Genomic DNA, 112954 nt, shown 5'->3' with positions numbered 1-112954 from the left:
CGAGCCCACCGATCAGAGTCGACAGCAGGACATGCTCGTCGATGGGGGCGACAGCTCGCAATGGGAATTGAAGCTGGGGTGTGGCGGGTTGCCCGAGAGCTGGCGTGAAAGTGATGACCTGGGCTATGCGATCCGTCAGGTCACTCGCACTGACATGGCGGGATTGTTCAACTACAGCACCCCGTTGGGGCTGCCCGCCCTGCGCGAGCAACTGTCCAGGCGCCTGAAAAAACTCAATATCGAGGCCGATAAGAACCTGATCCTGACCACCACCGGGGCGACCCATGGGCTGGATCTGATCGTACGCACGCTGTTGTCGCCGGGTTCCTGCGTGGTCGTGGAGAGCCCCGGTTATTCAAGCCTGTTCGACCTGCTCAGGTTGCACGACATCGACATGATCGAACTGCCCAGGACCCCCCGCGGCCCGGACGTCGATGCGCTGCAAGACCTGCTGACGATGCACAGGCCCACTGCGTTGTTCATCAACAGTGCCTGCCATAACCCGACCGGCAGCAGCCTGGCTCCGGCCATCGCTCAACGGCTGCTGCAATTGACGAAGGAACATGCCGTGCTGGTGATCGAAGACGATGCCTATGGCGATTTCCAGAGTTCGGCACGGACCCGGCTGGCGGCGCTGGATCCCGACGTGGTCTACGTGGGCAGTTTCTCGAAAACCCTGAGCAGTTCGTTGCGCGTCGGTTTCGTGGTGGCCGGTCCGTCCATCATCACGCGCCTGAGCGAGGTCAAGGGCATTACCAGCATGGGTGGATCTCGGTTCAGTGAGTCGGTCCTTGCCTGCCTCCTGGCCAATGGCGCCTATCGCAAGCTGGTCCAGCGCCAGCGGCAGCGTCTGGGGGCCGATATGGCGGCGTTGTTGCAGATAATGGAGGACGCCGACTGGGAGGTTTTTGGCAAACCGGCCGGCGGGCTTTTCATCTGGGCAAGGCCGCCGATCAGTGACTATGCTGGAGTACGACGTCTGGCCAGGCGTTTCGGCGTGCTGCTGTCTTCGCGTACCGCGTTCAGCCCTTCGGGCGCCGACAGTGACTGGCTGCGGATCAACGTGGCGTATGCCCGTGACCCCAGGGCACTGGCGTTCTTCCGGGCCACGGCTCTGGATCGACCTCTAGTGTCCTGAAAACGACGCGGCTGTAGCTTTTTGCCATTATTCCGACGCCAGCATCTTGTGTTGCAGGGCGTCTCGTTGCGAATCTGCAATCAACACACACTGGCAGAGGACTGGGCGCAATGATTTCGGCCGTGCAAGGACGTTTTGCCAACCTGGGTATGGCAAAGAAACTGGGTATCGGATTTGTCCTGGTGCTGCTGCTGACCGCTGTGGTCGCAGCCATCGGCGTCTGGTCCCTGCAGACCATCAGCCATCGCTTCGATGGCTTGAAACAGATGTCGTCCCTCAACAGCGGGTTGCTCAAGGTCCGGCTGCTGGAGCAGGAGTACGCCTCGCGCTCCGACCCCAAGACAGCCGATGCCCTGCGCCAGGGCGTCGATGGGCTGGTGGCCCAGGCGAACGAACTCAAGGTGCAGTCGGCTGCCAACGTGCCGGTGATGGACGACGTGGAGCAGGCGCTGGCCGCGTATCGCAAGGCGTTCGACGAATTTGTCGGGCTGAGCCAGAGCAAGGACCTGGCGCTGGAGATGGCCAGTTGGTCGGTGTCCAGCGTCGCCAATAACCTGGATGTGTTGCAGGCCGGGCTGGCGGATGACGGCGCCTACACCCTGAAAGACACCGAAGGCAAGGAGGGGGCCGAGTTCATCGAGCAGGCCAACCAGGTCAGCGAAGTATCGCGGTTGATGTTGCAGGCCATGAACGAAGCGCGGGTCCGCCTGGACCAGAGCCGCAAAGGCAATGTTGAAGGCGCCGGAGAAGGCAGCATCGAACAGGCTGAGCAGGCGATGAAACAGGCCGAGGTGCTCAAGACCACCGTCAAGGACCCGGGTTACCAGACCGTGCTGAATGAAGTGGCCGGGCATATCGCCGGGTTCAATGAACAATTGGCCGAATACACCGGCCTGTTGGCGAAGGAAAAAGTCGTCTACCAGCAACTGCACGAGCGGGCCGACCAGGTGGTGGCGCGGGTTGATCAGGCCTTCAGTGCCGAAGACCATGCCATGCAGACCGAACTGAAGAAAAACTCGCTGCTGATCATCGGCTCGTCGGCGTTGGCGTTGCTGGTGGGATTGATCGCGGCATGGGTCATAACCCGGCTGATCGTGACACCGCTGCGCAGTGTCATTCGCGTGGCCCAGCAGATTGCGGCGGGTGACTTGAGTGCCACGGTCGAAGTGACGCGCCGGGACGAAATTGGTCAGTTGATGCTGGCGATGCAGCAGATGGGCGCGGGGCTGAGCAGTATCGTCAGCGGCTTGCAGGCCGGTATCGAGCAATTGGCCAATTCGGCTCAATCGCTGTCGGCCGTGACTGAACAGACCAACCTTGAAGTCAGCAGCCAGAAAGAGGAAACCGAGCAGGTCGCCACGGCGATGAACCAGATGACGGCGACTGTGCATGATGTGGCACGCAATGCCGAAGAAGCCGCACAAGCGGCCCAGACTGCCGACGACAAAGTCGAGAGCGGTCAACAGGTGGTGCGTCAGAGCATGGTGCGCATCGAGCAGTTGGCCGATTCGGCCACGTCGGCCAGTTCCAGCATCGAAAGCCTCAGCGCCGAGATCCAGAACATCGGCACGGTGCTGAGTGTGATCAAGAGTGTGGCCGAGCAAACCAACCTGTTGGCACTCAATGCGGCTATCGAGGCCGCCCGGGCCGGGGAGCAGGGCAGGGGCTTTGCGGTCGTGGCCGATGAGGTGCGGGCGTTGGCCAGGCGCACGCAACAGTCCACCGAGGAGATCGAGCGACTGGTGAGCGCCTTGCGTTCAGCGGCCCAGGCTTCCGTGCAGCAGATCCAGAGCAGCGGCGAGTTGGTGAAGATGGCGGTCAGCGATGCGCTGCAGACCGAAAGCGCTTTGGGCAGTATTGCGGCGGCGGTATCACTGATCCAACAGATGAACCAACAGATCGCGGCGGCGGCCGAGCAGCAGAGTTCGGTGGCCGAGGAGATCAATCGCAGTGTCACCAGTATTCGTGCCAGCGCTGATCAATCCTCCATGGCGATGCGCGGCAATGCCGCTTCCAGCATCGAGCTGGCGCAATTGGGGGTTGAGCTGAAAGGGATGGTGGGGCATTTCAGGTTGTGACAAAGGCGATGCAGCCCTGTGGCGAGGGGATTTAGCGAGACGTCGCACCGCCCCGCTGGGCTGTAGGAGCTGACGAGTGCAACGAGGCTGCGATCTTTGCGCTGGCGCTTGAGTTGAAAATCAAAAGATCGCAGCCTTCGGCAGCTCCTACAGGGCACAGCCCAGCGGGGCGGTGTATCCGACTATGAATTCTCAGTCGTAAACCTTCTTCTTCTTCCACTCGTCGTTTATTTCGTCGTCCTTCAAGCCTTCGGTCAATTGATTGACCTCGCCTTCGACCGGCTGGGTGCTCGCCAGCACCTGGGCGTTGGCGCGAGCCAGGAGTTTCTCCAGGTAGGCCAGTTGTTCGGCGTAGACCTGGGGTTCCTGTTGCTTGCGCAGGTACTGCACGCCGCGCTCGAAGGCCAGGCGGGCCTGCCCGGGCTGTTCTTGCTGCAGGGCTTGCTGGCCGAGGTTGTTGAAGAACTCGATGTGCAGCAGCACCAGGATATGTCGCACCTCGCGAATCCAGCGCTTGGCTTCGTTAGGCGGCAGGAAACCGTCCTGGGCGGCGCGGGTGATCTGGCCGTGCAAGGCCTCGAGCAGAAAGCGTACGTCCTTGGCCTTGGCTTCGGTCTGGATCGGCGCCGGTGGGTTGTTCACCGGGATCGACTCACCCTGGGCGGCCAGTGCGCTCAATTCGTCCAGGCGTGCCTTGACCGTGGAATTGGTTTTATCCAGGTTCAGCAAGCGCTGGCAGACGTTCATCTCAAGGCGCGTCATCAACAACTTCAGGGCAGGGTTCATCAACTGCCCGGGGAAGGTTTCGGTGAGCTCGCCACAGCGACGCATACGGTCGTTGAGTTCTACCTTGGTGCGGGCCTTTTCCAGCTTGTTGTTTTCCACCACGTGGTTCATGTAGCCAATGGCGATCAACAGGGCGATCCCGGCTACGACGAGCAGGGTGATCATGAGTGGTGTCACCGGTAAGACCTCTTTATTGTGGTACGCATGTCATGAGTGTAGTGGCTTGGCTTTTAAGCGCATAGGCCCGAGCGACGCGATTAGACGGGCGTCGTGCTGTTTATAGGCATAACCGGGTGAGTGCACATTGCCATCATTTGCCGGGCGCGACTATAGCGTCTCGGCGGGTGACAGAATATAGGCGTCAGAGACCGGGCGGGCAAAATGTCCGGATCGCCCCAAAACCGGGCGAAGTCATTGATTTAAATAAATTTATATCTGGGGGTTGACGACCCTTCAATCCATCCATAGAATGCGCGCCACTTACAGCGTAAAGCACTCAGCCAAACGCTGTAGGCAGTGAATGTTGTACGTGTGTCCCCTTCGTCTAGTGGCCTAGGACACCGCCCTTTCACGGCGGTAACAGGGGTTCGAGTCCCCTAGGGGACGCCAATGCGGGAATAGCTCAGTTGGTAGAGCACGACCTTGCCAAGGTCGGGGTCGCGAGTTCGAGTCTCGTTTCCCGCTCCAATTTTAAACAGCGTTGCTTTCGGGCAGGGCTGAGTGAAACCAGAACCAAGTCTTCGGAGGCGGATCTGGGCACTGGAACACACACCATGTGTTCCGGGCAGCGTGTCCCCTTCGTCTAGTGGCCTAGGACACCGCCCTTTCACGGCGGTAACAGGGGTTCGAGTCCCCTAGGGGACGCCATTTGCGGGAATAGCTCAGTTGGTAGAGCACGACCTTGCCAAGGTCGGGGTCGCGAGTTCGAGTCTCGTTTCCCGCTCCAAATTCAAAAAAACGCCGCTCATATGAGCGGCGTTTTTTTATGCGCGTAAAAAAGCCAGTTCAATGCCCAAGGTTATGTTTCGGCGCTCACGGTCCTTTAACCGGGGACTTGCGCTGTTTGAGGGAGGTGATGACGATTTTCCTTAATATTGAAGGGGGAGTGAGAGTATTTCCTGCAAAAATTAAGGGAAAGCCGCTAAGAAAATTAATAGTTCATTCCTAAAAAAATGCACTTCTCCTAACCTTCCAGGAACCTTCTGGAGATGCATTTATGCTGATTTTCGTTAAATCGCTGGTCATCGGGCTGTGCATTGCAGCCCCTGTAGGACCCATTGGGCTGCTGTGCATACAGCGAAGTCTGATGCTTGGGTGGAAGGCCGGTTTCGCCACGGGATTGGGTGCGGCCACAGCCGATTCGATCTATGGATTCATCGGTGCCCTGGGTATCACAGCCATCATTGCGACGCTGATCAGCTTTAAACCTTGGTTGTGTATCTTTGGCGGGTTGTTCCTCGCCTACATTGGCTATCAAACAATACGATCGAAGGCTGGCACGACCGCCATGGCGGGCGAGCGGGCCAATATGTTCAAAGCCTACTCGACCACGCTGTTCTTGACGCTATCGAACCCCATGACCATCTTGTCGTTTATCGCGATATTTGCCGCGTTGAGTGATGGCTTGGCCGGTGATCAGGGCAGCCAATACACGGTGCTGCCGATGGTGACAGGTATATTCCTGGGCTCGGCGGCCTGGTGGCTGGGGTTGAGCGGGTTCTCCGCCGTTTTCAAGGCGCGGATTGCCGAATCGAAGCTAAGGCTGATCAACTACTTTTCAGGGGCGACCATCACCATCCTGGGGGTCTACCAGGTAGTCACTGGCGTCATGTTGGCCACGGAAACCTGATCGAAAGAGTCACACAAGGGGAAACGCACATGGATCGTATAGACGTCAAAATCCTGGGCAAGGTACAGGACTGTGGACGCATTTCCATCACAGAGCTTTCCAAGCACGCCGGTCTTTCCATTCCTGCCACCCATGACAGGTTGCGCAAACTTGAAGACTCAGGGGTCATCAAGGGCTATTGCGCTCAGTTAGATCCAACCAAGCTGGGGTACGGCATATCCGCTGTCGTCGGCATCACCACCCTCAAGCCGGCGAAATCCAAATTAATAGCGACGCTCACCGACATACCCGAAGTCGTTGAGTGCCTGCACATCACGGGGAACGACTCCTATCTGATCCGGATCTACGCCAGGTCCATGGCTGAGATCGAGGACATTATTGCGAAAATCAATGCGTATGGTGAGACGCGTACCAGCATTGTCCTGTCCACACCTATCGAGAGAAGAAAGCTCGCCCCGTGAGTCTGGGCGCCGCGCACTGACTACCGGCTTTGCTGAACGAACCCGGCTCAGCTCTCAAGGCTGTGTACCAGGTTTTCAATCGCTTCCAGAGCCGCTTCGTCCGCAGGTGCCGGTGCGGGGTTCGAGTTGCGCATCTGGTACGCAAGGCGGTATTCACTGGGGGTGCAACTGGCGTATTGCTTGAAGGCGCGGGCGAAGTAGGACGGGTCCTTGAAGCCTGCCTCGTAGCCGATGCTGGTGATGGGCATCTGGCTGTTGTCGAGCAGTTCCTTGGCAAAGCTCATGCGTTTGTTCAGCACGTAGTCGGTGAAGCCGAGCCCGTTGGCTTCCTTGAACACCCGGCTGAAGCGAAATGTGGTCATGCCGCAGCGCTTGGCCAGGTCGCGCTGATCGATGCTGTCGCGAAAATGCTGGTCGATGTACAGCATGATGTGGCTCAGAGCCTGGTGCTTCTGGTGCCCGGAGGTCAGGCGGATGCTGTCCGGCAGGGTTGGGGAGTGGTCGATCTGCGAGGCCTTTGCCCGGCCATTGCTCGTGCGGCGCAACTCGCACAGTTGCACCACGGCTGTCAGGTAGCGCTTTCGCTCGGCGGCAGTCAGGGGGACTACCATGTATTCCCAGACGCTGGAGCGCATGGCCCACACCGCCAGCTCTTCGGAGTGCTGCACGGTGAACATGGTGATAGGGGTAGCAGGAACGGTCCGCTTGATCTCCAACAGGCGCCGCAGGCCCGGGGTGTCCGGGCGATCGAAGTGAATGCAGATCATGTCGACCTGTTCCCCGCTGGGCAGCATGGCGTTCTTTGCCAGCGTGCAGTCGCACGTGTCCTGGAACTGGGAGAGCAGTTCTTTGGTGGACCGATCGTGAGTCAGATCGAACCATAACAGCTTTGGTTTTTCGGTCAGATTTGGCGCCATAGGACGACTACCCAGAGGTTCTTCCTGCCCTTTAGCTAGCAGTATTGTCACTGTGCCATCACTTCGCCGAATAATTTTTTATAAAAATGCGATTTTTTAGCGCCGGCCCCGCCATAGGACGCTCGCGAGCGCCCGCCAGCGCTGCGGTACAGGTGGATTTTCCGACCTCCCGGCTCCTTCCCATCCCCGCAAAAAAATCCTAGCGATGTGCAAAATCCTCCTAACGGCTATGACCACCTGCTGACTAGGGTTGCATCAGGCAGTTCGCAATGTACTGCCCCTTGAGAAAACAACCCCGATGAGGTGTGCGAAATGACTCTTCAAACAATCAAGGCTTCGGTACTGAAGTTCGCCAAGGATGAAGATGGCCTGACCATTGTGGAATATGCAGTGGCCGGTGGGCTGATCACCGTATTGGTGGCCGCCGCGTTTGTTCTTCTGGGCGGCGCCGTGAATACCAAGATCCGTGCACTGTGCCAGGCGGTCAACGGCAACGTTGCCTGCTGACCGCGGCAACTTGCAGCGAAGGGGACACGGTAACTTTCAAGGAATAAGCGTTTGCAACTCTTTAGCAGTGAGTACAACGAATAAATCAAATGGACTTCGCGCTGTCCCCCTCCCACTAGGTTTCTAGCAGTACTTCTTAATCAGCGTGAGGTTCATGAAATGACTTTCCATACGATAAAAACTTCGATCAGCAAGTTCGCCAAAGATGAAGACGGCCTGACCATTGTTGAGTACGCGGTGGCGGGGGGCTTGATCACGGTGTTGGTGGCAGCGGCATTCGTCCTTCTGGGCGGTGTGGTGGATACCAAGATCCGTGCGTTGTGCCAAGCCGCCAATGGCGACGTCGCCTGCTAACGATAACCCCCCTAGGAGACGCATCATGTCCATGGAATTGCTAGTGTCGACGGTACTACTGCTAGGACTGCTGGGCGTGGCGGTGGTGAGCGATCTGCTTCGCCACCGCATCCCCAACACGCTGGTGCTGTTGGGCCTGGCCTTGGGATTGGCCAGCCAGATTTATACCAGCGGGATTGGCGGCCTCGGCGACAGCCTGCTGGGTATGCTGATCTGTTTCGGGCTGTTCCTGCCCATGTACGCGGTCGGTGGCATGGCCGCCGGTGACGTCAAGCTGATGACCATGGTCGGCAGCTTCCTGCCTTTTCATTACGCACTGTGGGCCGCGCTGTTCAGCCTGATCGCCGGCGGTGTGTGCGGTTTCCTGATTGTCCTGGCCCGGGGCCAACTGCTCCAGACCCTGGGGCGCTACTGGCTGATGGTGCGAGCCCAGTCCTATCTGGCGCCGACCTCGGATGAAGTGGCCGGCAAACCCTTTCCTTATTCGATTGCGATCCTGATCGGCACTTTGAACAGCGTCTACTGGCAACTGGTTGCCGGCGGCTGGGGAGTCTAGTCATGCACGTCATCAACGATAGCGATGCCTACCCCAGCGAACGGGAAGCAGTCCAACGCCTGGCGCCACAGCCGTGCACCATTGGCGATACCGGCCTGACCGAAAGCTTCCTGGGTGAGCTGGTGTGCAAGCACCTGCACGACGCCGGTGTGCTGGACATGTCGCGGCTGGTGGAGCGCCTGGCCCTGACCGGCGCGGTGCTCGAAGAGGTCCTGGCGTTCCTGCGCAAGGACGGTCGCGTCGAAGTGCTGGGCCAGCTGGGGCAAACGGGCGGGCAGACACTGCGTTACGGCCTGACCGAGCGCGGCCGCAGTTCGGCCCGTGACGCCCTGGCCCGCAGCGGCTACATCGGCGCTGCCCCGTTCCCGGTGAGCACCTATCGTTCGCTGATCAAGATCCAGACCATTCACCATGGCCGCATCACCGCCAAGGACATGAACCATGCCCTGGCCGGCCTGGTGCTGAGCCAAGGCATGCTCGACCAGTTGGGCGTCGCCCTCAATTCCGGGCGGGCGATCATGATCTACGGCCCGGCGGGCACGGGCAAAACCTATGTCAGCAGCCGATTGATCCGGTTGTTTGCCGAGGCGATCTGGGTGCCCCATGCCATCGTCATCAACGAGTCGGTGATCGAGATCTACGACCCGCAGGTGCACCAGCGCCTGGATGACAACGGCCAATCGAACAACCTGATGCTCAACGAAGGCATCGACCGCCGGCTGCTGTGCTGCAAACGCCCGATCGTCATTACCGGCGGCGAGCTGAGCATGGAACAGTTGGATGTGCGCTACGACCCGTTCACCCGGCAATACCAGGCGGCGTTGCAGCTCAAGGCCAGCAACGGCCTGTTCATCATCGATGACATGGGCCGCCAACGCATGGCGCCGGCCGAATTGCTCAATCGCTGGATCGTGCCCATGGAGGAGAAGCGCGACTTCATCAACCTGGGCGGCGGCCGCCATTGCGAATTGCCGTTCGACCTGGTGCTGGTGTTTTCCACCAACCTCAATCCCCTCGAATTGGCCGACGAGGCCTTCCTGCGGCGCATTGGCTACAAAGTTCAGTTCGGCTACCTCAAGCCCGAGGAGTACGAACAAATCTGGCGCCAGGAGTGCGAACGCCTGGGCATCCCGTATGACCCGCTGCTGGTGCGTTATGTCCTGCAGCGGCTGTATGCAGGCGAAGGCATGCCGCTGGTGCCTTGCCATCCCCGTGACCTGCTGAACATGGCGCTCGACCGCCAGCGTTACCTGGGCGGTTCCGGGCCCCTGTTGCCGCAAGAGTTGGAATGGGCCTGGCACAACTACTTCGTTCAGCTCGACTTCCTTTGATCTGGAGATACCGACATGAGCTCTCGTACGCTTCCCCTGATAGGCGTTTCCCTGGTAATGGGCCTTGGTGCCGCATGGATGGCCGACTCCTGGCTGAGCGCACGACTCAACGCGACCCCCGATGACCACTTGCGAAGCGTCGTGGTCGCCACGGTGGAAATCCCCTTCGGGCAAATGGTCGAGGCCCAGCAAGTCACCACCGTGCGCATGCCCATGGACACGATTCCGGACGACGCCTTCGATGCCAGCGAGCAGGCCGTGGGCAAGATCGCCACCTTCGACATCCTGCGCGGCGACATCGTGCGGGGCGCGCGTCTGAGCGAGCACTTGGGCGGCAGCACCCTGGCTTCGCTGATCGCACCGGACAAACGGGCCATATCGGTACGCGTGGACGATGTGGTCGGCGTGGGTGGCTTCCTCTTGCCGGGTAACCGGGTCGATGTCTTGGCGACCAAGACCACCAACGCCGGCAGCAACACCGCGACGTCCCGGACCCTCCTGGAAAACTTGCGGGTGCTGGCGGTAGACCAGACCGCCGGCACGGACAAGACCCAACCGGTAGTGGTGCGGGCCGTGACGCTGGAAATGTCCGCCAGCGAAGCGGAATTGCTGGTCACTGCGCAGACCGAAGGCAAGCTGCAATTGGCCTTGCGCAACCCGTTGAACCTGGAGAAAAAAGCCGTGGCCGTTGCGCCGCCAGCCCCTGCGCCAGTGATGGCGAAGGCCGCTGCACTGCCAAAACCTGTGGTGCAGCGCAGTGCCAAGCCGCAAGGCGCGGCGATTACGTTGATCCGCGGGGTTGAAAGCAGCGTGATCAATATCCGCTGAGTGACACCTCCATGCCAGGCCGTTTCGGGCCGTGGCGATGCCGATCCTCAAACGTTGTAATGAGGGCTCGATGATGAATGCCAATATCCGGCGCCAGGGAGGGGCGGTGAGTGTACTGATGGTGATTGCCCTGGTGGCGATTTCCATGATGGCGGCGTTGGCCCTGGATGGTGGGCACATGCTGTTGAACAAGACGCGCCTGCAAAATGCAGTGGATGCTGCGGCTCTGGGCGGCGCCAAGACCCTGAGCCAGGTCAGTGGCGGCATCAACATGGCCAGCACCACCCGTGCGGCGGCCCTGGACACGTTCAACAGAAATGCCAACGCCGCCGGCAATGCCGAGCTGGCAACCGCCGTCGCCGGCAATCCGGGTGCTTTTGCGGTAGTGGAGTTGTCCAGCAGTGTCTATGGCCCGTTCTCTTACCCAGGCCCCACGGACGCCAAGTACGTGCGGGTGTCGGTTGCCAACTATCAACTCAACGGTTTTTTCTGGAGTTTCGTCCAGTCGATGGGCAGCGGCGGCCTGGGTGGCAAAGCCGTGGCGGCGATCGCTACCGCCGGGCCCAGTCCCACTTCTCCTTGTGACCTGGCGCCGTTGATGGTCTGTGGCGATCCCACTCAATACAACCCGGCCGCCGGCAACTTCTGGGGGTATCAATTTGGTGACCTGGAAGTCCTGAAAACGGCGGCGGGGAACACCTCGCCCATCGGCCCGGGCAACTTCCAATTGCTGGATTTCGGCTCAGGTGGCAGTGCAGTCCGGGAAGATCTGGCCGGTGGTGGCTCGGTTTGCCGCAGTGTCGGCGACAACGTCCAGACCGCGCCAGGTAATAAAGCCGGCCCAACCTCCCAAGGTTTGAACACGCGCTTCGGTATCTACAACGGCCCAGTCAGTTCTTCGGACTACCCACCGGACCTGGTCACGGCTTCAGGCACTCCGGCGATCACCTACAACGATTCGCTCTCCCAGGCGCAATACAAAGGCCAGGCCATCACCTCGAGCAACGGCGATCTCTCGGCGGGTGGCGAGGCGATACAGGACTACAACGACTGGCGGGCGCAGGTCGCCGCCTGTGTGGCGGGTGGCGCCAGCGGTTGTGAAAGCAACGGGGTTTTCGAGCGCCGGATGCTGAAGATCGTGATTGGCGATTGCGCCGGGAAACTGAGTGGCTCGACGTCGATTCCGGTCTTGGGGTTCGGCTGCTATTTCGTCCTGCAGCCGGTAAGCGGCGGTGGTTCGGAGTCGATCATCTTTGGCCAGTTCGTCCAGGAATGCGAGGGCGACAACGTACCCGGCCCGACGCCGTCCACCGATTCCGGCCCACAGATCATCCAGCTCTACAAAACCTATCTCAACGGCAGCGGCACTCCGAGCACCGACTCGTAGGAGGCGTCATGGGACTTTCTCATTTCAAATCAGCGCAAGCCCAGCAAGGCGTGGCACTGGTGGAGTTCACCCTGGTGCTGCCATTGCTGCTGTTGCTGCTGCTGGCCTTCGGCGAGTTCGGCCGCATGCTCTACCAGTACAACGTGCTGTTGCAGGCCAGTCGCGATGCCGACCGCTTCGTCGCCAGCCAGGCGTGGAACTCCACCCTCGGCGCCGTCGCTTTGAGCAGCACGCTCCTGACCCAGACGAAAAACGTTGCGGTGTATGGCGTGCCCAGCGCTAGCGGAACCGCCGTGGTGTCCGGGTTGACCACGGCTAACGTGCAGGTCGCCGCCGTGGGCATCGATCATGTGCGCGTCACTATTACCTACACCTTCTGCCCGGTGATTGGTGCGGGCAGCTGCAATGGGTCGATTCCCGGGTTTTTTGGCAACGCCATTCCACTGGGCATCCAGTTGGTCGCAACCACCGTCATGAGGGCGCTGTGATGAATAACAAACACATGCGCGGCACTTACGTCGTGGAGTTCGCCTTCGTTGGCCTGCTGGTGTTCACCCTGTTGTTCGGCGTGCTGGAAATGGGCCGGTTGTATTTCACCGTCAACGCTCTGGACGAAGCCGCGCGGCGCGGTGCGCGGCTGGCCGCGGTGTGCAATATCAGCGACCCGGTGGTGTTGCGGCGGGCCATCTTCAACGCAGCGACGGATTCAGGCACCAGCCAACTGATCAGCAGCCTGGCGACCTCGAACCTGGCGCTGACTTATCTGGATGTCAACGGGGCCGTGGTGGCAAACCCGGCCGATACGTCTGGCGTCACTGGGTTTCGTGCCATCCGTTACGTCCAGTTGAGCGTACAGAATTTCGTTTTCAACCTGTTCATTCCCGGCTTAGGCGTGCCCATTACCTTGCCCACGTTCCGGGCAACCTTGCCACGCGAAAGCCTTGGGCGTCATTCCGATTCCGGGGAGATCACACCATGCTGAACACCAGGGAAACTCCGCTTGCGTCCACTACCGGCAGAGCCGGGCTGCGGATACTGATCAGCAGCCGCGATGCCGCGTCCCTGCGCGACCTGCAATGCGTCTGCCAGCGCATGCCTGGCCTTGAGGTGAGCACGCGCCTGGTCAGCAACGGCCATGTCGACCCGCTCTACGGCCTGGACCGCATGCCCGACCTGCTGTTGCTGCGCGTTAGCCACCTGTGGCGCGAAGAGTTGTCAGCCTTGCTGCAACGTCCGGCCCATGAGCGTCCGCCGATGCTGGTGTGTGGCCCTTTGGGCGAGCAGGAAGGCATGCGCCTGGCGATGCAGGCCGGCGCCCGGGATGTGCTGCCCGAACCCATTGCCGATACCGAATTGGTGGCGGCGTTGAATCGTCTGGTGGTGGACGTCCGCCTTGGCAACGGCAACGAAGGGAAGCTGGTCGCGGTGATCAGCGCCAAGGGCGGCTCCGGCGGAACCCTGGTGGCGTGCAATCTGGCCCAGCAACTCAGCGCCCGGGCAGGCAATACCTTGCTGTTGGACATGGACCTGCAATTTGGCAGCGTGACCCATTACCTGGATGTGGCGCAGTCCCACAGTCATCTGGAAGTACTGCAACAGGTCGACGACATGGACAGCGTCGCGCTGCGGGGCTTTTGCAGCCACTTCAGCCCGACCCTGCATGTGCTCGGTGGCCGGGCCGGTGAGTTGTGCCTGCCCCAGGACGCTCAACCCGAACAGCTCGACGCCCTGTTGCAACTGGCCCGCGCCAGTTACGACTGGGTGGTGGTGGACCTGCCGCGGCAGATTGATCACCTCACCGGCTCGGTGCTGGAGCAGGTGGACCGGGTGTACGTGGTGGTGCAACAGAGTGTCAGCCACCTGCGCGACGCCAGCGCCCTGGTGCGCATCCTGCGCGAAGACCTGGGCGTGCGCGGGGACCAGTTGCAGATCGTGGTCAACCGCTATGACAAATCCGCCGCCGTCAACCTCAAGGACATCGGCGAGGCCCTGCGTTGCACGAACCTGTCGAAATTGCCCAATGACTTCAACCTGGTCAGCCAGAGTCAGAACACTGGCGTGCCGTTGGGGCTGCATGCGCCGAAGGCGGCAATCACCGCCGCCCTGCGCGATTTGACCGAAGACCTGGTCGGTCACCAGATGGCCACAGACAAGGGCCTGCTTAAACGTGCCTTCAACCGTTTTTTCGGGGGATGACCCATGATCAGCGACTTTCGTAACCGCTTGCGCAAACAGCCCGTCAAACCTGGGGCTTCAGCCGACGCCCAGCCCGGCGACGGCCAGCCGGACCCGACAGCCGCGCTGATGGCCTGGGAGCAGGCCATCCCCGACGTGCTCTACGAAACCCGCAGCCAGGTCACGCCGGTGGAGGCCGAGTGGCGGGAGAAGATCTACCAGCAACTGCTCAAGGTCATGGACCTGTCGCTGCTCGATACCCTCGAACACGTCGAGGCCGCGCGGCAGATACGCGAGATTTGCCAGCGTCTGCTCGAGGAGCATTCGGCACCGGTGAGTACGGCCAGCCGGCAATTGATCATCAAGCAGATCACCGACGAAGTGCTCGGCCTCGGGCCGCTGGAACCGCTGTTGGCCGACCATAGCGTGTCCGACATCCTGGTCAACGGGTTTGCCTCGGTCTACGTCGAGCGCTTCGGCAAGTTGCAACGCACCGACGTGCGTTTTCGCGACGACCAGCATTTGCTGAACATCATCGACCGCATCGTTTCCAGCCTGGGGCGGCGTATCGATGAGTCCTCGCCCTTGGTGGACGCCCGGCTCAAGGACGGTTCGCGGGTCAACGCGATCATTCCACCGCTGGCCATCGACGGTCCGAGCATGTCGATCCGGCGCTTCGCCGTGGACCTGCTCAACACCGACAGCTTGATCCAGGTCGGCACCATGACCCCGGCCATTGCCTTGCTGCTCAAGGCCATCGTGCGCGGGCGCCTGAACGTGCTGATCTCCGGCGGGACCGGCAGCGGCAAGACCACCATGCTCAACGTGCTGTCCAGTTTCATTCCCCATAACGAACGCATCGTCACCATCGAGGATTCGGCCGAGTTGCAACTGCAACAGCCCCACGTGGTACGTCTGGAAACCCGGCCGTCGAACATCGAGGGGCGAGGCGAGGTGAGCCAGCGGGAGCTGGTGCGCAACAGCCTGCGGATGCGCCCGGACCGCATTGTCATCGGCGAGGTGCGCGGCGCCGAGGCGATGGACATGCTCACGGCGATGAACACCGGTCACGATGGTTCGCTGACCACCATTCACGCCAACACCGCACGGGATGCGTTGGGGCGAGTCGAGAACATGGTGTCGATGACCGGGGCGACTTTTCCGATCAAGGCCATGCGTCAACAAATTGCCTCGGCCATCGATGTGGTGATCCAACTGGAGCGTCAAGAAGACGGCAAGCGCCGCGTGGTGAGCATGCAAGAGATCAATGGGATGGAAGGGGAGATCATCACCATGACCGAAATTTTCTCCTTCGTGCGCCAGGGTATCGGTGAACATGGCGAGGTGCTTGGGGAGTATCGGCCCAGCGGCATGATCCCGGCCTTCCGCGATGTGCTGGCCAAGCGCGGCATCGAATTGCCGCTGACCTTGTTTCGTCCTGAGTGGATGGAGGGCCGGACGTCATGAGCAATATCCCCAGTGAATTCATCCTGATGTTCCTCGGCATGGTGTTCATCGCCGTGTTCCTGCTGTCCCAGGGCGTGGTGGTGCCGGTGTTCGGCGAAGCTGGCAAGATGCGCAAGCGCATTCGCGGTCGCCTGCATGTACTGGAGAAGGCCAACCACTTGCCCAACATGCAGACCGTGTTGCGGCAGAAATACCTGACGCGTCTGTCTCCCTTGGAAGCCCGCCTGGAACAGCTGCCGTTCATGGCCAACCTGACCCAACTGATCGAACAGGCCGGGCATGAATACCGCGCTTATCGGGTCATGCTGCTCGGTCTGGCCCTGGGGGCGGCGGCGGGTGCCTTGGTGCTGATGGTCTCGCCGGTCTGGTGGCTGGCGCTGCTGGCGACGTTCGTCGCGACCTGGCTACCGGTGCTGAAAATCCTGCGTGACCGCAACAAGCGTTTCGCCGCCTTCGAGGAAGGTTTGCCGGATGCACTGGACGCCATGTGCCGGGCCTTGCGCGCCGGGCACCCGTTCAACGAAACCCTGCGTCTGGTCGCCGAGGAACACAAGGGGCCGGTCGCCCAGGAATTCGGCATGACGTTTTCCGACATCAACTATGGCAACGACGTGCGCCGGGCCATGCTCGGCCTGCTGGAGCGCATGCCGAGCATGACGGTGATGATGCTGGTGACTTCGATCCTCATCCACCGCGAGACCGGCGGCAAACTGACCGAAGTGCTGGAGCGCCTGAGTCGCTTGATTCGCGGGCGGTTTCGCTTCCAGCGCAAGATCAGGACGCTGTCGGCCGAAGGACGCATGTCGGCCTGGGTGCTGGTGGCGATCCCGTTCGTGCTGGCGATCGCCATCGTGCTCACCAGTCCCAGCTACATGCCGGTGCTGATCAACGACCCCATAGGACACAAGCTGATCATCGGTGCGTTCTGCGCCATGTTGATCGGAATTTTCTGGATAAAAAAGATCATCCGGATCCAGGTTTAGGCGCTGGCGCGCCGAGAGGTATCAGTCATGGACTTTTTGCTCGGATTGTTGAGTCGGTTTACCGGTAACGAAGAACTGGCACGCCTGTTGTTCATCGCCGCGATTGGCCTCAGTACAGTGCTGGCGGCCGTCGCGCTGCTGTTATTGATGCTGGGCCTGCAGGATCCGGTGCAGCGGCGCCTGGCGCTGATCAAGCGCGGTTACGCGGGCAACGCTGTGGGGCAGGAGGCGCCCAGTAACCTGCAGCTCTTGTTGGAGCGGGTCGGCCAGCGCTTTGCCTCGACCGACCAGGCCCACACGTCCGCCACCCAGACCTTGCTGACCCACGCCGGTTACCGGTCTGCCTCGGCGGTGCAGATGTATTGGGCGGTGCGCCTGATGTTGCCGTTGTTGATGGTCGGCGTTGCGTTGTTGCTGCTGCCGATGGTCAAGGTTTCCGTGGCCATCGGCCTGTTGGCGGTGACCCTTGTGGCGGGCATTGGCTGGTTGCTGCCGGCGATCTACGTCGGCAAGCGCAAGCAGGCACGGCAAGGCCGGCTGCGTGCCGCGTTCCCGGATGCGCTGGACCTGATGGTGGTTTGCGTCGAGTCGGGCCTGGCCCTGCCCACGACGATCGAGCGGGTGGCTGAAGAGATGTCGGTCAGCCAGGTTGAACTGGCCGAGGAACTGGCGCTGGTCAATGCGCAGATCCGGGCGGGCATCACCAGCACCGAGGCCCTCAAGCAATTGGCCGTGCGCACCGGTCTGGAGGATATCCAGGGCCTGGTCAGCCTGCTGGCGCAAAGTATCCGTTTCGGCACCAGCGTGGCCGATACCCTGCGGATCTACGCCGATGAGTTTCGCGACCGGCGTACCCAGGCCGCGGAAGAAATGGGCGCCAAGATTGGTACCAAGTTGATCTTTCCGCTGATCTTCTGCCTGTGGCCGAGTTTCTTCCTGGTCGCTATTGGTCCGGCCATGATCGGTGTGTTCAGGGCTTTTGGGAATATGTAGGTCGGTGGGTGTTCATGGGGCTTGTGTTCACCACTGTCCCATTGTGTGGGCTTGCTCGCGAAGGCGGCCTGACGGGTGGCCTGGATTTTGTTGATCGAGTACATATCCGTTGCTGCGGTAACGGCTGCTTGGGGTTTCGCCCTGACGGCGACTCACTTTTGAGAAGCCCGGAAGCCGGCCCAGTCAAAAGTAAGCAAAACGCTTCATGCCCCACCACTTGGTGCCTCGCTTAGGCTCGGCATGCCCTCACTCCGGCATTGCTCCGTGGGCCCACTACGCAATGCCTGCGTTCGGCCATCGTGGTTAACGGGGCGCCGAGATCAACGTCCACCGCGAGGCGGCCTAGTAGCCGGCCTGGCTCTCCCGGTCGTACACCTCATCAGATCTGTGGGAACCATCAGATCTGTGGGAGCAAAGCTTGCTCGCGAGGCGGCCTGACAGCCGACCTGGCTCTCCCAGTCGTACGCCGATCAGATCTGCCTGAGCAGGACCTGTGGGAGCAAAGCTTGCTCGCGAGACGGCCTGATAGCCGACCTATCTCTCCCGGCCGTACACCCATCAGATCAGTGTGAGCAGGACCTGTGGGAGCAAAGCTTGCTCGCGATGGGGCCTGATAGCCGACCCGGTTCTCCCGGGCGTAACACCCATCAGATCAGTGTGAGCAGGACCTGTGGGAGCCGAGCTTGCTCGCGAGGCGGCCTGGCAGCCGACGCGGTTCTCCCGGTCGTACGCCCATCAGATCTGTTTGAGCAGGACCTGTGGGAGCAAAGCTTGCTCGCGAGACGGCCTGATAGCCGACCTATCTCTCCCGGCCGTACACCCATCAGATCAGTTTGAGCAGGACCTGTGGGAGCAAAGCTTGCTCGCGATGGGGCCTGATAGCCGGCCTGGCTCTCCCGGTCGTACTCCGATCCCATTGTGGGAGATTGCTCGCGAAGGCGGCGGCACATTCAGCATCGATGCCAAGCAGACCCACCGCAATCGCGAGCAAGCTCGGCTCCCACAGGTGATCCGGGTGTCCATGAGCCTTGTGTTCACCACAGGTTGTTGCCAGTGGTCAGCCAACCGTTCAAGCCAAAAGACCGCAGCCCTCGGCAGTTCCTACATCGGATCAAATGTAGGTGCTGGCGAGGGCTGCGGTCTTTTCGTTTCCGGCGTGTTTCATTTACTACTGGTGATATCGCCTCCCGAGTCCTGCTCAAAGAACTCCGGGATCGGGTAGTTGAAGCTGTTGAGCCAGCGTTGCATGGCCATCTCGCGTTCGGCGGCCGAGGCGGTTTGCAGGTTGGTGGAGGCCACCACGCCGCGAATCTGCAGTTGCATCCAGCTCTCGGTGCCTTGCTGTGCTGGCGAAGAGGGGCCAGGTTCAATGGCCCAGGCGCTGCTGGAAAGGCCCACCATGCATGCGATCATCAATTGTTTGGTTATCATTTCTTGGACTCCTCGTAACGTTCTACTTGACCGCGCCGGTTGAGGCATCGACAACCTCGGTCAGGCGGTTGGCGGGTGACGTCACCGCGTTAGTGGCCGAACCCCTGATTTTTTCCGCACGGGCCTGGGCATCTGCCACTTGCTGGGGGCTCAGCTTGGCCATGTTCGCGAGCTCGGCGGCCTGCTTCCAGTTGTCCTGGTAGATCAGCAGGGTCACCATGTTGAGCGCTGCCAGCGTGTCTGACTGCTGGAGCTCCATGGCGGTCATGAACTCGAAGCGGGCTTCTGAAATGCGTCGTTGGTTGAGGTAGACAACCCCCAGGTCGTTGCGGATCTTGCCTTCGGTCGGGGCCATCTTCGCTGCGCGTTCGAGGTATTGCGTAGCGGCGGTATTGTCATTTTTGGCGGCCGCCAACTGGCCAAGGCCATGTTCACCGTCTGCGGCCAGGCATGTCCCGAGCAGGCTTTTGTACAACGGTTCGGCCTCGTTGCGTCCCATCAGGCGCAGCACCCGAGCCTTGCGCAGGCGGACCTGGACCAAGTCCTCGGGCAAGCGTTCGAGGTTCGCCAGGCTGGCGTACAAACGACCTTCATTGGCCATGTCTTCGGCCATGTTCAGGGCCAGTTCCTGGTCGGATTCGGGCTTGGCGCACTGGGTCGAGCGTGAAGCCACTACGCTGTTGCTGGCACAGCCGACAAGCATCAAGCTCGCCGCTATTGCGATCACTGCTTTCATTGAATGCCCCTTGGCAACCCGTTGGATATCGGATGCCTTGCCCATCAGGCGCCGGCTCATTGGGAAAGCCCGCTGCGGTTGTCGAACTCGCCATGTTCGAGGAAGTACATGCGGTAGAAATTCGGGTCGTAATTACGCAGTTGCTCGCCCGGTAACGTCGGCAGTTGCGCGTCGGCGGCCAACGGTTGGACCAGGTGGGGGGTGACGATCATCAGCAGCTCGCGCTCTTCGCGGTTGATGGAGTTGTCGCGAAAGAACGCGCCGAGAATCGGCACATCGCCCAGCCCCGGAAACTTGTTCACCTGGGAGCTGTTGCGCGTGCTGATCAGGCCGCTGATGACGAAGCTTTCGCCGTCAGCCAGGGCGATACTGGTATCGGTACGGCGTACCGTCAGCGCCGGAACCAGCGTCCCGGCGATGTTCACGGCATTGGTGAAATCCAGCTCGCTGACTTCCGGTGCCACCTTCAGCATGATGCGATTTTTGCCGATGACGGTGGGCGTCAGGGTCAGGCGGATGCCGAACTCCTTGTACTCGATGGACACGTTGTCGCTGCCGGCACTGGGCACGGGGATCGGCACTTCGCCACCGGCCAGGAAGCTCGCGCTCTGCCCGCTGAGGGCCACCAGGCTCGGCCGCGCCAGGGTATAGGCGAAACCACTGCCTTCCAGTGCGTTGATCATCAACAGCGTTTTACCGGTGGCAAAGGACAGGTTGAACATGTCGTTATTGGCCGGCAATGAAGGCCGGACAATACCGCCGACGGTGGGCAAGGTCCTCGGCGAGCCGAACAGGAAGTTGCCACGGCTGCCAAAAATCGACGTCGAGGCTTCCTTGAGTTTGGTCCGGCTGACTTCAACGAAACGAATGTCGGTCTGCACCTGGGCGAGCAGCATCGGGTCTTCGGAAGGGATGCTCGCTGCGCTGGTCAGCGCCTCGGTGGCCCGGCCTTTGACAAAGACCATGCTCTGGCGCGGTATCTTCGAACAGTCGGTCCAGACCATCAGGCTGGTGGCGCCGGGCGCCAGGCCTGTGAGGATGAAGGCATCGCTGCCACTGGGCTGCACATCGGCAATTTTCGGGTCGCCGACTGCCAACTTCGTCACGGGGGCGAGGATGCGCAGTTCGCTCTGATGCCCTTGGCCGACCTCGAAGGTCGCTGGCAAATTGTCCAATTGCGAACAGTTTGCCGCGGCGGCCTGAGCCGCCTCCAAGCCAAGACCCATCCAGAACAGGCCATGAATGAAATGTTTTAGAACGGGAGCAGTGCGCTGGGTCATAAAGTGATCCTCGATAAAGAGACCATCCCTAGGCTTAACTATTTGCCTCGGATCACTTGAGAGGCCCGGGCTGCCCCTTTCCATCTCGCCTGACCGTTCATTTATTCCGGTTCCAGGCCTCGTCGCTACCAGCAAACGGGCGCATTTCACCGGCCTGACTGAAGGACAGGCTGCTTGCAAACAACGTTTCGGTACCCGGGGGCTCCGGGATGTTCGAAGGCAACGACGGTGTCGATCAGGTCGCTTCAGGAGCGTTGTGCCGACCCTGTCATCGCTTCTGTTTGACGGTAGTTCAAGCATGGCAAAGCGCCACGCATTGAATAAAAAAAATGACTTAAAAGTGACGGAAGGAAAGAGCTCGCTCAAAGAGGCGTCAATAATCTGTCTTTTTGTGTTGGGAAGGGCTGTTCGCAGGAGTGGATCTGGCAGGGGGAGGCGAGGCCTGCGAGCCATTCCTGGTCGCAGGGTCTGGCGGATCAGGCCACGTGATAGCGCACTGACAGTGTTCCTTTCTTTTGCGAAAGCGAGGCGATGGTGACTGTTCCCAACTCCTGCAGGCGCTGCACGTGAGTGCCGCCGCAACCATAGGCGGCCAGCTCGCCGAAACCGACTTCGCGCAGGCCTTCGCGTAACGTGATCAGGCGCGGCAGGTCGCCGGCAATCCATTCGTCGATGCCTTGCTGAATGATCGAGGTGTCCAGTTCCTGAGGATTATCCCCTGGCTGGAATTGCACGCGGCTTTCGCCAGGCCAGTGATGGGCCTTGATCGGTTTCCAGCCACGGGCCTGGGCGAAATGACCGATCAGGTGCCCAGCCGTGTGCAGGCGCGAATTCAACTGTCGGCGCTGCGCATCCACGCTGATCGCAGCCATGCCCAAGGGCACCGGGCCGTCGACGTAATGGACGATCTGTGGCCCTTCCTGGACCACGCGCAGGACCTGGCTTTCACCGATCCAGCCGGTGTCGCAGGGCTGACCGCCACCCTGGGGATGGAACAGCGTGGCGTGCAGCACCACGGCAAACTCATGTTCCCGGGGGCTGCAATCCAGGACTTCCACGTTGGCCTTGAGGTCATCGCTATGGAAAAAGAGGCGAAGCGTCATGTGCCATATCCACGTCAGAAATTGTGACGGAATTATAGGCAGGGCGTAAAAGGGTGATAATCCGTTCAAATTTCAAAGGACTGTTGCGCCATGAGCACAAATCTACCGTTGCCGTTGCTGGCCGAAATGGCCATCTTCGTCAAGGTCGTGGAGACCGGCAGCTTCTCCGAGGCGGCCCGCCAGTCAGGTACATCACCGTCGGCCATCAGCCGAAGTATTTCTCGCCTGGAGAAAGCCCTGGCGACCCGCTTGTTGCAACGCACCACCCGCAAGTTGCGTCTGAGCGATGGCGGGGAAGAGGTGTTCAAGCGCTGTCAGGAAATGGTCGCCGCCGCTCGGTCGGTGATGGAGATCAGCGGGCAGTTCTCCCAGGAGGCTGAAGGCCGCATCCGCGTCAGCGTGCCCAAGGCGGTGGGGCGTTTCGTGATTCATCCGCACATGCCCGAATTCTTGCGGCGTTATCCGAAGGTCGATGTGGAACTGTTCCTGGAGGATCGGCAGGTTGACCTGATCGATGATCACGTCGACCTGGCCATCCGGATTACCGACCAACCTCCGGTCGGGCTGGTGGGGCGTCAGTTGCTGACCATCGATCATCTGCTTTGCGCCACGCCGCAATACCTGGCTGAACACGGTACGCCCACGCATCCTCATGACCTGTTGGAACACAGTTGCATTTACCTGGGGGCAACGGCGAACGACTCGCGCTGGAAATTCAAGAAAGGCACCAAATCCGTCACTGTAGGCGTGCATGGACGCTACGCGGCCAATCACACGGGCGTGCGGTTGGGGGCCGTCTTGCAGCACATCGGCATTGGCAGCCTGCCGTACTTCACCGCCCGCCATGCCTTGGAGCAAGGCTTGATCGTGCAGGTATTGGCCGACTGGACGTTCCTGGCTTCCTATCACGGTGGCTTGTGGTTGCTGCATTCGCCAACCCGCTACCTGCCGCCCAAGCTGCGAGTGTTCATTGATTATCTGGTGGCGTGCCTGGAGAAGGAGCCGACCTTGAGCACGGCGAGCGGCGGGAGTGGCCCCGGCAAGGTCGCAACGGGTTATGAGTTGCCGCAGAGTGATGGGTTGTTATGACCGGCCTCATCGCGAGCAAGCTCGCTCCCACAGGATCTGCCGTGCACATGAATTGTATGATCAACCACAACCCCGTGTGGGAGCGAGCTTGCTCGCGATGGCGGCCGTCTGCTCAACACTATAAAAAAAGCCCGCCGGGTTAACCGCGCGGGCTTTTGCATGACGGATCGCAATCAGTGCTTGCTGTCCTGGTCCGACATCGCCAGCAGTTGCTTTTCCTGGTTCCAGTCGAAAGGCTCGTCGTTTTGCTCGGCTTCGAAACGACGTTCCTCCAGGGCCTGGTACAGGGCGATCTCTTCGTCGGGCATGTAGTGCAGGCAGTCGCCGGCGAAGTACCAGAGCAGGTCGCGAGGCACCAGGTGGGCGATCTGTGGATAACGGACGATCACTTGGCACAGCAGGTCCTGGCCCAGGTACTGGCTTTCGATCGGGTCGACGGGCAGTTGCGCGCGCAACTCGTCGAAGCGCTCCAGAAACAGGGCGTGGCTTTCTTCGGGCACCTGTTCGGCCTCACCCACGGCGACCAGGATGCTGCGCAAGTGGTCAAGCAAGACAAGGTGATCGGCAACGACATTGGACACGAGATAAGTCCTCAAGAGCAAAACGGGCGCAGGAGTATAAAGCCCTTGCGCCCGCTTTTATAGGTAGAGCTATAGGTGACGAGCGTAGCTGGCCGTCAGTATCAACGGACCTTGCCTTGCGCCAGCGTCAACTCGTCCTTATCGAAGTCATCCACATCGATGACCTTGCGCCGCGCCGCCTCGGCCGCGCGCAACGTCTGCGCTTCAGCGGTTTGCAGCACGCCCGCTTCCAGGGCGGCGTCGATGAGGGGTTCGCCCGGCGCTGGGTTGAGTTGACCCTGCTTGAGCGCGACGTGCAGCTTCTTGTGCAGCGGATGGGCGGCGGCCAGCAGGTCGGCGGCGTGTTGCAGGGCGCCCACTGGATCGTCGGTCGATTGCGGGCGATAGCAGCCCTGCAGCAACTCTTCGAGGGTCGGGTCACCCTTGGGCCGGCCGATGACCGCCGCCACCTCGGCGTCGAGCTTGTCGCTCGGGCCCTTGTGACGACGACCGAAGGGGAACACCACCAGGCGCAACAGGCAACCCAGCACCCGGTTCGGAAAGTTGCTCAGCAGTTCATCCAGCGCGCGCTCCGACTGGCCCAGGCTTTCCTCCATGGCCCAGGTGAACAGCGGTGTCATGTGGTCCGGCGAGTCCAGGTCGTGATAGCGCTTGAGCGCCGCGGACGCCAGGTACAGATTGCTCAATACGTCTCCCAAGCGGGCCGACAAGCGTTCCCGGCGTTTGAGTTCGCCCCCGAGCAGCATCATGCTCAAGTCCGCCAGCAGGGCGAATGCCGCGGCCTGCCGGTTGAGCGCGCGGAAATAACCTTGGCTCAAGGCATTGCCGGGCGCCTTCTCGAAATGCCCCAGGCCGAGGTTGAGCACCAGGGTACTGGCGGCGTTACTTATGGCAAAACCAATGTGCTTGAGCAACAAGGCGTCGAACTCGACCAGTGCCTGGTCTTTGTCTTCACGGCTTGCCAGGGCCATTTCCTTGAGCACGAACGGGTGACAGCGAATGGCGCCCTGGCCAAAGATCATCAGGTTGCGCGACAGGATGTTCGCGCCTTCGACCGTGATGAAGATCGGCGCACCTTGCCAGCTACGGCCCAGGTAGTTGTTCGGGCCCATGATGATGCCCTTGCCGCCATGCACGTCCATGGCGTGGCTGATGCACTCGCGACCGCGTTCGGTCAGGTGGTACTTGAGGATCGCCGACAGCACCGAGGGTTTCTCTCCCAGGTCCACGGCGTTGGCGGTCAGCATGCGTGCCGCGTCCATCATCCAGGCGTTGCCACCGATGCGCGCCATGGCTTCCTGGATACCTTCGAACGCCGACAACGGTACGTTGAATTGCTCGCGCACCTGGGCGTACTGGCCCGTCACCAGGCTGGTGAACTTAGCAGCACCGGTGCCCACCGCCGGCAGGGAAATCGAGCGCCCGACCGACAGGCAGTTCATCAGCATCATCCAGCCCTTGCCGAGCATGGCCTGGCCGCCGATGAGAAAGTCCAGCGGGATGAACACGTCCTTGCCCCAGTTCGGCCCGTTCATGAACGCCGCGCCAAGGGGCAGGTGACGGCGGCCGATCTGCACGCCAGGGGTGTCGGTGGGAATCAAGGCGAGGCTGATGCCCAGGTCTTCTTCATCGCCCAGCAGGTGATCGGGGTCATAGGCCTTGAAGGCCAGGCCCAGGAGGGTGGCCACCGGTCCCAGGGTGATGTAGCGCTTTTCCCAGTTCAGGCGCAGGCCCAGGGTTTCCTGGCCTTCCCATTCACCCTTGCAGATGATGCCGGTATCGGGCATCGCCCCGGCGTCGGAGCCGGCCAGCGGCCCGGTCAGGGCGAAGCAGGGAATGTCGTCGCCGCGGGCCAGTCGCGGCAGGTAATGGTTGCGTTGTTCGTCGGTGCCGTAGTGCAGCAACAGCTCGGCCGGGCCGAGGGAGTTGGGAACCATCACGGTGGAGGCCAGGTCGCCGCTGCGCGTGGCCAGTTTCATCGCCACCTGGGAATGGGCATAGGCAGAAAAGCCTTTGCCGCCGTATTCCTTGGGAATGATCAGCGCGAAGAACCCGTGCTCCTTGATATGAGCCCAGGCTTCGGGCGGCAGGTCCATGGCCTGGCCGATCTGCCAGTCGCTGACCATCGCGCAGAGGGCTTCGGTGGGGCCGTCGAGGAACGCCTGCTCCTCCTCGGTCAGTTGCACCTTGGGGTAGGCCAGCAGCAAATCCCAGTCCGGGCGGCCGCTGAACAGTTCGCCGTCCCACCACACCGTGCCGGCATCGATGGCGTCGCGCTCGGTCTCGGACATGGGTGGCAGGGTTTTCTGGAACCAGTCGAACATCGGCGCGCTGAAATACTTGCGGCGCAGGTCCGGTAGCAGCAGCGGGGCCGCGACGGCGGCGAGCGCTACCCAGAAGATCAGCATCAGCCAGCCGGGAGCCGGGCTGAACAGGCTCATGGCCAGCAGGTAGGCCGCGATGATGCCCAGCGCGGTCAACGGAGCGGTGCGCCGATGCGCCAGCCAGGCTTTACCGACGACCAGAACCAGTATCCACAACAACAGCATATGTAATCCTCCGTGAACCAAGGCAAAACCGACCCTCAGAGCTTAGACGGCATCTGCAGAAACGGCGCTCGGCGTGATGTGATTGATTTCGTGGGAAACCTTGGATGCATTGCGCCAGTCTGGTTGGCAACAAGCGCGGGAAATCGTTCGTTAACAAGGTGAGAAAACGCCATTGTTTGGCCGGAATGCCGTTATCGCTGGGCTGGGGCTGTGGATAAACTCAAGGCAAGCCCTCCCGTAGGAGCTGTCGAGTGCAACGAGGCTGCGATCTTTTGATCTTGATTTCGATCTGTCGGTCTTTCGCTCAGGATGCAATTGTCTGGGGAAAGATCGCAGCCTCGTTTCACTCGACAGCTCCTACACAGCTCCTACACAGCTCATACGGGTGGTGATGTATCCCGAGAGGTCTTTCCTTTATGCAGCAATACCTGAACCCCGGCCCCTTCATCGACAGCGATCATCCCGCGGTCATCGACTTCACCGAAACCCACCGCGGTACCGACCGCGACCCGCTGGCGCAAGCGGTCAGCCTGTATTACGCGGTGCGCGAAGCGGTGCGCTACAACCCCTACACCTTCAGTCGCGACCCGGCGACCCTGCGCGGCAGTTACGCGCTGGCTGCAGGCCAAAGCTATTGCGTGCCCAAGGCTACCTTGCTGGCCGGCTGCGCCCGGCATTGCGGCATCCCGGCGCGCATCGGCCTGGCGGATGTCCGCAATCACTTGTCCACGCCGCGCTTGCTGGAGTTGCTCAGGAGCGACGTGTTCGCCATGCACGGTTATACCGAGCTGTACCTGAACGACCGCTGGGTCAAGGCCACGCCGGCATTCAACCAGGGGCTGTGCGAGTTGTTCGACGTGGCCCCGCTGGAATTCGACGGTCGCCACGACAGCGTTTTCCACCCGTTCAATCGGCAAGGGGCGAAGCTGATGGAGTACGTCACCGACCACGGCCCGTTCGCCGATGTGCCCGAAGTGTTCTTCTTCGAACACCTGGAGAAATGCTACCCGCACCTGTTCGGCGAGCAGGTGCCGCTCTTGCTCGGCGACTTGAAGGGTGATTTGAGTCGTGCCTGATCCGGCGTATGCTGCGGCGGCATTTATCCATCGAGGACGCCGAGATGCTGAAGATATGGGGCCGGAAAAATTCATCGAATGTGCGCAAGGCGTTGTGGTGCGCAGAAGAGCTGGGGCTGGCCTACGAGGCCATTGATGCGGGCGGGGCATTCGGAGTGGTGGACACGCCCGAGTACCGTGGGAAAAACCCCAATGGTCGGGTGCCGATGATCGAAGACGACGGCTTTGTTCTCTGGGAATCCAACACCATCGTGCGTTACCTGGCTGCTCGCCATGCGTCGGGTTCGGCTTGGTATCCCGCTGACGTACAGGCACGGGCCCAGGCTGAAAAATGGATGGACTGGACCACCTCCAGTTTTGCCGCACCGTTTCGCACCGTGTTCTGGGGAGTCTTGCGCACCCCGGCCGAGCAACAGGACTGGGCGGCTATCAACGCGGCGATCAAAGAGTGCGACGACTTGCTGGCGATGGTCGAGCAGACCTTGAGTGAGCAGCCCTATCTGTCGGGTGATGAAATCGGCATGGGTGACATTCCCCTGGGCAGTTTCATTTATGCCTGGTTCGAGATGCCCATCCAGCGCGCGGAGCTACCTGGCGTGCAGGCCTGGTACGCGCGGTTGCAGCAGCGTGCGGCCTACCGCAAGGCTGTCATGACCGCGTTGACTTAATACTTACTATCGACACACTTGACTGTACTTGTGCGGCGACGCCAAGCACCATTGCCTTCGTGCGCCGTGGTTGCATTGCTCGCCGCCCGCCCTTATCTATTCTTTCCTCCCTCCCTTCTTGGTGCGTAATCCGATATGAGTTCCGCTCTGTCCATCCGGCAGCTAACCAAAACCTACGGCAACGGTTTCCAGGCCTTGAGTGGTATCGATCTGGACGTCGCCGAAGGTGATTTCTTCGCCTTGCTCGGCCCGAACGGTGCCGGTAAATCCACCACCATCGGCATTCTTTCCACGCTGGTGAACAAGACCAGCGGCACGGTGAATGTCTTTGGTCATGACCTGGACCGCGAGCCCGCCGCCCTCAAGCGCTGCATCGGCGTGGTGCCCCAGGAGTTCAACTTCAACCAGTTCGAAAAGACCTTCGACATCGTCGTGACCCAGGCCGGTTACTACGGCATCCCGCCGAAGATCGCCAACGAGCGCGCCGAGCAGTACCTGACCCAACTGGGCCTGTGGGACAAGCGCGACGTGCCGTCCCGTTCATTGTCCGGCGGCATGAAGCGTCGCCTGATGATTGCCCGCGCGCTGGTGCATGAGCCGCGCCTGCTGATCCTCGACGAACCGACCGCTGGCGTGGACATCGAACTGCGTCGTTCGATGTGGAGCTTCCTCACCGAGCTGAACCAGAAAGGCATCACCATCATCCTCACTACCCATTACCTGGAAGAGGCTGAGCAGTTGTGCCGCAACATCGGCATCATCGACCACGGCACCATCGTCGAGAACACCAGCATGCGCCAGTTGCTCAGCCAACTGCATGTGGAAACCTTCCTGCTGGACCTGAAAAACGACCTGAAGGCGGTACCCCAGCTCATGGGTTATCCAGCCCGCCTGGTAGACAGCCACACCCTGGAAGTCCAGGTGGACAAAGCCGTGGGCATTACCGGCTTGTTCGCCCAACTGGCGCTGCAAAACATTGAAGTGCAGAGCCTGCGCAACAAAACCAATCGCCTCGAGGAGTTGTTCGTGTCCCTGGTGGAGAAAAATCTGGCGAAGGTGGCGGTATGAGCATGAGTTCCGAACTGCGCCCCAACCTCATCGCCCTCAATACCATCGTTTACCGTGAAGTCCGGCGTTTCATGCGGATCTGGCCGCAGACGTTGCTGCCGCCCGCCATCACCATGGTCTTGTACTTCGTGATCTTCGGTAACCTGATCGGCCGGCAAATTGGCGACATGGGTGGTTTCACCTACATGGACTACATCGTGCCGGGGCTGATCATGATGTCGGTGATCACCAACTCCTACGGCAACGTGGTGTCCAGTTTCTTCGGCAGCAAGTTCCAGCGTTCGATCGAAGAACTGATGGTCTCGCCGGTGTCGCCCCATACGATCCTCATCGGCTACACCCTGGGCGGTGTGCTGCGAGGCCTGGCGGTGGGCCTGATCGTGACCCTGTTGTCGTTGTTCTTCACCCATTTGCAGGTGCATCATCTGGGGGTAACGGTATTGGTGGTGGTACTCACGGCCACGATCTTTTCACTGCTGGGTTTCATCAATGCCGTGTTTGCGCGCAACTTCGATGACATCTCCATCATCCCGACGTTCGTGCTGACGCCGCTGACCTACCTGGGCGGGGTGTTCTACTCGATTTCCCTGCTGCCGCCGTTCTGGCAGACCGTGTCCTTGGCCAACCCGGTGTTGCACATGGTCAACGCCTTTCGCTACGGCATTCTCGGGGTGTCGGACATCAAGATCAGCATCGCCATTACCTTCATGCTGGTGGCGACCGTGGTGCTTTACCTCGGTTGCGCGCGGTTGCTGGTCAGCGGGCGCGGGATGCGTACCTAACCCCCCTGTGGGAGCGAGATTGCTCGCGATAGCGCCAGTCGAAGCGTCACTAAAAAGGCCTCCATTCCCAGGAGGCCTTTTTGCATTTCACATCCGGCTTTTCTTGCGCCGCTTCCACTGTCGGGCGACCCACCAGCGCCAGTAACTCATGGTGACGAAGTAGGCGAGGGAACCGAGTACCAGGCCGGTCACCACCGAACCGAGCAGGAACGGCTGCCACAAGGTGGACAACTGGCCGCTGATCCATTCCCAGGTCAGTTCTTCGGGCAGCGTCCGGGCGGGCACGTCCATCAGCCAGGCGCCAGCCTGGTAAGTGCAGAAGAATACCGCCGGCATGGTGATCGGATTGGTCAGCCACACCAGGCTCACCGCAATCGGCATGTTGCCGCGCACCGTGATGGCCAGTGCGGCGGCCAGCAACATTTGCAACGGGATCGGCAAGAATGCGGCAAACAGGCCGACAGCCATCGCCCGGGCTACAGAGTGCCGATTGAGGTGCCAAAGGTTGGGATCGTGCAGCAGGGTGCCGAGAAAACGTAAGGATTTATGTTCCCGAATGCTCTCTGGGTCTGGCATGTAACGTTTGAAAAGGCGCCGGGGCATAAGGCTTCTCGGTCGGTTCAACGCATTAAGGCCGCAAGTATGTCCGGATTCTACGGTCGACAGATTCAGACTTTGTGACAATTGATAACGCCCGCGGTGCCGCGGACCGTCTATGCCTCAAGAGGGTACTCTCAAGGACGGGTTATGCGCACAGGGTTAGTCGCGCTTGCACTGGGGCTGTTGGCCCCGATTTTTTTGCCGGTACTGCCGCCGTTGTGGCTGATTGCTGCCATGCCGGTGCTGGCACTGATGGCGTTGCCGTTTCGAACCTATCCACTGGGTTTTTTCCTGTTCGGGCTGGCCTGGGCCTGCCTGTCGGCGCAGTGTGCGCTGGACGAACGGTTACCCATCGCGCTCGACGGCGAAACCCGCTGGGTCGAGGGGCGGGTGGTCGGTTTGCCGCAACAGGGCGAAGGCGTGGTGCGCTTCGAACTGGCCGATGCCCACTCACGTCGTACCCGACTACCGGCGACGATGCGCCTTGCCTGGTTCGGTGGTCCGCCGGTCAGCAGCGGCGAACGATGGCGATTGGCGGTGAAGCTCAAGCGGCCCTCCGGGCTGTTGAACCCGCACGGCTTCGACTATGCCGCCTGGTTGCTGAGCCGCGGCGTCGGCGCGACCGGTACGATCAAGGATGGCCGTCTCCTGCAAGCGGCCCGGGGGGCCTGGCGCGATGAGGTGCGCCAGGCGCTGGCACAGGTCGATGCCCACGGTCGCTCCGGTGCGCTGGCGGCTCTGGTCCTGGGCGACGGGGGCGGGCTGAGTCGCGAGGATTGGCAGGTGCTGCAAGACACCGGCACCGTCCACTTGCTGGTGATCTCCGGGCAACACATTGGCCTGCTCGCCGGCCTGGTGTACCTGTTGGTGGCCGGTGCGGCGCGTTATGGCCTGTGGCCGGTGGGGCTGGCCTGGTTGCCTTGGGCTTGTGCGTTGGCCTTCTGCGCCGCTCTGGGCTACGGCTTGCTCGCCGGCTTCGAGGTGCCGGTGCGACGGGCCTGCGCGATGATCGGCCTGGTGTTGCTGTGGCGCTGGCGTTTCAAACAGCCAGATCCGTGGTGGGCATGGCTGCTGGCCTTCGTCGGGGTGCTGGTGTTCGACCCGCTTGCCAGCTTGCGGCCGGGGTTCTGGTTGTCGTTTGCGGCCGTCGCCATATTGATGTTCACCTTTGGCGCTCGCCTGGGGCCCTGGCGCTGGTGGCAGACCTGGACCCGTGCCCAGTGGCTGGTTGCGCTCGGCCTGTGTCCGTTGTTGTTGATCGTGGGCTTGCCGGTCAGCCTCAGCGGGCCATTGGTGAACCTGCTCGCGGTGCCTTGGATCAGCCTGTTGGTATTGCCGCCAGCGCTGCTTGGCACGGCGTTGTTGCCGGTGCCGCTCATGGGCGAAAGTCTGCTGTGGATCGCCGGAGGGCTGCTCGATCTGCTGTTCAAGGGGCTGACGCTGGTTGCCGGACGAATGCCGGCCTGGGTCCCGACTGCAGTCCCGCCCTGGGCCTTGGGTATCGCCGCCTTCGGTGCTTTTTTGCTGCTGTTGCCCAAAGGTGTGCCGCTGCGTGTACTGGGGTGGCCGATGGTGTTGCTGATGGTTTTTCCACCGCAAGAACACCTGCCGCAAGGGCAAGCCGAGATCTGGCAACTGGACGTGGGCCAAGGGTTGGCGGTGTTGGTGCGGACTCGGCGGCACACCCTGCTTTACGACGCCGGGCCGCGCTTTGGCGAGGCTGACGTGGGCGAGCGCGTCGTGCTGCCGACCTTGCGCAAATTGGGTGTGCGCGGCTTGGACCTGATGTTGCTCAGCCATGCCGACGCCGATCATGCTGGCGGTGCCCGTGCCGTGCGCAATGGGTTGCCAACGATGGAAGTGATCAGCGGCGATCCTGACGCGCTGCCCGCCGAGCTGCTGGCCGGGCCTTGTGACAGTGGCAGGCGCTGGGAATGGGACGGGGTCGGGTTCGAGCTGTGGCGGTGGGCCTCTGCTGTCGAGAGCAACCAGAAGTCCTGCGTCTTGCTGGTCGAGGCCGGCGGCGAGCGCCTGCTGCTGACCGGCGATATCGACACCCCTGCCGAGCGCGCTTTGCTCGACGAGGCCCTGGCGGTGCCGATCCAGTGGCTGGCCGCGCCGCATCACGGCAGCCGCAGTTCGTCGTCGATGGCGTTGCTGTCACGTCTCAAGCCGCATTCGGTATTGATCTCCCGAGGGCAGGGCAACGCGTTCGGCCACCCTCATCCCCAGGTGATCGCCCGGTATCGACGCTCGGGCCTGGCGATCTACGACAGCGCCGAGCAGGGCGCCATTCGTCTGCAATTGGGGGCTTTCGAGGTGCCGCGCGCCGAGGCCAGGCACCGACGTTATTGGCGTGATTCGCCCGCAGTCGGGCCACCGGGGCAATATTGATCCAGCGCAATCGGCTGATGCGCTTATCGGTGGGGCGGGTCTGCAACGCGAGTCTGTGTGATAAAGTGGCGCACTTTTTCGAGGGGGCAGTCACTGTGTGGGAATTGGTCAAATCCGGCGGCTGGATGATGTTGCCGATCATTCTGAGTTCCATCGTGGCACTGGGTATCGTTGCCGAACGCCTGTGGACCCTGCGGGCCAGCCGCGTGACCCCGGAGCATCTGCTCGGGCAGGTCTGGGTCTGGATCAAGGACAAGCAACTGAACAAGGACAAGCTCAAGGAGCTGCGTGCCAGCTCGCCGCTGGGGGAGGTCCTCGCCGCCGGCCTGGCGAACTCCAAGCATGGTCGCGAGATCATGAAGGAGTGCATCGAGGAAGCCGCTGCCCGGGTCATCCATGAACTGGAGCGCTATATCAGCACCCTGGGGACCATCGCTGCCATGTCCCCCCTGTTGGGCCTGCTGGGTACGGTGCTGGGCATGATCGACATCTTCAGCGCGTTCACCGGCTCCGGCATGACCACTAACGCCGCAGTACTGGCGGGGGGCATTTCCAAAGCCTTGATCACCACCGCCGCCGGCCTGATGGTGGGTATTCCGGCCGTGTTCTTCCACCGGTTCCTGCAACGCCGCGTCGACGAGTTGGTGGTCGGCATGGAGCAGGAAGCCATCAAGCTGGTCGAGGTGGTGCAGGGGGACCGTGACGTGGACCTGGCTGGGGGCAAGAAGTGAAATTCCGCCGCAAGCCACGGGAAAACATCGAGATCAACCTCGCGTCCCTGATCGACGTGGTGTTCATCCTGCTGCTGTTTTTCGTCGTGACCACCACATTCACCCGGGAAACCCAGCTCAAGGTTGAATTGCCGCAGGCCGTCAGCGGCTCGCCGGCCGAAGACCAGCAACTGAAGAACCTGGAAATCACCATCAGCGCCGAAGGGGCGTTCTCGGTGAATAACCAATTGCTGCCCAAGAGCGACCTGGCGAGCCTGATTGAGGCCCTGCAGAAGGAGTCTGGCGGCGACACCACCCTGCCGCTGTCCATCAGCGCTGACGGCAAGACCCCTCATCAATCGGTGATCACCGCCATGGACGCGGCCGGCAAGCTCGGTTTCAGCCATCTGCGCATGACCACGGTCGAGGCGGCTCCCGCACCCTGATGGCCATGTCCGATCGATTGCTTGCCGCGTGGTACGAAGGTCACCCGGCCCTGACCCTGCTACGGCCGCTGGAGTGGTTGTACCGACGGGTGGTGGTGGGTAAGCGCGAGCGTTTCCTGGCGGGTGAAGGGTCGATCTATCAGCCCCCCGTGCCGTTGGTGGTGGTGGGCAATATCACGGTCGGCGGCACCGGCAAGACGCCGTTGATTTTGTGGATGATCCAGCACTGCCAGCGCAGTGGCCTGCGGGTCGGTGTGGTCAGCCGGGGGTACGGCGCCAAGCCGCCGCAGCTGCCGTGGCGCGTCGCGGCCGAGCAGGGCGCCGATGTCGCGGGTGATGAGCCGCTGTTGATCGTCCAGCGCACAGGTGTGCCGTTGATGATCGACCCTGATCGCAGTCGCGCGATCCAGGCGTTGCTGGAGGCCGAACCGCTGGACCTGATCCTGTCCGACGACGGCATGCAGCATTATCGAATGGCCCGGGACCTCGAGTTGGTGTTGATCGACAACGCCCGTGGCCTGGGCAACCGGCGTTGCCTGCCTGCCGGGCCGTTGCGCGAGCCGGTCGAGCGCCTGCAATCGGTCGACGCGGTGCTGTACAACGGCGCCAGCGCCGACCGCGAAGACGGTTTCGCCTTCGAGTTGCGTCCCACCGTACTGGTGAACCTGGCCAGCGGCGAACGGCGCTCCCTTGAGCATTTTCCACCCGGCCAGGCCCTGCATGCCGTGGCCGGCATCGGCAATCCCCAGCGTTTCTTCAAGACCCTCGAAACGCTACACTGGCGGCCAATACCGCATGGGTTTGCCGACCACGCCGAATACAGCGCCCAGGCCCTGAGTTTCACGCCATCGCTGCCGGTGGTCATGACGGAAAAGGACGCAGTCAAATGCCGTGCCTTCGCCGGCCCCGACTGGTGGTACCTGGCGGTAGACGCCGCGCCGTCACCGGCCTTCGCGGCCTGGTTCGATACGCAGTTGATGCGCCTGTTGCCGGATCGGCTTTTGCCTTAAAACCTTTTATCCAGGGGAATTCCATGGACACCAAACTGCTCGATATTCTGGCCTGCCCGGTCTGCAAAGGCCCGCTCAAGCTCAGCGCCGACAAGACCGAACTGATCAGCAAGGGCGCCGGCCTGGCCTACCCGATTCGCGACGGCATCCCGGTGATGCTCGAAAGCGAAGCCCGCACCCTGACCACCGACGAGCGCCTGGATAAATGACCGCAGCCTTTACCGTTGTCATTCCGTCGCGCTTCGCCTCGACGCGCCTGCCCGGCAAACCGTTGCTGTCGATTGCCGGCAAGCCGATGATCCAGCATGTCTGGGAGCAGGCCTGCAAAAGCAGCGCCCAGCGTGTGGTGGTGGCGACTGACGATGCGCGCATCGTGGAGGCCTGCAAAGGCTTTGGCGCCGAAGTCGTCCTGACGCGTGAAGACCATAATTCCGGCACTGATCGCCTGGCGGAGGTCGCGGCGAAACTCGGTCTTGCCGCCGACGCGATCGTCGTCAATGTGCAAGGTGACGAGCCGTTGATCCCGCCGAGCGTGATCGATCAGGTCGCCGCCAACCTTGCGGCCCACACCGAGGCGCGCATGGCCACCCTGGCCGAGCCGATCAAGGATGTGCAGACGCTGTTCAACCCCAACGTGGTCAAGGTGGTCAGTGACCTCAATGGCCTGGCGTTGACCTTCAGCCGCGCGACGTTGCCTTGGGCGCGGGACGCATTCGCCCAAAGCCGTGACGTGATGCCGGAAGGCGTGCCATACCGCCGTCACATCGGTATTTATGCCTACCGCGCAGGCTTTCTCCAGGACTTCGTCGCTTGGGGCCCGTGCTGGCTGGAAAACACTGAAGCCCTGGAACAGTTGCGCGCCCTGTGGCACGGCGTGCGAATCCACGTCGCCGATGCGCTGGTCGCCCCGCCGACCGGCGTCGACACTGCCGAAGACCTCGAGCGCGTTCGTCGCCTGCTGGAGGCCTGATGCGGGTCCTGTTCGTCTGCCTCGGCAACATCTGCCGCTCGCCCACCGCCGAAGGCATCCTGCGCCACAAGTTGCGCGACGCCGGGCTGACCGGGCAGGTGGAAGTCGCTTCCGCCGGCACCGGTGACTGGCACGTCGGCAAAGCGCCGGACAAGCGCAGCCAGGCGGCGGCCCTGAAGCGTGGCTACGACTTGTCGGCCCAGCGCGCGCAACAGGTGACCCGTGCCGACTTCGCCACCTACGACCTGATCCTGGCGATGGACAGCAGCAACCTGCGCCACCTCAAGGCCCTGCAACCGGCCAATGGCAGGGCCGAACTGGACCTGTTCCTGCGTCGCTACGAAGCCGAACTCGACGATGTGCCGGACCCGTACTACGACGGCGAACAGGGCTTCGAGCAAGTGCTGGACCTGATCGAACGCGCTACCGATCGCCTGGTGATCGAATTGAAGGGGCGGTTATGACCTTGCAGGTTCGGGCGGGCGTCAGCCTCAAGCCCTTCAACAGCTTTGGTGTGGACGTCACTGCCCGGTTGTTCGCTGAAGCCCACAGCGATGGCGATGTTCGCCAGGCGCTGGCCTATGGCGCCGAGCATGCCGTGCCGCTGCTGGTAATCGGCGGTGGCAGCAACCTGCTGCTGACCGGTGACATCGACGCCTTGGTGTTGCGCATGGCCAGCCACGGCATTCGTTTGCTCAGCGATGACGGCGAACGGGTGGTGGTCGAGGCCGAAGCCGGGGAACCCTGGCACCCGTTCGTCCAGCATACGCTGGCGCAAGGCTGGTCCGGGTTGGAGAACCTCAGCCTGATCCCCGGCACCGTGGGCGCGGCACCGATGCAAAACATCGGCGCCTACGGTGTGGAGATCAAGGATGTCTTCGCCGGCCTCACCGCGCTGGATCGCCAGACCGGTGAGCTGCGCGAGTTCACCCTGGAGGAGTGCTGTTTCGCCTACCGCGACAGCGTGTTCAAGCAGCAGGTGGGGCGCTGGTTGATACTGCGGGTGCGTTTTGCCCTCAGTCGCGCCGCACACTTGCACCTGGAGTACGGTCCGGTCCGCCAGCGATTGACCGAACAGGGCATCGATCAGCCGACGCCCACGGACGTGAGTCGGGCCATCTGCAGCATCCGCAGCGAAAAACTCCCCGACCCGGCCGTGCTGGGCAATGCCGGCAGCTTCTTCAAGAACCCGCTGGTGCCGGCCACGCACGTGGCGCAACTCAAGCTGCAATTCCCTGACCTTGTGGCTTATCCACAGCCTGGAGGGCAGATGAAAATCGCCGCCGGTTGGTTGATCGAGCGCGCTGGCTGGAAGGGTTTTCGCGAGGGTGACGCCGGGGTGCACAAGTTGCAGGCGTTGGTGCTGGTCAACTACGGCAGCGCCACGGGCCCGCAACTTCTGGACCTGGCCCTGCGCATCCAGAAAGACATTGCCGAACGTTTCCAGGTCGAACTGGAAATGGAGCCCAATCGGTACTGAGCGACTTTTCGCAAGCGCCTGAAAAACGCCCTGCACGCCCTGCACACGAGCATTTGTGCAGGATTGTGCAGGGCGTTTTGCGTGATCCTGGGTTAATTTAGTTTCCTAACGATGCGACCATCGCATCCTAAAGGCCCGATGCAGACGCCTGCGTGCGCCGGCATAAGAGAGCCTGATCAGCCTGAGTCAGTCTGCGACAACCGAACCGTTACCTAAGCGGCAGATTGCTCGACCCCATAACTCGATCACTATGCGGCGTGCCCATGATTACCCTGAAACTCAATGGAAAAGACCATCAACTGGACGTGACCGAGGACATGCCGCTGCTGTGGGCTATCCGGGATGTGGCCGGTTACAACGGCACCAAATTCGGCTGCGGCATGGGCCTGTGTGGCGCCTGCACCATCCACATCGACGGCGCCCCGGCGCGCAGTTGCATCACGCCCATCGGCTCGGTGAAAGGGCAGGACATCAGCACCATCGACGGGCTTCATACTGACCCGGTCGGGCAAATCGTCCAGAAGGCCTGGCTCGACACTGCCGTTGCCCAGTGTGGTTACTGCCAGGGCGGGCAGATCATGTCCGCTACTGCATTACTCAAGACCAACCCCAACCCGAGTGATGAGCAAATCGAAGAGGCCATGGTTGGCAATCTCTGCCGTTGCGGCACCTACAACCGGATCAAGACCGCGATCCGCCAGGCCTCCACTCACCTGAAGGAGGCCAAGGCATGAGCCGCTTGCCCGATGATTTTGTCCTGAGCAACCTCAGCCGTCGTGGCTTCCTCAAAGGCGCGAGTGCCACCGGTGTGCTGGTGCTGGCGGCCACGTGGGGCCTGCCGGAGGCCTTTGCCGAGGAAAAGAAATTCGGTGCCGAGGGCATGCCCCATGGCGCGGTCGACGACCCGAAGGTGTACGTCAGCATTGCCGCTGATGGCAGCGTGACCGTGATCTGTAACCGCTCGGAAATGGGCCAGGGTGTGCGCACCAGCCTGAGCATGGTCGTGGCCGATGAGCTGGAGGCCGACTGGGCGCGTGTGAAGGTGCAACAGGCACCGGCCGATGAGGCGCGTTTCGGCAACCAGGACACCGACGGCTCGCGCAGCATGCGTCATTGGTACGAGCCGATGCGCCGTTGCGGTGCTGCCGCCCGGACCATGCTGGAATTGGCTGCCGCTGCGCAGTGGAAGGTGCCGGTGAGTGAATGCCGTGCGCAACTGCACAAAGTGCTGCACCAGCCTTCGGGGCGTGAGCTGGGCTATGGCGAATTGGCCGCTGCTGCCAGTGCCTTGCCGGTACCGGGGCGTGACAGCCTGCGCCTCAAGCAGCCATCGGAGTTTCGCTACATCGGCAAGGAAGCGAGCCGGGCCATCGATGGTGCGGACATCGTCAACGGCCGTGCCGTGTTCGGTGCCGATGTGCATTTCGACGGCATGCTCTACGCCGTCATCGCGCGCCCGCCGGTCTACGGTGGCAAGGTCAAGAGCGTGGACAGCAGCGCGGCGCTGAAAGTACCGGGCGTGATCAAGGTGGTGCAGATCGAAAGTCGCCCGCTGCCTTCGGAATTCCAGCCATTGGGCGGCGTGGCGGTGGTGGCGAAGAATACCTGGGCGGCGATCAAGGGCCGCGAGGCGCTGAAAATCCAGTGGGACGACGGTCCGAACGCCGGTTATGACTCCATTGCCTATCGCAAGGAGCTGGAAGCGGCCGCCCTCAAGCCCGGAAAAGTCGTGCGCAGCAGCGGCGACCTCGACGACGCACTGGCCAAGGCGGATTCGACGTTGGAGGCCTCGTATTACTTGCCGCACCTGTCCCAGTCACCCATGGAACCGATGGTTGCCGTCGCCAGGTTCAAGGACGGCCAATGCGAGGCCTGGGCACCGAGCCAGGCACCGCAGGTGACCCGTGAGCGTGTCGCCGAACGCCTGGGCATTCCTTTCGAGAAGGTCACGGTGAACATCACGTTGCTGGGCGGCGGTTTCGGACGCAAGTCCAAACCTGACTTTGTCGTTGAAGCGGCCGTGCTCGCCAAGGAGTTTCCAGGCCAGCCGATACGGGTGCAATGGACTCGCGAGGACGACATTCATCACTCGTATTTCCACACTGTATCGGTCGAATACCTCAAGGCCGGCCTGAACCAGGACGGTATGCCGTCCGGCTGGCTGCACCGCACAGTGGCTCCGAGCATCACCGCATTGTTTGCACCGGGCATGACCCACGAGGCGCCGTTCGAAATAGGCATGGGCCTGACCAACATGGCCTACGCCATCCCCAACCTGCGCCTGGAGAATCCCGAAGCGGTGGCCCATGCCCGGGTGGGCTGGTATCGCTCGGTGTCGAACATCCCCCATGGTTTCGCGATCCAGAGTTTCATCGACGAATTGGCCCACAAGGCCGGCCAGGATCCCCTGAAGTACCAGGTCAAATTGCTCGGCCCAGACCGTAAGATCGATCCGCGCACCTTGAGCGAAGAATGGAACTACGGCGAATCCCCCGAGCGTTATCCGATCGATACGGCGCGGATCCGCACGGTGCTGGAAACCGCCGCGAAGGCCGCCGGTTGGGGCCGGGATCTGCCCAAGGGCCGTGGCTTGGGGTTGGCGGTGCATTACAGCTTCGTCACTTACGTGGCCGCGGTGATCGAGGTGGAGGTCAAGGACGATGGCACGGTGATCGTGCACAAGGCGGATATCGCCGTGGATTGCGGTCCGCAGATCAACCCCGAGCGCATCCGCTCCCAGTTCGAGGGCGCCTGCGTCATGGGCCTGGGCAATGCGATGGTGGGTGAAATCAGCTTCAAGGGCGGCAAGGTGCAACAGGACAATTTCCATATGTACGAAGTGGCGCGAATGTCCCTGGCGCCCAAGGAAGTGGCGGTGCATCTGGTCACGCCGCCGGGTGAGGTGCCGTTGGGCGGCGTCGGCGAGCCGGGCGTGCCGCCGATAGCGCCGGCGCTGTGCAACGCGATCTTCGCCGCCACCGGCAAGCGGATTCGCAGCCTGCCTGTGCGCTATCAACTGCAAGGCTGGCAGCAGGCGAAGGCCTGATGGACAGCGTCGATCTGAACGTCCTGCGCAGCGTGCTTGAGTGGCGCCGTGCCGGGCAGCGGGTGGTGCTGTTTACTGTGGTCCAGACCTGGGGTACTGCGCCAAGGCCGCCGGGGGCGATGCTGGCCCTGCGCGAAGATGGTGTGGTGATTGGTTCGGTGTCGGGCGGTTGTGTCGAAGATGACCTGATCGCCCGGCTGCACGACGGTCGCATTCCGGCGGACGGTCCGCCGGTGCAACTGATCACCTATGGCGTCACCCGCGAAGAAGCGGCGCGCTTCGGTCTGCCGTGCGGCGGCACCCTGCGCCTGACCGAAGAGCGAGTGGGCGATCCACACTGGGTCGCGCAGTTGCTGGAACGCTGCGAGGCCCATGAGATTGTCGCCCGTGAGCTGACGGTGGCCAGCGGCAACGTGGTTCTGACCCCGGCCAGCAAGACCGACGTCCTGGTGTTCGATGGGCAGGTCCTGCGGGCCATATACGGTCCACGTTGGCGGCTGCTGCTGATCGGTGCCGGACAACTGTCGCGCTACGTGGCGGAAATGGCCCGGCTGCTGGACTTCGAAGTGCTGATTTGCGATCCGCGCAAGGAGTTTGTCTATGGTTGGGAAGAGCAGCACGGCCGCTTCGTCTCGGGAATGCCCGACGAAGCGGTGTTACGCATCCAGACCGACGAGCGCACGGCCATTGTGGCCTTGACCCATGACCCACGCCTGGACGACATGGCGCTGCTTACGGCCCTGGACTCCAAGGCATTTTATGTCGGCGCCCTGGGCTCGCGGGTCAACAGCCAGAAGCGTCGGGATAACCTGGCTCAGCTAGGCTTGTCAGCAGAGGCCATTGAACGCTTGCATGGGCCGATCGGCTTGCACATCGGCAGCCACACCCCGGCGGAAATCGCCTTGTCGCTGCTGGCCGAAATCGTGGCCATCAAGAATGGCGTTGAACTGCGACAGAAGAAGTCGCTGTAAGCCATGGGCAAGGAGGGCGTATGAGCGAGTCGATTGGTGTGATCATCCTGGCGGCCGGATCGGGCAGCCGTTTCCGCCGTATTGCAGGTCCGGACAAGGATAAATTGCTGGCTGATTGCACCGGGCGTGACGGTGCCGTGCGGTCGGTGATCGAACAGGTGTTGGTGAATCTGCCAGCCGCCCTGGAAAAACGCGTGCTGGTGACCAGCAAGGACCGGCCGCAAGCCGTTCGCATGGCCCAGGCCTATGGCTGCGATTTCGTGGAGCTGGACTCGCCCGGCTTGGGCGACAGTATTGCCGCCGGCGTCCAGGCCTGTCCGGATCGTGATGGCTGGTTGATGGTGCTGGGCGACATGCCCTTTATCCTGCCATCGAGCATTGAGCAGGTGGTGGCGGGGATCCGCGCGGACGGCATCAGCGTGCCAGTCCTTGCAGGTGAGTACGGGCATCCGGTGGGATTCGGTCGTGGGTTTGGGCCGAAACTGATGGCATTGACCGGTGATCGGGGGGCCAAGGCATTGTTTGCCGCGGCGCAAGTGGTCGAAGTGCCGGTGGATGACCCGGGCGTGACATGGGATGTCGATGTACCAGAGGCACTGGCCTTCAAATAACAGACGACGCAGAACCCTGCGGGAGCGAGCTTTACTCGCGAAAGCGGTCTGACATTCAGCATTGATGCAAGCTGACCCGGCGCCATCGCGAGCAAGCTCGGCTCCCATATTGGATCTTTCGGTGGATATAAGCCTTGTGCTCGGCCCCAGTCCCTGTGGATAAGTACGAAGGCATAAAAAAAGCCCCGCCTGGCATGACCAGGCGGGGCTTTTTACTGGGCGGTGGAATCAGGCGTGAGGTTTAGGCTCGTGCTCTTTTTCCAGGGCTTCAGTGTGACGCGGCGCGACTTCTTCAGCGGTGTGCTGAGGTTCGTCGAATGCCGGAGCCGATTCAGCCGGGGTCTCGGCGACCGGGGCAGGGGCTGTCTCGGCGACTTCTTCCACGACTGGAGCAGGCTCGGCAGCAGGCGCTTGAGCGGCAGCAGCGGCAGCTTGTTCGGCTTCCTTCTGCAGACGCTCGGCTTCACGCTTGCGACGACGCACTTCACGCGGATCGTTCGGCGCGCGGCCATTCGCGGTCAGGGCGCTGGCAGGTGCAGGCGCTTCAACCGGGGCAGGTGCTTCGACAACCACGGGGGCTTCGATTACTGGAGCAGGCTCGACCATTTCTGGCTCGACCGCTTTCACTGGCTCTGGTGTCGGTTCTGGCTCGACAACAGGTGCCGGTGCAGATGGCTCGGCGGTCCAGTTGAACGCAGTCTGCTCCTCGCGGGCAGGCTCTGGTGCCTTTTCCTCGGCTGGCGCTTCGAAGGCCGGCTCGGCGGCTACCACTGGCTGCTCGACGACCGGTGCAGGCTCGGCGACCACTTCAGTTTCAGCGGCCTGGGCTTCACGGGCCGGGGCGACTTCCACTTCTGGCGAAGCAGTGGCTTCTACCGGGGTAGTGGCTTCGACCACCGGAGCTTCGGCAACTGGCGCGCTTTCCACCGCAGCGCTAGCGCGTTCGGCTTGTTCGTGAGCCTGGGCTTCGGCCGGGGCGCTGATTGCGCTGCTGGCAACGGCCGCAGTCACGGCCAGGCCGGCGGCCAGGTCGGCAGCGCTTGGTGCTTCGGCGTTCTCGGTGGACTCGGACTCTTCCGAACCTTCGATCACATTGCCGTTGGCGTCGCGCTGACGCTCACGACGGTTGCTGCGACGACGCTGGCCACGGGAGCGGCGGCGTGGACGATCGCCTTCGGCGGTATCCTGGCCATCTTCCTGCAGTTGCTCTTCGGTGTTCAGCACTTCTTCTTCGCTGGCAGCGGCGGCTGCCTGCTCGGCGCGAGGCTGGCGCTCTTCACGTGGAGGACGCGGTGCACGTTCTTCACGAGGCTGGCGGGCCGGACGCTCTTCAGCGGTGGCGGCAGCAGCCGGGGCGGCATCCAGTGGCTCGCGCAGTTCGCGAACACGTTCTTCACGCTCGCCACGTGGCTTGCGATCTTCACGCGGTGCGCGCGGCTGGCGCTCTTCACGCGGCGGACGCGGTGTACGCTCTTCGCGGGCTACGGCTGGCGCTTCCTCACGGGCTTCGCGTGGCTGACGCTCTTCACGCGGCTCACGTGGCGCACGCTCTTCACGCGGAGCACGCTCTTCGCGAGGCTTGCGTTCTTCGTCACGACGACCGTTGCGGTTGCGGGTCTGTTGGCGACCGTTACGACGCTCTTCGTTGCGGGCAGGACGCTCGGTCGCGGCAGGTTTGGCGACGACGGCTGGGGTCGCGGGTTCTTCCTTGGTGGCGAACAGGCTGACCAGCGACTTCACCAGGCCTTTGAACAGGCTGGGTTCTGGTGCAGCGGCCGGGGCGGCAACCGGAGCGGCCACTTCGGTCGGAACCGGCGCATTGGCGCGGGCCGGAGCGGTCTTGACTGCGGCTTCCTGGCGAACCAGGGTGCGAGTGGCAGCGGCCGGCTGGACTTCTTCCACTTCGGCAGCGGCAGCAGCGATTTCGTAGCTGGACTGGTTGGTGTGGGCTTCCGGGCTGTCGTCGCGCAGGCGCTGCACTTCGAAGTGCGGCGTCTCCAGGTGATCGTTCGGCAGGATGACGATGCGGGCACGGGTGCGCAGTTCGATCTTGGTGATCGAGTTGCGTTTTTCGTTGAGCAGGAACGCGGCCACCGGGATCGGCACTTGGGCGCGAACTTCGGCGGTGCGGTCTTTCAGGGCTTCTTCTTCGATCAGGCGCAGGATCGCCAGGGACAGCGACTCGACGTCACGGATGATGCCGGTGCCGTTGCAACGCGGGCAAACGATGCCGCTGCTTTCGCCCAGGGAGGGACGCAGGCGCTGACGGGACATTTCCAGCAGGCCAAAGCGCGAGATACGACCGACCTGTACGCGGGCGCGGTCGGCTTCCAGGCATTCACGGACCTTTTCTTCCACGGCGCGCTGGTTCTTGGCCGGGGTCATGTCGATGAAGTCGATGACGATCAGGCCGCCGATGTCGCGCAGGCGCAACTGACGGGCAATTTCCTCGGCCGCTTCAAGGTTGGTTTGCAGGGCGGTTTCTTCGATGTCGCTGCCTTTGGTGGCGCGGGCCGAGTTGATGTCGATGGACACCAAGGCTTCGGTCGGGTCGATGACGATGGAACCGCCGGACGGCAGTTCGACGACGCGCTGGAAGGCGGTCTCGATCTGGCTTTCGATCTGGAAACGGTTGAACAGCGGAACGCTGTCTTCATAGAGCTTGATCTTGCTGGCGTACTGCGGCATCACCTGGCGAATGAAGGTCAGGGCTTCGTCCTGGGCTTCGACGCTGTCGATCAGCACTTCGCCGATGTCCTGGCGCAGGTAATCGCGGATGGCGCGGATGATCACGTTGCTTTCCTGGTAGATCAGGAACGGCGCGGAGCGATCCAGCGAGGCTTCTTTGATGGCTGTCCACAGTTGCAGCAGGTAGTCGAGGTCCCACTGCATTTCTTCGCTGCTGCGGCCAAGGCCGGCAGTGCGCACGATCAGGCCCATGTCAGCCGGGGCAACCAGGCCGTTCAGGGCTTCACGCAGTTCGTTGCGCTCTTCGCCTTCGATGCGGCGGGAGATGCCACCGGCACGCGGGTTGTTCGGCATCAGGACCAGGTAACGGCCCGCCAGGCTGATGAAGGTGGTCAGGGCGGCGCCCTTGTTGCCACGTTCTTCTTTTTCGACCTGGACGATGACTTCCTGGCCTTCGCTCAGGACGTCCTTGATGTTGACGCGGCCTTCAGGGGCCTTCTTGAAGTATTCGCGGGAGATTTCTTTGAGGGGCAGGAAGCCGTGGCGCTCGGAGCCGAAATCGACAAAGGCAGCCTCAAGGCTTGGTTCGATGCGAGTAATCCGGCCTTTATAGATGTTGGCCTTCTTCTGCTCGCGTGCACCGGATTCGATATCCAGGTCGTAGAGGCGCTGGCCGTCTACCAGTGCAACACGCAACTCTTCGGGTTGAGTTGCGTTAATCAGCATTCTTTTCATGTAGTACCGTCGGTTTCCGGGCTGCCGGAAACGGCGTTCGGCACACACGACTTCTCACGGTCGGTGTCAGGTGCGTCCTGGAGATGGCAAGGCCACTCCAGTGTCCAGCGAGTTCGACCCAATGATGGCGAAGTCGCGACGGACGCGTCCTGCTTGCTGGTACTCAAGCACTCAGTCAGGAGGAGGAATCAACCGGCGTCTGTGGACGAGATGAAGCGTCTAAATATAAGCCTAGTGCTACACAGTCCGACGGTTGTACATCTCCACCCTACACGTATCCCTGATAATTCGGGTGCTGCCGCGCGCAGAATCCGCAGCGGGTTGGCATTTACCGTGAGCTCCGGAAGGGGAGGTCACGCATCATGGCTAATTTAGGCGTTGTTTCCGAAGCATTCGCTCGGGGTCGTCCGCAGCTGACTGCACTTTGTGAACTGGCCGTGAATGTGGCGCGCAAGGCGAGTCAAAACTCTGCTTTGCGGCGTATTTCAGGCCTCATGTCACCTGCGCTCGTTACACCTGAAAACTCTACCGTTACGTAGCGAAAGCCCCGTAGGACGGCCTCTCGTCCTCGTGAATTGCGTTGGTCAGGGCCGGTTTTTGACCGTTAGTCCACTGTCCAGCCACTTTTGGCGGCGTTCGCGACTATAGCAGCAATGATTAAGTGCTTCAATTCCATAAAAAATTGTTATGATCGCCGCCATGACAACTACTGCCCCTTCGACCCCTGGCGTTCAACTGCTCGAGGTCTCGCCGGAATATGCCGGCCAACGAATCGATAACTTCCTGCTGGCCCGGCTCAAAGGCGTGCCCAAGACCTTGATCTACCGTATTTTGCGCAAAGGCGAAGTGCGGGTGAACAAAGGTCGGATCAAGCCCGAGTACAAGCTCCAGGCCGGTGACGTCGTGCGCGTGCCGCCGGTTCGCGTGCCCGAGCGTGATGAGCCGGTACCCCTGGCCCAAGGGCTGCTGCAGCGCCTTGAAGCGTCGATCATCTATGAAGACAAGGCCCTGATCGTGATCAACAAGCCCGCGGGCATTGCGGTTCACGGCGGCAGCGGCCTGAATTTCGGTGTGATCGAAGCCTTTCGTCAGTTGCGTCCGGACACCAAGGAGCTGGAACTGGTCCATCGCCTTGACCGCGACACCTCCGGCCTGCTGATGATCGCCAAGAAGCGCAGCATGTTGCGCCACCTGCACGAGCAGTTGCGCGGCGATGGCGTCGACAAGCGCTACATGGCGCTGGTGCGTGGCCGCTGGGAAACCTCCATCAAGCAAGTCCGTGCGCCGTTGCTCAAGAGCAACCTGCGTTCCGGCGAGCGCATGGTCGAAGTCAACGAGGAGGGCAAGGAGGCGCTGACGGTGTTCAAGGTGCTGCGCCGCTTCGATGACTTCGCCACTCTGGTCGAAGCCAAGCCGGTGACCGGGCGCACGCACCAGATCCGTGTCCACACCTTGCATGCCGGGCATTGCATCGCCGGTGACAGCAAGTACGGCGATGACGATTTCACCAAGGAAATCCGCGACCTGGGCGGCAAGCGCCTGTTCCTCCATGCCTATATGCTCACCGTGCCGCTGCCCGATGGTGGCGAACTGAAATTGCAGGCCCCGGTGGATGACATGTGGGCCAAGACCGTGGAGCGGTTGAGTGCATCCTGACTACAAACTGCTGATCTTCGATTGGGATGGCACTCTGGCGAATTCCATTGGTCGGATCGTGGAGGCGATGCATGTCGCATCGGATCGCTCGGGTTTTGCCCGGTGCGACGATTTTGCGGTCAAGGGCATCATCGGCTTGGGATTGCCGGAGGCGATTCGCAGTTTGTACCCGGAGATCGACGACGATGATCTGGTGGTTTTTCGCCAGCATTATGCTGATCACTACATTGCGCTGGAGGCCGAGCCTTCGCCATTGTTCGAGGGTGTGGTTCATACCCTTGAAACCTTGAAAGGCGAGGGTTATCGCTTGGCGGTCGCGACCGGCAAGGCTCGTCGCGGGTTGGATCGGGTATTGAGGGCCCATGGTTGGGACGATTACTTCGATATCACTCGCGCCGCTGATGAGACAGCGAGCAAGCCGCATCCGCTGATGCTCGAGCAGATACTGGCCCATTGTGGAGTGCGGCCTGCGCAAGCATTGATGGTGGGGGATTCTTCTTTTGACCTGCAAATGGCGCGCAATGCCGGCATGGGTTCGGTGGCTGTGAGCTATGGCGCGCAGTCCATCGAGGCACTCAAGGCGTTCGAGCCGCGACTGGCGATTGACCATTTTCCTGAATTGCACGCCTGGCTGAGCCGGCGCGCCGATTAAAGTCTGTTGAGGATGCATGTATGACCGATGAATGGAAGGCACCGGCCAAGGCGAGCGCTGACAGCAATGATGAAAAAAGCTGGAAGCTGCTGGAAAAGACTTTGCTGGCCGGTGTGGAGGAACAGCGTCGTGCGCGCCGCTGGGGGATCTTCTTCAAGTGCCTGGTCTTTATCTATCTGTTTTTCGGCTTGGCGATGATCTTCCAGGCTTTTGATGGGAAGAAAATTTCGGGAGGTGGTTCGGCCTATACGGCGGTCATCGACATTGAGGGCATAATTGCCGACAAGGAGGCGGCCAGCGCGGATAACATCATTGGCAGCCTGCAGGCTGCGTTCGAGGATTCGAAGGTCAAGGGCGTGGTGCTGCGCATCAACAGCCCGGGTGGTAGCCCGGTGCAATCGGGGTATGTTTACGACGAGATCGTTCGGTTGCGCGCATTGCACCCGGATACCAAGGTGTATGCGGTCATTTCCGATCTCGGTGCTTCCGGTGCCTATTACATTGCCAGTGCGGCGGACCAGATCTATGCCGACAAGGCCAGCCTGGTGGGCTCCATTGGTGTGACAGCGGCCGGCTATGGCTTTGTCGGGACCATGGAGAAACTGGGTGTGGAGCGTCGGGTGTATACCTCTGGCGAGCATAAGTCCTTCCTTGATCCGTTCCAGCCGCAAAAGCCTGAAGAGGCTGCTTTTTGGCAGGGCGTGCTCGACACGACCCACAAGCAGTTCATTGCCAGCGTCAAGAAGGGCAGGGGCGAGCGCCTGAAGGACAAGGAGCATCCGGAGCTGTTTTCCGGGCTGGTCTGGTCGGGAGAGCAGGCATTGCCGCTGGGCCTGATCGACGGCTTGGGCAGTGCCAGTTCGGTGGCGCGGGATGTGATCGGTCAGAAGGACCTGGTGGACTTCACGATCGAAGAGTCGCCGTTCGATCGCTTCTCGAAAAAGCTGGGGGCAAGCATCGCCGAGCATCTGGCGATGTGGATGGGCTTCCAGGGGCCAGCGCTGCGCTAGCTCATCGTTTCGTGCGATCTTCTGTTGCGAGGAAATCCGCTGTGGGGGCAAAGCTTGCTCGTGATGAACGATAACCCGGCTGGCCTGCACCCTCGCGGCGCCTGCATCGCTGGCAAGCCTTGCTCCCACAAATAAATCCCTTCGCCACAGGTTGTATGTGGCTTCAGGGAACCTGCACGCCCTCGGCCAGCAACATATCCACAAGGCGAATCAGCGGCAGGCCGATCAGGCTGGTGGCGTCCGGCCCTTCGGTGCTCTGGAACAGGCTTACGCCAAGTCCCTCGGCCTTGAAGCTGCCGGCGCAGTCGTAAGGTTGCTCGGCCCGCAGGTAGCGTTCGACGCGCTCTGGGTCCAGGGTGCGCATGTTGACGGTAAACGGAATGCAATCGACCTGGCAGGCGCCGGTCTGGTTGTTGAGCAGTGCCAGGCCGGTCAGGAACGTGACCTTGGCGCCGCTGGCGGCCAGCAGTTGTTCGCGAGCCTTCTCGAAGGTGTGAGGCTTGCCCAGAATGCGTTCGCCGAGCACGGCGACCTGGTCTGAACCGATGATCAGGTGCGCCGGGTGGCTGTCGGCCAGTGCCAGGGCTTTTTCCCGGGCCAGGCGCTTGACCAGTTCGAGGGCGAGCTCGCCGGGGCGATGGCTTTCGTCGATGTCGGGTGAGCTGCAGACGAACGGCAGTCCCAGGCGGGCAAGCAATTCCCGGCGATAGACCGAGCTTGAGGCAAGTAATAAAGGCAGCATGGGCGGCTCCAGAAGGCAGGGGTGAATTCTAGCGAGGCGCGCAAGTGACGGACAGGGCTGAATTTCCTTTGACATGGCCGGGGGCATCCCTATAATGCTGCGCCTATGTTGAATGACCCGATTCCACCTCACGTTGACCCGCGCAAATTGGCTGACCGTGGCACCACCCTTCAAGGTGAACTGCTGCTGGCCGATTTGAAGAGACTCTGCGACCCGCTTTCCGACGATGTCGGTACGGTCCAGGCCAAATTCGTTTTTGAACGAGATGAACGTAAATCTGTGGTTATCCACAGCTTTATCGACACTGAAGTCAAAATGGTTTGCCAGCGTTGTCTTGAGCTGGTCACCCTGCCGATCCACAGCGAGTGCAGTTACGCCGTGGTGAAGGAGGGTGCGAATACCCAGTCGTTGCCGAAAGGTTATGACGTGCTGGAACTGGGCGAAGATCCATTGGATCTGCAGTCACTGATCGAGGAGGAGCTTCTGCTCGCCTTGCCCATTGTGCCTGCTCATCATCCGGAAGAATGCCAGCAGCCGGCGGGAGCAGATGAGCCCGAACCGAGCGAGGACGAGGTAACGCGGTCCAACCCGTTCAGTGTATTGGCGCAGTTAAAGCGTGACCCAAACGTTTAGGAGTTAATCAATTATGGCTGTTCAGCAGAACAAAAAATCCCGCTCTGCCCGTGACATGCGCCGTTCGCACGACGCTCTCGAGGCTAGCACCCTGTCTGTAGAAAAAACCACTGGTGAAGTTCACCTGCGTCACCACGTATCGCCAGAAGGCGTATACCGTGGCCGTAAAGTGATCGACAAGGGCGCCGACGAGTAATCACTTGTCCGCTCAAGTCATCGCGATTGACGCAATGGGCGGGGACTTCGGTCCCCGCAGCATTGTTCAGGCCAGTCTTGCTTGTCTGAATGCTACGCCCTCGCTGCACCTGACCCTCGTCGGTCAACCCTCCATCCTGGAAGAAATGCTCAGCGGCCAATCGGCTGTCGATCGCGCGCGCCTGACGATTGCCCCGGCGTCCGAAATCATCGCCATGGACGAAAAGCCGGCTCAGGTCCTGCGCGGCAAGCCTGATGCTTCGATGCGGGTGGCCCTCGAGTTGCTGCGCGATGGCAAGGTCCAGGCATGCGTCAGTGCCGGCAATACCGGTGCGTTGATGGCGCTGTCGCGCTACGTGCTCAAGACCTTGCCGGGTATCGACCGGCCTGCGATGGTGGCAGCGATCCCGACCCAGCGTGGGTTTTGTCAGTTGCTGGACCTGGGGGCCAACGTCGATTGCAGTGCCGAGTATTTGCTGCAGTTCGCGGTGATGGGCTCGGTCGCGGCGGAAACCCTGGGCATCGTGCGCCCTCGTGTGGCGTTGCTGAACATCGGCACCGAAGACATCAAGGGCAACCAGCAGGTCAAGCTGGCGGCCACGCTGCTGCAGGGTGCGCGGGGCATCAACTACATCGGCTTCGTCGAAGGCGATGGCTTGTACCGTGGCGAGGCCGATGTGGTGGTATGCGATGGCTTCGTTGGCAATATCCTGCTCAAGTCCAGCGAGGGGCTGGCGACCATGATCGGCCAGCGTATCGAGACCTTGTTCAAGCAAAGCTTCGTCTCGCGGGTAGTCGGCGCCCTGGCACTGCCGTTGATGCGACGGTTGCAGGCCGACCTGGCGCCGGCGCGGCACAACGGTGCGAGTTTCCTCGGGTTGCAAGGGATCGTGATCAAGAGCCACGGCTCGGCGGGCGTGCAGGGTTTTCAGAGTGCGATCAACCGGGCAGTGATCGAGATCCAGGAAAACCTGCCGAAGCGCCTGCACGGTCGCCTCGAGGATTTGTTAACTTAGGCGTTTTCGTCCGACAATGCTTAAATGTGACCGGTCGGTTCAACCCGCCATCCAACTCTCAGTTTCCTAGCGCCCCCAGGGGCGTCAATTTTTGACGACAAGATCATTAGGGGCTTTGTTTTCATGTCTGCTTCCCTCGCATTCGTCTTTCCAGGACAGGGCTCGCAGTCCCTCGGCATGCTGGCCGAGCTGGGCGCGCAATACCCGCTGATCCTCGAAACATTCAAAGAAGCTTCCGATGCGCTCGGCTATGACCTCTGGGCGCTGACCCAGCAAGGGCCGGAAGATCGCCTCAATCAAACCGATAAAACCCAACCGGCCATCCTGACCGCCTCAATCGCATTGTGGCGTCTGTGGCTGGCTGAAGGCGGCGCGCGCCCGGCGTTCGTCGCCGGTCATAGCCTGGGCGAATACAGCGCCCTCGTAGCCGCTGGCAGCCTGAGCCTGGGCGACGCGGTGAAGCTGGTGGAGCGTCGTGGCCAGTTGATGCAGGAGGCGGTTCCGGCCGGGCAGGGCGGCATGGCCGCGATCCTTGGCCTGGAAGACGCCGATGTGCTGGCCGCCTGTGCCGAAGCGGCGCAAGGCGATGTGGTCAGTGCGGTGAACTTCAACTCCCCGGGCCAGGTGGTCATCGCCGGTGCCAAGGCCGCTGTCGAGCGCGCCATCGAGGGCTGCAAGGCCCGTGGTGCCAAGCGCGCCATGCCGCTGCCGGTCAGCGTGCCGTCGCACTGCGAACTGATGCGTCCGGCTGCCGAGCGCTTTGCCGAATCCATCGCCGCCATCGACTGGCAGGCCCCGCAGATTCCCGTGGTACAGAACGTCAGCGCCAATGTGGCGCCGGATCTCGAGACCCTCAAGCGTGATCTGCTGGAGCAACTCTACAAGCCGGTTCGCTGGGTCGAATCGGTGCAGACCCTGGCGGCCAAGGGCGCGACCGAGCTGGTCGAATGCGGTCCTGGCAAAGTGCTGGCAGGCCTGAACAAACGCTGCGCCGAAGGCGTGTCGACTTCCAACCTCAACACCCCAGACGCCTTCGCTGCCGCCCGTGCAGCGCAGGCCTGAACAGGAGAAGCTTGCATGAGTCTGCAAGGTAAAGTTGCACTGGTGACCGGTGCAAGCCGTGGCATCGGCCAGGCCATCGCCCTGGAACTGGGTCGTCAAGGCGCCATCGTTATTGGCACCGCGACTTCCGCTTCGGGCGCCGAGCGTATCGCCGCGACCCTGAAAGAAAACGGCATCCAAGGCACCGGCCTCGAGCTGAACGTCACCAGCGACGAATCCGTTGCGGCGGTGCTGGCAAGCATTCAGGAGCAGTTCGGTGCGCCGGCGATCCTGGTCAATAATGCCGGTATCACCCGCGATAACCTGATGATGCGCATGAAAGATGACGAGTGGTTCGACGTGGTCGACACCAACCTGAACAGTCTGTACCGGCTGTCCAAGGGCGTTCTGCGTGGCATGACCAAGGCTCGCTGGGGTCGAATTATCAGTATCGGTTCGGTTGTGGGTGCCATGGGCAACGCAGGCCAAGTAAACTATGCTGCGGCGAAGGCCGGTCTGGAAGGTTTCAGTCGTGCGCTGGCGCGTGAAGTGGGTTCGCGCTCGATTACGGTAAACTCGGTTGCACCGGGTTTCATCGATACCGACATGACCCGTGAACTGCCAGAAGCACAGCGTGAAGCCTTGTTGACGCAGATTCCGCTGGGTCGTCTGGGGCAAGCTCAAGAAATCGCGTCCGTGGTCGCTTTTCTTGCGTCGGACGGTGCGGCATACGTGACCGGGGCTACAATCCCGGTAAACGGCGGGATGTACATGAGTTAAATGTGACGGATTGCTTCAAAAAAATGTCATACGAGCTGTCTAAAATCCGTTATAAAGCTGCAATCAATTTATAGACGGCGGGCCGCAGGGTTTGAGGAGTGAAGCTTTCGGTTGAAAAATCGAAAAGTTCTTCTATACACTTACCCACCGGCCAGCTGCCTGAATTTGTCCATTAGGAGTGAAAACAAGGTATGAGCACCATCGAAGAGCGCGTCAAGAAAATCGTTGCCGAGCAACTGGGCGTTAAAGAAGAAGAAGTTGTGAACACCGCTTCCTTCGTTGAAGACCTGGGTGCCGACTCCCTTGACACTGTTGAGCTGGTGATGGCTCTGGAAGAGGAATTCGAGACCGAAATTCCTGACGAAGAAGCTGAGAAGATCACTACTGTACAAGCTGCTATCGACTACGTTACCAGCCACCAGGCGTAATCGTTTTTAGTCGTCGCTAGCTGTCATGGAAAAACCGCACTGCCATCACGGCGTGCGGTTTTTTCTTTAGGCCTGATGCAAAGTCGTCATTAGAAAAAGGAGAGTGCTGTGTCGCGTAGACGCGTCGTAGTCACCGGTATGGGTATGTTGTCGCCACTGGGCACGGATGTGCCGAGCAGTTGGCAGGGCATTCTGGCTGGCCGCAGTGGCATTGGTCTGATCGAACACACCGACCTTTCTGCCTATTCCACCCGTTTTGGCGGCTCGGTAAAGGGCTTCAATGTCGAGGAATACCTGTCGGTCAAGGAAGCTCGCAAGCTTGACCTGTTCATTCAATACGGCCTGGCAGCCGGTTTCCAGGCCGTGCGCAACGCCGGGCTGGAAGTCACCGACGCCAACCGTGAACGCATCGGCGTGGCCATGGGCTCGGGTATTGGCGGCTTGACCAATATCGAAGAAACCAGCCGCACGCTGCACGAGTCGGGGCCGCGACGGATTTCTCCGTTCTTCGTGCCGGGCTCGATCATCAACATGATTTCCGGTTTCCTGTCCATCCACCTGGGTGCCCAGGGACCCAACTACGCCATTGCCACGGCGTGCACCACCGGGACCCACTGCATCGGCATGGCCGCGCGCAACATCATGTATGACGAAGCTGACGTGATGATTGCCGGTGGCGCCGAGATGGCGGCTTGTGGCCTGGGCATGGGTGGCTTTGGTGCTTCCCGCGCGCTGTCGACCCGCAACGACGAGCCCGCTCGCGCGAGCCGGCCATGGGACAAGGGCCGTGATGGCTTCGTGTTGTCCGACGGTGCCGGTGCGCTGGTGCTCGAGGAGCTGGAGCACGCCAAGGCGCGCGGCGCGACCATCTATGCCGAGCTGATCGGCTTTGGTACCAGTGGCGATGCGTACCACATGACGTCGCCACCGGCCGATGGCGCCGGTGCTGCCCGTTGCATCGCCAACGCCTTGCGTGATGCGAAACTCAACGGCGAGCAGGTGCAGTACATCAACGCCCACGGCACTTCGACCCCGGCCGGCGACCTGGCCGAAGCCCGGGCGATCAAGACCGTGTTCGGTGAGCACGCGTACAAGCTGGCGGTCAGCTCGACCAAGTCCATGACCGGTCACCTGCTGGGTGCGGCGGGGGCGGTGGAAGCGATCTTCAGCGTCCTGGCGATCAACAGTCAGACAGCGCCGCCGACCATCAACCTCGATGAACCGGACGAAGGCTGCGACCTGGACTTCGTGCCGCACACCGCCCGCAGCATGGACATCGATGTGGTGCTGTCCAACTCCTTCGGCTTTGGCGGGACCAACGGTTCGCTGGTGTTCCGCCGGTTCGCCGGTTGATGGAAAGCTGGGTCGACGGTCAGCCGGCCGACGTCCTGTCGCTGAAAGATCGCGGCCTGGCTTACGGCGATGGGTTGTTCGAGACCCTCGCCGTGCACGATGGCCGGCCAGTGTTGCTGGACCGCCACCTGCAGCGCCTGGAAGTCGGCTGCCGACGGTTGGCGCTCAACGTCGACATGACCGCGTTGAGCGCTGAGCTCAATGCCTATGCCCGCTGCCTGGGCGACGGCGTGCTGAAGCTGATCGTGACCCGTGGCGACAGTCTGCGCGGTTATGCCGCAGATCCCTCGAGGCCGGCCCGACGCATCCTGCAAGCAAGCCCACCAGCCGCGTATCCCATCGCCCATGCCGAGCAAGGCGTTCTCCTGTTTCCTTGCTCAGTGCGGTTGTCCGAGCAGCCCTTGCTCGCCGGCCTCAAGCATCTCAATCGCCTGGAACAAGTGCTGGCCCGTGCCGAATGGAGCGACGGGCAGTACGCCGAAGGCTTGATGCTGGATGTGACCGGGCGGGTGATCGAAGGTGTGTTCAGCAACCTGTTCCTGGTGCGCGATGGTGTGTTGTTCACGGCGGACCTGAGCCGTTGCGGCGTGGCCGGTGTGATGCGCGCAGAATTATTGTTTCAAGCCAAGTCTCAAGGCATCGCCACGCAAATCACCGACATCAGTCTCGAACAGCTGCACCAGGCTGATGAAGTCTTTGTCTGCAACAGCGTTTATGGCGTGTGGCCGGTACGCGGATGCGGTTCGGCGCGCTGGTCGGTTGGCCCGCTCACCCGTAAACTGCAGACCCTTGCCCGTGCCCTATTGGATGTTTGATTCGTGAGACGTAAATTCTTGCTGCTGCTGGAGACCGGCCTGGTTCTGGCAGGGCTGTTGTTGGGCGCTTCGGCCTGGAAGATTCACTCGGCGCTGCAACAGCCGCTGAACATTACCCAGGAAGAACTGCTGGACGTGCCCAACGGGACCACCCCGACCGGAACCCTCAAGCGCCTCGAAGCCGATGGCTTGATCAAGGATGCCTTCTGGCTTCGGGTCTATTGGCGCTTCAATCTCGCCGGCCAGCCGCTGCACTCCGGTGAATATCGGATGGTGCCGGGCATGACCATGGAAGGCCTGATCGGTGTCTGGAAACGCGGAGACGTGGTGCAGTACAGCGTGACGCTGGTGGAGGGCTGGAATTTCCGTCAGGTGCGCGCCGCGCTGAGCAAGGATGAAAAACTCCAGCAGACCCTCACCGGCCTGAGCGACAGCCAGGTGATGGACCGTCTTGGTCACTCCGGGATATTTCCCGAAGGCCGGTTCTTCCCGGACACCTATCGCTTTGTGCGCGGCACCTCGGATGTCGACCTGCTGAAAAAAGCCTACGATCGCTTGGAAGACGTGCTTGCCAAGGAGTGGGCGCAGCGTGCCGCCGACGTGCCTTACACCCAGCCGTATCAAGCACTGATCATGGCGTCCCTGGTGGAGAAGGAAACCGGCGTGCCCCGGGAGCGCGCGCAAATTGCCGGCGTTTTTGTGCGACGCATGCGCCTGGGCATGTTGCTGCAGACCGATCCTACGGTGATCTATGGTCTGGGTGAGCGCTACACCGGCAAACTCACCCGCGCCCATTTGAGAGAAGAAAACCCCTATAACACTTACCTGATCCCAGGCTTGCCGCCGACGCCGATTGCGATGGTGGGGCGCGAAGCGATTCATGCGGCATTGAACCCGGCGTCGGGCAATAGCCTTTACTTCGTCGCGCGCGGCGACGGCAGCCACGTGTTTTCCGATAACCTGGAGTCGCACAACAACGCGGTGCGCGAATTCCAGCTCAAGCGCCGTGCCGATTACCGCTCCAGCCCGGCCCCGGCAACGCCGGACGAGCCGGCGCCGACCCCGGCGGCATCACCCGATACGGCACCTGAAGACGTCCCCCAGGTGCCGCCCCAGCAACCTGCCCCTGAACCGGATGCCAGCGAGCCGCCGAGCCCGCAATGACTTTGATTAAGGATCGCCTGTGACTGGCTTGTTTATAACGCTGGAAGGCCCGGAAGGCGCCGGCAAGAGCACCAACCGCGAATACCTGGCCGAATGCCTGCGGGCCGCCGGCATCGAGGTGGTGTTGACCCGCGAGCCGGGCGGTACGCCGCTGGCCGAGCGAATTCGCGAGGTGCTGCTGGCGCCCATTGACGAAGTCATGAACCCCGACACCGAGCTGTTGCTGGTGTTCGCGGCCAGGGCACAGCATCTGGCCGAGGTGATTCGCCCGGCGCTGGCCCGTGGCGCGGTGGTGCTCTGCGATCGTTTTACCGATTCGACCTATGCCTACCAGGGCGGCGGCCGGGGCCTGTCCGTGGAGCGCATCGCCGCGTTGGAAACCTTTGTCCAGGGTGACCTGCGGCCAGACCTGACCCTGGTGTTCGACCTGCCGGTGGAAATTGGCCTGGCCCGCGCCAGTGCCCGTGGGCGACTGGATCGTTTCGAGCTTGAGGGCCAGGCTTTCTTCAACGCCGTGCGCAATGCCTTCCTGAGTCGCGCCAAGGCCGATCCGGCGCGTTACGTGCTGATCGATGCCGCGCAACCGCTGATCCAGGTCCAGCAGTCCCTGGACGGCTTGCTGCCGCGTTTGCTGGAGCGTGTCCGTGGCTGAAGCCTATCCGTGGCAAGACGGTCTCTGGCAGCAACTGGCTGGTCGTGCCCAGCATGCCCATGCCTATCTGTTGCATGGCCCGGCCGGCATCGGCAAGCGGGCACTGGCCGAGCGCCTGATGGCCAGCCTGCTGTGCCAGCGTCCGGGTATCTCCAATGCCTGCGGCGAGTGCAAGTCCTGCCTGCTGCTCAAGGCGGGCAGCCATCCCGACAATTATGTGCTGGAGCCGGAAGAGGCGGACAAGGCGATCAAGGTCGACCAGGTTCGGGACTTGGTCAGCTTCGTGGTCCAGACCTCACAGATGGGCGGGCGCAAGGTGGTGCTGATCGAGCCGGTCGAGTCGATGAACATCAACGCCGCCAACGCCTTGCTCAAGAGTCTCGAAGAACCTTCCGGCGATACCGTGCTGTTGCTGGTCAGCCATCAGCCGAGTCGCTTGCTGCCGACCATCAAGAGTCGCTGCGTGCAACAGGCCTGCCCGCTGCCGAGCGAGGCGATGAGCTTGCAATGGCTGGCCCAGGCCTTGCCCGACAGCAGCGACGAAGAGCGTGTCGAACTGCTGACCCTGGCGGCCGGCTCGCCCCTGGCGGCTGTCAGCCTTCAGGCTCAGGGCGTGCGGGAGCAGCGGGCCTTGGTGGTGGACGGGGTCAAGAAACTGCTCAAGCAGCAGCAATCCCCCACGCAACTGGCCGAGGGCTGGAACGCGATCCCGTTGCTCTTGCTGTTTGACTGGTTCTGCGACTGGTCGAGCCTGATCCTGCGCTACCAACTGACCGAGGACGAGGCCGGCCTGGGGTTGGCGGACATGCGCAAGGTGATCCAGTACCTGGCGCAAAAAAGCAGCCAGGGTAAAATCTTGAACATTCAGGACTGGATTCTTGCCCAACGTCAGAAGGTGCTGGGCAAAGCGAACCTCAATCGGGTGCTGTTGCTTGAAGCGCTGTTGGTGCAGTGGGCGAGTTTGCCTGGTCGAAACTGACAGACACGGCCTAGTGTGATACGGGACACTAGACTCAGCTCAATCGCAGCGGAGATCAGCATGAACGAACCTGTCAGCCCCGGGCCACGCAACGGCATCCTGTCCCTGACTATCAAGGACAAGTCGGTGCTCTACGCCGCCTACATGCCCTTCATCAAGAACGGCGGCCTGTTCATTCCCACCAACAAGAATTATCGCCTGGGCGATGAAGTGTTCATGCTCTTGAGCCTGATGGATGAATCGGAAAAGATCCCGGTCGCCGGCAAGGTGATCTGGATGACCCCCAAAGGCGCCCAGGGCAACCGGGCCGCCGGCGTCGGCGTGCAATTCAGCGACGGCGACAATTCAGCCCGCAATCAGATCGAAACCCACTTGGCCGGTTCGCTGAAGTCCGACCGTCCCACTCATACGATGTAGCCTGGCCTTTTATGCTTGTAGATTCCCATTGTCACCTTGACCGTCTCGACCTCGCTGCCCATGGCGGTTCCCTGGATGCTGCGCTGGACGCGGCCCGTGAACGGGGTGTCGGTCACTTCCTGTGCATCGGCGTAAGCGCCGACAACGCCGCCGACGTCAAGGCTCTGGCCGAACGTTATGCCGATGTCGATTGCTCGGTCGGTATCCACCCGCTGGATGTCCAGCCCGACGCCGCGCCGGCGCTCGATTGGCTGTTGCGTGAGCTTGATCACCCACGGGTGGTCGCCATCGGCGAAACCGGCCTGGATTATCACTACGAACCGGAAGCCGCCGACGTGCAGCAGGCGTCGTTTCGGCTGCACCTGGAGGCTGCCCGGCAAACCGGCAAGCCGGTGATCATCCACACCCGTGGCGCCCGGGCCGACACCCTGGCCTTGCTGCGTGACGCCGCGCTGCCCCAGGCCGGGGTGCTGCATTGCTTCACCGAGGACTGGGACATGGCCAAGGCCGCCCTGGACATGGGCTATTACATTTCCTTGTCCGGGATTGTCACGTTCCGCAATGCCGATGCGTTGCGCGACGTTGCCGGCAAAGTGCCGGCTGATCGGCTCTTGGTGGAAACCGACTCGCCTTACCTGGCGCCTATTCCCTATCGCGGCAAGCCGAACCTTCCGCAATACGTACGGGAAGTGGCAGAGTTTCTGGCGATGCTGCGCGGCGAGTCCTACGAGCGGTTTGCCGAACAGACCACGGAGAATTTTAAGCGGTTGTTTGCGCTGGCTCACGTGCGTCCTGCGCAGGCCTGAATTGCATGCAAAAAAAACCCGGGTTCTGGGGGGTGAATCCGGGTTAAGACCATTAGGAGTAAAACAAAGGCACGCGGTCCGTTGGTACCTTTATCAGCGCGTCACTTGGGGGAGATGTCGCGCCGACAGTTCAAGTATTGATCAGTATGCCCACCCGTCCAGTCTGGCCGGGGCGGTTTTTAAACAAATTTGGAATACGCTCGCTTCGGATAAGTTCTCACTGTCGCCAAAGCTCGCAGGTGCGGCGCATTGGCACGGGAAACGGCGAGCCGGGTGTGTACGGTTTTGTGAAGAACACTGGCCGAGAACGGATGATCCGTGCATTTTTGCGTAAGTTAGGCATAATACCCGGCTTCGAATTTTGACCCTTCAGACCTTTTTCTTATGCACAAAGAACCCCGTAAGGTCCGTGAGTTTCGCCGCCGCGAGCAGGAAATTCTCGACACCGCGCTCAAGTTGTTCCTCGACCAGGGTGAAGACAGTGTCACCGTCGAGATGATTGCGGATGCCGTGGGTATCGGCAAAGGCACGATTTATAAACATTTCAAATCCAAGGCGGAGATTTACCTGCGCCTGATGCTCGACTACGAGCGCGATTTGAACGAGCTGCTGCATTCGGCCGATGTAGACAAGGACAAGGAGGCGCTGTCCCGGGCCTACTTCGAGTTCCGCATGCGTGACCCGCAGCGCTACCGCTTGTTCGATCGCTTGGAAGAGAAGGTGGTCAAGGGCAACCAGGTGCCGGAGATGGTCGAGGAGTTGCACAAGATCCGCGCCTCGAACTTCGAACGCCTGACCCTGCTGATCAAGGGTCGGATCAGCGAAGGCAAGCTCGAAGACGTGCCGCCTTATTTCCATTACTGCGCTGCCTGGGCGCTGGTGCACGGCGCGGTGGCGCTGTATCACTCGCCGTTCTGGAGCAATGTGCTGGAAGACCAGGAGGGTTTCTTCCAGTTCCTGATGGACATTGGCGTGCGCATGGGCAACAAGCGCAAGCGCGATACCGACGTCCCGAGCAGCTAAGGCCGCACAGGCCAAGACATTCAGCTGTCTTATTGCGCCATGTCCGCTTACATGGCGCAGTGTCCCAGTAATATACTCAGGCTTGGGTCTTGCGAAATCTTGATTTCTAGGTCAACTTTCGCAAGTCCGATTTTTCTCGTGCCGGAGTGATCCATGATCGTTGACCGTCAAGGCAGGCGTTTCCGTAATCTGCGGATCAGCCTGACCTCCGCCTGCAATTACGCCTGTACCTACTGCGTGCCTGACGGCAAGCGGCTGGTGGCTGCGCAGGATGAACTGTCGGCCGAGGCCATGGCGCGCGGCGTGGCCTATTTGATCGAGGCCGCCGGTATCGAGCGGCTGCGCATCACTGGCGGCGAACCGTTGGTCAGCCCCAAGCTCGAGCGTTTCATGATGGCGGTGGGGCAGATGGGCCTGGAGGACATCAGCCTGACCACCAATGGTCAGTTGCTGGCGAAAAAACTGCCCTTGCTGGTGGATGCCGGTATCCGTCGCATCAACGTTTCCCTCGACACCCTGGACCCCGCCGCGTTTCGCAGTATCGCCCGTGGCGGCGACCTGGCGACCGTGCTCGACGGCATGGAGCAGGCCCGGGCCACCGGAATGAAGATCAAGGTCAATATGGTGCCGTTGCGCGGGCAGAACCTGGACCAGGTGATGCCTTTGCTCGAATACTGCCTGGAACGTGGCTATGAGTTGCGTTTCATCGAGTTGATGCGCATGGGACACCTGGCCAGCGACTCCAACGCCTTCCTGCAACAGTTCGTCAGCCTCCAGCAATTGCTCAGCCTGATTGGCGATCAGTACGAATACCTGCAAGCCGATGCGCCAGTGGATGCCACGGCGGTGCGCTATGAGATACCAGGGCTGGGGCACTTTGGCGTGATCGCCAACGAAAGCGTGCCTTTTTGCCGTACCTGTTCGCGCCTGCGGTTGTCTTCCACCGGCTGGCTGCACGGCTGCCTGTCGTCGAGTAACCGTCACTTCGTCGGCGACCTGTTGGACAAGCCACGCCACCAGGCCTTGCCGGCGCTTCAGCGCTTGTTGGTCAAGGCGCTGGGGGACAAACAGGAAGTGGCATTCTCCGGCGGGGCAACCATTATGAAAATCATCGGCGGCTGACCGGCTCAACCAGGTGCACTCTGCGGTAGGAGCTGCGGTAGGAGCTGTCGAGTGCAACGAGGCTGCGATCTTTACCCAAGCCATTGAATCATGAGCGAACCCCCGGTGGATCAAGATCAAAAGATCGCAGCCTTCGGCAGCTCCTACGGGTTACTGCGCACCTTCATCCTGTAAGCTGGCGCAAAAGCTGCATCCCACGACCATTCGCCGGTTTTCCGACACCGGTTTTTTGGAGGGTAGGATGCGTAGCCTGGTTTTGCTGCTGGCCGTTTTGGCGCTTGGTGGCTGCATGAATGTCAGCGACATGGGAGAGGGTGTTCGTTATCACATGAGCGACGCCGGCCTGCTGGACCATAGCGACAGCCGTCGTGTGAACAACCTGCGTATTCAGCCCGACTCGTTCATCTACATCGCCCAGGGGGCTTTCGCTCCGCCAGGCAGTGCTTATCCGCGTCCCAACATCGTGGCCGAAGAAGCCTTCAATGGCTTCATCGAATATTTTCCCATGGTCCGTCGCGCCCGCGTTCCCGAAGGCCTCGACCAGGCCATGGGCGAAGCCCGTTCCGCCGGTGCCCATTATTTGCTGTACACCCGCTTCGCCAAGGCCGACAACCGCATTGGCAACTCCGACGAATGGCTGGATGAAGAAGCCGTGGATCGCCTGGGTGTGGATACCAGCGTGATTCAAATCATGTTGATCGAGACCAGCACCCAGTATTTGATTGATACTGCACGTATCAAGAGTCGTGGCGGTTTACTGACGTGGCACGACAAGCAGCCCCAAGACCTCATCGCCACGCCTTTGCGTGAGTATGCCCGCAGCCTGCTGGGGATGAGCGACGAATAAATAATCAGGAGTCACCATGAGCGGACCGCAAAAAGCCAATGATTTGCTGGGGCAGATTCCCAAGACCAAAGGCCTTCCGCCGGTCCACTTGTGGAACCCCGACTTCTGCGGCGACATCGACATGCGCATTGCCCGGGATGGCACCTGGTACTACTTGGGCACGCCCATCGGGCGAAAGCCGATGGTCAAGCTGTTCTCCACCATCATCCGCCGCGACGGCGATGATTACTTCCTGATTACCCCCGTGGAAAAAGTCGGCATCAAGGTCGATGACGCGCCGTTCGTGGCCGTGACCCTTGAGGTCCAAGGGCAGGGGGAGGGGCAGTTGTTGCGCTTCACCACCAATGTCGAGGAAACCACTGAGGCTGGCGCCGAGCATCCGCTGCGGGTGGTGATCGATCCCCAGACCCAAGAGCCAGCGCCCTACGTGCATGTGCGCAGCAATCTCGAAGCGCTGATTCATCGCAATGTGTTCTACCAACTGGTGGAGCTGGCGGTCAGCCGCGAGATCGACGGGCAGCGCTGGTTGGGCGTATGGAGCAGCGGCGAGTTTTTCCCCATCGGCCTGGAACCGTAAACCCTGTGGGAGCGGGCTCGCTCGCGAAGACGCCGACCCATCCAACATCTTCACCACTGACCCACCGCTATCGCGAGCAAACTCGCTCCCACACTGGGCGAGTAAAATTCAAATTGACACCCAATCGTATGATGATTAGCGTGGGTCTCCAATAAGAGTGGCCCGCGGGGTTTTCATGTCCAGCAGTTTTCATGCATCGACCGTCGATTGGCTGGGGGGCTGGATAGCCGCCGGCCAGGTCAAGCCTGGGCAGACCATCAAGGTCGAAGCGGACTTGGGCGAGCAACTGGGGGTCAGTCGTACGGTGATTCGCGAGGCGATCAAGACCCTGGTGGCCAAAGGCATGCTGGAAGTCGGGCCGAAAGTCGGCACGCGGGTGTTGCCGGTGCGACGCTGGAACCTGTTCGACCCCCAAGTGGTTGGCTGGCTGTCACGCAGCGGCCTGCCGGAAAATTTTGTCGATGACTTGCTGGATCTGCGTCGCACCATCGAGCCGATGGCGGTGCGCTGGGCGTGCGAGCGGGCCACGGCCGATCAGGTGCAGGCGATCCGCCTGGCCTACCATGCGCTGGAGCGGGCGGTGGACAGCGGCGCCGATTACAACCGTGCCGACCAGTTTTTCCATGAGTGCATCCTCGCTGCCAGCCATAATCAGTTCATCGAGCAAATGGTCCCGGCCCTTGGTGCGTTGCTGGCGGTGTCGTTCGAAGTATCGGCGGCCGACCCGGATGAGCTGCGCCGCACCTTGCCCATCCACAAGGACATCGCCGACGCCATCGCCGCCCGTGACGCGGCGCGGGGCGTCTGGGCCTGCATGACCCTGATCGATAACGCTGACCTGGCCATCAAACGCTTTTACCCCAATGTCATGGCCGGTCGAACAGACGCCGCCGGGCAAGCCGGGAACGGGAGGTTTCAATGAAGTGGACGGCTGTGACGGAACACCGGGCGAAGTTGGGCGAGGGGCCCTTCTGGGACGAGCCGACCCAGGCGTTGTATTGGGTCGATATCGCCGGCAAGCAGGCGCTGCGGTTGATCGGCGCCAACGTACAGATCTGGCAGATGCCCGAGCATGTGTCCGCTTTCATTCCGACCCAAAGTGGCGACGCGTTGGTGACCCTGAGCAGTGGCGTCTACCGCCTCGATCTTGATTCTCCGGGCCTGGAACCGCGCCTGACGCTGCTGTGCATGGCCGACCCCCAGCCAGGCAATCGCGCCAATGAGGCCCGTTGCGACGTCCTGGGTCAGCTCTGGCTCGGCACCATGCAGAACAATATCGGTGACGAAGGTGAGGACTTGCCGGTCGAGCGGCGCTCCGGTGGGCTGTTTCGCGTCACCGGTGATGGCCGGGTCATGCCCTTGCTACGCGCGCGAGGCATTCCGAACACCTTGCTCTGGAGCCCCGATGGCACCACGGTGTATTTCGGCGAGAGCCTGGACGGCACGTTGTATCGGCACTTTATCTACCCTGATGGCACCCTGGCGCCCGCCGAGGTCTGGTTCGGCCCGCACTCGCGTGGCGGCCCGGATGGCTCGGCGATGGATGCCCGGGGCTATATCTGGAATGCCCGCTGGGACGGCAGTTGCCTGTTGCGGCTGGACCCGGACGGGCAGGTCGATCGGGTGATCGAACTGCCCATCAGCCGCCCGACCAGTTGTGTGTTCGGCGGCGAAGACCTCAAGACGTTGTACATCACCAGCGCGGCGAGCACATTGGGTCATCCGCTGGACGGTGCCGTGCTGTCGATGCGTGTCGATGTGCCTGGCGTGGCGTGTACAAGGTTTGCGGGGTGAATCCCAAAATATGGGATGTAAATATATATATTGAGATTATTTGGCGACCGGGTTTATAGTCGGCTCCATCGGCAATACGCACTCACACTAAAAAAACAAAACAGGTGAAGTGATGCAACGATCTTTCCCCGTACGCTCCGACGGCGTACGCCGGCCACTGTTCCTTCAAGCGCCTCGCCGGTCATCCGTGGATGCCCGGTTTTTGTCGTGCCCGCGCACAGGAGGCTCGAACCATGGCTGAGCCCTTGGTCTTGCCACCCGTGCCGGAGCCACCGAAGGGTGAGCGCCTGAAAGACAAGGTCGTGCTGTTGACCGGTGCCGCCCAAGGCATTGGCGAGGCCATCGTCGCGGCGTTCGCGTCGCAACGGGCCCGGCTGGTCATCAGTGATATCCAGGCGCAGAAGGTCGAGGCGGTGGCCGCCCACTGGCGTGAACGCGGGGCCGATGTGCAAGCGCTGCAGGCCGATGTGTCGAAGCCGCAGGACTTGCAGGCCATGGCCCGTCGCGCCGTCGAGCTGCACGGTCGCATCGATGTGTTGGTCAACTGTGCTGGCGTCAATGTCTTCCGTGACCCGCTGGAAATGACCGAAGAGGACTGGCGTCGCTGCTTCGCCATCGATCTGGATGGCGCCTGGTACGGCTGCAAGGCGGTGTTGCCACAAATGATCGAGCAGGGCGTGGGCAGCATCATCAATATTGCCTCGGTCCATTCGTCCCACATCATTCCCGGCTGTTTCCCTTACCCGGTGGCCAAGCATGGCCTGCTCGGCCTGACCCGCGCCCTGGGCATCGAATACGCACCCAAAGGGGTACGCGTCAACGCCATCGCGCCGGGTTACATCGAAACCCAACTGAACGTCGACTACTGGAACGGCTTTGCCGATCCACATGCCGAACGCCAGCGTGCGCTGGATTTGCACCCGCCACGGCGCGTCGGGCAACCGATCGAAGTGGCAATGACGGCCGTGTTCCTGGCCAGTGACGAAGCACCGTTTATCAATGCCTCATGCATCACCATCGATGGGGGACGTTCGGTCATGTACCACGACTGAATATTCTCGGATTGCGGTGGGAAACTTCGCCTGTAATCCAATCATCATACGATATGACTATTCAGGCCTATGCTGTGTAGCAACTTGATGTAACCGTCCAGCCTGCGCATTTCCACCGACGGTGGAGCAGAACCCTGGACGTTTGGCTTTCAATAAAAAAAACAAGGAGTCAACTATGAATCATCGTCGTGGGATCCGTTCCCTGTGTCGCGCCGCCCTGGCGGTTACCGCGGTCAGCCTCAGCACCAGCTTGCTGGCGGCCGATCCCGTAAAAATCGGTTTCCTGGTCAAGCAGGCCGAGGAGCCCTGGTTCCAGACCGAGTGGGCGTTCGCCGAGAAGGCGAGCAAGGACAAGGGCTTCGAGTTGATCAAGATCGCCGTGCCCGACGGCGAAAAGACCCTTTCCGCTATCGACAGCCTTGCCGCCAACGGTGCCAAGGGCTTCGTCATCTGCCCGCCGGACGTATCCCTCGGCCCGGCCATCGTGGCCAAGGCCAAGCTCAATGACATGAAAGTGATCGCCGTCGACGACCGTTTCGTCGGTTCCGATGGCAAGTTCATGGAGGACGTACCGTACCTGGGCATGGCAGCGTTCGAAGTGGGCCAGAAGCAGGGCGGCGCCATGGCGGCTGAGGCGAAAAAACGCGGCTGGGACTGGAAAGACACCTATGCCGTCATCAACACCTATAACGAACTGGACACTGGCAAGAAGCGCACCGACGGTTCGGTCGATGCCCTGAAGAAGGCTGGCATGCCGGCAGACCATATTCTCTATGCGGCGCTGAAGACCCTCGACGTACCCGGCAGCATGGACTCCACCAACTCGGCCTTGGTAAAGCTGCCAAGCGCCGCGAAGAACCTGATCATCGGTGGCATGAATGACAACACCGTGCTGGGCGGCGTGCGCGCCACCGAAGCCGCCGGGTTCAAGGCCGCCAATGTGATCGGCATCGGCATCAACGGCACCGACGCCATCGGTGAATTGAAGAAACCTGACAGCGGCTTCTTCGGTTCGATGCTGCCAAGCCCGCACATTGAAGGCTACAAGACCGCCGAAATGATGTACGAGTGGATCACCACCGGCAAGGAACCGCCGAAGTACACCGCCATGGACGAGGTGACCCTGATCACCCGGGAGAACTTCAAGCAAGAGCTGGAAAAGATCGGCCTGTGGAACTGACGGCCGGTTGATTCAAAAGCGGCCCCGGTCACTTGAGTGGCGGGGTCGCTTGATCTCTGTAAGTTCGAGGTGGTTATGCAAGCGCAAACAGCGACACGGCAACACAACATCGGCGGCAGCTTGCGATTCAACGGGATCGGCAAGTCCTTTCCCGGCGTGCAGGCCCTGGCCAATATCAGTTTCGTTGCCCATCCGGGGCAAGTCCATGCCTTGATGGGTGAAAACGGCGCTGGCAAGTCCACGCTGCTCAAGATCCTGGGCGGCGCCTACATCCCGAGCAACGGCGACTTGCAGATTGGCGAGCAGACGATGGCGTTCAAAGGCACCGCCGACAGCATCGCCAGCGGTGTGGCGGTGATTCACCAGGAGCTGCACCTGGTGCCGGAAATGACCGTCGCGGAAAACCTGTTTCTCGGCCATTTGCCGGCGCGGTTCGGCCTGGTCAATCGTGGGCTGCTGCGCAAGCAGGCGTTGACGCTGCTAAAAGGCCTGGCCGATGAAATCGACCCGCAGGAAAAAGTCGGTCGCCTGTCCCTCGGCCAGCGCCAGCTGGTGGAAATCGCCAAGGCCTTGTCCCGTGGCGCCCACGTCATAGCCTTCGACGAACCCACCAGCAGCCTGTCGGCCCGGGAAATCGACCGCTTGATGGCGATCATCAGCCAGCTGCGGGACGAGGGCAAAGTGGTGCTCTACGTCAGCCACCGCATGGAAGAGGTGTTCCGTATCTGTAATGCGGTGACGGTGTTCAAGGACGGTCGTTATGTGCGGACCTTCGAGAACATGAGCGAGTTGACCCATGATCAACTCGTCACGTGCATGGTCGGTCGCGATATCCAGGACATCTATGACTACCGTCCTCGGGAGCGCGGCGATGTGGCGCTGCAAGTAAATAGCCTGCTGGGGCCGGGCTTGCGCGAGGCGGTGAGTTTCCAGGTGCACAAGGGCGAGATCCTCGGCTTGTTCGGGCTGGTCGGCGCCGGTCGTACCGAGCTGCTGCGCTTGCTCAGTGGCTTGGAGCGTCACCGCGAGGGCAGCCTCGTGCTGCACGGCAAGGAACTGAAGCTGCGTTCACCAAGGGATGCCATCGCCGCTGGCGTGCTGCTCTGCCCGGAAGACCGCAAGAAGGAAGGCATCATCCCGTTGAGCAGCGTGGGCGAGAACATCAACATCAGTGCACGCCCGTCTCATTCCGCGTTGGGCTGCCTGTTGCGTGGCGACTGGGAGCGGGGCAACGCCGACAAGCAGATCAAGTCGCTGAAAGTGAAGACCCCGACGGCGGGACAGAAAATCATGTACCTGTCCGGCGGCAACCAGCAAAAGGCGATTCTTGGTCGCTGGCTGTCGATGCCAATGAAAGTCCTGCTGCTGGACGAGCCCACTCGTGGCATCGACATCGGCGCCAAGGCGGAGATCTATCAGATTATCCACAACCTGGCGGCCGAGGGCATTGCGGTGATTGTGGTGTCCAGCGACTTGATGGAAGTGATGGGCATTTCCGACCGGATCCTGGTGCTCTGCGAAGGGGCCATGCGCGGCGAGCTGCCGCGTGACGAGGCCAACGAATCCAACCTGCTGCAACTGGCGCTGCCGCGCCAACGCGTTGCCGACGCGGCGAACTGAGAGGTAAATCATGACCATTCAAAACAATGCACTGCCAACGGCACGCAAACCCCTGGACCTGCGCCGTTTCCTGGATGACTGGGTCATGCTGCTGGCGGCCGCCGGCATCTTCGTGCTCTGTACCCTGATGATCGACAACTTCCTGTCACCCTTGAACATGCGCGGCCTGGGCCTGGCGATCTCTACCACCGGCATCGCGGCCTGCACGATGTTGTATTGCCTGGCGTCCGGGCACTTCGACTTGTCGGTCGGTTCGGTGATTGCCTGTGCCGGCGTGGTCGCGGCGGTGGTGATGCGCGACACCAACAGCGTGTTCCTCGGCATCAGCGCGGCGCTGGTGATGGGGCTGATCGTTGGCCTGATCAATGGCATCGTCATCGCCAAGCTGCGGGTCAATGCGTTGATCACCACGCTGGCAACGATGCAGATCGTCCGTGGCCTGGCCTACATCTTCGCCAACGGCAAAGCGGTGGGTGTGTCCCAGGAGTCGTTCTTCGTGTTCGGCAACGGTCAATTGTTCGGCGTACCAGTGCCGATCCTGATTACCATCGTCTGCTTCCTGTTTTTCGGCTGGCTGCTGAACTACACCACCTATGGGCGCAACACCATGGCCATTGGTGGCAACCAGGAAGCGGCGTTGTTGGCCGGGGTGAACGTTGATCGCACCAAGATCATCATCTTCGCCGTGCATGGCGTGATCGGTGCCCTGGCTGGGGTGATCCTGGCATCGCGCATGACCTCGGGCCAACCGATGATCGGCCAAGGCTTCGAGCTGACGGTGATCTCGGCTTGCGTGTTGGGTGGGGTGTCGTTGAGCGGTGGTATCGGCATGATTCGCCACGTCATCGCAGGCGTGCTGATTTTGGCGATCATCGAAAACGCGATGAATCTGAAGAACATCGACACCTTCTACCAATACGTCATCCGTGGCTCGATCCTGCTGCTGGCGGTGGTGATCGACCGGTTGAAACAACGCTGAACAACGGCGAACACTGGCGACTGACCTACCGCCATCGCGAGCAAGCTCCCACACAGGATTTTGTGCCAGGGCGCAGAACCCCGGCACAGCGCAGATCCAATATGGGAGCGAGCTTGCTCGCGAAGGCGTCCTCCCTGACGCCGACAATCACCCCGCCTTGCGCAACGCCTCGACCAGCTCTTGCTTGCGCATTTTCGAGCGCCCGGGAATGTTTTTCGCCCGGGCTTCTTTCATCAGACTATCCACGGTCTGGGCCCCGTGGGAGGCCTTGCTGGTGCGCGGATGACCTTCGCGGGTCTTGGCGGCGCGTCGGGCGGATTCCTTGCGGTCGGATTGCTTGGCCTCGGCCGGTTTTTTCTTACCGGAGCCACCTGAGCGCTCGCCGCCACCCGACTGCTTGTTGACCGTGGCCCAGGCTCGTGCCTCGGCTTTGCCCTCCGGCACACCTTTTTTCTCGTAGCTCTCTTCGATGTGCTCAGCCTTGCGCTTTTGCTTGTCGGTGTATTTGTCTTTGCTTCCACGAGGCATGGGATGTTCCTCCTCAAATGTCTGAGCAGAGGCTATTGGCTGGCGGCGCCACCTTCGGAGCCCGAACCACCGGTCGTGGTTTTCGAGCCCACTCCAGTCTCGGCATTATCAGGTGCAGTCGAGTCCGGTGTATTCATGCCACCCTGGCGCCCTGTGTCATTACCCTGCACGCGCGGATCGGTGCCAGTGGCGGGTGGCTGGCCATTGTTCAGGCCGCCGCCGGTGCCGTCGGTGTTCAACTTGGGCAGGCCTTGCGTGGCGGGGGAGTTGGGCGCTTGCACGGGATCGGTCGGCCCGGTGCCGGAGGTGGAAGCTGCGAAGGCCACAGAGGACAGCAGCGCAGCGAAGGTGATTGCAGTCAGCCTTGAAGTGATCATGGGTGTCGCCTCCATTTTTCAGAATGCTTACCTGATCTTGGGCCTCGCTGGATTTGGGTTGGTGCCTGGGGCGCGACGAATGGCGCTTCTGAAAGAGGCGTGCGTCGCGATCAAATAGTTGGATCGATATGTGACGAGCGGCACGCAGCGGCTTAGTATGGCGCTTTCAATTGGCTACAAGGCCTGTTCATGTCGATCGAGATCCGTCCTGCGCAACCCAGCGATGCGCCTCAAATCCTTGTCTTCATCACCGAGTTGGCCGATTACGAAAAGGCCCGCCACGAAGTCATCGCCAGTGTGGCCGACATCGAGCGCAGCCTGTTCAGCGAAGGTGCAACGGCCCACGGGTTGATCTGCCTGCGTGATGGCGTGCCGATTGGCTTCGCGGTGTTTTTCTTCAGTTATTCCACCTGGCTGGGCAGCAACTGCCTGTACCTCGAAGACCTGTACATCACGCCTGACCAGCGCGGTGGCGGGGCGGGCAAGACGTTGCTGCGCCACCTGGCGAAGATCGCCTGTGACAACGATTGCGGGCGCTTCGAATGGAGTGTGCTGGACTGGAACACGCCGGCCATCGAGTTCTACAAGTCCCTCGGCGCGCAACCCCAGGAAGAGTGGGTGCGCTACCGGATGGATGGCAAGGTGCTACGGGATTTTGCCCACGGTAATTGACATTCATGAGTATGCGCTGGATGCGTACTCGGCAAATCCGGGACGCTGTTCGAGCCGCTTGCAATAGGCGGCCACCGCTGGATAGTCCGGACGCTCCATGGGTGTCTGGCGCCAACGATGTGCGGACAGGCCGATGAGCACGTCTGCAAGGGAAAACGCCGTACCGGCCACATAGGCGCCGGTGCGGTTCAATTGCTGCTCCAGCAACCCCATCTTCTCGTTCCAGCCTTTGACGCCGGCGGCGATGCGCTGCGGGTCCTGGAAGTCCGGATTCTTGCGTACCAGGGCGTGGAATGCGTAGCCCCATGACGGGTTGAGTTCTGTGGCTTGCCAGTCCATCCACTGCTCGACACGCGCCCGTGCGGCAGGCTCGACAGGCAGCAGGTCGTTGGGCCCATGCTTGCCCACCAGATAGCGGCAAATGGTGTTCGACTCCCAGAGCACACCGTTCTCATCAATGATCACCGGCACCTGGGCGTTGGGATTCAAGGCCAGGAAATCCGGGTCTTGGGTCGAAGAAAAACCAATCCCCCAGTCTTCGCGTTCGTAGGCGATTTCCAATTCCTGGCAGGTCCACAACACTTTTCTGACGTTGATAGAGGAAGTGCGGCCGAGGATTTTCAGCTGTTGTCCCATCACTTTTTCCCTGAGTTGTTTGGCGTCCGATCAGAAACGTAGCAGGGTCTTGGGCAGATGGCGATTGGCTTTATGGTTGGTTGATTAAATCCCAATATATGGGAGTGATATTTATATATTGAGATGTTGTCACGCCCAGGTTTATAGTCCGTTGCACTCACTGCCAAAAAACAGAACAGGTGAAGCGGATGCAGGCGCAATTGATCGCGCTCGATTGGGGGACCACCTCATTACGGGCTTACAAACTGGCAGCCGGTGGCGAGGTGCTCGAGCAGCGCTCGCTGTCATCGGGGATCATGCAGTTGCCTTCCGGGCCGCGAACCGTGGCCGGCCGGGTGTGCATCGACGGTTTCGAACTGGCCTTCGACGAGGCCTGCGGCGACTGGCTCGGTGCACAGCCAGGCTTGCCTGTGATTGCCTGCGGCATGGTCGGCAGTGCTCAGGGCTGGCGTGAAGCGCCTTACTGCGACACACCGGCCAACGTCGCCAACCTCGGACATTCCCTACAAACCGTTCGCAGCCTTCGCGGTGTCGATGTGCACATCGTGCCCGGCGTGATCCAGCGTTCACATTTGCCCAATGTCATGCGCGGTGAAGAAACCCAGGTGCTCGGTGCCTTGCACAGCCTGCCGGACGAAGCGGTGCTGATCGGCCTGCCCGGCAGTCATTCGAAATGGGTGGAAGTGGCCGATGGCTGCATCGTGCATTTCGACACCTTCATGACCGGCGAGATCTTCGCCGTGCTCAGTGACCACAGCATTCTCGGCCGCACCCAGCAACGGAGTGCGACCTTCGATGGCGTGGCCTTTGATCGTGGCGTGCAGGTGGCGTTGTCGGTAGATGGTCAGATCGGACCGTTGTCCACGGTGTTCAGCGCCCGAAGCCTGGGCTTGACCGGCGAACTGCAGGCCAGCGCCCAGGCCGATTACCTCTCGGGCCTGCTGATCGGCCATGAGCTGGCGGCGCTGGCCGAGGTGCAGCGTCGGCGACGTGACAGCCTCCATCTGCCGACAGTGGTGCTGATCGGCAACTCTCAACTCTGTGTCCGTTATCAACGGGCCCTCGACGCCTGCGGCTTCGCCCGGGTGATCCTGGCCGAACAGGCCACCGAACGCGGTTTGTGGCAACTGGCCGTGGCGGCCGGGTTGCTCGATTCCACCGCCCCCTGAACCTGACTGGAGGTCTGACATGCTCACACACGCACTGGCGCACAACGGGCTGATCGCGATCCTGCGTGGTCTGCGTCCCGAAGAGGCGGCGGCCATCGGCGAAGTCCTGTACGGCGCCGGATTTCGCGTCATCGAAGTGCCGCTCAATTCCCCCGAGCCGTACGAAAGCATTCGCATCCTGCGCAGTACCTTGCCCGCCGATTGCCTGATCGGTGCCGGTACCGTGCTCACGCCGGAACAGGTCGAGCAGGTGAAAGCCGCAGGCGGCCAAGTGATCGTCATGCCTCACAGTGATCCGAAGGTGCTGCGGGCGGCGAAAGCGGCGGGCTTGTACCTGTCGCCAGGCGTCGCCACGCCCACCGAAGCCTTTGCCGCGCTGGCCGAAGGCGCCCATGTACTGAAGATGTTCCCCGCCGAGCAAATGGGCCCGGCGGTGGTCAAGGCCTGGCTTGCGGTGCTGCCGGCCGGGACCGTGTTGGTGCCGGTGGGCGGGATTACGCCAGAGAACATGGCGGTGTTCGTCGAAGCCGGCGTCAAGGGTTTCGGCCTCGGTTCCGGGCTGTTCAAGCCGGGCCTGACAGCGGATGAAGTGGCGGTGCGCGCCAAGGCCTACGTGGCCGCATGGAATGCCTTGATCTGAAGACTTTTCCAGCGCCCCGTGCGCTGCATCTGACAAGAGAGACAACAAGATGAAAATCACCAAACTGACCACGTTTATCGTTCCGCCGCGCTGGTGCTTCCTCAAGGTCGAGACCGACGAGGGCGTGACCGGTTGGGGCGAGCCCGTGGTCGAGGGCCGTGCCCACACGGTGGCGGCGGCTGTCGAGGAATTGTCCGACTACCTGATCGGCAAAGACCCACGCAATATCGAGGACATCTGGACCGTGCTCTATCGCGGCGGCTTCTACCGCGGCGGGGCCATTCACATGAGTGCCCTGGCCGGTATCGACCAGGCGTTGTGGGACATCAAGGGCAAGGCCCTGGGTGTGTCGGTCAGCGACCTGCTGGGCGGCCAGGTGCGCGACAAGATTCGAGTGTATTCGTGGATCGGCGGCGACCGGCCGGCAGACACCGCTCGCGCGGCGAAAGAAGCCGTGGCGCGGGGCTTCACGGCGGTGAAGATGAACGGCACCGAAGAGCTGCAGTTTCTCGACACCTATGAAAAAGTCGACCTGGCCCTGGCCAACGTCGCGGCGGTGCGCGACGCAGTGGGGCCAAACGTCGGCATTGGCGTGGACTTCCACGGCCGGGTGCACAAGCCGATGGCCAAGGTCCTGATGAAGGAACTCGACCCCTACAAGCTGATGTTCATCGAAGAGCCGGTGCTCAGCGAAAACTACGAAGCCCTCAAGGAATTGGCGCCGCTGACCAGCACCCCGATTGCCCTGGGCGAGCGGTTGTTCTCGCGCTGGGACTTCAAGCGTGTACTCAGCGAAGGCTACGTGGACATCATCCAGCCGGATGCGTCCCACGCCGGCGGTATCACCGAAACCCGCAAGATCGCCAACATGGCCGAGGCCTACGACGTGGCGCTGGCGCTGCACTGCCCGCTGGGCCCCATCGCCCTGGCAGCGTGCCTGCAACTGGATGCGGTCTGCTACAACGCGTTCATCCAGGAGCAGAGCCTGGGGATCCACTACAACGAGAGCAACGATTTGCTGGATTACATCAAGGATCCGCAGGTGTTCGACTACGACAAGGGCTTTGTGAAGATCCCGAATGGCCCGGGCCTGGGCATCGAGATCAACGAAGAGTACGTCATCGAACGCGCGGCCATCGGCCACCGCTGGCGCAACCCGATCTGGCGCCATGCCGATGGCAGTTTTGCCGAGTGGTGATTTGCGCCTGATCACTCTGATAGGAATCCTTTCAGGAGCAAAAGACTCCTGTGGAGCAAGGGGCTCTGTGGGAGCAAGGCTTGCCCGCGATGCAGGTGATGCGTTTTCCAGGCAGACCGGGTCATCGTTTATCGCGGGCAAGCCTTGCTCCCACGGGTCTTGCTCCCACAGGGTCTTGCTCCCACAGGGTCTTGCTCCCACAGGGTCTTGCTCAATCCTTGCCGTATTCGACAAATATAAAAAGAGGCACCTCACATGCAAGCGCACACCCTGAGCGCGCAGGCGTCGTTGGTGACGCCCAGCCGCAAGCGTTTTTTCATCATGGTCCTGCTGTTCATCACCGTGGTGATCAATTACCTGGACCGCAGCAACCTCTCGATCGCCGCCCCGGCATTGACCAGCGACCTGGGCATCGATCCGATCCACGTCGGGCTGATTTTCTCGGCATTCGGCTGGACCTACGCCGCCATGCAGATCCCCGGTGGCTGGCTGGTGGACCGGGTGCCGCCGCGCATTCTGTACAGCGTGGCACTGCTGTTGTGGTCGGTGGCCACGGTGATGCTGGGTTTTGCCGCCAGTTTCATCGCGTTGTTCGTGCTGCGCATGGCGGTCGGTGCCCTGGAAGCACCGGCTTATCCGATCAACAGCCGCGTGGTCACCACCTGGTTTCCTGAGCGCGAGCGGGCCACGGCCATCGGTTTCTACACCTCCGGGCAGTTTGTCGGGCTGGCTTTCCTGACCCCGGTATTGGCCTGGCTGCAACACACCTTCGGTTGGCACATGGTGTTTGTCGCCACGGGCGCGGTGGGCATTCTCTGGGCGGCGATCTGGTACGCGGTGTATCGCGAGCCACGGGATTTCAAAGGCGCCAACGCCGCCGAAATCGAACTGATCCGCGAAGGCGGCGGGTTGGTGGATATCCAGGCCGATACCGCCAAGGCCAAGGCGAAATTCAGCTGGACCGACCTGGGGACTGTCCTGACCCAGCGCAAGTTATGGGGCATTTACCTGGGGCAGTTCTGCCTCAACTCCACGCTGTGGTTTTTCCTGACGTGGTTCCCGACCTACCTGGTGAAATATCGCGGCATGGACTTCATCAAGTCCGGCCTGCTGGCTTCGTTGCCGTTCCTCGCGGCGTTTGTCGGCGTGCTGTGCTCCGGGTTCTTCTCCGACTGGTTGATTCGGCGCGGCGCCACCGTGGGGTTTGCGCGCAAGCTGCCGATCATTGGCGGGTTGCTGATCTCGACCTCGATCATCGGCGCCAACTTTGTCGAGTCGACGCCGCTGGTGATCGCCTTCCTGGCCCTGGCGTTCTTCGGCAATGGCCTGGCGTCGATCACCTGGTCGCTGGTCTCCACCTTGGCGCCGGCGCGGTTGCTCGGGCTGACGGGAGGGGTGTTCAACCTCATCGGCAACCTGGCGGCCATCGCCACGCCGATCGTCATAGGCTTTCTCGCCAGCGGCGATTCGTTTGCCCCGGCCATCACCTATATCGCTGTTCTGGCACTGGCTGGCGCGCTGTCCTACATTCTGCTGGTCGGGAAGGTCGAGCGCATCGAGTTGTAGTCCGACGGGGCGGGCGACCATAATGCCGCCCGTTCCCCGCTCACTGTTGAAGGCCGGCTATGCAGCAAGACGATCCAAAAATCACCAAGGACGCCGCGCCCACAGGCACGCAGACATTGTTGCGTGGTCTGGGTGTGGTCCAGGCGGTCGCCAGCGGCGCCCGCGACTTGAAGGAAATCGCCCGGCTGATCGGCACCACCCGCAGCACCACCCATCGCCTGGCCAGTTGCCTGGTGGACGAACGTTATCTGCGCGTGGTGCCGCAAGTGGGCTACCTGCTGGGGCCGAAATTGATCGAGCTGGGCTTTCAGGCCCGGGAAGAGTTGCCATTGGTGAGCCTGGCGGGGCCGTATCTGGACGAGCTGTCGGCGCTCACCGGGGACACCGTTCACCTGGCGATTCGCGAAGGTGACGAAGTCTTGTACCTGTTGAAGAACCCTGGGCGCAACGGCCCGGAAATGCGCTCGCGCGTAGGCCATCGCATGCCGTTGGCGCGCACCGGGATCGGCAAGGCGCTGATGCTCGATGACACTCAGGAACAATGGAAGCGGCTGTATGAAATCAGCCTGCCAGCCGGTGGGAAGAATCAGTTCTGGCCCCAGCATCAAGAGCAATCCTGGGAGCAGTTCCAGCAACGGATGGTTGAATATGTGGCGGGGGGTTATGCCTTCGACCTGGAGGACAACGAGCCGTCGATTCGCTGTGTAGCGGCGCCGATCCGTGACGCCGGCAAGCGCATCGTCGCCGGTATCAGTATCGCCAGCACCGTGCCGTACATGCCGCTGGAAAAGATGGCCGAGCTGATTCCCCTGGTCAAAGGGGTCACAGCCCGGCTGTCGGCGGAACTGGGCGCCAAGGTTTGACGAACGTCAGGCCTTGAGCGTGGCCATGTCGATGACGAAGCGGTACTTCACATCCCCGGCGATCATGCGGCTGTAGGCCTCGTTGATCTGGCGGATGTCGAGCATTTCAATGTCGCAGCTGATGTGGTGTTCGGCGCAGAAATCCAGCACCTCTTGGGTTTCCGCGACACCGCCGATCAGCGAGCCGGCCAGGACGCGGCGACCCATGATCAGTTTTGCCGCATGTACAGGCGGTTCGACCGGTTCGACCAGGCCTACGATGATGTGTACGCCGTCGAAGCGCAGCGTGTCGAGGTAGGGATTGAGGTCGTGCTGCACCGGAATGGTGTCCAGCAGGAAGTGGAATCGTCCGGCTGCGGCGGCCATCTGTTCGGCGTCGGTGGACACGATCACATGGTCCGCACCCTGGCGACGGGCTTCTTCGGCCTTGCTCGCCGAGCGGGTGAACAACGTCACTTCTGCGCCCATGGCCTTGGCGAACTTGATGCCCATGTGGCCCAGGCCGCCCATGCCCAGCACGCCAACCTTGTCGCCAGCCTTCACGCCGTAGTGCTTGAGGGGCGAGTAGGTGGTGATGCCGGCGCAGAGAAGTGGCGCGGCGCTGGCCGGGTCGAGTGCTGCCGGAATGCGCAGCACAAAGTGCTCGCTGACTACTATGCTGTTGGAGTAACCGCCCATGGTGTGGCCGCCACTCACGCGGTCCGGGCTGGCGTAGGTCTGGGTCATGCCTTCGAAACAGTATTGTTCCAAGTCAGCGCGGCAGGCTTCGCACTCGCGGCAGGAGTCGACCATGCAGCCCACACCGACCAGGTCGCCTGCTTTATAGCGGGTGACATTCGCACCGACGGCGGTGACTTTGCCGATGATTTCATGGCCGGGCATCAGCGGGTAAACGGCGATGCCCCATTCATTGCGGGCCTGGTGGATGTCGGAATGGCAGACGCCGCAGTAGAGAATGTCGATCGCCACATCGTCGGCTCGCGGGCTGCGACGCTCGAACTTCATGGGGGCGAGGGGAGTGGTGGCCGATTGAGCGGCATATCCGATGGCTGTGTACATGATGGACCTCGCTAAGCTGTGAACGGTGAGGGGTTCATTCTGGGAGTCCTGGCGGCCGGCGGCGATGGCGATTCCTCCGCCTGTCATGCCTAATCCTCCGGTCTTGGCCAGGATTTGATCCTCTGTGGCGTCAGAGCTGCGATGATGGTTTCATCCCTTTTTTCGTGAAGTTTTCGCCCATGTTGTTGACCCGTCATCTCGATGCCAACGCCACGCTGGTTTCACTGATAGAACCCCTGGCGACCCGCGACGGTTTCGTCCCTACGCGACTGCCCGGCGTGCAAGCGCTTCGCGCCAGCCAGGACGTCGCCCGTGGTCCGCAGCTCTACGAGCCGAGTCTTGTGATCATCGCCCAGGGCAGCAAGTTGGCGTACCTGGGGCCGCGCACTATGGAATATGGTGCCGGGCACTATCTGATCCAGGCCTTGCCGGTGCCGTTCGAATGCGAAACCTACGCCATGCCCAATGCTCCGCTGCTTGGAGTTTCCGTTGCGATCGATCGGGCGATGTTGGGGGAACTGGTGCTGGCCATGGGGCTGGTGCCGGGGCGGAGCCTGGCGCCCCAGACACCGGAATCGATGACCTGCGCCGTGCTCGATGACGCCATGCGTGGGTGTGTCGAACGCTTGCTGCGCTGCCTGCACGATCCACTGGAATGCCAGGTCATGGGCCAGGCGCGGCTGCGGGAGTTGCTGTTCGTCGCGTTGCGCGGGCCCCAGGCCGATGTGCTGCGGGCGCTGGTGGAGCAGCAAGGCCAGTTCGCCCGGATTGCCGCGGCCCTGAGCCATTTGCATGCGCACTTCACCGAGCCGCTGAACGTCGAGACCTTGGCCAGTTGCGCGAACATGAGCGCTTCGACCTTCCACGAGCATTTCAAGCGCAGCACCTTGCTGTCGCCCGTGCAGTACCTCAAGCGCTTGCGCTTGCTCAAGGCCCAACGGCTGCTGCTCATCGAGGGCATGGGCGTGGCCCAGGTCGCCCACCAGGTGGGGTATCAGAGCTCGTCGCAGTTCAGTCGGGAGTACAAGCGCTACTTCGAGCGCAACCCCGGGGAAGAGCGCGCGGCCTGAGTCTCTGAAATTTCTTGTGGGAGCGGGCTTGCTCGCTCCCACATCGGGCAGCGGTGTTTCTTCGATGGCAGGCAACAAAAAGGCCCCCATTGCGGGAGCCTTGATGTTCAGCTCAACGGCTTACATGTTCGGGTAAGTCGGTCCGCCAGCGCCTTCCGGTGACACCCAAGTGATGTTCTGCGAAGGGTCCTTGATGTCACAGGTCTTGCAGTGCACGCAGTTCTGGGCGTTGATCTGGAAGCGTTTCTCACCGTCTTCCTTGGTCACCACTTCGTACACGCCGGCCGGGCAGTAGCGCTGGGCCGGTTCGTCGTACAGCGGCAGGTTCTTGCTGATCGGGATGCTCGGGTCGGTCAGCTTCAGGTGGCAGGGCTGTTCTTCTTCGTGGTTGGTACCGGAGATGAACACAGAGCTGAGTTTGTCGAAGCTGATCTTGCCGTCCGGTTTCGGGTAGTCGATTTTCTTGCAATCGGCTGCCAGCTTGAGGCAGGCGTAGTCGGGCTTGGTGTCGTGCAGGGTGAGCGGTATTTTGCCGCCAAAGATGTTCTGGTCGATCCAGTTGAAACCGCCGCCGATGATGGCGCCGTATTTGTGGATCGCCGGGCCGAAGTTGCGGCTGGCGAACAATTCTTCATAGAGCCAGCTGGCTTTGAAGCGGTCGACGTAGCTGGTCAATTCATCCCCGCCTTCGCCGCCGGATAGCAACGCTTCAGCCACCGACTCGGCGGCGAGCATGCCGGATTTCATCGCGGTATGGCTGCCCTTGATCTTGGCAACGTTCATGGTTCCCAGATCGCAGCCGATCAATGCGCCACCCTTGAAGACCATTTTCGGCAGCGAATTGATACCACCCTTGGCCAATGCTCGGGCGCCATAGCTGACACGCTTGCCACCTTCCAGGTACTGCTTGAGCACTGGGTGATGCTTGAGGCGCTGGAACTCGTCGAACGGCGACAGGAACGTGTTGCTGTAGGACAGGTCGACGATCAGGCCGACCACCACCTGGTTGTTTTCCAGGTGATAGAGGAAGGAACCGCCGGTGTTCTCGGTGCCCATGATGTCCAGCGGCCAGCCGGCGGTGTGCACCACCAGGCCGGGTTGATGCTTGGCCGGGTCGATTTCCCAGATTTCCTTCAGGCCGATGCCGTAGTGCTGGGCGTCGGCCTCGCTGTCCAGGTTAAAGCGCTTGATCAGTTGCTTGCCGATGTGGCCACGGCAGCCTTCGGCGAACAGCGTGTATTTGCCACGCAGTTCCATGCCAGGGGTATAGAGGCCTTCCTTCGGGTTGCCTTCGCGGTCGACACCCAGGTCGCCGGTGATGATCCCGCGCACCACGCCGTTCTCGTCGAACAACGCTTCCTGGGCGGCGAAACCCGGGTAGATTTCCACGCCCAGGTTCTCGGCCTGCTGGGCCAGCCAGCGGCACAGGTTGCCCAGGGAAATAATATAGTTGCCTTCGTTGTGCATGGTCTTGGGCACGAAGAAGTCAGGGATTTTGCTCGCGGCCTCGGCGTTTCTCAGGACATAAATGTCATCGCGCACTACAGGCGTGTTCAACGGGGCGCCGAGTTCTTTCCAGTCCGGGAACAATTCGTTCAGGGCGCGGGGCTCGAACACCGCACCGGAGAGGATGTGTGCACCGACCTCGGAGCCTTTTTCGACCACGCAGACGCTGATTTCCTTACCGGCTTCGGCGGCCTTCTGTTTCAGTCGGCAAGCGGCAGACAGGCCAGCGGGGCCGGCGCCGACGATGACCACGTCGAATTCCATGTATTCGCGTTCCACAGGGGCTCTCTCCTACTCAAGGCTCACGGTTTTTTCTAATTGGAGGTTTGGCGTTGCATCCGTTGTTTCCTTCGCGAAAAGCGACGAAAGCGACAATGGATGAGACGCGGGTCTCTCTTAAGCGGCGCATTATATCTACACCACTCTCAGGGTCCAATACAAACGTTTGTTTGAAATTGCCGCAGCCCAGATAAATCACTGACGTACGGCTTATGACTGACCATTTTGCCGTATTGACCGGAATAGGCGTTCCGGTCAAGATACGGGCGGTTTTGCGCTCGCCGTAGGCTGACTGTTGGTTTCAAGAGCACCTCTAAAGACAGGGCGAAGGCAGCACAAAGTGACGCATTGCGTGGTTCTGACGCGCAGTTTACACGCCGCGATAATGAATGACTCATCGGTCATCACTGACGAATGGTCTTCACTCCCGTGAGCTGGGTCATGTGTGGTTCATGCCGGCGTTTTTAGAGGTGCCCTTGCGCCCATGAGCATCAACCGCCAGGTTCGCCTAGGCGACTTTTTTTCACCGGAGAGTAACGAGGAATCCATGAAGGTTCTTGTAGCTGTCAAACGAGTGGTCGACTATAACGTCAAGGTTCGCGTCAAGGCGGACAACTCCGGCGTCGACCTCGCCAACGTCAAGATGTCGATGAACCCTTTCTGCGAAATCGCCGTAGAAGAAGCCGTGCGCCTGAAGGAAAAAGGCGTGGCGACTGAGATCGTCGTCGTCTCCATCGGCCCGACCACCGCCCAGGAACAACTGCGCACCGCGCTGGCACTGGGTGCCGATCGCGCCATCCTCGTCGAATCCGCCGAAGACCTGACCTCCCTGGCCGTGGCCAAGCTGCTCAAGGCCGTAGTCGACAAGGAACAGCCATCGCTGGTGATCCTCGGCAAGCAGGCCATCGACAGCGACAACAACCAGACCGGCCAGATGCTCGCGGCATTGAGCGGCTACGGTCAGGGCACCTTCGCGTCCAAGGTCGAAGTGTCCGGCGACAGCGTTGCCGTGACCCGCGAGATCGACGGCGGCGCGCAGACCGTTTCCCTGAAACTGCCAGCGATCGTCACCACCGACCTGCGTTTGAACGAGCCGCGTTATGCGTCGCTGCCAAACATCATGAAAGCCAAGAAGAAGCCGCTTGAAGTGCTGACGCCTGACGCTTTGGGCGTTTCCACCGCCTCCACCAACAAGACCCTCAAGGTCGAAGCGCCGGCTGCACGCAGCGCGGGCATCAAGGTCAAGTCGGTGGCTGAACTGGTCGAGAAACTGAAAAACGAAGCGAAGGTAATCTGATATGACTATCTTGGTAATCGCCGAACACGATAACAAGGCGCTGGCTCCGGCTACGCTGAACACCGTTGCTGCTGCCGCTAAAATCGGTGGCGATATTCACGTGCTGGTGGCTGGCCAGGGCGCTGGCGCCGTGGCTGAAGCCGCTGCGAAAATCGCTGGCGTGGCCAAAGTGCTGTCGGCTGACAACGCCGCCTACGCTCACCAACTGCCGGAAAACGTCGCGCCACTGGTAGCCGAGCTGGGCAAGGGCTACAGCCACATCCTGGCTGCAGCCACCTCCAACGGCAAGAACATCCTGCCGCGCGTGGCCGCTGCACTGGACGTCGACCAGATCTCCGAAATTATCTCGGTAGAAAGCGCCGATACCTTCAAGCGTCCGATCTACGCCGGCAACGCCATTGCCACCGTGCAATCGAGCGCTGCGGTCAAGGTCATCACCGTCCGCGCCACCGGTTTCGACCCGGTTGCCGCAGAAGGTGGTTCGGCTGCTGTTGAAGCGGTAGGCGCTACCCACGACGCCGGCATCTCCAGCTTCGTCAACGAAGAACTGGCCAAGTCCGATCGTCCTGAACTGACCGCCGCCAAGATCGTCGTTTCCGGCGGCCGTGGCATGCAGAACGGTGACAACTTCAAGCACCTGTACGCCCTTGCCGACAAGCTGGGTGCCGCCGTCGGCGCCTCCCGCGCCGCGGTCGACGCTGGTTTCGTACCCAACGACATGCAGGTCGGCCAGACCGGCAAGATCGTTGCGCCACAGCTGTACATCGCCGTCGGTATCTCCGGCGCGATCCAGCACCTGGCCGGCATGAAAGACTCCAAGGTGATCGTTGCGATCAACAAGGATGAAGAAGCGCCGATCTTCCAGGTGGCCGACTACGGCCTGGTCGCGGACTTGTTCGAAGCCATCCCTGAGCTGGAGAAGCTGGTCTAATCCCGCGTCTTCACTTATAAAGAGCCCGGCCCTTTGGCCGGGCTTTTTATTTGCGCATCAGAGGAGCGTATTGCCATGGATCTGAGCCGTTTGGCTGGCTGGTCGTTGCTGTGGACGTTGGCGCTCGTGCCAGGCCTGTCTGTCGCCGCCGGCAAATGTGAACGACTGATCGCCACCGGCAGCCCGGATGCGCCGCCCTATCTCTGGCAGGACCCTCAGGACCCCAAGCACTTGATTGGCGCCGGTGCCGACCTGCTGGCGCACGTCGCGCAAGAACTGGGGATCAAGATCGAACTGCTGTATGCCGGCAAGCGCGCTCAGGCGTTGGACGAAGTGCGCAGTGGTCGCATGGACCTGCTCACCGACGCTCCGTTGACGACCAGCGGGCTTGAAGTGATGGATTACGTTCATCCGCCCTTGCTCGAAAACGATCACCTGGTCTGGACCCGCAAGGACTCGACGCTGGTCATCAACCAGCCCGCAGACCTTCACGGTCATCCCGGGGCCTTGTCGGAAAAGGCCCGAATGACCCAGGGATTCGGCGTCTTTGCCGAGCAGCAATTGTCCCTGGTGCGCACGCCCAACCTGACCCAGGCCTTTCAGAAACTGCTGCTGGGCGAGGTGGAATATGTCCTGGCGGGGCGCTACTCGGGCCTGGCAATGGCGCAGACACTGGGGATGGCCAACGACCTGCAAGCCGCACCGCAACCGGTGGACAAACCCGGGCTGTTTCTCGCGATTTCCCATAACTCCGCCTGCAATGACCCATGGTTACGCGGACAGCTGGCGCAAAAGATGACAGAATTGGCCGCGTCCGGCCTGGTGGAGGCTGTGTTGCAACGCAATCTCGAGCGTTGGAATACACAGTTGCAGCCATCTGTCAGCGCCCCAAAACAGTAGGGAACATTAGTGACTATTCGACCTCTTTTCGCTGCCCTGGCCGTTCTGGCTCTGGCGGGTTGCGCAGCCGATCCAGCGCCGAATGAACAGATCCGCCTGACCGAACAGGCACTGGAGCAAGCCCGGGCCGTTGGCGCCACTGCCGACGAAGTGCCCGAATTGAAACTGGCTGAAGAAAAATTCGCCCGCGCCAAATCCAACATGGCCGACGAATCCTACAAGAAGGCGCGCATGCGGGCCGAACAGGCCGAACTGGACGCCCGCCTGGCCGAAGCGAAGGTGCTGACCCTCAAGAGCCAGGAGCAACTGAACGTGCTCGACACCCGCATCAAGCGCTTGCGCAAACAGTTGCGGGAGGATGCCCAATGAAGCACTCCCACGTATTGGGCGGCCTGGTCCTCGCTGGCCTGGCCAGCTTGTATGGCTGCGCCGGCCAGCGCAGTGAAGCGGCGCTGGAGCAGGCCAGCACCGACTTCCAGAAGGTCAAGGAAGACGCCAACGTCTTGCGTGCCGCGCCCCGGGACGTGATCCGCGCTGGCGAATCCCTGGCCCGTGCCGATCGTTTGTCCAGCTATTGGGGCAGCGGCGAAGATGTGCAGCATTACGCCTACCTGAGCCAGCGCTACAGTGCGATCGCCCGGGAGCACAGCAACCAGGTGCTCAACGAAGAACGCGCGGCGAAACTCGAACTGGAACGCCAGCGACTGCAACTGGCCCTGCGTGAATCCAAATTGCTGAGCGTGCAGCAGCAGGGCAAATGGCTTGAAGAACAGATCATGGCGATGGCGACCACACAAACCGATCGCGGTTTGGTGATGACCTTGGGTGACGTGCTGTTCGACACCGGCGAAGCGGAACTGAAGAGTTCGGCCAACCGGGTCGTGCTCAAGATCGTGCAGTTCCTGCAGCTCAACCCCAAGCGCGTGGTCCGTATCGAGGGGTACACCGATAGCACCGGCGGCAAGCAGGAAAACCTCAAGCTGTCTCGCGACCGCGCGCAAGCGGTGGCGGATGTGCTGGTGGACCTGGGGATAGACGAAAAACGTATCCAGGTCGAAGGCTACGGTGATCAATACCCGGTAGACGTCAACGCCTCCGAGCGTGGCCGGGCACAGAACCGTCGCGTTGAAATTGTGTTCTCCGACGAAAAAGGCCAGCTCGGCGCCGCCCGCTGAGGGCTGCGTCACTGGAAAACCCGGCCCCTGTAAAAGGCGCCGGGTTTTTTTGGCCCTGCAATCGATGCATGACGAGTACAGTTAGAGCTGTCACTCCACTGTACTGTCGAGTAATCTGGCAACTGTCCCAGTACACTTCTAAACTGTTCCGGTATCGTTTCCGACAAGAATAAAATGCCCGTGAAATCGAGTGCTGCGTCATGACCAACCTTCTGCTCTATCAACGTATTGCTCAACAGCTGGCTGAAGACATCCGGCGCGGTGTGTATCAGCCCGGTGAACGCGTGCCTTCGGTGCGCAAGATGAGCTCGCAGCTCAATGTCAGCCATGCCACGGTGTTGCAGGCCTACGCCAACCTTGAAGACCAGGGGCTGATTCGCGCACGGCCGCAGTCGGGCTATTACGTGCACCAGACGCCCGCCCTGACGGCGCCGACGCCAGACATTGCCCGGGTAGAGCGTCCAGGGCTGGTGACGCGCAGCAGCATCATCCAGCAAGTTTTGGTCGAGTCGCGCCGCGAAGGGGTGTTTCCCTTGGGCGCGGCGGTGCCGAGCGTCGACTATCTGCCTGTCCGGGCCCTGCATCAGCAGTTGGCCAAGGTCACGCGTTTCCACAGCCCGCGGGCGTTCAGCTACATGTTCAGCCCGGGCTTCGAGCCGTTGCGCCGCCAAGTGGCGATTCGCATGCGCGATGCCGGTGTCGTGGTGGACCCTTCCGAGGTGGTGATCACCCACGGCTGTGTCGATGCGCTGCAAATGTCCTTGCGAGTGCTGACGCGACCGGGGGACTTGATCGCCGCCGAATCGCCGACCTATTACGGCTTGCTGCAACTGGCGGATCTGTTGGGCCTCAAGGTCATCGAGATCCCCAGCGACCCGGTCACCGGCATGAGCCTGGAGGCCTTGCAGCTGGCGGCCAACCAGTGGTCGATCAAAGCGCTGGTGCTGACCACGCGCCTGAGCAATCCTCTGGGCGGAACCATGCCCGAAGAGCGGCAAAAGCAACTGCTGCGCCTGGCGTCGGACTTCGATATCCAGATCGTCGAGGACGATATCTATGGCGAGTTGATGTTCGAACAGGGGCGCACCAAGGCCCTCAAGGCCTACGACCGACTGGACAGGGTCATCTACTGTTCGAGTTTTTCCAAGACGTTGTCGCCAGGTGTGCGCATCGGCTGGATGATCGCGGGCAAATTCCAGCAGGAAATCCAGCGGCTCCAGACCTTCAGCACGCACTCGGCCTGCAGCGTCACGCAGATGGGCATTGCCGCGTATCTGGAAAATGGCGGCTATGACCGGCACTTGCGCTATATCCGCCAGGAGTACCGCAAGAACCTCAGCGCCTTCCAGCTGGCGGTGCAACAGTACTTCCCCGAAGGCACGCAGATGAGCCGTCCCACCGGAGGTTTCATCCTGTGGGTCAGCCTGCCGGGGCGGGTCAATACCCAGGAGTTGCATGTGCGGGCGTTGCAACAAGGCATCAGTATCGCGCCAGGGCTGATTTTCAGTAACACCGAGCAGTTCAACCACTGCATTCGCTTGAACTGCGGCACACCCTGGAACCGTGAGGCGGAGCGGGCCTTGATGACGCTGGGGCTGTTGGCCACTCAATTGTGCCAAGAGACGGCCAACGGATTTCTTTAGACGTCAGCGGCTTGGCTCGATGTGCTTGTCAGCGTCTCATTATCAGGCGAGCATGGGGGTCCCTGTCGTCAGTGCCGTTGTGTCTATGAAAGCCATTGTTCCTGCTGCCTGGGTTTTGATCGGCCTGTTGAGCGCCTTCCACATGGGAGGCGTGGTCGCGGCAACGCCAGCGCAGGAAAAACCGGCTGCCAGTGCCACGAAAGATACGTCGAAAAAAACGGCAGTGGCCAAGAAGCCTTCCACTAAAAAGGCAGCTCCCGCGAAGAAAAAGCGCGCGCCCATCGCTTCCAAGAGCAAATCCGCCCGCGAGGTCGCCAAGACCCCATTGCCGCCGGCCAAGCTGGACCTGAGCCTGCCCCGTGAGATGGTCGAGAAACTGCAGCCACCGGGTAAGGTGGTGCAGTCCAAGCGTGAGCCCCTCTTGCCGTCGATGTTCGGCGAGAAACCCGGGCCGTTTCAGCTCAATGGCCGTTTGTTGAGCAATGAAATGCAACTGCCGCTGCGCAACCAGGAGCGCTATGAGGTGGAAGGCGCGGCGCTGGATTTCGAATTCAAGCAATAAACCTTCGACAGGCCTGTCGCTCGTCGCTGACCCTTCGGTCATCTCGCCGTGGGCAAAAAAACACGCAGACGGTAATTTAAAACGAGTGTTTTAGCCGTTACTCTGTGTTCTGTTACCAACCATTACCTGTCGTGAGGATGTTGTCGTCATGAAATGCCGTGAAGGCTGTGGCGCCTGTTGCATCGCGCCTTCCATCAGCTCACCTATCCCTGGCATGCCCCAAGGCAAGCCGGCGGGAGAACGTTGCGCGCAATTGTCGGTCGATAACCTGTGCCGGATCTTCGGCCAGCCGGAACGTCCGGCAGTGTGCTCGGCGTTCGAAGCCGACATCGAGGTGTGCGGTAGCAGCAGTGAAGAGGCCATCCGGCTGATCGGTTGGTGGGAACAAATCACGGCAGCGTAATGAGTCAATGAACGGATCTAACCGAACGAACTTGGACAATAAGGAAAAGAACTATGGGTTCGCTGCATCGTATGGCTGTGTTGTGTGGGTTGACCGTGTTGCTGGCAACGGCCACCGCTCAGGCAGAGGACTGGCAGGTTGCCAAGGAGAAGGACGGTATCAAGGTCTCCCTCAGTGAAGTGGCGGGCTCCAAATACAAGGCCTACCGCGGCGTGACGGTGATGAAGACCACCATGGCCAAGCTGCGGGCCCTGCAGGAAGACGTTCCCGGTGCCTGCGCCTGGATTCATGAATGCAAGAGCCAGAAACTGCTCAAGCACGAGGGCAATCAGAGCTGGACCTACACTCAATTCAACACACCATGGCCGGTGACGTCCCGGGACTCGGTGCTGGAAGTCACCACCGAGGAGGGCGCCGACGGCAGCCTGACCCGCAAGCTCAAGGGCGTGCCGAAATACCTCCCCGAGGAGAAAGGTTTCGTGCGGGTGACCCAGGTCGACGGTTTCTGGAAGTTCACGCCAAAGGGCGCCGACCAGGTCGAGGTGATCTATCAGGTCCACACCGAACCAGGGGGTGACGTACCGTCCTGGCTGGCGAACAAGTTCGTGGTGGATGCGCCGTTCAACACCTTGAAAGCCTTGAGGGAACGCGCCGAAAAGTGATCGGCCACGGCTGCACTGCAAGAGACCGCCCCAGAGGCGGTCTTTTCATGTCTGCCGTCCAGACACCCGGCGGAACGATCGACCGGCCACCAATGTCGAGATAAAGGTAAGCCAGCCCCTGAATTGATCAAGGAGACACTGATGCAAAAGTGGGAAATCACTTTCATCGACGATCACGGTGAAACCACCGTCGAGCAGTTCGACCATGACCGGGAGCCCACCATGGAGCAGGCCGCCCAATTGATTCGCGAAAGATTGCTTCCAGTGCTCAAGCGACTGGATCTCAACGACTTGGAAAATCGCACCGAGGACCCGACTGTCAAGAATCTCAAGTCCCAAAACAGCATTGAAATTCTCAGCATTACACCGATTTCATGAAACGCTGCCTGGTCTCGCTTGGCAGTGGCTGCCACTTGCGGCTACTCTGCAATTGAGATCAGCGAAAGGATCGCCAAGGTCCGGTCTTGTCAGCTACATGCTTGTGTCCCGACGGTTATTTGATGCCGTACCGCTTGCAGCCTGAGGGCTTCATGCACGGGAAGACGGAAAGTCTATCCATTGGTTTCAGGAGGACGTTTCATGAGCACAGCCTATCAAGAAGACATCAGCACCAGCGTATTGCGCCGCATGAAAGAAGGCGGTTTCGATTTTTCCCGATTCCATCCCATTGAGTTCTACGCCATTTTCCCGGACGAGGAGCGGGCGCGCAGGGCGGCAGGTCATTTTCGGGGAGAATCGTTGAACGCGCAGATCAGTGCACGGGACGACGGCGCTTGGTCATTGGAACTGAGCCGGGTGATGTACGCCACTTACGACGACATTGGTGACTTCGAGCAAGACTTCGAGGCAGTCGTTGAACCCCTGGGTGGTGTGATCGAGGGCTGGGGTGTCAAGCAAGAGATCCGGCGCCTGCAGGCCTGACAGTCACTCACCGCCACCACAGCAACGGCTGACCTTTGTGTCGGCCGTTTTCATGTGCGAGCCACACCACCATTGGCAATCCTGTGTGGGAGCGGGCTTGCTTGCGAAGATGGCGGTGCGCGAAGCCGACCTGCTGTTTCCGAGCGCCTGCTGCATTTCTTTGCCCGGGAAGCGGCCAACCCGGTCAGTATCTACAGCTGCCTCGGCGCCGCGCGAGCCAGTGCCCACGCGGTACGTGGGTGAATTACCGACGGGGGCCTGATAACCCTTCAACGGGGGAGCTTTTGTGGCGAGGGGATTTATCCCCGCTGGGCTGCAAAGCAGCCCCAAAACAGACAACTCAATCCGTCTGGCACACTGCTGAGTCTGGGTTCAGGGCCGCTTCGCGCCCCAGCGGGGATAAATCCCCTCGCCACAAAAAAAGCAATCTCACGGGGCCAATGGCTGCTTGCGTCCCGCCATATGCTTCAAATAACCCACCAGCAAATCCAGCTCCGAGTCCGGCAGCACCGCAGCCGAGAACCCGGGCATCTTGCCCTGGGGCCAGCGACGCAGCGCTTGCGGGTCGCGAATGTAGCGCTTGAGGAAATCCCCGGAGAAGTATTCGGTCGGGTTGAAGGGGATGTTCAAGTCTGGGCCGAACTGCGCGTCGCCTGCGCCATTGAGCCGGTGGCACGCCAGGCAGTTTTTCTGGAACAGCTCGAAACCTTTATTGATCGGGTCGTCCTTGGCCAGGTTGGACGCCGGCAGCAGGGCCGGAAAGCGCTCGGCCACGGCTGACAGGCGCTTGATGGTCGCCACGGCGTAGGGCCATTGCTCCGGGCTGATGTGGCCAGCCTGCGGATCGGTCCACACCAGGTAGAAAGGCCCGGCACTGTGCTTGCCTTCCCCCAGCGGCGGCCAGGGCTTGGCCGGGTCCTCGATCGCCAGCCAGGCCCGGGCCCCATTCTTGTTGAGTAACGGCGCTGCAGGCATTTCGGCAGCGAAGCCGTCCAGGGCAACGGCTTGCAGATGGTCGTCCGCTTGGACGCCCGTCAATAGTGCCGCCAGCGGCACGGCTCGATAGCTCATCGGTTTCTTGTAGGAAACGTCATCAGCGATCTGGACCGTTTGAGCGTCCGGGTGTTTGAGCAGTTCTTCGGTTTGCCAGGTGCGCGTGCCCACGCCCAACTCCAGCACCAGTTGGGCGGCGTAGAGGGGCGTGCTGAGCAGCAACGCCCCGAACACAATAAGAGCTTTCAAGTCGTTCGCCTTCCATGTCGAGAGGTGCCGCAAAGGTTGGCACAGCCATCGCGGCTCGAACAGAGAACCCGTCACATTTTTTGGCGACACAACTAACGAATGATGCAGATGCCCTCGCGCAGGATTCAGCCAATCACCTTGGTGATATTCGGCAAAATCAACAGCAGCGTCGTGGCAAAGAGAATGAGTCCGGCTTGGCGAACTTTCGAATGTTTGAACATGGCTGACCCGCCTTTATTGTTATTTCCTAAAAGCCAGCCTGCATATCCATGGCGGCTGGCGTTGCACTTCCTGTTTGACAAGCGCCTCGGCAAAACCCGACGACTTTCTTGTACAAGGATTACATTAGGGGCCGCGGCCGCCTTGGCTTAGATCCAATTCATATCAGCTCGGTGAGGGCGGCTCTAAAAAAGGTATGAGGCCTATTGCCACCTTCCTGCCGGCCCTTTTGCTAGACAGCTTGCCCTCCTGAATCGGTTAACCCGATAGCTCGCTACCGTTCGTCTGAGCGTGGCCGTCAACGCCATTGAGCGCTGTGGTCATTGAATCCAGCGCCGCTGGGCTTATGGTTGGAGGCATCGCATTACCCCCGTGGTTTCGAGGACGTCATGACCCAAGCTTTGATTTTCGACGCATTACGCACGCCCCGTGGCAAGGGCAAGGCCGATGGCGCCTTGCACAGCGTCAAGCCGGTGAACCTGATGGGTGGCCTGCTCAGCGCCTTGCAGCAGCGCATGGATCTGGACACCAGCCAGGTCGATGACATCGTGCTCGGTTGCGTGACCCCGGTGGGCGAGCAGGGGGCTGATATCGCCAAGACCGCGGCGCTGGTAGCCAATTGGGATGTCAGCGTGGCGGGCGTGCAACTCAATCGGTTTTGCGCCTCGGGCCTGGAAGCGGTGAACCTGGCGGCCATGAAAGTGCGTTCCGGGTTCGAAGACCTGGTGGTGGCCGGCGGCGTCGAGTCCATGTCCCGGGTGCCCATGGGCAGCGATGGCGGCGCGTGGGCGCTGGACCCGCAATCCAACCTGCACGGTCACTTCGTTCCCCAGGGCATCGGCGCCGATCTGATCGCCACCCTGGAAGGCTTCAGCCGCGAAGACGTCGACGGCTACGCTTTGCACTCCCAACAAAAAGCGGCACGCGCCCGGGCCGACGGTGCGTTCAATAAATCTCTGGTCGCCGTGCGGGACCAGAATGGCATCGTGCTGCTGGACCACGACGAATTCATCCGTGCCGACTCCACGCTCGAAGGCCTGGGCAAGCTCAAGCCGAGTTTCGAAGCCATGGGCCAGATGGGCTTCGATGGCACGGCGCTGCGCGTCTACAGCCATGTCGAACGAATCCATCATGTGCACACGCCGGGCAACAGTTCCGGCATCGTCGACGGTGCGGCGTTGATGTTGATCGGTTCCGAAGCCAAGGGGCGCGCCATGGGCCTGCAACCCCGGGCCCGGATCGTCGCCACCGCCGTCACCAGCACCGACCCGACCATCATGCTCACCGGCCCGGCGCCGGCCACCCGCAAGGCCCTGGCCAAGGCCGGGCTGCGGGTGGAGGACATCGACCTGTTCGAAGTCAACGAAGCCTTCGCCTCGGTGGTGCTCAAGTTCATCAAGGACATGGCCATCGACCCCGCCAAGGTCAACGTCAACGGTGGCTCCATCGCCATGGGCCATCCCTTGGGCGCCACGGGGTGCGCAATCCTTGGCACGTTGCTCGACGAATTGGAGGTGCGGCGCCTGCGTTATGGCCTGGCGACCCTCTGTGTCGGCGGCGGCATGGGCATTGCCACCGTCATTGAACGCCTCTGAGCCCCGACTTCAAGGAACACTTTTTCATGACCGATGCCATTCGTTACGAAACCGGCCAGGACCGGATCGTCGTCCTGACCCTGGACCTGCCGGGCCAGAGCGCCAATACCATGAACGCGGTGTACCGTGAGGCCATGGCCGCCTGCGTCGCCCGTTTGCAGGCTGAAAAGGACTCGATTGCCGGTGTGATCATCACCTCGGCCAAGCACACCTTCTTCGCCGGCGGTGACCTCAATGAATTGATCAAGGTCGGCAAGCCCGAGGCCAAGGCTTTCTACGACAGGGTCCTGCTGCTTAAAGCGCAACTGCGAGCCTTGGAGACCCTGGGCAAGCCCGTGGTGGCGGCCATCAACGGCGCGGCCCTCGGCGGTGGTTGGGAGATCTGCCTGGCCTGCCATCATCGCGTGGCCTTGGATCTGCCATCGGTGCAACTCGGCTTGCCTGAAGTCACGCTCGGCCTGTTGCCGGGCGGTGGCGGGGTGGTGCGGATGGTGCGTCTGCTCGGGTTGGAAAAGGCCTTGCCGTATATGCTCGAGGGCAAGAAGATCAACGCGCAACAAGCGCTGCAGGCCGGTTTAATCGATGAGCTGGCGAAGGATCGTGACGAGATGCTGGCCAAATCCCGGGCCTGGATTCTTGCCAACCCCAGCGTCATCCAGCCCTGGGATGCAAAGGGTTATCGACTGCCGGGCGGCACGCCGTCTGACCCGAAAGTTGCGCAAATGCTGGCCATCGCCCCTTCGATCCTGTGCAACAAGACCCAGGGTTGCCTACCGGCGCCGGAGAAAATCCTCTGCGCAGCGGTGGAGGGCGCCCAGGTTGATTTCGACACCGCGCACTTGATCGAAACCCGCTACTTCACCGAACTGACCACCGGCCAGGTGGCGAAGAACCTGATCGGCACCTTCTGGTTCCAGCTCAACGAGATCAAGGCCGGTGGTTCTCGCCCACAGGGTTTTACGCCTTATCTGACGAAAAAAGTCGGCGTTCTCGGCGCGGGCATGATGGGGGCGGGTATCGCCTATGTCAGCGCCATGGCCGGCATCGCAGTGGTACTCAAGGATGTCGATCTGGCGGCAGCCGAGAAGGGCAAGGCCCGTTCGGCGGCGTTGCTGGATAAAAAGGTCGCCCGCGGTCAACTCACCGCCGAGCAGCGCGAAGCCACGCTGGCGCGGATTCACCCCACCGACAGCAACGCAGACCTGGCCGGTTGCGACCTGATCATCGAAGCGGTGTTTGAAGATCGCGCCCTGAAAGCCAGCGTATCGGCTGCCGCCCAGGCCGTGGTGGGCGATGATGCGGTGATCGCTTCCAACACCTCGACCTTGCCCATCACCGGCCTGGCCATGGCTGTGCCGGACCCGACGAAGTTCATCGGCCTGCACTTCTTCAGCCCGGTGGAGAAAATGCCCCTGGTGGAGATCATCAAGGGCGCGCGTACCAGTGACGCGACCCTGGCTCGGGGTTTCGACTTTGTCCTGCAGATCAACAAGACGCCGATTGTGGTCAACGACAGTCGCGGCTTCTTTACGTCCCGGGTGTTCGGCACCTTTACCAATGAAGGCATCGCCATGCTCGGCGAGGGCGTGAGTGCGCCGATGATCGAGACCGAAGCGCGCAAGGCCGGGATGCCGGTCGGGCCTCTGGCGATCGCTGACGAAGTTTCCCTCAGCCTGATGAGCCATATCCGCGCGCAAACCGCCAAGGACCTGCGCGCAGAAGGGAAAACGCCGATTGAGCATCCGGCGTTTGCTGTGATCGACTTGCTGCTCAACGAATACAAGCGACCGGGCAAGGCCGCTGGCGCCGGTTTTTATGAATACCCAGCCAATGGGCAAAAATACCTGTGGCCGCCGCTCAAAAGCCGCTTCGAGAAAGCCGACGGGCAGATCTCCCCGCAGGATATCCGTGATCGCCTGCTGTTCATCCAGGCCCTGGAAACCGTGCGCTGCATGGAGGAGGAGGTGCTGACCTCGACGGCCGACGCCAACGTCGGTTCGATCTTCGGCATCGGCTTTGCCGTCTGGACTGGCGGTGCACTGCAGTTCATCAATCAATATGGCCTGCAGGACTTTGTCGGTCGTGCCCAGTATCTGGCCGAGCAATACGGCGAGCGCTTCTCACCGCCGGCCTTGTTGTTGGAGAAAGCCGCCCGCCACGAACTGTTCTGACAGACCCGGGAAGGGGCTTGCCTTGGGACCGTGTTTCAGGGCAGGCTCTGGGGTGTGCAATATTCCCATCATCGTGTCAGGTATTTTTTATGTCGCTACGCATCTGCATTCTGGAAACCGATATCCTGCGTCCAGAACTGGTCGACCAATATCAGGGTTACGGGCAGATGTTCCAGCGCCTGTTTTCACAGCAGCCCATCGCGGCCGAATTCGTTGTGTACAACGTGATGGAGGGGCATTACCCCAGCGATGACGAGCAGTTCGACGCTTATCTGGTGACCGGCAGCAAGGCTGATTCCTTCGGCACCGACCCTTGGATTCAAACCCTCAAGACCTACCTGCTGGAGCGCTACCAGCGCGGCGATAAATTGCTCGGTGTGTGCTTTGGTCACCAGTTGTTGGCGTTGTTGCTGGGCGGCAAGACCGAGCGCGCCAGCCAAGGCTGGGGCGTCGGTACCCATCGCTACAAACTCGCCGCCAAGGCGCCTTGGATGAGCCCTGTGATGGAAGAACTGACCTTGCTGATCAGTCATCAGGACCAGGTCACTGAATTGCCCGAAAGCGCAACCGTCATCGCCTCCAGCGACTTCTGTCCGTTCGCCGCCTACCACATCAATGACCAGGTGCTGTGCTTCCAGGGCCACCCGGAATTCATCCACGATTATTCCCGGGCCTTGCTGGAGATTCGCCAGCAACACCTCGGCGAGCAGATCTATAGCCAGGGCGTGGCGAGCCTTGCCCACGAGCACCACGGCACCACGGTGGCGGAGTGGATGATGCGTTTTGTCGCTCACAAGCCGCAGGCCGAAGCCACCCAGGGCTAAAGATCACGACTCTCTAATGTGGGAGCGAGCTTGCTCGCGATCGCGGCGGATCAGTTGGCGTTGATGTTGGATGTGCCGCCGTCTTCGTCGGAACGCCGCACCAATCCCAGCGAAAAACGCTGGCCTACAACCACCCTGATCGCTTGAAGCTCCACCACAGCGACGAGCAGCCCACCGCAATAACCCCCAGCACCGCGAAATACCCGTACTGCCAACTCAACTCCGGCATGTCCTGGAAGTTCATCCCATAGATCCCGGCCACGGCCGTGGGAAACGCCAGGATCGCCGCCCAGGCCGCGAACTTGCGCTGCACCACGCTCTGGCGCGACGCTTCGAGCAGCACGCCGACTTCGATGGTCTGGCTGGCGATGTCGGCCAGGGTGGCCAAGTCTTCCATTTGCCGTGTGACATGAATCTGCACATCACGGAAGTATGGGCTCATGTTCTTGTCGATGAAGGGGAAGTCGAGCCGCTGCAACTCTTCACTGATCTCCACCATCGGCGCCGCGTATCGACGCAGGCGCAACACGTCGCGGCGCAAGCTGTGCAGGTTCTGGATATCCCGCTCGTTCAGGGAGCTGCACATGACGTTGCGCTCCAGCTCATCGATTTCGGCGTGAATGGCCTCACCCATGGGCTGATAGTTTTCAATCACGAAATCAAGGATGGCGTAGAGGACGAAATCTTCCCCGTGTTTCAGCAAAAGTGGACGTGCCTCACAGCGCTGCCGGACGTGGGCGTAGGACGCTGAGTGGCCATTGCGAGCGGTGATGATATAGCCCTTGCCGGCAAAGATATGGGTTTCAATGAATTCCAGCTTGCCGTCCTTGCGTATCGGCGAATACGTGACGATGAACAGCGCATCGCCAAAGGTCTCCAGCTTGGGACGACTGTGTTTCTCCATGGCGTCTTCGATCGCCAATTCGTGCAGGTTGAATTGACGCTGCAGGTTGGTCAGTTCCACGGCGCTGGGCTCTTCGAGACCGATCCATACAAAATGACCAGGTTTGGCAGCCCAGGCGCTGCCTTCGTCGAGGGTGATATTGGTGATTTTCTTACCGGCGCTGTAGACCGCAGCAGCAACGACTCTACCCATAATGGTGGTTCACTTCTTATTGGAAATGGCAGTGGCAGGCAGCTTCAAGCTTAACGCGCCCTGTAGCTTGAGAGTCAGCAAAATCTGCGGAGTTCGGCGGCAAAAGAAAACCCGCCACGAGGCGGGTTTTCCATTCAGGCGGCTTGCAACTGCCGATCCATTGTCGCGATGCATTCGCGCATCTGTTCACGGCATTGGGCAATGAGCCCGGGCATGTCATCCATGCTCAACCCGGCCGTAGGAATCGCCGGCAATGAACGTATGAGGATGTCACCGCTGCGCCAGCGATTGAGGCGCATGTGCTTGATGTAGCTGCTGACGCACACCGGAACAATCGGCACACCGGCGGCTATTGCCATCTGGAAGGCGCCTTTCTTGAACGGCAACAGGTCCTTACCCAGATTGCGCGTGCCCTCCGGAAAAACCCAGATCGAGGTGTCCTCGTGCTGCAACGTATGGGTGGTGGTCAACATTGACTGTCGCGCCTTGATCGCGTTGCCGCGGTCGATCAACACGTTGCCCGCCAGCCAGAACAATTGCCCGAACAGCGGCACCCATTTCAGGCTCTTCTTGCCAATGCACACGGTACGGCGCGGCACCACGTTGCCGAACATGAACAGGTCATAGTTGGATTGGTGGTTGGCGATGATGACGCAGCCGTTGGGCTTATTCACCAGCGAGTCGACTTGTGCCTGGACCCGCAGGCGCAAAATGCACATCGCCGGCAACGCATACAACCTTGCGCATAAACGGCTGTTGTCCGGGTTGAATGGCCGGCACAGACCCAGAAGCACCCCGAGCACGCCAGCCAGTACAAAATGCAGGCCCATCAACAACATACGCAATACAAACAGCATCTACAGGCCCCATCGGGACAAAAGGTGGCGCAGTGTACGGATGTGCACTGTTTTCGGCAATTGCCGCTATAGAGGTAGGAAATGGACGATGTTTAAGCGCATGTTTCCACATGGCGTGACAGAAGCGACCTAGAGCGGTTGCGGACTTTTAAACGTTTTATGTAGGAAAAAACCGAACTCTAAGGAAGGACTGAACCTGTGGCGAGGCAGCTTGCTCCCGCTGGGCCCGTAGGAGCTGACGAGCGGAGCGAGGCTGCGATCTTTAGATATTTCGCTTCGAACTCAATTGGTAGTGAAAAGATCGCAGCCTCGCTCCGCTCGTCAGCTCCTACAAGCGTCAGCCCAGGTGCTCCTGATCCAGCAGAATCGCACTGTCCAGCGTTTCCAGCAGGGCCTTGCGAACTTTCAGCTTGGTGTTCTTGTGGGCGGTCATGTTGATCTTTTTCAACTGACGCGCCGCTTCCAGGGCCGCGCCCTGCAGTTCTTCGGCCGACACCACCTTATCGAGGAAACCGGCATCCACAGCGCCCTGCGGATTGAACATCTCGGCATTGATTACCGAGCGATGAAACGCCGACTTGCGCAGTCGATCACGGGCCAGCTCGATACCGGCGTGGTGCATGGTCATGCCGATCTGCACTTCGTTCAGGCCGATGCTGAACGGTCCTTCCACACCAATGCGATAGTCCGCCGAGAGCAGCAGGAACGCACCCTTGGCCACCGCATGCCCCGGGCAAGCGACAACGACAGGGAAGGGGTGCGACAACAGGCGACGCGCCAGGGTCGAACCGGCCGTGACCAGGCTCACCGCTTCCTTGGGACCGGCGGTCATCACCTTCAGATCGTAGCCACCCGACAAAATCCCCGGTTGCCCGGTAATGATCACCACCGCCCGATCCGCCGTCGCCTGATCCAGCGCAGCGTTGAACGCGGCAATCACATCCGGCGAGATGGCATTGACCTTGCCGTTGTTCAAGGTCAGGGTCGCGATACCGTCTTCGAGATGGTAGGCAATCAAGTCGCTCATGACGCTATTCCTTGTAAGAGAAGTGACGCAGACGTTACCCACCGCCGCAGGCCAGGTAAAGCGCCGTGACTGACTCACCGGTCAGCCCCAAGCCCCGCAAACAGCCTGGCCCGCCCATCCCGCTTCGCCTTCATCTATAGAGCAGCGCCTGCATAGCCCCGAAGATTGGCCGGTTTGCCATGCCCAGGCGCGTTTGAAATGCCCGACCAAGCTTAACCGCATGAAAATTCTGAAAAAAACCTTTGCCATCGGAAAAGCTTTCGACTACATTAGCGCGCCTCGACAGACTGAACAGTTTGCCGAGATACGGTGAAGTGTCCGAGTGGCTTAAGGAGCACGCCTGGAAAGTGTGTATACAGGAAACTGTATCGAGAGTTCGAATCTCTCCTTCACCGCCACATTCTACAAACACAAACCCCTGATTTTCCTAGAGAAAGTCGGGGGTTTGTGGTTTTTGGCGTCTGGAAATACACAAGACACATGGAAGATCCAGGAATAAGCACGCCCCCCCTGTAGGAGCGAGCTTGCTCGCGATGACGGCCATACATCCAACATCAAAGTGACTGACCCACCGCTATTGCGAGCAAGCACGCTTCCACAGTGGCCTTATTACCAAACAGCATCAGGCAACCTCACAGCAGCATCGGGCAAAAGCTTCTTAGCACAGGTCGTTAAGGTTCTCTTGGAAGAGCATCTTATCCATTGCACTGCCGTGAGAGAACATCATGACCACATGGATGAATTTGGCTTGGCGCGTCCAGGCTCTTGCACTGTCTTTAGTGTTTTTAACCAGCAACGTCTGGGCTTCGGAAAACGCTCAACATGCCAATACGGATCGGGTCCGCCAGGCGTTCACGAATTGGCAGCAAGGCAAAGGCACAGCGTTCGATCTGCTGGCGCCCAACGCCGTATGGACCGTGACCGGATCAAGCCCCGTATCGGGTGTGTATGACAGCAAGGAAGATTTACTGGAGCAGGCCGTACGGCCTATCACGGCTCGGCTGGCGACTGCGGTTTCCCCCACTGTCCAAAGCATTATCGCCGAGGGCGACGTTGTGGTCGTTCTGTGGAGTGGAGAAGCCACGGCCCTGGATCGCAAACCCTACAACAACACCTACCTGTGGCACATGACATTCAGGGATGGCCAGGTCATCGCGGTAAAAGCCTTTCTGGACACCTACGTGCTGAACGATCTTATGCGTCGCGTACAACCTGTGCAGTAATAAGTAGGCGCTATGTGTTCGACATTCCAGGCACGTCCATGTTGATCTTGCGCCAGGCCGCTTCGGAAAAGCTGTAGACCGAAAACGCGATCAGCCCCAATGCCATCACCATTAAAACCACACCACCGGCCGGCAGGTTTTGCAGTGCATCGAGGGCGTCTTTCATGCCGGGTGGGTCCATGGCTTTATAGGTCGAGCCACTGATGATCAGCAGCAGGGCGATTTCAATGAAGACGACGCCCCGGGCGATAAGACCGAACCGCGATATCGGACGCACGTACCGCATGACGTCCTCGTCTGCGTCAAAGTACTTCTCGAACGACGCCTTCCAGCCCTTGATGATATGAGCAATGCCCACGCCAAGCGGTATCAGTGCGATGAGGTAAATCAGCACGTTCGAATGGTCCCAGGACAATAGGCGTGCAAGTAGATCCTGGGCATCTCCCCCTCCGGAATTACCCGAGCTTTTAAGACCGCTGATGAGCAACCCCAACGCAAAAAAAGCCAGGGCACCGTTGATCAAGCCTCCAGCCAACAGTCCCCCCCGAATCACCAAGCCTTTGAACTCTTTACCGTGATGGTCGACATCACGCGTTGCCTGCAACAGGCGCCATCCGGCGAAAGCCAGTAAACCCATCACCACCAGGCCGACTAAAACATGGCCGAATGGCTGACTTAACAATGCTTCCAGGCTGCTGTGGCTATCCTTCGATTTGCTCGAGTCTTGAGCCGCCAGCAAAGCGAAGATACCAATGATCAGATAAATAACGCCCCGAGCGGCGTAGCCGCCTCGTGCCAGTAAAACGAGGCTTTGGTGTGGGGACATAGGAGCAGATTCCGAAGAGGTCATACAGGAGCAGACCCAAGGTATTGCGAGGGGTTCGATTGGTGTTCGAGTGTCCACGGCTGTGTTTTTTTGCGAAGCCGTTCGTTTTTTCGCATAGAGCTATCAAAGGCTAAGCTTGACCGCGAGCAAAAGCCGCACATAAGCAGTCTTTTGAAACGCCGAAATTCCAACCTCCCTGACGTCGCACAATGAGTCTGTCGATTGCCCTGAATGCGCTTCGCGAATCTCCGATAAGGCCTGCGCCTGCCCACATTGCGGCAATCCTTTCCGGGAGCCGAGTTTCCGCCTGACCGAGAAGAATGTGGGACAGATTGCCGGGGTGACCGGCGTCTGGCTCACCGCGCCCTGGATCGCGCGGATGGTCTTTGGCGTGGTGGCCGTGATTGCGGTGGTCGCGGTATTGATTCTGCGGTGACTGTATTGATTGGCTAACTAGCCGGGCCCGTCGTGCCGCTCTGCCGAACATAATAATTGTCGAACTCGCTGCTTTCGACGAATTGGAAGCCATGGCGGATGTAAAAGCGATTCGAGGCGCTTTCCTTAAGGGCACCCACCCTGAGCGGGAGCGCGGCCGCATCCGCTTCCTTGAAAATATGATCGAGAACAGCCGCGCCTATTCCTGATCCTTGCGCGCAGGGCCTTATATACAAGTGGTCAAGCAAGAGTTCATGGCTGAAAGGCTTGACCACAACGAACCCGACCCTCTTTCCCGACACCTCGATGTGGCGTGTATGGCAGGGTTGGAAACCACCAAGAAACCGCTCGCGCGCCCGCACCGGATCAAATCGCCCCACACGCTCGAGGCTTTCGCGCATGGCCTCGATTCGAATGCCTGCCAGATCCTCCGAGTCGCTTTGTCGAGTGGGGACCAGAATGACTGGAGGGTTTTGATTGGGGGTGAGGGCCATTGTTCACGCTCTGATTTTCATTCGGGAAGCCAGTATAGATAACCTGACGATGCCGGCTCATGGCGTCGGATGTATCTAGCCATTGTTCAACGGCAACTGCGGACTGTCCGGATTCAACTGCTGTCGCCTGAACTGCCCCGGCGGCTGTCCATGTATCTGGCGAAAACGTCTGGAAAAATAGGCCTCGTCGGCGAACCCGCACAACCTCGCCACTTCGCCCACGGGGCGGGTGCCATTGAGCAAGTAATTGCGCGCCGCGTGCATCCGGCGTTCGAGCACCAGTTCGGTGAAGGTCTTGCCGATTTCCTTGCGCAGCCAGTGGGTCAGGTACGTCGGCGACAGGTAAGTCGCCGCGGCCACTTTGATCAGGTTGAGGTCGGGGTCGGCGATGTTCTTGCGCAGGTACTCGGACATCCGGCCCAGCGCATCGCGTCGGCTGACTTCGGCGGCGTTCTCTTCGGCCAAGCGCTTGAGCGGCTCGGCATACAAGGCGCAGACGCTGCCGATCAGTTGCAGCAACAAGCCCTTGAGCATCTCGCGGGTGCCGAACTGACGATTCTGGTCCAGGCCACGCATCTGCTCGATCAAGGCGCAGATTTTGGCGAAATCCTCATCCCCCAGAATGAAGTCCAGGTGTTCCTGGAAACGGAACGGCGACAGCTCCGGCGCCAGCAGAATCGAGACCTCTTCCAGGTCCATCGGGTCGCATTGCAGATGCGGCAGCAGGAACGTCTGGGAAAAATTGATCACCATGAAGTTGCTCTCGGCCGGGTGCGGAATCACGTGCACACGGTGAGGCAGGATGAAGGCCAGGGTGTTACGCGGAAACGGACGTTCGACGTTGCCAATGTGTTGCACGGTGTCGCCGCCGAGGTTGATCTGGATCTGGAAGTACTCGTGGCGATGCGGGCCGGTTTCGGCGCGCCGGCCCTTTTTGTCGCGGATATAGAAATCCGTCAATTCGCTGCGTTGCTGCATGACATAGGTGGGGACTCGGCTCGGTGATGACATCTCCAGGGAATCCTTTGCGGTGCATGGCGGTGATGACGATTGTGACGGTGCATCTGGATAATTTTCAAGAAGTCATACGATGACAAGGTCGGTGGCGTGAATTTTCTGTCTCTCGAAAATGGAGGGCGCTTGTCCAAAAACGATAAATTCGTATTATTAAATTAATTGTTTAAAAACAAATAGTTAAGATTGTATTAAAAAACATATGAAAAAAATCGCCGATAGGATTTTTTTGGACAGGTTCCTTTGGCGCGGTTTTAAACGGGAAAAATGATCTAACAGCTCAGTTGATTTTGAATGGTTGTACGACCACTGTTGGGCCACGCAACCCGACCCTCCATCCAAAAACAATCAAAAGGTGCGCACATCATGAACCTGTTCCTGCTTTTCCCTGACCCGCTTGACTGCTCCCCCGACAGATCCTGTTGCAAGGCCTCTTCGAACACCTGACACCGGCTGTTCGCACCTCTCATTCCAGTAGCGATTGTTCTGCCCCGACATCGAGGGCACTGATTTCGGCTGCTCGTAAACATTTCGACGTTTCTAACAATAACGAGGTCTACTCATGTCGAATTCCCACACCTCCCAGACCGCCGCAGCGCCGGTGATTACCGGCGCCCGGGACGCCGCAGTGCCAGAGCGTCTGCCGTCGCGTCGGCGCTGGTTCATGCTGTCGTTGCTGTTGATCGCGACGATCATCAACTACATCGACCGGGTGAATATTTCGATTGCCGCGCCGTTTCTCGCCAAGGACCTGGGCCTGGACAAGATCGAGATGGGCCTGATTTTTTCCGCGTTTGCCTGGACTTACGCGATCGCACTGGTGCCCGCCGGCTTCATTGCCGATCGCTTCGGTTCCCGGTTCACCTACGGGGTGTCGCTGATCAGTTGGTCGACCGTCACCGTGTGCCAGGGCTTGGCCACGGGCTTCGCTTCGCTGTTCGGTCTGCGCCTGGCCGTCGGCGCGATGGAAGCGCCGGCGTTTCCGGCCAACAGCCGGGCGGTCACGGTGTGGTTTCCGGCGCGTGAACGGGGCCTGGCCAGCAGCATTTACGTGTGCGGCCAATACTTGGGCACGGCGCTGTTTACCGGTGCGCTGCTGTGGCTGGCGACCACCTATGACTGGCGCCATGTGTTCTACAGCACCGGCGCACTCGGGATTGTCTTCGGTGTGGCCTGGCTGTTTCTGTATCGCGACCCGATGAACTGCAAGAAGGTCAGCCAGGAAGAACTCAAGTACATCGAAGCCGGGGGAGGGCTGGTCAAGAGCAGTCAGGAGCGCACCCGCTTCAACTGGCGGCAGATCGCCGAGCTGTTCAGCTATCGGCAGGTCTGGGCGATTTGCATCGGCAAGTTCGCCAGCACGTCGGCGCTGTACTTCTTTCTCACCTGGTTCCCCACGTACCTGATCGAAGAGCGTCAACTGACCATGATCAAGGCCGGGATCTTCGCCGTGTTGCCGTTCGTGGGCGCGACGGTGGGCATCCTGCTCGCCGGGATCGTGTCCGACCTGCTGATCCGTCGCGGCTACTCGCTGTCCTTTGCCCGCAAGTTGCCGTTGGTGGTCGGGTCGATGTTGGGCATGTCCATCGTGCTGGTGAATTTCACCGACTCGAACGTGATCTGCATCGCCGTGCTGACGATTGCCTTCTTCGCCCAAGGCATCGCTTCGTCGTCATGGGCGGCGGTGTCGGAAGTGGCGCCCAAGGAACTGATCGGACTGACCGGCGGGATCACCAGCCTGGCGGCCAACATCGGCGGGATTGTCACCCCCATCGTGATTGGCGCAATCGTCTACAAGACCGGTTCATTCGCCTTGGCCTTCTGGTTCATCGGCGGCGTGGCGCTGATCGGCACCTTGTCCTATTCGTTGCTGCTCGGCCGTTTGTACCGCATTGAACTCAAGGCGCGCTGAGCCCGGAAAAAACCGTTTTTCTCCAACACGAGGCGGCATTCCTCCAACTTCGCCAGGGATTGCCGCCGTACGCTGACGCTTCCAACAGGACTTTTACCAGGATGAACATGCCCGAGTATGTCTTTACCCCGGACCTGCCAGTGACCTTGCCGGTTGTCGGCACCCCGCAGCGTTTTCCCGTCGGCCGGGTCTTTTGCGTCGGTCGCAACTACCCTTGGCCCGATACCCAGGGTGAGTCCCGCGTGCCACCGGTGTTTTTCATGAAGCCTGCCAGTTGCGTGGTGGAGGCGGTCGGCGACGTGACGTTTCCCCCGGTAACCGAGGAGTTCGCCCACGAAATCGAATTGGTCGTGGCCATCGGGGAGGGCGGCGCCAACATCCCTGAGAGCCAGGCGCTGGCCTATGTGTGGGGCTACGCGGCGGGTCTGGATCTGACCCGACGTGATGTCCAGCGCATGGCCAAGCGCAACGGCCTGCCGTGGGAGGGCGCCAAGGTGTTCGACGGTGCCGCGCCGATGACGGCCATCGTGCCGGTTTCCCGGGCGGGGCACCCCGATGGCGAGTTGTGGCTGAACGTGAACGGTGAAGAACGCCAGCGCGACAGCCTCGACAGCCAGATCTGGTCGGTCAGTGAAGTGATCGCCCGCATCTCGCAATCGGTGGCGCTGCGGGCCGGCGATCTGATCATGACCGGCAGTCCGGCAGGCGTCGATGTGTTGCAGCCGGGTGATGTCATCGCGGCCGGCATCGATGGCATCGGCCAACTGGAAATGCGCGTCGGTCCGCGACCTTGAGTCCGCGTTTGTCTTACTGATTTCGAGAAGGGAGAACCCGCATGTCCTACACCTTGAAAGTGGCTTTGGTGACTGGCGCCGGCAGTGGGATTGGCCGAGCGGTGGCCCTGGGCCTGATGGCAGACGGCTACACGCTGGTGTTGGCCGGGCGCCGCCCCGAGCCCTTGCAGACATTGGTCGAGTTGGCAGCCTGCGAGGGGCGCGAAGCCTTGGCGGTGCCCACCGATGTGCGCGATCCGGCCAGTGTCGATGCGCTGTTTGCCGCCATCGCCGAAGCCTACGGCCGCCTGGACGTCGTGTTCAACAACGCCGGGGTCAACGCGCCCGCCGTGCCGTTGGATGAGCTGACGTTCGAGCAGTGGCGAAACGTGATCGACACCAATCTCAACGGCGTTTTCCTCTGCGCCCGTGGCGCCTTCGGCCTGATGCGCCGGCAAGAGCCCCAGGGCGGACGGATCATCAACAACGGATCGATCTCGGCTCACACCCCACGACCGTTCAGCAGCGCCTACACCGCCAGTAAACACGCGGTGCTGGGGCTGACCAAATCCCTGGCCCTGGACGGACGCGAATACAACATCGCCTGCAGCCAGATCGACATCGGCAACGCCCTCACTGAAATGTCCGTGCGCATGACCCAGGGCGTACGCCAGGCCAACGGCAGCATCGCGGTGGAGCCGATGGTGGACGTCAAGCACGTCGCCGATGCGGTGCGCTACATCGCCGGCCTGCCGTTGTCGGCCAACGTTCTGAACATGACCGTCATGGCCACGGCCATGCCGTTTGCCGGTCGTGGTTGAGCCTGCGTGCTCGGCTGCGCTGTAGGAGCTGCCGAAGGCTCGGGCCGCGTTCGGACGATCTTTTGATCTTCCACCTGAGACTCAAGTGTCTGGGGAAAGATCGCAGCCTCGCTTCGCTCGTCAGCTCCTACAGGCCCAGCGGGAGCAAGCTCCCTCACCACATCGGTTCAAGCAAGCCTTGATTGCGCTTGAACCGGTCTTTCCTTTTCTGTTACGAGGTCTACATGAAGCCAGAAGTCTTGCAACTCAGCCCGATCCTGATCCCTGAAATCAACGCCCGGCTCAACGAGCTGTTCACAGTGCGGCGCTATTTTGAACAGGTCGACAAACAAGCCTATCTGCAAGAACACGGTGCGAACATTCGAGGTGTCATTACTGGCGGGCATACCGGCATCAGCCAGGCGCTCATGGCCCAATTGCCCAAGCTGCAAGTGGTGGCAGTCAATGGCGTAGGCACCGATGCCGTCGACCTGGCCTACGCCCGGGATCGCGGGATCAGCGTCACGGCCACCGTCGGCGCGCTGACCGAAGATGTCGCCGACCTGGCGATTGGTTTATTGATCGCCGTGTGCCGCGGCCTGTGCACCGGTGACCGCTATGTGCGCTCAGGCCAATGGCCCCACAGCCCAACGCCATTGTCCCCGCTGCCCTTGGCCCGGCAGGTGTCCGGCATGCGCATCGGCATCGTCGGCATGGGCCGGGTCGGTCGCGCCGTGGCAACCCGCGCCGCCGCGTTCGGGTGCCCGATCAGCTACACCGACCTGCAGCCCATGATCGACGTGAACCACACCTTCGTCGCCGACCTCAAGCAACTGGCCCGCGACAGCGACGCCTTGATCCTCGCGGCGGCCGCCGACAAGGCTGAAGCCATCATCGATGCCGAGGTGCTGCGCGCCTTGGGCGAGGGCGGGTATCTGATCAATGTGGCCCGGGGCAAACTGGTCAACGAGGTCGACCTGGTGGCGGCGCTCACCGCCGGGGAAATCGCCGGCGCGGCGCTGGATGTGTTTGTCGATGAGCCGCATGTGCCTGAAGCCTTGTTTGGCAACGAGCAGGTGGTGCTGCAACCCCACCGAGCGAGCGCGACGTTGCAGACCCGCACGCGGATGGGGGAGATGGTGGTGGCGAGTCTGGTGGACAGTTTTGCTGGGAAAGTGCCGCAGGGGTGTGTGACGGGGTGAAGGTTGGCCACTTCAGGGAAGCTTGAGGTGGCGATGCAATTGCATCCGTCGTATCCGGGTGGGAGCCGCGTCGTGACCTGGCTCCAACACTTGGCAATCTCCCAGGTTTTCAGGCGGTTCGAGTCGACAGGGTTCATGTTTTTGTCTCGGGATGTGTAGGTGAAAACCCATTTGGCCCAATGCTGCCGGCCAAATCGCCTGCTTGCCACAGTATGAGTCCCGCTGCCGCCAATAAACCGGAGTTGTGAAAAAACACAACAAGAGTACCATCGGCTCAAAGACAAGGAAGCCCATGGATATACTCACGCCATCACGTTTTGACGACGCCGCGATTTTGTACCCGAACGACAAGGCCGGGCTTGAGCGTTGCCTGCGCATTTTGAGGATGGCTCGCCCCAAGGCGTTCGCAGACCTGCAAAAGCTTTTCGGTACGCACGGTGTCGACTTGTTCAAGCCTAGGGCCACAATGAATTGGGTGGTTATCGACGTAGGCGGCAATAATCTCAGGGTGATAGGCGGCGTCAACTATGCCCGGCAGAAGTTCTACGTCAAACACATCTACTCGCATGCCGATTACGACGTTGCCAACAGCTGGTATGCAAGAAACAAAGGGGTAAGACGATGAGCGCAGCCCGGAACGACTTTCAAACCGTGATCGCGACGCTTGGCGAGCTACACGCGGTACTGGATCGCCTGCGCGGTGAGTTTGTGCATGGCATCAAGACCCCTGCCGACTATGAGCGTGCGACCGACCTGCTCGATGCGCTCACCGACGGGCGCGAACTGAGCAAGACCGAGGAGAAAATTCTCGTTGAGCTCGAGGATGAAATCCTGGCCTACCAGCGCAACTGCGACCAGTTTCGCGAATCGAATGCCGCTTTTGAGGCGACCTGCACGCCTGTGCAATTGATCAAGGACCTGATGGAAACGCTCGGGCTCACCGGTTCGGACCTCCCTGAAATCGGGGATAAAACGGCGGTGTCCAAGGTACTCAATGGCGACCGGCCTATCAGTCACAAGATGGCGTATGCCCTGGCAGAGCGGTTTGCGATGGAGCCGGGTGCTTTCTTGAACGCGGGCCCGGCAGAGCCGGCTCATATCGAAACTGTTCGTCTTCCTGTCAGGAAAACCTCACCCTATGACCGTTTTCGCAGCGACTCTATGATCGCACATTCAGTGAAAGAGGCTGGTGCCGGTGAATACAACGTGGTGGCTTCGAAGGGCCGCAGAAAGACAGTCAGAGGCCCGGACAAGGAGTAGGGCAATCGTCTGCTGATCAAGGGGTAGAGGCGCTTGTCGATCCACGGGAATTGAGGATGATCCGCACCGCCATGATCACCCCAACAAGCACAGCAGCAAGACCTGACGTCTCCAAAAGTGTCGGCAGCCGACCATGAAACCACAAGCCAAGCAGCGTCGCGAACAGCGACTCCAGGGCGATCAATTGTCCGGAAAGCACCATGGGCAATCGCCGGGACGCGGCGTTCCAGGCCCAGGCCCCGACAACGGATGACATCAGTGCAATCACGAACCCCCAGAGATACAAAGGCCCCGCTACGGAAACACTGAAACCCAGGCTCGGCAGCTTGAGCAGGTCGAGCGCTTGTACCGCCGGTAACAAGCACAAGGTGCCGATGCCGGCGCCAGCCATCATGAGGCCGGTCCAGGCGCCAGACGCGTGGGGTGGCAGCCTTAGCAAGGCGCGCTGGTTCAACCAACTGAATGCGAGCCACAACACCACAGCACCGATTGAAAACAACAAACCCATCAGCCACGAGCCTTCGCTTGCAACGGGTTGATGGACAGCGCCGAGATTCGACAACAGAAGCCCAATCGTCAAAAAAGCCAGTGGGATCGCCAGTTTGCGCCACTGGAGGGTTTTGGTCGTGGCGTTGCCCAGCAGTGCCAGCAAGACCGGCACCATGCCAATAAAGGCCGGGGTCAGCACCGGCCCGCCGAAGATGATGCCGGCGGCGATGCAGGCGCTATAGCCGAGGTAGCCGATCACGCCCAAGCCGGCGGCCAGAAACACCTGAGCGCGGCGCAAGAGCCGCAGCTGGTCCCGATAGAGCAGCACAACACCCAAACCCAGGGTACCGGCGATTAAGAACCTTACGATCATCAAGTCATAGATCGTGTAGTCGCCGGTGACGTAGGGCGCAATGAAGTTCAACGCCCAGCTCAGCGTCGCGACGACTGCGAGGGTCAAACCGACGATAAGATCTGAGCGCGTCTTCACGGTCAGGCAGGTTCCCCGATACACCACCAATGAACGTCGACTTCATCATCGCTCTGGGTTACATCATGCCCATGCTCGATGAACGATTCGGGCACATCCAAGGCAAGCCTGTCGCTCAAACGCAGCGGTGCAAGGGCATTACGCTGTCCCAGGAAGCCCAAGTAGTAATCACGGTCGTAGAATATCGTGACTTCACTTTGGTGCACCCAAGGCCAAGTCAGCAGGCAGGCGATGCGGTAGTAGCCTTGGCTGCGATCTGCCGCACGGGAAAGATGGGCGGCTGCTTCGAGCAACTGTTGGATACAGAGGGCCTGCACCTCGATGTGTGCTTGTGGACCTTGAACGAGTGAATCGATGACTGGGATTTTCCAATGCGCGTAGCGCTCGCTTTCGTGGCACTGAGGGTAGAAATGGCTGTTGAATTTCGCGGCCCAGCGCTCCAGCGCTCGGAGACGGCGGGGGATACCTCGGAGTTTTCTGTCGCTGAGGGCAATTTGTCGCAAGGCGATGTCCTTATGCGGTTCAATGGTACTGAGCGCATCCAGTGTAGGCCGCGAAACGATGTGATTGAAGGTCGCCGTGGTTGAGTGTGCAACTTGGTTTTTCCGACATCCGTGCTGCAGGCCGACGAATAGTTCCTAATAGGCACGTTTCCCTGGACGTCGTAAGGATTGAAAAAGGAGTTTCATCATGAGCCCCATCCCCACTTTCCAAACTCGCCGTCTCATCCTCACCCCTCTGGAGCTGACGGATGCACCAGCGATCCAACGATTATTCCCACACTGGGAAGTGGTCCGTTACCTGGACAGTCGCGTGCCCTGGCCTTATCCGGATGACGGCGCGCTGACGTACGTGCGCGACCATGCGCTCCCCGCTGTGGCAGCCGGACGCGAGTGGCACTGGATGATCCGCATTGCCGAAGAGCCGACACAGAGTATCGGCAGCATCAGCCTCTACGACCAGCCCGGTAACCACCGAGGGTTCTGGCTGGCGCCGCCATGGCAGGGAAAGGGTTACATGCGCGAGGCTTGCGAGGCGATCAACGCCTATTGGTTTGAAACGCTAGAACGCCCCGTCATGCAAGTGCCCAAGGCGGTGGGCAACCTTGCTTCGCGCAGGGTATCGGAGCATGAAGGCATGCGCCTGATCGGGACGCAGGAAGGGGATTTTGTCTGTGGGGTGTTGCTTAAGGAAATCTGGGAAATGACGCGTGGGAATTGGCTTGAGAAAAAAGCCGCGTTGGGATCGAATTGAGCACAGTCACATGGGACAAGTCGCCTGTGAACGACAATTCACCACGTTCGTCGCCAGGATCTATCTGTCAGGTTAACGGGTAAAGGAGTGTGAAATGGATATTCCACAGGATTTCAGGCCGTTATCTCGTAGCAGCCCTTTCCTTGACTTACTAGGTCCCTTTTATTATCGGGAAAACTGCGAAGGTTTTACCGTTGGGATTCGGGTGGAGGAGAAACACACCAATGCTCGTGGACTCGCTCACGGAGGGTTGTTCATGGCGCTGGCTGATATCGCGCTGGGCTACAGCGCTGCTTTCTCGAAAGATCCGCCTCTTAAGCTCGTGACGACCACGATGACTACTGATTTCGCTGGCTCCGCTAAGATCGGTGATTGGTTGGAGGCTGCCGTAGATATTCAAAAAACCGGTAGTCGATTGGTGTTTGCCAATACCTATATCAGCGCTGGAGAGGAGCGCGTGGTTCGAGCCAGTGCATCTTTTCTGGTGCTCAGCTAGGTGGGTGCTGAACTGGACCCGATGCGCCAGGGAGATCCGAAAGCGGTGCTCGTAGATTGGCCTTGAGCTGTAATCGTCCCCTGCGGTGCGTTGCTTAAGGAGGTGGGTAATCATGAGTACCTGTCACCGGCGATTGTTCTGGGGGCTCAATGGGACATCCTTGCAGCCAACACCAGCGCGGGTGTTCTGTTCGATCTGGTGGGTCTTGCCAGGGATGCGGCGGATGGGCTCAATCTCTTGGTGACATTGCTGCAACCCGGTGGCTTGGGCGATCATTTGAGTAACGCCGAGGAAATAAGATTAGTGGCCTGGCAACGGGCATCTCGGGAAGCCTTGAGTAATCCCGCGTTGGTTGAGATTCTGAAGAGCCTGCCGGCCCCACACAGCTCTGAAGCGCTGGTTAACGAGTTGCCTCCGTTGTTGCTGACGCGAGTCGACTCCCCCCATGGCGAGCTGAAGTTCATGTCAACGTTCACAACCTTCGGCATGCCGCTCGACATCACGATGAGCTCATTGCGTATCGAGCATTTGATTCCTGCCGACGCGAAGACCTGGGAGGTGATGACTAAGGCATATGAGCAGGCGCAACACTCACAATGATCAAGGAAGAACACATGCAACCGTCACTCAATCGAATCATGTTGTATGTCCGGGACGTTCAAGCGACCTGCGATTTTTATGAGCGTCATTTCAGTTTTACCAGTGAAAGAAAAGTCGATGACCGCGTCACTGAACTGAGCCCTGCAAACGGTGGCGCGATCCTGATGGTTCACCCAGCAGGGAAGGCCGTTAAAACAGGACAAGTCACCGTAAAACTGGTCTTTGATCTCC

Annotated in this window: 115 protein-coding genes, 5 tRNA genes and 3 pseudogenes (2 of these 123 running past the window's edge); 98 read left to right on the top strand and 25 right to left on the bottom strand. The window is 60.8% G+C overall.

Translation table 11 applies throughout. From position 1 onward, the window contains the following. From AC09SL_RS15465 to AC09SL_RS15455, 3 genes and pseudogenes are all read left to right on the top strand, one after another. Positions 1–1138, top strand: the 3' portion of a protein-coding gene (locus tag AC09SL_RS15465; protein ID WP_058543158.1) for an aminotransferase-like domain-containing protein. It extends 251 nt beyond the left edge of the window; 1138 of the gene's 1389 nt are visible here — the last part of the coding sequence; its start codon lies off the left edge, out of view; its stop codon occupies positions 1136–1138. A gap of 110 nt (positions 1139–1248) precedes the next feature. Further along, a pseudogene (locus AC09SL_RS15460) lies at positions 1249–2355 on the top strand (HAMP domain-containing protein); the annotation flags it as partial. Next, positions 2335–3216 (top strand): methyl-accepting chemotaxis protein, encoded by an 882-nt coding sequence (locus AC09SL_RS15455; RefSeq protein WP_413468871.1) that lies wholly within the window; start codon positions 2335–2337, stop codon positions 3214–3216. The pseudogene AC09SL_RS15460 and the gene AC09SL_RS15455, both read left to right, overlap by 21 nt. A 192-nt stretch (positions 3217–3408) precedes the next feature. Here the strand turns inward: AC09SL_RS15455 and AC09SL_RS15450 are convergent, their stop codons facing one another. Next, entirely contained in the window at positions 3409–4167 is a 759-nt protein-coding gene (locus tag AC09SL_RS15450; RefSeq protein ID WP_058543156.1) for a hypothetical protein, read from the bottom strand. Positions 4168–4535: 368 nt separating this feature from the next. Here AC09SL_RS15450 and AC09SL_RS15445 point away from each other — a divergent pair. The 6 genes from AC09SL_RS15445 to AC09SL_RS15420 all read left to right on the top strand — a co-directional run bounded on the left by AC09SL_RS15445 (position 4536) and on the right by AC09SL_RS15420 (position 6312). After that, positions 4536–4611 (top strand) — tRNA-Glu (locus tag AC09SL_RS15445). Positions 4612–4613: 2 nt separating this feature from the next. Next, positions 4614–4689: transfer RNA gene (locus AC09SL_RS15440), tRNA-Gly, on the top strand. A 104-nt stretch (positions 4690–4793) separates the two neighbouring features. Continuing rightward, positions 4794–4869 (top strand) — tRNA-Glu (locus tag AC09SL_RS15435). 3 nt (positions 4870–4872) lie between these two features. After that, positions 4873–4948, top strand: a tRNA-Gly gene (locus AC09SL_RS15430). 270 nt (positions 4949–5218) lie between these two features. Continuing rightward, positions 5219–5851 carry a LysE family translocator gene (locus AC09SL_RS15425; RefSeq protein WP_058542489.1) on the top strand — a complete coding sequence of 211 codons (633 nt, stop codon included), beginning with the start codon at positions 5219–5221 and terminating at the stop codon, positions 5849–5851. A gap of 29 nt (positions 5852–5880) precedes the next feature. Continuing rightward, a complete protein-coding gene (locus AC09SL_RS15420) occupies positions 5881–6312 on the top strand; it encodes an Lrp/AsnC family transcriptional regulator (protein WP_058542490.1) in 432 nt (143 codons plus the stop codon). Between the two features lie 47 nt (positions 6313–6359). On the opposite strand, the gene AC09SL_RS15415 is transcribed toward AC09SL_RS15420, so the two are convergent. Then, a complete protein-coding gene (locus AC09SL_RS15415; protein ID WP_058542491.1) occupies positions 6360–7229 on the bottom strand; it encodes a response regulator transcription factor in 870 nt (289 codons plus the stop codon). Positions 7230–7541: 312 nt separating this feature from the next. On the opposite strand from AC09SL_RS15415, the gene AC09SL_RS15410 reads away from it, so the two are divergent. The 12 genes from AC09SL_RS15410 (at position 7542) to AC09SL_RS15355 (ending at position 17810) form a co-directional block, all read left to right on the top strand. Further along, positions 7542–7736, top strand: coding sequence for a Flp family type IVb pilin (locus tag AC09SL_RS15410; RefSeq protein ID WP_008070254.1), 195 nt, complete (start codon positions 7542–7544; stop codon positions 7734–7736). Between the two features lie 159 nt (positions 7737–7895). Further along, on the top strand, positions 7896–8090 hold the full coding sequence (locus tag AC09SL_RS15405; RefSeq protein ID WP_064106983.1) for a Flp family type IVb pilin: 195 nt from the start codon (positions 7896–7898) through the stop codon (positions 8088–8090). Positions 8091–8115: 25 nt separating this feature from the next. Next, positions 8116–8646 (top strand): A24 family peptidase, encoded by a 531-nt coding sequence (locus tag AC09SL_RS15400; protein ID WP_058542926.1) that lies wholly within the window; start codon positions 8116–8118, stop codon positions 8644–8646. Between the two features lie 2 nt (positions 8647–8648). Further along, the gene (locus AC09SL_RS15395; protein WP_058542925.1) at positions 8649–9977 is read left to right on the top strand and encodes a P-loop NTPase family protein; all 1329 of its coding nucleotides are present in this window, start codon (positions 8649–8651) and stop codon (positions 9975–9977) included. A gap of 15 nt (positions 9978–9992) precedes the next feature. Continuing rightward, positions 9993–10805: a Flp pilus assembly protein CpaB gene (gene cpaB, locus AC09SL_RS15390; RefSeq protein ID WP_058542924.1), complete on the top strand. Its 813-nt coding sequence runs from the start codon at positions 9993–9995 to the stop codon at positions 10803–10805. Between the two features lie 70 nt (positions 10806–10875). Next, positions 10876–12192 carry a TadE/TadG family type IV pilus assembly protein gene (locus AC09SL_RS15385; protein WP_058542923.1) on the top strand — a complete coding sequence of 439 codons (1317 nt, stop codon included), beginning with the start codon at positions 10876–10878 and terminating at the stop codon, positions 12190–12192. Positions 12193–12200: 8 nt separating this feature from the next. Further along, positions 12201–12680, top strand: a complete 480-nt coding sequence (locus AC09SL_RS15380) for a TadE/TadG family type IV pilus assembly protein (protein WP_058542922.1) — start codon at positions 12201–12203, stop codon at positions 12678–12680. Next, entirely contained in the window at positions 12680–13174 is a 495-nt protein-coding gene (locus tag AC09SL_RS15375) for a TadE/TadG family type IV pilus assembly protein (RefSeq protein ID WP_058542921.1), read from the top strand. Before AC09SL_RS15380 ends, AC09SL_RS15375 begins: the two co-directional genes overlap by 1 nt. Beyond that, positions 13168–14388 carry an AAA family ATPase gene (locus AC09SL_RS15370; RefSeq protein ID WP_058542920.1) on the top strand — a complete coding sequence of 407 codons (1221 nt, stop codon included), beginning with the start codon at positions 13168–13170 and terminating at the stop codon, positions 14386–14388. The genes AC09SL_RS15375 and AC09SL_RS15370 overlap by 7 nt, the downstream gene beginning before the upstream one ends. Positions 14389–14391: 3 nt before the next feature. Further along, complete coding sequence (locus tag AC09SL_RS15365) at positions 14392–15834, top strand: TadA family conjugal transfer-associated ATPase (protein ID WP_058542919.1); 1443 nt, start codon at positions 14392–14394, stop codon at positions 15832–15834. Next, positions 15831–16817, top strand: a complete 987-nt coding sequence (locus AC09SL_RS15360) for a type II secretion system F family protein (protein ID WP_058542918.1) — start codon at positions 15831–15833, stop codon at positions 16815–16817. The genes AC09SL_RS15365 and AC09SL_RS15360 overlap by 4 nt, the downstream gene beginning before the upstream one ends. Positions 16818–16844: 27 nt before the next feature. Then, the gene (locus tag AC09SL_RS15355; protein WP_058542917.1) at positions 16845–17810 is read left to right on the top strand and encodes a type II secretion system F family protein; all 966 of its coding nucleotides are present in this window, start codon (positions 16845–16847) and stop codon (positions 17808–17810) included. Positions 17811–18971: 1161 nt separating this feature from the next. On the opposite strand, the gene AC09SL_RS15350 is transcribed toward AC09SL_RS15355, so the two are convergent. From AC09SL_RS15350 to AC09SL_RS15335, 4 genes are all read right to left on the bottom strand, one after another. After that, positions 18972–19241 carry a DUF3613 domain-containing protein gene (locus tag AC09SL_RS15350; protein WP_058546601.1) on the bottom strand — a complete coding sequence of 90 codons (270 nt, stop codon included), beginning with the start codon at positions 19239–19241 and terminating at the stop codon, positions 18972–18974. A 22-nt stretch (positions 19242–19263) separates the two neighbouring features. After that, positions 19264–19977, bottom strand: coding sequence for a tetratricopeptide repeat protein (locus tag AC09SL_RS15345; RefSeq protein WP_058546602.1), 714 nt, complete (start codon positions 19975–19977; stop codon positions 19264–19266). A gap of 56 nt (positions 19978–20033) precedes the next feature. After that, the gene (locus AC09SL_RS15340; protein WP_064106984.1) at positions 20034–21257 is read right to left on the bottom strand and encodes a type II and III secretion system protein family protein; all 1224 of its coding nucleotides are present in this window, start codon (positions 21255–21257) and stop codon (positions 20034–20036) included. 476 nt (positions 21258–21733) lie between these two features. Beyond that, positions 21734–22360, bottom strand: coding sequence for an alanyl-tRNA editing protein (locus AC09SL_RS15335; RefSeq protein WP_058542592.1), 627 nt, complete (start codon positions 22358–22360; stop codon positions 21734–21736). 90 nt (positions 22361–22450) lie between these two features. On the opposite strand from AC09SL_RS15335, the gene AC09SL_RS15330 reads away from it, so the two are divergent. Continuing rightward, complete coding sequence (locus tag AC09SL_RS15330) at positions 22451–23449, top strand: LysR family transcriptional regulator (protein WP_058542593.1); 999 nt, start codon at positions 22451–22453, stop codon at positions 23447–23449. Positions 23450–23622: 173 nt separating this feature from the next. Here the strand turns inward: AC09SL_RS15330 and AC09SL_RS15325 are convergent, their stop codons facing one another. Beyond that, positions 23623–24030, bottom strand: a complete 408-nt coding sequence (locus AC09SL_RS15325; RefSeq protein WP_003204309.1) for a PA2817 family protein — start codon at positions 24028–24030, stop codon at positions 23623–23625. 101 nt (positions 24031–24131) lie between these two features. Beyond that, the gene (locus AC09SL_RS15320) at positions 24132–26579 is read right to left on the bottom strand and encodes an acyl-CoA dehydrogenase (protein WP_064106985.1); all 2448 of its coding nucleotides are present in this window, start codon (positions 26577–26579) and stop codon (positions 24132–24134) included. Between the two features lie 416 nt (positions 26580–26995). On the opposite strand from AC09SL_RS15320, the gene AC09SL_RS15315 reads away from it, so the two are divergent. The 4 genes from AC09SL_RS15315 to AC09SL_RS15300 all read left to right on the top strand — a co-directional run bounded on the left by AC09SL_RS15315 (position 26996) and on the right by AC09SL_RS15300 (position 30173). After that, positions 26996–27655, top strand: coding sequence for a transglutaminase-like domain-containing protein (locus tag AC09SL_RS15315; protein WP_058542361.1), 660 nt, complete (start codon positions 26996–26998; stop codon positions 27653–27655). 44 nt (positions 27656–27699) lie between these two features. After that, positions 27700–28323, top strand: coding sequence for a glutathione S-transferase family protein (locus AC09SL_RS15310; RefSeq protein WP_058542365.1), 624 nt, complete (start codon positions 27700–27702; stop codon positions 28321–28323). A 135-nt stretch (positions 28324–28458) separates the two neighbouring features. After that, entirely contained in the window at positions 28459–29391 is a 933-nt protein-coding gene (locus tag AC09SL_RS15305) for an ABC transporter ATP-binding protein (RefSeq protein ID WP_058542362.1), read from the top strand. Positions 29392–29393: 2 nt separating this feature from the next. After that, positions 29394–30173 (top strand): ABC transporter permease, encoded by a 780-nt coding sequence (locus AC09SL_RS15300; RefSeq protein ID WP_058542366.1) that lies wholly within the window; start codon positions 29394–29396, stop codon positions 30171–30173. A gap of 87 nt (positions 30174–30260) precedes the next feature. On the opposite strand, the gene AC09SL_RS15295 is transcribed toward AC09SL_RS15300, so the two are convergent. Further along, entirely contained in the window at positions 30261–30776 is a 516-nt protein-coding gene (locus AC09SL_RS15295) for a DUF2062 domain-containing protein (protein WP_058542363.1), read from the bottom strand. Positions 30777–30920: 144 nt separating this feature from the next. Here AC09SL_RS15295 and AC09SL_RS15290 point away from each other — a divergent pair, with 144 nt between their 5' ends. The 12 genes from AC09SL_RS15290 to AC09SL_RS15235 all read left to right on the top strand — a co-directional run bounded on the left by AC09SL_RS15290 (position 30921) and on the right by AC09SL_RS15235 (position 42411). After that, positions 30921–33167 (top strand): DNA internalization-related competence protein ComEC/Rec2, encoded by a 2247-nt coding sequence (locus AC09SL_RS15290; protein ID WP_064106986.1) that lies wholly within the window; start codon positions 30921–30923, stop codon positions 33165–33167. A gap of 95 nt (positions 33168–33262) precedes the next feature. Continuing rightward, positions 33263–33898 (top strand): MotA/TolQ/ExbB proton channel family protein, encoded by a 636-nt coding sequence (locus AC09SL_RS15285; RefSeq protein ID WP_058544678.1) that lies wholly within the window; start codon positions 33263–33265, stop codon positions 33896–33898. Beyond that, the gene (locus tag AC09SL_RS15280) at positions 33895–34323 is read left to right on the top strand and encodes an ExbD/TolR family protein (RefSeq protein WP_058544677.1); all 429 of its coding nucleotides are present in this window, start codon (positions 33895–33897) and stop codon (positions 34321–34323) included. Before AC09SL_RS15285 ends, AC09SL_RS15280 begins: the two co-directional genes overlap by 4 nt. Continuing rightward, entirely contained in the window at positions 34323–35333 is a 1011-nt protein-coding gene (lpxK, locus tag AC09SL_RS15275; RefSeq protein ID WP_058544676.1) for a tetraacyldisaccharide 4'-kinase, read from the top strand. The genes AC09SL_RS15280 and lpxK overlap by 1 nt, the downstream gene beginning before the upstream one ends. Before the next feature lie 23 nt (positions 35334–35356). Beyond that, positions 35357–35542 (top strand): Trm112 family protein, encoded by a 186-nt coding sequence (locus tag AC09SL_RS15270; RefSeq protein WP_003179363.1) that lies wholly within the window; start codon positions 35357–35359, stop codon positions 35540–35542. After that, a complete protein-coding gene (kdsB, locus tag AC09SL_RS15265) occupies positions 35539–36303 on the top strand; it encodes a 3-deoxy-manno-octulosonate cytidylyltransferase (RefSeq protein ID WP_058544675.1) in 765 nt (254 codons plus the stop codon). The genes AC09SL_RS15270 and kdsB overlap by 4 nt, the downstream gene beginning before the upstream one ends. Next, positions 36303–36767 (top strand): low molecular weight protein-tyrosine-phosphatase, encoded by a 465-nt coding sequence (locus AC09SL_RS15260; protein WP_058544674.1) that lies wholly within the window; start codon positions 36303–36305, stop codon positions 36765–36767. The genes kdsB and AC09SL_RS15260 overlap by 1 nt, the downstream gene beginning before the upstream one ends. After that, positions 36764–37783 carry a UDP-N-acetylmuramate dehydrogenase gene (gene murB, locus AC09SL_RS15255; protein ID WP_058544673.1) on the top strand — a complete coding sequence of 340 codons (1020 nt, stop codon included), beginning with the start codon at positions 36764–36766 and terminating at the stop codon, positions 37781–37783. Before AC09SL_RS15260 ends, murB begins: the two co-directional genes overlap by 4 nt. A gap of 263 nt (positions 37784–38046) precedes the next feature. Then, complete coding sequence (locus AC09SL_RS15250; protein ID WP_058544672.1) at positions 38047–38517, top strand: (2Fe-2S)-binding protein; 471 nt, start codon at positions 38047–38049, stop codon at positions 38515–38517. After that, the gene (locus AC09SL_RS15245; protein WP_058544671.1) at positions 38514–40829 is read left to right on the top strand and encodes a xanthine dehydrogenase family protein molybdopterin-binding subunit; all 2316 of its coding nucleotides are present in this window, start codon (positions 38514–38516) and stop codon (positions 40827–40829) included. Before AC09SL_RS15250 ends, AC09SL_RS15245 begins: the two co-directional genes overlap by 4 nt. After that, positions 40829–41800 carry an XdhC family protein gene (locus AC09SL_RS15240; RefSeq protein ID WP_058544670.1) on the top strand — a complete coding sequence of 324 codons (972 nt, stop codon included), beginning with the start codon at positions 40829–40831 and terminating at the stop codon, positions 41798–41800. Before AC09SL_RS15245 ends, AC09SL_RS15240 begins: the two co-directional genes overlap by 1 nt. A 20-nt stretch (positions 41801–41820) precedes the next feature. Continuing rightward, positions 41821–42411, top strand: a complete 591-nt coding sequence (locus AC09SL_RS15235) for a nucleotidyltransferase family protein (RefSeq protein WP_058544669.1) — start codon at positions 41821–41823, stop codon at positions 42409–42411. A gap of 228 nt (positions 42412–42639) precedes the next feature. Here AC09SL_RS15235 and rne read toward each other — a convergent pair whose 3' ends face one another. Further along, complete coding sequence (rne, locus tag AC09SL_RS15230) at positions 42640–45834, bottom strand: ribonuclease E (RefSeq protein WP_058544668.1); 3195 nt, start codon at positions 45832–45834, stop codon at positions 42640–42642. Between the two features lie 699 nt (positions 45835–46533). On the opposite strand from rne, the gene rluC reads away from it, so the two are divergent. The 3 genes from rluC to AC09SL_RS15215 are packed head-to-tail and all read left to right on the top strand — an operon-like array spanning position 46534 to position 49152. Continuing rightward, positions 46534–47490: a 23S rRNA pseudouridine(955/2504/2580) synthase RluC gene (rluC, locus tag AC09SL_RS15225; RefSeq protein WP_058544679.1), complete on the top strand. Its 957-nt coding sequence runs from the start codon at positions 46534–46536 to the stop codon at positions 47488–47490. Beyond that, entirely contained in the window at positions 47480–48142 is a 663-nt protein-coding gene (locus AC09SL_RS15220; protein ID WP_058544667.1) for an HAD-IA family hydrolase, read from the top strand. Before rluC ends, AC09SL_RS15220 begins: the two co-directional genes overlap by 11 nt. A gap of 20 nt (positions 48143–48162) precedes the next feature. Further along, a complete protein-coding gene (locus AC09SL_RS15215) occupies positions 48163–49152 on the top strand; it encodes a S49 family peptidase (RefSeq protein ID WP_058544666.1) in 990 nt (329 codons plus the stop codon). Positions 49153–49315: 163 nt separating this feature from the next. Here the strand turns inward: AC09SL_RS15215 and AC09SL_RS15210 are convergent, their stop codons facing one another. Continuing rightward, positions 49316–49894: a Maf family protein gene (locus AC09SL_RS15210; RefSeq protein ID WP_058544665.1), complete on the bottom strand. Its 579-nt coding sequence runs from the start codon at positions 49892–49894 to the stop codon at positions 49316–49318. A gap of 105 nt (positions 49895–49999) precedes the next feature. On the opposite strand from AC09SL_RS15210, the gene AC09SL_RS15205 reads away from it, so the two are divergent. The 23 genes from AC09SL_RS15205 to araH all read left to right on the top strand — a co-directional run bounded on the left by AC09SL_RS15205 (position 50000) and on the right by araH (position 70367). Then, positions 50000–50527 (top strand): YceD family protein, encoded by a 528-nt coding sequence (locus AC09SL_RS15205; RefSeq protein WP_003204262.1) that lies wholly within the window; start codon positions 50000–50002, stop codon positions 50525–50527. Between the two features lie 13 nt (positions 50528–50540). Beyond that, entirely contained in the window at positions 50541–50723 is a 183-nt protein-coding gene (rpmF, locus tag AC09SL_RS15200; RefSeq protein ID WP_003179396.1) for a 50S ribosomal protein L32, read from the top strand. Positions 50724–50727: 4 nt separating this feature from the next. Next, the gene (gene plsX, locus AC09SL_RS15195; RefSeq protein ID WP_081264480.1) at positions 50728–51738 is read left to right on the top strand and encodes a phosphate acyltransferase PlsX; all 1011 of its coding nucleotides are present in this window, start codon (positions 50728–50730) and stop codon (positions 51736–51738) included. 123 nt (positions 51739–51861) lie between these two features. Next, on the top strand, positions 51862–52800 hold the full coding sequence (gene fabD / locus AC09SL_RS15190; protein WP_058544663.1) for an ACP S-malonyltransferase: 939 nt from the start codon (positions 51862–51864) through the stop codon (positions 52798–52800). A 15-nt stretch (positions 52801–52815) separates the two neighbouring features. Beyond that, entirely contained in the window at positions 52816–53559 is a 744-nt protein-coding gene (gene fabG, locus AC09SL_RS15185; protein WP_018613558.1) for a 3-oxoacyl-ACP reductase FabG, read from the top strand. A 191-nt stretch (positions 53560–53750) separates the two neighbouring features. Continuing rightward, complete coding sequence (gene acpP, locus AC09SL_RS15180) at positions 53751–53987, top strand: acyl carrier protein (protein WP_003175607.1); 237 nt, start codon at positions 53751–53753, stop codon at positions 53985–53987. A 108-nt stretch (positions 53988–54095) separates the two neighbouring features. Beyond that, positions 54096–55340: a beta-ketoacyl-ACP synthase II gene (gene fabF, locus AC09SL_RS15175; RefSeq protein WP_058544662.1), complete on the top strand. Its 1245-nt coding sequence runs from the start codon at positions 54096–54098 to the stop codon at positions 55338–55340. After that, positions 55340–56155 (top strand): aminodeoxychorismate lyase, encoded by an 816-nt coding sequence (pabC, locus tag AC09SL_RS15170; protein ID WP_058544661.1) that lies wholly within the window; start codon positions 55340–55342, stop codon positions 56153–56155. The genes fabF and pabC overlap by 1 nt, the downstream gene beginning before the upstream one ends. A gap of 3 nt (positions 56156–56158) precedes the next feature. Continuing rightward, entirely contained in the window at positions 56159–57319 is a 1161-nt protein-coding gene (gene mltG, locus AC09SL_RS15165) for an endolytic transglycosylase MltG (RefSeq protein WP_081264481.1), read from the top strand. 19 nt (positions 57320–57338) lie between these two features. Next, positions 57339–57971, top strand: coding sequence for a dTMP kinase (gene tmk / locus AC09SL_RS15160; protein ID WP_058544659.1), 633 nt, complete (start codon positions 57339–57341; stop codon positions 57969–57971). After that, positions 57964–58950, top strand: coding sequence for a DNA polymerase III subunit delta' (locus AC09SL_RS15155; RefSeq protein WP_058544658.1), 987 nt, complete (start codon positions 57964–57966; stop codon positions 58948–58950). Before tmk ends, AC09SL_RS15155 begins: the two co-directional genes overlap by 8 nt. Before the next feature lie 60 nt (positions 58951–59010). Then, complete coding sequence (locus tag AC09SL_RS15150) at positions 59011–59367, top strand: PilZ domain-containing protein (RefSeq protein ID WP_046063690.1); 357 nt, start codon at positions 59011–59013, stop codon at positions 59365–59367. Positions 59368–59378: 11 nt separating this feature from the next. Then, a complete protein-coding gene (locus tag AC09SL_RS15145; protein WP_058544657.1) occupies positions 59379–60173 on the top strand; it encodes a TatD family hydrolase in 795 nt (264 codons plus the stop codon). A gap of 384 nt (positions 60174–60557) precedes the next feature. Further along, positions 60558–61196 carry a TetR/AcrR family transcriptional regulator gene (locus AC09SL_RS15140; RefSeq protein ID WP_003204240.1) on the top strand — a complete coding sequence of 213 codons (639 nt, stop codon included), beginning with the start codon at positions 60558–60560 and terminating at the stop codon, positions 61194–61196. Positions 61197–61349: 153 nt separating this feature from the next. After that, positions 61350–62318 (top strand): GTP 3',8-cyclase MoaA, encoded by a 969-nt coding sequence (locus AC09SL_RS15135; RefSeq protein WP_058544656.1) that lies wholly within the window; start codon positions 61350–61352, stop codon positions 62316–62318. 241 nt (positions 62319–62559) lie between these two features. After that, positions 62560–63165, top strand: coding sequence for a DUF4823 domain-containing protein (locus AC09SL_RS15130; RefSeq protein ID WP_058544655.1), 606 nt, complete (start codon positions 62560–62562; stop codon positions 63163–63165). Positions 63166–63181: 16 nt separating this feature from the next. Next, on the top strand, positions 63182–63742 hold the full coding sequence (locus tag AC09SL_RS15125) for a DUF1285 domain-containing protein (protein ID WP_058544654.1): 561 nt from the start codon (positions 63182–63184) through the stop codon (positions 63740–63742). 175 nt (positions 63743–63917) lie between these two features. Next, complete coding sequence (locus AC09SL_RS15120) at positions 63918–64664, top strand: FadR/GntR family transcriptional regulator (protein WP_003204233.1); 747 nt, start codon at positions 63918–63920, stop codon at positions 64662–64664. Further along, positions 64661–65536, top strand: a complete 876-nt coding sequence (locus AC09SL_RS15115) for an SMP-30/gluconolactonase/LRE family protein (protein WP_058544653.1) — start codon at positions 64661–64663, stop codon at positions 65534–65536. Before AC09SL_RS15120 ends, AC09SL_RS15115 begins: the two co-directional genes overlap by 4 nt. A gap of 233 nt (positions 65537–65769) precedes the next feature. Then, a complete protein-coding gene (locus AC09SL_RS15110; protein ID WP_058544652.1) occupies positions 65770–66588 on the top strand; it encodes an SDR family oxidoreductase in 819 nt (272 codons plus the stop codon). Between the two features lie 175 nt (positions 66589–66763). Then, a complete protein-coding gene (locus AC09SL_RS15105) occupies positions 66764–67768 on the top strand; it encodes a substrate-binding domain-containing protein (RefSeq protein WP_058544651.1) in 1005 nt (334 codons plus the stop codon). Positions 67769–67843: 75 nt separating this feature from the next. Further along, complete coding sequence (araG, locus tag AC09SL_RS15100) at positions 67844–69388, top strand: L-arabinose ABC transporter ATP-binding protein AraG (protein ID WP_064106987.1); 1545 nt, start codon at positions 67844–67846, stop codon at positions 69386–69388. Positions 69389–69398: 10 nt separating this feature from the next. Beyond that, a complete protein-coding gene (gene araH / locus AC09SL_RS15095; RefSeq protein ID WP_058546873.1) occupies positions 69399–70367 on the top strand; it encodes an L-arabinose ABC transporter permease AraH in 969 nt (322 codons plus the stop codon). 147 nt (positions 70368–70514) lie between these two features. On the opposite strand, the gene AC09SL_RS15090 is transcribed toward araH, so the two are convergent. Both AC09SL_RS15090 and AC09SL_RS15085 read right to left on the bottom strand, forming a co-directional pair. After that, positions 70515–70895, bottom strand: coding sequence for a Rho termination factor N-terminal domain-containing protein (locus AC09SL_RS15090; RefSeq protein ID WP_058546874.1), 381 nt, complete (start codon positions 70893–70895; stop codon positions 70515–70517). Positions 70896–70927: 32 nt separating this feature from the next. Continuing rightward, positions 70928–71272, bottom strand: coding sequence for a hypothetical protein (locus AC09SL_RS15085; RefSeq protein WP_058546875.1), 345 nt, complete (start codon positions 71270–71272; stop codon positions 70928–70930). A gap of 189 nt (positions 71273–71461) precedes the next feature. Between AC09SL_RS15085 and AC09SL_RS15080 the strand changes: the two genes are divergently transcribed. After that, positions 71462–71944, top strand: a complete 483-nt coding sequence (locus tag AC09SL_RS15080; protein ID WP_058546876.1) for a GNAT family N-acetyltransferase — start codon at positions 71462–71464, stop codon at positions 71942–71944. A 3-nt stretch (positions 71945–71947) separates the two neighbouring features. Here AC09SL_RS15080 and AC09SL_RS15075 read toward each other — a convergent pair whose 3' ends face one another. Next, a complete protein-coding gene (locus AC09SL_RS15075; protein WP_058546877.1) occupies positions 71948–72580 on the bottom strand; it encodes a glutathione S-transferase family protein in 633 nt (210 codons plus the stop codon). Positions 72581–72768: 188 nt separating this feature from the next. Here AC09SL_RS15075 and AC09SL_RS15070 point away from each other — a divergent pair, with 188 nt between their 5' ends. From AC09SL_RS15070 to AC09SL_RS15050, 5 genes are all read left to right on the top strand, one after another. Further along, positions 72769–73749, top strand: a complete 981-nt coding sequence (locus tag AC09SL_RS15070) for a 2-dehydro-3-deoxygalactonokinase (RefSeq protein WP_058546878.1) — start codon at positions 72769–72771, stop codon at positions 73747–73749. A gap of 19 nt (positions 73750–73768) precedes the next feature. Next, positions 73769–74389 carry a 2-dehydro-3-deoxy-6-phosphogalactonate aldolase gene (locus AC09SL_RS15065; protein ID WP_058546879.1) on the top strand — a complete coding sequence of 207 codons (621 nt, stop codon included), beginning with the start codon at positions 73769–73771 and terminating at the stop codon, positions 74387–74389. A gap of 49 nt (positions 74390–74438) precedes the next feature. Continuing rightward, positions 74439–75587, top strand: coding sequence for a galactonate dehydratase (gene dgoD / locus AC09SL_RS15060; RefSeq protein ID WP_018613609.1), 1149 nt, complete (start codon positions 74439–74441; stop codon positions 75585–75587). A 255-nt stretch (positions 75588–75842) separates the two neighbouring features. After that, positions 75843–77153: an MFS transporter gene (locus tag AC09SL_RS15055; RefSeq protein WP_058544291.1), complete on the top strand. Its 1311-nt coding sequence runs from the start codon at positions 75843–75845 to the stop codon at positions 77151–77153. 59 nt (positions 77154–77212) lie between these two features. Beyond that, positions 77213–78016, top strand: coding sequence for an IclR family transcriptional regulator (locus tag AC09SL_RS15050; protein WP_058544290.1), 804 nt, complete (start codon positions 77213–77215; stop codon positions 78014–78016). 6 nt (positions 78017–78022) lie between these two features. Here AC09SL_RS15050 and AC09SL_RS15045 read toward each other — a convergent pair whose 3' ends face one another. After that, positions 78023–79075: an NAD(P)-dependent alcohol dehydrogenase gene (locus tag AC09SL_RS15045; RefSeq protein ID WP_058544289.1), complete on the bottom strand. Its 1053-nt coding sequence runs from the start codon at positions 79073–79075 to the stop codon at positions 78023–78025. A gap of 179 nt (positions 79076–79254) precedes the next feature. On the opposite strand from AC09SL_RS15045, the gene AC09SL_RS15040 reads away from it, so the two are divergent. Continuing rightward, on the top strand, positions 79255–80145 hold the full coding sequence (locus AC09SL_RS15040) for an AraC family transcriptional regulator (protein ID WP_058544288.1): 891 nt from the start codon (positions 79255–79257) through the stop codon (positions 80143–80145). A gap of 120 nt (positions 80146–80265) precedes the next feature. Here AC09SL_RS15040 and AC09SL_RS15035 read toward each other — a convergent pair whose 3' ends face one another. Then, positions 80266–81930, bottom strand: a complete 1665-nt coding sequence (locus AC09SL_RS15035; protein WP_058544287.1) for an electron transfer flavoprotein-ubiquinone oxidoreductase — start codon at positions 81928–81930, stop codon at positions 80266–80268. A gap of 547 nt (positions 81931–82477) precedes the next feature. Between AC09SL_RS15035 and AC09SL_RS15030 the strand changes: the two genes are divergently transcribed. From AC09SL_RS15030 to AC09SL_RS14975, 12 genes and pseudogenes are all read left to right on the top strand, one after another. Then, a complete protein-coding gene (locus tag AC09SL_RS15030) occupies positions 82478–83227 on the top strand; it encodes an electron transfer flavoprotein subunit beta/FixA family protein (RefSeq protein ID WP_014339477.1) in 750 nt (249 codons plus the stop codon). Between the two features lies 1 nt (position 83228). Beyond that, on the top strand, positions 83229–84158 hold the full coding sequence (locus tag AC09SL_RS15025) for an electron transfer flavoprotein subunit alpha/FixB family protein (RefSeq protein WP_058544286.1): 930 nt from the start codon (positions 83229–83231) through the stop codon (positions 84156–84158). A gap of 75 nt (positions 84159–84233) precedes the next feature. Then, positions 84234–85058 (top strand): substrate-binding periplasmic protein, encoded by an 825-nt coding sequence (locus AC09SL_RS15020; RefSeq protein ID WP_058544285.1) that lies wholly within the window; start codon positions 84234–84236, stop codon positions 85056–85058. 9 nt (positions 85059–85067) lie between these two features. Further along, complete coding sequence (locus AC09SL_RS15015) at positions 85068–85427, top strand: DUF4398 domain-containing protein (protein WP_003204190.1); 360 nt, start codon at positions 85068–85070, stop codon at positions 85425–85427. Next, the gene (locus AC09SL_RS15010) at positions 85424–86233 is read left to right on the top strand and encodes an OmpA family protein (protein WP_058544284.1); all 810 of its coding nucleotides are present in this window, start codon (positions 85424–85426) and stop codon (positions 86231–86233) included. Before AC09SL_RS15015 ends, AC09SL_RS15010 begins: the two co-directional genes overlap by 4 nt. Before the next feature lie 200 nt (positions 86234–86433). Further along, positions 86434–87876, top strand: coding sequence for an aminotransferase-like domain-containing protein (locus AC09SL_RS15005; protein ID WP_014339472.1), 1443 nt, complete (start codon positions 86434–86436; stop codon positions 87874–87876). 85 nt (positions 87877–87961) lie between these two features. After that, positions 87962–88438 (top strand): hypothetical protein, encoded by a 477-nt coding sequence (locus AC09SL_RS15000; protein WP_058544283.1) that lies wholly within the window; start codon positions 87962–87964, stop codon positions 88436–88438. 148 nt (positions 88439–88586) lie between these two features. Next, entirely contained in the window at positions 88587–88841 is a 255-nt protein-coding gene (locus AC09SL_RS14995; protein ID WP_003204182.1) for a YkgJ family cysteine cluster protein, read from the top strand. A 53-nt stretch (positions 88842–88894) separates the two neighbouring features. Beyond that, positions 88895–89503, top strand: coding sequence for an START domain-containing protein (locus AC09SL_RS14990; protein WP_058544282.1), 609 nt, complete (start codon positions 88895–88897; stop codon positions 89501–89503). 141 nt (positions 89504–89644) lie between these two features. Then, on the top strand, positions 89645–89881 hold the full coding sequence (locus AC09SL_RS14985; RefSeq protein WP_058544281.1) for a hypothetical protein: 237 nt from the start codon (positions 89645–89647) through the stop codon (positions 89879–89881). 201 nt (positions 89882–90082) lie between these two features. Beyond that, complete coding sequence (locus AC09SL_RS14980) at positions 90083–90424, top strand: ribonuclease E inhibitor RraB (protein ID WP_003179463.1); 342 nt, start codon at positions 90083–90085, stop codon at positions 90422–90424. A gap of 81 nt (positions 90425–90505) precedes the next feature. Then, positions 90506–90664: pseudogene (locus AC09SL_RS14975) on the top strand (alpha-E domain-containing protein); the annotation flags it as partial. 189 nt (positions 90665–90853) lie between these two features. Here the strand turns inward: AC09SL_RS14975 and AC09SL_RS14970 are convergent. Then, positions 90854–91666 carry a c-type cytochrome gene (locus tag AC09SL_RS14970; protein ID WP_058544280.1) on the bottom strand — a complete coding sequence of 271 codons (813 nt, stop codon included), beginning with the start codon at positions 91664–91666 and terminating at the stop codon, positions 90854–90856. 608 nt (positions 91667–92274) lie between these two features. Between AC09SL_RS14970 and AC09SL_RS14965 the strand changes: the two genes are divergently transcribed. The 3 genes from AC09SL_RS14965 (at position 92275) to AC09SL_RS14955 (ending at position 96475) form a co-directional block, all read left to right on the top strand. Then, a complete protein-coding gene (locus AC09SL_RS14965) occupies positions 92275–93480 on the top strand; it encodes an acetyl-CoA C-acetyltransferase (RefSeq protein WP_058544279.1) in 1206 nt (401 codons plus the stop codon). A gap of 26 nt (positions 93481–93506) precedes the next feature. Further along, a complete protein-coding gene (locus AC09SL_RS14960) occupies positions 93507–95651 on the top strand; it encodes a 3-hydroxyacyl-CoA dehydrogenase NAD-binding domain-containing protein (protein ID WP_058544278.1) in 2145 nt (714 codons plus the stop codon). Positions 95652–95740: 89 nt separating this feature from the next. Further along, the gene (locus AC09SL_RS14955; RefSeq protein WP_058544277.1) at positions 95741–96475 is read left to right on the top strand and encodes an amidotransferase; all 735 of its coding nucleotides are present in this window, start codon (positions 95741–95743) and stop codon (positions 96473–96475) included. Between the two features lie 124 nt (positions 96476–96599). On the opposite strand, the gene AC09SL_RS14950 is transcribed toward AC09SL_RS14955, so the two are convergent. The 3 genes from AC09SL_RS14950 to AC09SL_RS14940 form a co-directional block, all read right to left on the bottom strand. Beyond that, positions 96600–97571, bottom strand: a complete 972-nt coding sequence (locus AC09SL_RS14950; protein WP_058544276.1) for a magnesium and cobalt transport protein CorA — start codon at positions 97569–97571, stop codon at positions 96600–96602. 134 nt (positions 97572–97705) lie between these two features. After that, positions 97706–98428 (bottom strand): 1-acylglycerol-3-phosphate O-acyltransferase, encoded by a 723-nt coding sequence (locus tag AC09SL_RS14945; RefSeq protein WP_058544275.1) that lies wholly within the window; start codon positions 98426–98428, stop codon positions 97706–97708. A 337-nt stretch (positions 98429–98765) separates the two neighbouring features. Then, positions 98766–99455 carry a crotonase/enoyl-CoA hydratase family protein gene (locus AC09SL_RS14940; RefSeq protein ID WP_058544274.1) on the bottom strand — a complete coding sequence of 230 codons (690 nt, stop codon included), beginning with the start codon at positions 99453–99455 and terminating at the stop codon, positions 98766–98768. 308 nt (positions 99456–99763) lie between these two features. On the opposite strand from AC09SL_RS14940, the gene AC09SL_RS14935 reads away from it, so the two are divergent. Together AC09SL_RS14935 and AC09SL_RS14930 are read left to right on the top strand one after the other, a co-directional pair. After that, positions 99764–99853: transfer RNA gene (locus AC09SL_RS14935), tRNA-Ser, on the top strand. Positions 99854–100180: 327 nt separating this feature from the next. After that, positions 100181–100678 carry a nuclear transport factor 2 family protein gene (locus AC09SL_RS14930; RefSeq protein ID WP_226920954.1) on the top strand — a complete coding sequence of 166 codons (498 nt, stop codon included), beginning with the start codon at positions 100181–100183 and terminating at the stop codon, positions 100676–100678. 10 nt (positions 100679–100688) lie between these two features. Here AC09SL_RS14930 and AC09SL_RS14925 read toward each other — a convergent pair whose 3' ends face one another. The 3 genes from AC09SL_RS14925 to AC09SL_RS14915 all read right to left on the bottom strand — a co-directional run bounded on the left by AC09SL_RS14925 (position 100689) and on the right by AC09SL_RS14915 (position 103444). Continuing rightward, positions 100689–101504 carry a DUF1206 domain-containing protein gene (locus tag AC09SL_RS14925; RefSeq protein ID WP_058544272.1) on the bottom strand — a complete coding sequence of 272 codons (816 nt, stop codon included), beginning with the start codon at positions 101502–101504 and terminating at the stop codon, positions 100689–100691. 449 nt (positions 101505–101953) lie between these two features. Next, complete coding sequence (locus AC09SL_RS14920; RefSeq protein ID WP_058544270.1) at positions 101954–102433, bottom strand: GNAT family N-acetyltransferase; 480 nt, start codon at positions 102431–102433, stop codon at positions 101954–101956. 75 nt (positions 102434–102508) lie between these two features. Then, positions 102509–103444: a helix-turn-helix transcriptional regulator gene (locus AC09SL_RS14915; RefSeq protein WP_058544269.1), complete on the bottom strand. Its 936-nt coding sequence runs from the start codon at positions 103442–103444 to the stop codon at positions 102509–102511. Positions 103445–104009: 565 nt separating this feature from the next. On the opposite strand from AC09SL_RS14915, the gene AC09SL_RS14910 reads away from it, so the two are divergent. From AC09SL_RS14910 to AC09SL_RS14885, 6 genes are all read left to right on the top strand, one after another. After that, positions 104010–105359 (top strand): MFS transporter, encoded by a 1350-nt coding sequence (locus AC09SL_RS14910; protein ID WP_058544268.1) that lies wholly within the window; start codon positions 104010–104012, stop codon positions 105357–105359. Positions 105360–105460: 101 nt separating this feature from the next. Further along, on the top strand, positions 105461–106153 hold the full coding sequence (locus AC09SL_RS14905) for a fumarylacetoacetate hydrolase family protein (RefSeq protein ID WP_058544267.1): 693 nt from the start codon (positions 105461–105463) through the stop codon (positions 106151–106153). Positions 106154–106194: 41 nt separating this feature from the next. Beyond that, complete coding sequence (locus AC09SL_RS14900) at positions 106195–106953, top strand: SDR family oxidoreductase (RefSeq protein ID WP_058544266.1); 759 nt, start codon at positions 106195–106197, stop codon at positions 106951–106953. 224 nt (positions 106954–107177) lie between these two features. After that, on the top strand, positions 107178–108134 hold the full coding sequence (locus tag AC09SL_RS14895) for a 2-hydroxyacid dehydrogenase (RefSeq protein ID WP_058544265.1): 957 nt from the start codon (positions 107178–107180) through the stop codon (positions 108132–108134). A 292-nt stretch (positions 108135–108426) separates the two neighbouring features. Next, positions 108427–108759, top strand: a complete 333-nt coding sequence (locus tag AC09SL_RS14890; RefSeq protein ID WP_058544264.1) for a type II toxin-antitoxin system HigB family toxin — start codon at positions 108427–108429, stop codon at positions 108757–108759. Then, positions 108756–109394 (top strand): helix-turn-helix domain-containing protein, encoded by a 639-nt coding sequence (locus AC09SL_RS14885; protein ID WP_058544263.1) that lies wholly within the window; start codon positions 108756–108758, stop codon positions 109392–109394. The genes AC09SL_RS14890 and AC09SL_RS14885 overlap by 4 nt, the downstream gene beginning before the upstream one ends. A gap of 16 nt (positions 109395–109410) precedes the next feature. Here AC09SL_RS14885 and AC09SL_RS14880 read toward each other — a convergent pair whose 3' ends face one another. Next, a complete protein-coding gene (locus AC09SL_RS14880) occupies positions 109411–110373 on the bottom strand; it encodes a DMT family transporter (RefSeq protein ID WP_419555151.1) in 963 nt (320 codons plus the stop codon). Positions 110374–110375: 2 nt separating this feature from the next. Then, entirely contained in the window at positions 110376–110876 is a 501-nt protein-coding gene (locus AC09SL_RS14875; protein ID WP_081264482.1) for a DUF3916 domain-containing protein, read from the bottom strand. A 187-nt stretch (positions 110877–111063) separates the two neighbouring features. Here AC09SL_RS14875 and AC09SL_RS14870 point away from each other — a divergent pair, with 187 nt between their 5' ends. The 4 genes and pseudogenes from AC09SL_RS14870 to AC09SL_RS14855 all read left to right on the top strand — a co-directional run. Continuing rightward, on the top strand, positions 111064–111627 hold the full coding sequence (locus AC09SL_RS14870) for a GNAT family N-acetyltransferase (RefSeq protein WP_058544260.1): 564 nt from the start codon (positions 111064–111066) through the stop codon (positions 111625–111627). A gap of 94 nt (positions 111628–111721) precedes the next feature. After that, positions 111722–112123, top strand: a complete 402-nt coding sequence (locus AC09SL_RS14865) for a PaaI family thioesterase (RefSeq protein ID WP_058544259.1) — start codon at positions 111722–111724, stop codon at positions 112121–112123. Between the two features lie 123 nt (positions 112124–112246). Continuing rightward, a pseudogene (locus tag AC09SL_RS14860) lies at positions 112247–112723 on the top strand (MmyB family transcriptional regulator); the annotation flags it as partial. Positions 112724–112737: 14 nt separating this feature from the next. After that, positions 112738–112954, top strand: the 5' portion of a protein-coding gene (locus AC09SL_RS14855; RefSeq protein WP_058544293.1) for a VOC family protein. The gene runs 149 nt beyond the window's last position; 217 of the gene's 366 nt are visible here — the first part of the coding sequence; it begins with the start codon at positions 112738–112740; its stop codon lies beyond the right edge, outside the window.

It is taken from the genome of Pseudomonas sp. PF05, assembly GCF_056521845.1.
Note: the sequence above shows the minus strand (reverse complement) of the source record. Positions and strands in the feature narration are given on the sequence as shown.

Coding starts and splice junctions, on each gene's coding strand:
- AC09SL_RS15455 (WP_413468871.1), top strand. CDS start 2,335: ATGCTGGCGATGCAGCAGATGGGCGCGGGGCTGAGCAGTATCGTCAGC.
- AC09SL_RS15450 (WP_058543156.1), bottom strand. CDS start 4,167: ATGATCACCCTGCTCGTCGTAGCCGGGATCGCCCTGTTGATCGCCATT.
- AC09SL_RS15425 (WP_058542489.1), top strand. CDS start 5,219: ATGCTGATTTTCGTTAAATCGCTGGTCATCGGGCTGTGCATTGCAGCC.
- AC09SL_RS15420 (WP_058542490.1), top strand. CDS start 5,881: ATGGATCGTATAGACGTCAAAATCCTGGGCAAGGTACAGGACTGTGGA.
- AC09SL_RS15415 (WP_058542491.1), bottom strand. CDS start 7,229: ATGGCGCCAAATCTGACCGAAAAACCAAAGCTGTTATGGTTCGATCTG.
- AC09SL_RS15410 (WP_008070254.1), top strand. CDS start 7,542: ATGACTCTTCAAACAATCAAGGCTTCGGTACTGAAGTTCGCCAAGGAT.
- AC09SL_RS15405 (WP_064106983.1), top strand. CDS start 7,896: ATGACTTTCCATACGATAAAAACTTCGATCAGCAAGTTCGCCAAAGAT.
- AC09SL_RS15400 (WP_058542926.1), top strand. CDS start 8,116: ATGTCCATGGAATTGCTAGTGTCGACGGTACTACTGCTAGGACTGCTG.
- AC09SL_RS15395 (WP_058542925.1), top strand. CDS start 8,649: ATGCACGTCATCAACGATAGCGATGCCTACCCCAGCGAACGGGAAGCA.
- cpaB (WP_058542924.1), top strand. CDS start 9,993: ATGAGCTCTCGTACGCTTCCCCTGATAGGCGTTTCCCTGGTAATGGGC.
- AC09SL_RS15385 (WP_058542923.1), top strand. CDS start 10,876: ATGATGAATGCCAATATCCGGCGCCAGGGAGGGGCGGTGAGTGTACTG.
- AC09SL_RS15380 (WP_058542922.1), top strand. CDS start 12,201: ATGGGACTTTCTCATTTCAAATCAGCGCAAGCCCAGCAAGGCGTGGCA.
- AC09SL_RS15375 (WP_058542921.1), top strand. CDS start 12,680: ATGAATAACAAACACATGCGCGGCACTTACGTCGTGGAGTTCGCCTTC.
- AC09SL_RS15370 (WP_058542920.1), top strand. CDS start 13,168: ATGCTGAACACCAGGGAAACTCCGCTTGCGTCCACTACCGGCAGAGCC.
- AC09SL_RS15365 (WP_058542919.1), top strand. CDS start 14,392: ATGATCAGCGACTTTCGTAACCGCTTGCGCAAACAGCCCGTCAAACCT.
- AC09SL_RS15360 (WP_058542918.1), top strand. CDS start 15,831: ATGAGCAATATCCCCAGTGAATTCATCCTGATGTTCCTCGGCATGGTG.
- AC09SL_RS15355 (WP_058542917.1), top strand. CDS start 16,845: ATGGACTTTTTGCTCGGATTGTTGAGTCGGTTTACCGGTAACGAAGAA.
- AC09SL_RS15350 (WP_058546601.1), bottom strand. CDS start 19,241: ATGATAACCAAACAATTGATGATCGCATGCATGGTGGGCCTTTCCAGC.
- AC09SL_RS15345 (WP_058546602.1), bottom strand. CDS start 19,977: ATGAAAGCAGTGATCGCAATAGCGGCGAGCTTGATGCTTGTCGGCTGT.
- AC09SL_RS15340 (WP_064106984.1), bottom strand. CDS start 21,257: ATGACCCAGCGCACTGCTCCCGTTCTAAAACATTTCATTCATGGCCTG.
- AC09SL_RS15335 (WP_058542592.1), bottom strand. CDS start 22,360: ATGACGCTTCGCCTCTTTTTCCATAGCGATGACCTCAAGGCCAACGTG.
- AC09SL_RS15330 (WP_058542593.1), top strand. CDS start 22,451: ATGAGCACAAATCTACCGTTGCCGTTGCTGGCCGAAATGGCCATCTTC.
- AC09SL_RS15320 (WP_064106985.1), bottom strand. CDS start 26,579: ATGCTGTTGTTGTGGATACTGGTTCTGGTCGTCGGTAAAGCCTGGCTG.
- AC09SL_RS15315 (WP_058542361.1), top strand. CDS start 26,996: ATGCAGCAATACCTGAACCCCGGCCCCTTCATCGACAGCGATCATCCC.
- AC09SL_RS15310 (WP_058542365.1), top strand. CDS start 27,700: ATGCTGAAGATATGGGGCCGGAAAAATTCATCGAATGTGCGCAAGGCG.
- AC09SL_RS15305 (WP_058542362.1), top strand. CDS start 28,459: ATGAGTTCCGCTCTGTCCATCCGGCAGCTAACCAAAACCTACGGCAAC.
- AC09SL_RS15300 (WP_058542366.1), top strand. CDS start 29,394: ATGAGTTCCGAACTGCGCCCCAACCTCATCGCCCTCAATACCATCGTT.
- AC09SL_RS15295 (WP_058542363.1), bottom strand. CDS start 30,776: ATGCCCCGGCGCCTTTTCAAACGTTACATGCCAGACCCAGAGAGCATT.
- AC09SL_RS15290 (WP_064106986.1), top strand. CDS start 30,921: ATGCGCACAGGGTTAGTCGCGCTTGCACTGGGGCTGTTGGCCCCGATT.
- lpxK (WP_058544676.1), top strand. CDS start 34,323: ATGGCCATGTCCGATCGATTGCTTGCCGCGTGGTACGAAGGTCACCCG.
- AC09SL_RS15270 (WP_003179363.1), top strand. CDS start 35,357: ATGGACACCAAACTGCTCGATATTCTGGCCTGCCCGGTCTGCAAAGGC.
- kdsB (WP_058544675.1), top strand. CDS start 35,539: ATGACCGCAGCCTTTACCGTTGTCATTCCGTCGCGCTTCGCCTCGACG.
- AC09SL_RS15260 (WP_058544674.1), top strand. CDS start 36,303: ATGCGGGTCCTGTTCGTCTGCCTCGGCAACATCTGCCGCTCGCCCACC.
- murB (WP_058544673.1), top strand. CDS start 36,764: ATGACCTTGCAGGTTCGGGCGGGCGTCAGCCTCAAGCCCTTCAACAGC.
- AC09SL_RS15250 (WP_058544672.1), top strand. CDS start 38,047: ATGATTACCCTGAAACTCAATGGAAAAGACCATCAACTGGACGTGACC.
- AC09SL_RS15245 (WP_058544671.1), top strand. CDS start 38,514: ATGAGCCGCTTGCCCGATGATTTTGTCCTGAGCAACCTCAGCCGTCGT.
- AC09SL_RS15240 (WP_058544670.1), top strand. CDS start 40,829: ATGGACAGCGTCGATCTGAACGTCCTGCGCAGCGTGCTTGAGTGGCGC.
- AC09SL_RS15235 (WP_058544669.1), top strand. CDS start 41,821: ATGAGCGAGTCGATTGGTGTGATCATCCTGGCGGCCGGATCGGGCAGC.
- rne (WP_058544668.1), bottom strand. CDS start 45,834: ATGAAAAGAATGCTGATTAACGCAACTCAACCCGAAGAGTTGCGTGTT.
- rluC (WP_058544679.1), top strand. CDS start 46,534: ATGACAACTACTGCCCCTTCGACCCCTGGCGTTCAACTGCTCGAGGTC.
- AC09SL_RS15215 (WP_058544666.1), top strand. CDS start 48,163: ATGACCGATGAATGGAAGGCACCGGCCAAGGCGAGCGCTGACAGCAAT.
- AC09SL_RS15210 (WP_058544665.1), bottom strand. CDS start 49,894: ATGCTGCCTTTATTACTTGCCTCAAGCTCGGTCTATCGCCGGGAATTG.
- AC09SL_RS15205 (WP_003204262.1), top strand. CDS start 50,000: ATGTTGAATGACCCGATTCCACCTCACGTTGACCCGCGCAAATTGGCT.
- rpmF (WP_003179396.1), top strand. CDS start 50,541: ATGGCTGTTCAGCAGAACAAAAAATCCCGCTCTGCCCGTGACATGCGC.
- fabD (WP_058544663.1), top strand. CDS start 51,862: ATGTCTGCTTCCCTCGCATTCGTCTTTCCAGGACAGGGCTCGCAGTCC.
- fabG (WP_018613558.1), top strand. CDS start 52,816: ATGAGTCTGCAAGGTAAAGTTGCACTGGTGACCGGTGCAAGCCGTGGC.
- acpP (WP_003175607.1), top strand. CDS start 53,751: ATGAGCACCATCGAAGAGCGCGTCAAGAAAATCGTTGCCGAGCAACTG.
- pabC (WP_058544661.1), top strand. CDS start 55,340: ATGGAAAGCTGGGTCGACGGTCAGCCGGCCGACGTCCTGTCGCTGAAA.
- AC09SL_RS15150 (WP_046063690.1), top strand. CDS start 59,011: ATGAACGAACCTGTCAGCCCCGGGCCACGCAACGGCATCCTGTCCCTG.
- AC09SL_RS15145 (WP_058544657.1), top strand. CDS start 59,379: ATGCTTGTAGATTCCCATTGTCACCTTGACCGTCTCGACCTCGCTGCC.
- AC09SL_RS15140 (WP_003204240.1), top strand. CDS start 60,558: ATGCACAAAGAACCCCGTAAGGTCCGTGAGTTTCGCCGCCGCGAGCAG.
- AC09SL_RS15135 (WP_058544656.1), top strand. CDS start 61,350: ATGATCGTTGACCGTCAAGGCAGGCGTTTCCGTAATCTGCGGATCAGC.
- AC09SL_RS15130 (WP_058544655.1), top strand. CDS start 62,560: ATGCGTAGCCTGGTTTTGCTGCTGGCCGTTTTGGCGCTTGGTGGCTGC.
- AC09SL_RS15125 (WP_058544654.1), top strand. CDS start 63,182: ATGAGCGGACCGCAAAAAGCCAATGATTTGCTGGGGCAGATTCCCAAG.
- AC09SL_RS15120 (WP_003204233.1), top strand. CDS start 63,918: ATGTCCAGCAGTTTTCATGCATCGACCGTCGATTGGCTGGGGGGCTGG.
- AC09SL_RS15115 (WP_058544653.1), top strand. CDS start 64,661: ATGAAGTGGACGGCTGTGACGGAACACCGGGCGAAGTTGGGCGAGGGG.
- AC09SL_RS15110 (WP_058544652.1), top strand. CDS start 65,770: ATGGCTGAGCCCTTGGTCTTGCCACCCGTGCCGGAGCCACCGAAGGGT.
- AC09SL_RS15105 (WP_058544651.1), top strand. CDS start 66,764: ATGAATCATCGTCGTGGGATCCGTTCCCTGTGTCGCGCCGCCCTGGCG.
- araG (WP_064106987.1), top strand. CDS start 67,844: ATGCAAGCGCAAACAGCGACACGGCAACACAACATCGGCGGCAGCTTG.
- araH (WP_058546873.1), top strand. CDS start 69,399: ATGACCATTCAAAACAATGCACTGCCAACGGCACGCAAACCCCTGGAC.
- AC09SL_RS15090 (WP_058546874.1), bottom strand. CDS start 70,895: ATGCCTCGTGGAAGCAAAGACAAATACACCGACAAGCAAAAGCGCAAG.
- AC09SL_RS15085 (WP_058546875.1), bottom strand. CDS start 71,272: ATGATCACTTCAAGGCTGACTGCAATCACCTTCGCTGCGCTGCTGTCC.
- AC09SL_RS15080 (WP_058546876.1), top strand. CDS start 71,462: ATGTCGATCGAGATCCGTCCTGCGCAACCCAGCGATGCGCCTCAAATC.
- AC09SL_RS15075 (WP_058546877.1), bottom strand. CDS start 72,580: ATGGGACAACAGCTGAAAATCCTCGGCCGCACTTCCTCTATCAACGTC.
- AC09SL_RS15070 (WP_058546878.1), top strand. CDS start 72,769: ATGCAGGCGCAATTGATCGCGCTCGATTGGGGGACCACCTCATTACGG.
- AC09SL_RS15065 (WP_058546879.1), top strand. CDS start 73,769: ATGCTCACACACGCACTGGCGCACAACGGGCTGATCGCGATCCTGCGT.
- dgoD (WP_018613609.1), top strand. CDS start 74,439: ATGAAAATCACCAAACTGACCACGTTTATCGTTCCGCCGCGCTGGTGC.
- AC09SL_RS15055 (WP_058544291.1), top strand. CDS start 75,843: ATGCAAGCGCACACCCTGAGCGCGCAGGCGTCGTTGGTGACGCCCAGC.
- AC09SL_RS15050 (WP_058544290.1), top strand. CDS start 77,213: ATGCAGCAAGACGATCCAAAAATCACCAAGGACGCCGCGCCCACAGGC.
- AC09SL_RS15045 (WP_058544289.1), bottom strand. CDS start 79,075: ATGTACACAGCCATCGGATATGCCGCTCAATCGGCCACCACTCCCCTC.
- AC09SL_RS15040 (WP_058544288.1), top strand. CDS start 79,255: ATGTTGTTGACCCGTCATCTCGATGCCAACGCCACGCTGGTTTCACTG.
- AC09SL_RS15030 (WP_014339477.1), top strand. CDS start 82,478: ATGAAGGTTCTTGTAGCTGTCAAACGAGTGGTCGACTATAACGTCAAG.
- AC09SL_RS15025 (WP_058544286.1), top strand. CDS start 83,229: ATGACTATCTTGGTAATCGCCGAACACGATAACAAGGCGCTGGCTCCG.
- AC09SL_RS15020 (WP_058544285.1), top strand. CDS start 84,234: ATGGATCTGAGCCGTTTGGCTGGCTGGTCGTTGCTGTGGACGTTGGCG.
- AC09SL_RS15010 (WP_058544284.1), top strand. CDS start 85,424: ATGAAGCACTCCCACGTATTGGGCGGCCTGGTCCTCGCTGGCCTGGCC.
- AC09SL_RS15005 (WP_014339472.1), top strand. CDS start 86,434: ATGACCAACCTTCTGCTCTATCAACGTATTGCTCAACAGCTGGCTGAA.
- AC09SL_RS15000 (WP_058544283.1), top strand. CDS start 87,962: ATGAAAGCCATTGTTCCTGCTGCCTGGGTTTTGATCGGCCTGTTGAGC.
- AC09SL_RS14995 (WP_003204182.1), top strand. CDS start 88,587: ATGAAATGCCGTGAAGGCTGTGGCGCCTGTTGCATCGCGCCTTCCATC.
- AC09SL_RS14990 (WP_058544282.1), top strand. CDS start 88,895: ATGGGTTCGCTGCATCGTATGGCTGTGTTGTGTGGGTTGACCGTGTTG.
- AC09SL_RS14985 (WP_058544281.1), top strand. CDS start 89,645: ATGCAAAAGTGGGAAATCACTTTCATCGACGATCACGGTGAAACCACC.
- AC09SL_RS14980 (WP_003179463.1), top strand. CDS start 90,083: ATGAGCACAGCCTATCAAGAAGACATCAGCACCAGCGTATTGCGCCGC.
- AC09SL_RS14965 (WP_058544279.1), top strand. CDS start 92,275: ATGACCCAAGCTTTGATTTTCGACGCATTACGCACGCCCCGTGGCAAG.
- AC09SL_RS14960 (WP_058544278.1), top strand. CDS start 93,507: ATGACCGATGCCATTCGTTACGAAACCGGCCAGGACCGGATCGTCGTC.
- AC09SL_RS14955 (WP_058544277.1), top strand. CDS start 95,741: ATGTCGCTACGCATCTGCATTCTGGAAACCGATATCCTGCGTCCAGAA.
- AC09SL_RS14950 (WP_058544276.1), bottom strand. CDS start 97,571: ATGGGTAGAGTCGTTGCTGCTGCGGTCTACAGCGCCGGTAAGAAAATC.
- AC09SL_RS14945 (WP_058544275.1), bottom strand. CDS start 98,428: ATGCTGTTTGTATTGCGTATGTTGTTGATGGGCCTGCATTTTGTACTG.
- AC09SL_RS14940 (WP_058544274.1), bottom strand. CDS start 99,455: ATGAGCGACTTGATTGCCTACCATCTCGAAGACGGTATCGCGACCCTG.
- AC09SL_RS14930 (WP_226920954.1), top strand. CDS start 100,181: ATGACCACATGGATGAATTTGGCTTGGCGCGTCCAGGCTCTTGCACTG.
- AC09SL_RS14925 (WP_058544272.1), bottom strand. CDS start 101,504: ATGTCCCCACACCAAAGCCTCGTTTTACTGGCACGAGGCGGCTACGCC.
- AC09SL_RS14920 (WP_058544270.1), bottom strand. CDS start 102,433: ATGGCCCTCACCCCCAATCAAAACCCTCCAGTCATTCTGGTCCCCACT.
- AC09SL_RS14915 (WP_058544269.1), bottom strand. CDS start 103,444: ATGTCATCACCGAGCCGAGTCCCCACCTATGTCATGCAGCAACGCAGC.
- AC09SL_RS14910 (WP_058544268.1), top strand. CDS start 104,010: ATGTCGAATTCCCACACCTCCCAGACCGCCGCAGCGCCGGTGATTACC.
- AC09SL_RS14905 (WP_058544267.1), top strand. CDS start 105,461: ATGAACATGCCCGAGTATGTCTTTACCCCGGACCTGCCAGTGACCTTG.
- AC09SL_RS14900 (WP_058544266.1), top strand. CDS start 106,195: ATGTCCTACACCTTGAAAGTGGCTTTGGTGACTGGCGCCGGCAGTGGG.
- AC09SL_RS14895 (WP_058544265.1), top strand. CDS start 107,178: ATGAAGCCAGAAGTCTTGCAACTCAGCCCGATCCTGATCCCTGAAATC.
- AC09SL_RS14890 (WP_058544264.1), top strand. CDS start 108,427: ATGGATATACTCACGCCATCACGTTTTGACGACGCCGCGATTTTGTAC.
- AC09SL_RS14885 (WP_058544263.1), top strand. CDS start 108,756: ATGAGCGCAGCCCGGAACGACTTTCAAACCGTGATCGCGACGCTTGGC.
- AC09SL_RS14870 (WP_058544260.1), top strand. CDS start 111,064: ATGAGCCCCATCCCCACTTTCCAAACTCGCCGTCTCATCCTCACCCCT.
- AC09SL_RS14865 (WP_058544259.1), top strand. CDS start 111,722: ATGGATATTCCACAGGATTTCAGGCCGTTATCTCGTAGCAGCCCTTTC.